Origin of the sequence: Shewanella sp. OMA3-2 (genome assembly GCF_021513195.1) — a bacterium.
GTDB lineage: Bacteria > Pseudomonadota > Gammaproteobacteria > Enterobacterales > Shewanellaceae > Shewanella.
Map to the genome: position 1 here is coordinate 3,085,896 of NZ_CP090974.1, position 115,343 is coordinate 3,201,238.

Annotated in this window: 83 protein-coding genes, 14 tRNA genes, 2 pseudogenes and 1 riboswitch (2 of these 100 cut by a window edge); of the genes and pseudogenes, 57 read left to right on the plus strand and 42 right to left on the minus strand. The window is 42.4% G+C overall.

Features of this window, described 5'->3' with window-relative positions; translation table 11 throughout:
- The 5 genes from L0B17_RS13610 to bioB form a co-directional block, all read right to left on the minus strand.
- Window positions 1-368: the 5' portion of a GGDEF domain-containing protein gene (locus L0B17_RS13610; protein ID WP_235085529.1), read on the minus strand. 547 nt of this gene lie to the left of the window's left edge; the window shows 368 of its 915 coding nt (coding positions 1-368); it begins with the start codon at window positions 366-368; its stop codon lies off the left edge, out of view.
- A gap of 134 nt (window positions 369-502) precedes the next feature.
- On the minus strand, window positions 503-1,219 hold the full coding sequence (gene bioD / locus L0B17_RS13615) for a dethiobiotin synthase (RefSeq protein ID WP_235089828.1): 717 nt from the start codon (window positions 1,217-1,219) through the stop codon (window positions 503-505).
- Between the two features lie 31 nt (window positions 1,220-1,250).
- The gene (locus L0B17_RS13620) at window positions 1,251-2,015 is read right to left on the minus strand and encodes a methyltransferase domain-containing protein (protein ID WP_235085531.1); all 765 of its coding nucleotides are present in this window, start codon (window positions 2,013-2,015) and stop codon (window positions 1,251-1,253) included.
- Complete coding sequence (locus tag L0B17_RS13625) at window positions 2,016-3,158, minus strand: 8-amino-7-oxononanoate synthase (RefSeq protein ID WP_235085532.1); 1,143 nt, start codon at window positions 3,156-3,158, stop codon at window positions 2,016-2,018.
- A gap of 30 nt (window positions 3,159-3,188) precedes the next feature.
- Complete coding sequence (gene bioB, locus L0B17_RS13630; protein WP_235085534.1) at window positions 3,189-4,241, minus strand: biotin synthase BioB; 1,053 nt, start codon at window positions 4,239-4,241, stop codon at window positions 3,189-3,191.
- Between the two features lie 98 nt (window positions 4,242-4,339).
- On the opposite strand from bioB, the gene bioA reads away from it, so the two are divergent.
- Together bioA and L0B17_RS13640 are read left to right on the plus strand one after the other, a co-directional pair.
- Entirely contained in the window at window positions 4,340-5,767 is a 1,428-nt protein-coding gene (gene bioA / locus L0B17_RS13635; RefSeq protein ID WP_235085535.1) for an adenosylmethionine--8-amino-7-oxononanoate transaminase, read from the plus strand.
- Window positions 5,760-6,737, plus strand: coding sequence for an FAD:protein FMN transferase (locus tag L0B17_RS13640; RefSeq protein WP_235085537.1), 978 nt, complete (start codon window positions 5,760-5,762; stop codon window positions 6,735-6,737). The genes bioA and L0B17_RS13640 overlap by 8 nt, the downstream gene beginning before the upstream one ends.
- A 302-nt stretch (window positions 6,738-7,039) precedes the next feature.
- On the opposite strand, the gene L0B17_RS13645 is transcribed toward L0B17_RS13640, so the two are convergent.
- The 3 genes from L0B17_RS13645 to L0B17_RS13655 form a co-directional block, all read right to left on the minus strand.
- Window positions 7,040-8,617 (minus strand): general secretion pathway protein GspF, encoded by a 1,578-nt coding sequence (locus L0B17_RS13645; protein WP_235085539.1) that lies wholly within the window; start codon window positions 8,615-8,617, stop codon window positions 7,040-7,042.
- An 86-nt stretch (window positions 8,618-8,703) separates the two neighbouring features.
- Window positions 8,704-11,142: a LamG domain-containing protein gene (locus L0B17_RS13650; protein WP_235085541.1), complete on the minus strand. Its 2,439-nt coding sequence runs from the start codon at window positions 11,140-11,142 to the stop codon at window positions 8,704-8,706.
- Window positions 11,143-11,144: 2 nt separating this feature from the next.
- On the minus strand, window positions 11,145-12,311 hold the full coding sequence (locus L0B17_RS13655) for a hypothetical protein (protein ID WP_235085543.1): 1,167 nt from the start codon (window positions 12,309-12,311) through the stop codon (window positions 11,145-11,147).
- Window positions 12,312-12,775: 464 nt separating this feature from the next.
- Here L0B17_RS13655 and L0B17_RS13660 point away from each other — a divergent pair, with 464 nt between their 5' ends.
- The 20 genes and pseudogenes from L0B17_RS13660 (at window position 12,776) to L0B17_RS13755 (ending at window position 35,038) form a co-directional block, all read left to right on the plus strand.
- Window positions 12,776-12,994: a hypothetical protein gene (locus L0B17_RS13660; protein WP_235085545.1), complete on the plus strand. Its 219-nt coding sequence runs from the start codon at window positions 12,776-12,778 to the stop codon at window positions 12,992-12,994.
- Window positions 12,991-15,435 (plus strand): hypothetical protein, encoded by a 2,445-nt coding sequence (locus L0B17_RS13665; RefSeq protein WP_235085546.1) that lies wholly within the window; start codon window positions 12,991-12,993, stop codon window positions 15,433-15,435. Before L0B17_RS13660 ends, L0B17_RS13665 begins: the two co-directional genes overlap by 4 nt.
- A gap of 84 nt (window positions 15,436-15,519) precedes the next feature.
- Window positions 15,520-16,278, plus strand: a complete 759-nt coding sequence (locus L0B17_RS13670; protein ID WP_235085548.1) for an outer membrane beta-barrel protein — start codon at window positions 15,520-15,522, stop codon at window positions 16,276-16,278.
- A complete protein-coding gene (locus L0B17_RS13675; protein ID WP_235085550.1) occupies window positions 16,248-16,919 on the plus strand; it encodes an outer membrane beta-barrel domain-containing protein in 672 nt (223 codons plus the stop codon). Before L0B17_RS13670 ends, L0B17_RS13675 begins: the two co-directional genes overlap by 31 nt.
- A 62-nt stretch (window positions 16,920-16,981) precedes the next feature.
- Window positions 16,982-17,485 (plus strand): TlpA family protein disulfide reductase, encoded by a 504-nt coding sequence (locus L0B17_RS13680; protein WP_235085551.1) that lies wholly within the window; start codon window positions 16,982-16,984, stop codon window positions 17,483-17,485.
- Between the two features lie 3 nt (window positions 17,486-17,488).
- Window positions 17,489-17,767: a DUF4266 domain-containing protein gene (locus L0B17_RS13685; protein ID WP_235085553.1), complete on the plus strand. Its 279-nt coding sequence runs from the start codon at window positions 17,489-17,491 to the stop codon at window positions 17,765-17,767.
- A complete protein-coding gene (locus tag L0B17_RS13690) occupies window positions 17,754-18,926 on the plus strand; it encodes a DUF3570 domain-containing protein (RefSeq protein WP_235085555.1) in 1,173 nt (390 codons plus the stop codon). Before L0B17_RS13685 ends, L0B17_RS13690 begins: the two co-directional genes overlap by 14 nt.
- Before the next feature lie 119 nt (window positions 18,927-19,045).
- Window positions 19,046-19,597 carry an AraC family transcriptional regulator gene (locus L0B17_RS13695; RefSeq protein WP_235085556.1) on the plus strand — a complete coding sequence of 184 codons (552 nt, stop codon included), beginning with the start codon at window positions 19,046-19,048 and terminating at the stop codon, window positions 19,595-19,597.
- Window positions 19,598-19,796: 199 nt separating this feature from the next.
- Window positions 19,797-21,824, plus strand: a complete 2,028-nt coding sequence (locus L0B17_RS13700) for a hypothetical protein (protein WP_235085558.1) — start codon at window positions 19,797-19,799, stop codon at window positions 21,822-21,824.
- Window positions 21,824-24,955: a tetratricopeptide repeat protein gene (locus L0B17_RS13705; RefSeq protein ID WP_235085560.1), complete on the plus strand. Its 3,132-nt coding sequence runs from the start codon at window positions 21,824-21,826 to the stop codon at window positions 24,953-24,955. Before L0B17_RS13700 ends, L0B17_RS13705 begins: the two co-directional genes overlap by 1 nt.
- The gene (locus L0B17_RS13710) at window positions 24,942-25,790 is read left to right on the plus strand and encodes a tetratricopeptide repeat protein (RefSeq protein WP_235085562.1); all 849 of its coding nucleotides are present in this window, start codon (window positions 24,942-24,944) and stop codon (window positions 25,788-25,790) included. The genes L0B17_RS13705 and L0B17_RS13710 overlap by 14 nt, the downstream gene beginning before the upstream one ends.
- Window positions 25,790-26,155: a hypothetical protein gene (locus tag L0B17_RS13715; RefSeq protein WP_235085564.1), complete on the plus strand. Its 366-nt coding sequence runs from the start codon at window positions 25,790-25,792 to the stop codon at window positions 26,153-26,155. Before L0B17_RS13710 ends, L0B17_RS13715 begins: the two co-directional genes overlap by 1 nt.
- A gap of 180 nt (window positions 26,156-26,335) precedes the next feature.
- The gene (locus L0B17_RS13720; RefSeq protein WP_235085565.1) at window positions 26,336-26,989 is read left to right on the plus strand and encodes a MotA/TolQ/ExbB proton channel family protein; all 654 of its coding nucleotides are present in this window, start codon (window positions 26,336-26,338) and stop codon (window positions 26,987-26,989) included.
- Complete coding sequence (locus L0B17_RS13725; RefSeq protein ID WP_235085567.1) at window positions 26,989-27,546, plus strand: biopolymer transporter ExbD; 558 nt, start codon at window positions 26,989-26,991, stop codon at window positions 27,544-27,546. Before L0B17_RS13720 ends, L0B17_RS13725 begins: the two co-directional genes overlap by 1 nt.
- On the plus strand, window positions 27,543-28,076 hold the full coding sequence (locus L0B17_RS13730; protein ID WP_235085568.1) for an ExbD/TolR family protein: 534 nt from the start codon (window positions 27,543-27,545) through the stop codon (window positions 28,074-28,076). Before L0B17_RS13725 ends, L0B17_RS13730 begins: the two co-directional genes overlap by 4 nt.
- 1 nt (window position 28,077) lies before the next feature.
- Complete coding sequence (locus L0B17_RS13735; RefSeq protein WP_235085570.1) at window positions 28,078-29,103, plus strand: AgmX/PglI C-terminal domain-containing protein; 1,026 nt, start codon at window positions 28,078-28,080, stop codon at window positions 29,101-29,103.
- A gap of 205 nt (window positions 29,104-29,308) precedes the next feature.
- Complete coding sequence (locus tag L0B17_RS13740; RefSeq protein WP_235085572.1) at window positions 29,309-29,731, plus strand: DUF1090 domain-containing protein; 423 nt, start codon at window positions 29,309-29,311, stop codon at window positions 29,729-29,731.
- Between the two features lie 313 nt (window positions 29,732-30,044).
- Complete coding sequence (locus tag L0B17_RS13745; protein ID WP_235085574.1) at window positions 30,045-32,879, plus strand: ExeM/NucH family extracellular endonuclease; 2,835 nt, start codon at window positions 30,045-30,047, stop codon at window positions 32,877-32,879.
- Between the two features lie 110 nt (window positions 32,880-32,989).
- On the plus strand, window positions 32,990-33,445 hold the full coding sequence (locus L0B17_RS13750) for a hypothetical protein (protein WP_235085576.1): 456 nt from the start codon (window positions 32,990-32,992) through the stop codon (window positions 33,443-33,445).
- Window positions 33,446-33,845: 400 nt separating this feature from the next.
- A pseudogene (locus L0B17_RS13755) lies at window positions 33,846-35,038 on the plus strand (class I SAM-dependent rRNA methyltransferase).
- A gap of 537 nt (window positions 35,039-35,575) precedes the next feature.
- On the opposite strand, the gene L0B17_RS13760 reads toward L0B17_RS13755, so the two are convergent.
- The 9 genes from L0B17_RS13760 to L0B17_RS13800 all read right to left on the minus strand — a co-directional run bounded on the left by L0B17_RS13760 (window position 35,576) and on the right by L0B17_RS13800 (window position 46,800).
- Entirely contained in the window at window positions 35,576-37,171 is a 1,596-nt protein-coding gene (locus L0B17_RS13760; protein ID WP_235085578.1) for a carboxylesterase/lipase family protein, read from the minus strand.
- A gap of 723 nt (window positions 37,172-37,894) precedes the next feature.
- Window positions 37,895-38,815: a carbohydrate kinase family protein gene (locus L0B17_RS13765; RefSeq protein ID WP_235089830.1), complete on the minus strand. Its 921-nt coding sequence runs from the start codon at window positions 38,813-38,815 to the stop codon at window positions 37,895-37,897.
- A gap of 5 nt (window positions 38,816-38,820) precedes the next feature.
- A complete protein-coding gene (locus L0B17_RS13770; protein WP_443019897.1) occupies window positions 38,821-40,347 on the minus strand; it encodes a mannitol dehydrogenase family protein in 1,527 nt (508 codons plus the stop codon).
- Window positions 40,348-40,466: 119 nt separating this feature from the next.
- A complete protein-coding gene (locus L0B17_RS13775; RefSeq protein WP_235085581.1) occupies window positions 40,467-42,182 on the minus strand; it encodes a purine-cytosine permease family protein in 1,716 nt (571 codons plus the stop codon).
- Window positions 42,183-42,585: 403 nt separating this feature from the next.
- A complete protein-coding gene (locus L0B17_RS13780; protein WP_235085583.1) occupies window positions 42,586-43,548 on the minus strand; it encodes a sugar-binding transcriptional regulator in 963 nt (320 codons plus the stop codon).
- Window positions 43,549-43,569: 21 nt separating this feature from the next.
- Entirely contained in the window at window positions 43,570-44,241 is a 672-nt protein-coding gene (locus L0B17_RS13785; RefSeq protein WP_235085585.1) for an HAD family hydrolase, read from the minus strand.
- 725 nt (window positions 44,242-44,966) lie between these two features.
- Entirely contained in the window at window positions 44,967-45,944 is a 978-nt protein-coding gene (locus L0B17_RS13790; RefSeq protein WP_235085587.1) for a transposase, read from the minus strand.
- Between the two features lie 160 nt (window positions 45,945-46,104).
- On the minus strand, window positions 46,105-46,359 hold the full coding sequence (locus tag L0B17_RS13795) for a hypothetical protein (RefSeq protein ID WP_235085589.1): 255 nt from the start codon (window positions 46,357-46,359) through the stop codon (window positions 46,105-46,107).
- Between the two features lie 120 nt (window positions 46,360-46,479).
- The gene (locus tag L0B17_RS13800; protein ID WP_235085590.1) at window positions 46,480-46,800 is read right to left on the minus strand and encodes a hypothetical protein; all 321 of its coding nucleotides are present in this window, start codon (window positions 46,798-46,800) and stop codon (window positions 46,480-46,482) included.
- Between the two features lie 598 nt (window positions 46,801-47,398).
- On the opposite strand from L0B17_RS13800, the gene ltrA reads away from it, so the two are divergent.
- The gene (ltrA, locus tag L0B17_RS13805; protein WP_235084858.1) at window positions 47,399-48,748 is read left to right on the plus strand and encodes a group II intron reverse transcriptase/maturase; all 1,350 of its coding nucleotides are present in this window, start codon (window positions 47,399-47,401) and stop codon (window positions 48,746-48,748) included.
- A gap of 81 nt (window positions 48,749-48,829) precedes the next feature.
- Here the strand turns inward: ltrA and L0B17_RS13810 are convergent, their stop codons facing one another.
- Window positions 48,830-49,330, minus strand: coding sequence for an integron-associated HEPN domain-containing protein (locus L0B17_RS13810; RefSeq protein WP_235085592.1), 501 nt, complete (start codon window positions 49,328-49,330; stop codon window positions 48,830-48,832).
- A 108-nt stretch (window positions 49,331-49,438) separates the two neighbouring features.
- A complete protein-coding gene (locus L0B17_RS13815) occupies window positions 49,439-49,864 on the minus strand; it encodes a GNAT family N-acetyltransferase (RefSeq protein ID WP_235085594.1) in 426 nt (141 codons plus the stop codon).
- A gap of 337 nt (window positions 49,865-50,201) precedes the next feature.
- Between L0B17_RS13815 and L0B17_RS13820 the strand changes: the two genes are divergently transcribed.
- From L0B17_RS13820 to L0B17_RS13865, 10 genes and pseudogenes are all read left to right on the plus strand, one after another.
- Window positions 50,202-51,164, plus strand: coding sequence for an integron integrase (locus tag L0B17_RS13820; RefSeq protein WP_235085596.1), 963 nt, complete (start codon window positions 50,202-50,204; stop codon window positions 51,162-51,164).
- A gap of 192 nt (window positions 51,165-51,356) precedes the next feature.
- Window positions 51,357-52,235, plus strand: coding sequence for a helix-turn-helix domain-containing protein (locus tag L0B17_RS13825; protein ID WP_235085597.1), 879 nt, complete (start codon window positions 51,357-51,359; stop codon window positions 52,233-52,235).
- Window positions 52,232-60,223, plus strand: coding sequence for a type I polyketide synthase (locus tag L0B17_RS13830; protein ID WP_235085598.1), 7,992 nt, complete (start codon window positions 52,232-52,234; stop codon window positions 60,221-60,223). Before L0B17_RS13825 ends, L0B17_RS13830 begins: the two co-directional genes overlap by 4 nt.
- Window positions 60,220-62,454 (plus strand): PfaB family protein, encoded by a 2,235-nt coding sequence (locus tag L0B17_RS13835; protein WP_235085600.1) that lies wholly within the window; start codon window positions 60,220-60,222, stop codon window positions 62,452-62,454. The genes L0B17_RS13830 and L0B17_RS13835 overlap by 4 nt, the downstream gene beginning before the upstream one ends.
- Window positions 62,451-68,321: a hotdog fold thioesterase gene (locus L0B17_RS13840; RefSeq protein ID WP_235085602.1), complete on the plus strand. Its 5,871-nt coding sequence runs from the start codon at window positions 62,451-62,453 to the stop codon at window positions 68,319-68,321. The genes L0B17_RS13835 and L0B17_RS13840 overlap by 4 nt, the downstream gene beginning before the upstream one ends.
- A gap of 17 nt (window positions 68,322-68,338) precedes the next feature.
- Window positions 68,339-69,979 carry an eicosapentaenoate synthase subunit PfaD gene (gene pfaD / locus L0B17_RS13845; protein ID WP_235085603.1) on the plus strand — a complete coding sequence of 547 codons (1,641 nt, stop codon included), beginning with the start codon at window positions 68,339-68,341 and terminating at the stop codon, window positions 69,977-69,979.
- A gap of 101 nt (window positions 69,980-70,080) precedes the next feature.
- Window positions 70,081-70,338 carry a hypothetical protein gene (locus L0B17_RS13850; protein ID WP_235085605.1) on the plus strand — a complete coding sequence of 86 codons (258 nt, stop codon included), beginning with the start codon at window positions 70,081-70,083 and terminating at the stop codon, window positions 70,336-70,338.
- Window positions 70,339-70,633: 295 nt separating this feature from the next.
- Complete coding sequence (locus tag L0B17_RS13855) at window positions 70,634-71,359, plus strand: substrate-binding periplasmic protein (RefSeq protein WP_235085607.1); 726 nt, start codon at window positions 70,634-70,636, stop codon at window positions 71,357-71,359.
- 446 nt (window positions 71,360-71,805) lie between these two features.
- A pseudogene (yghU, locus tag L0B17_RS13860) lies at window positions 71,806-72,662 on the plus strand (glutathione-dependent disulfide-bond oxidoreductase).
- Window positions 72,663-72,798: 136 nt separating this feature from the next.
- On the plus strand, window positions 72,799-73,170 hold the full coding sequence (locus tag L0B17_RS13865) for an MmcQ/YjbR family DNA-binding protein (RefSeq protein WP_235085609.1): 372 nt from the start codon (window positions 72,799-72,801) through the stop codon (window positions 73,168-73,170).
- A gap of 30 nt (window positions 73,171-73,200) precedes the next feature.
- Here the strand turns inward: L0B17_RS13865 and L0B17_RS13870 are convergent, their stop codons facing one another.
- Together L0B17_RS13870 and L0B17_RS13875 are read right to left on the minus strand one after the other, a co-directional pair.
- A complete protein-coding gene (locus L0B17_RS13870; RefSeq protein WP_235085610.1) occupies window positions 73,201-73,974 on the minus strand; it encodes a hypothetical protein in 774 nt (257 codons plus the stop codon).
- 15 nt (window positions 73,975-73,989) lie between these two features.
- Window positions 73,990-74,649, minus strand: a complete 660-nt coding sequence (locus tag L0B17_RS13875) for a fumarylacetoacetate hydrolase family protein (protein ID WP_235085612.1) — start codon at window positions 74,647-74,649, stop codon at window positions 73,990-73,992.
- 262 nt (window positions 74,650-74,911) lie between these two features.
- Between L0B17_RS13875 and L0B17_RS13880 the strand changes: the two genes are divergently transcribed.
- Entirely contained in the window at window positions 74,912-76,945 is a 2,034-nt protein-coding gene (locus L0B17_RS13880; RefSeq protein WP_235085614.1) for a methyl-accepting chemotaxis protein, read from the plus strand.
- 198 nt (window positions 76,946-77,143) lie between these two features.
- Here the strand turns inward: L0B17_RS13880 and L0B17_RS13885 are convergent, their stop codons facing one another.
- From L0B17_RS13885 to L0B17_RS13900, 4 genes are all read right to left on the minus strand, one after another.
- Window positions 77,144-77,722 carry a thymidine kinase gene (locus L0B17_RS13885; protein ID WP_235085616.1) on the minus strand — a complete coding sequence of 193 codons (579 nt, stop codon included), beginning with the start codon at window positions 77,720-77,722 and terminating at the stop codon, window positions 77,144-77,146.
- 129 nt (window positions 77,723-77,851) lie between these two features.
- A complete protein-coding gene (locus L0B17_RS13890; protein ID WP_235085617.1) occupies window positions 77,852-79,411 on the minus strand; it encodes a Na+/H+ antiporter NhaC family protein in 1,560 nt (519 codons plus the stop codon).
- Window positions 79,412-79,489: 78 nt separating this feature from the next.
- Window positions 79,490-79,687: riboswitch (Lysine riboswitch) on the minus strand.
- 78 nt (window positions 79,688-79,765) lie between these two features.
- On the minus strand, window positions 79,766-80,689 hold the full coding sequence (locus L0B17_RS13895) for an electron transfer flavoprotein subunit alpha/FixB family protein (protein ID WP_235085619.1): 924 nt from the start codon (window positions 80,687-80,689) through the stop codon (window positions 79,766-79,768).
- Window position 80,690: 1 nt separating this feature from the next.
- Window positions 80,691-81,440 (minus strand): electron transfer flavoprotein subunit beta/FixA family protein, encoded by a 750-nt coding sequence (locus tag L0B17_RS13900; protein ID WP_235085621.1) that lies wholly within the window; start codon window positions 81,438-81,440, stop codon window positions 80,691-80,693.
- Between the two features lie 527 nt (window positions 81,441-81,967).
- Between L0B17_RS13900 and L0B17_RS13905 the strand changes: the two genes are divergently transcribed.
- From L0B17_RS13905 to L0B17_RS13925, 5 genes are all read left to right on the plus strand, one after another.
- The gene (locus L0B17_RS13905) at window positions 81,968-82,375 is read left to right on the plus strand and encodes an H-NS histone family protein (RefSeq protein ID WP_235085622.1); all 408 of its coding nucleotides are present in this window, start codon (window positions 81,968-81,970) and stop codon (window positions 82,373-82,375) included.
- 126 nt (window positions 82,376-82,501) lie between these two features.
- Entirely contained in the window at window positions 82,502-82,897 is a 396-nt protein-coding gene (rcsF, locus tag L0B17_RS13910; RefSeq protein WP_235089831.1) for an Rcs stress response system protein RcsF, read from the plus strand.
- 83 nt (window positions 82,898-82,980) lie between these two features.
- Window positions 82,981-83,709, plus strand: coding sequence for a tRNA (N6-threonylcarbamoyladenosine(37)-N6)-methyltransferase TrmO (gene tsaA, locus L0B17_RS13915; protein ID WP_443019898.1), 729 nt, complete (start codon window positions 82,981-82,983; stop codon window positions 83,707-83,709).
- A gap of 63 nt (window positions 83,710-83,772) precedes the next feature.
- On the plus strand, window positions 83,773-84,336 hold the full coding sequence (locus L0B17_RS13920; protein ID WP_235089835.1) for an acyltransferase: 564 nt from the start codon (window positions 83,773-83,775) through the stop codon (window positions 84,334-84,336).
- Window positions 84,337-84,480: 144 nt separating this feature from the next.
- Entirely contained in the window at window positions 84,481-86,190 is a 1,710-nt protein-coding gene (locus L0B17_RS13925; RefSeq protein WP_235085624.1) for a proline--tRNA ligase, read from the plus strand.
- 60 nt (window positions 86,191-86,250) lie between these two features.
- On the opposite strand, the gene L0B17_RS13930 is transcribed toward L0B17_RS13925, so the two are convergent.
- Both L0B17_RS13930 and L0B17_RS13935 read right to left on the minus strand, forming a co-directional pair.
- Window positions 86,251-87,612 carry a GAF domain-containing sensor histidine kinase gene (locus L0B17_RS13930; protein ID WP_235085626.1) on the minus strand — a complete coding sequence of 454 codons (1,362 nt, stop codon included), beginning with the start codon at window positions 87,610-87,612 and terminating at the stop codon, window positions 86,251-86,253.
- Window positions 87,613-87,615: 3 nt separating this feature from the next.
- On the minus strand, window positions 87,616-89,178 hold the full coding sequence (locus tag L0B17_RS13935; protein ID WP_235085627.1) for a DUF3369 domain-containing protein: 1,563 nt from the start codon (window positions 89,176-89,178) through the stop codon (window positions 87,616-87,618).
- A 248-nt stretch (window positions 89,179-89,426) separates the two neighbouring features.
- Between L0B17_RS13935 and L0B17_RS13940 the strand changes: the two genes are divergently transcribed.
- Together L0B17_RS13940 and L0B17_RS13945 are read left to right on the plus strand one after the other, a co-directional pair.
- Window positions 89,427-90,548 (plus strand): patatin-like phospholipase family protein, encoded by a 1,122-nt coding sequence (locus L0B17_RS13940; RefSeq protein WP_235085629.1) that lies wholly within the window; start codon window positions 89,427-89,429, stop codon window positions 90,546-90,548.
- A gap of 223 nt (window positions 90,549-90,771) precedes the next feature.
- Window positions 90,772-90,930, plus strand: coding sequence for a small highly charged protein (locus L0B17_RS13945; protein ID WP_235085630.1), 159 nt, complete (start codon window positions 90,772-90,774; stop codon window positions 90,928-90,930).
- A 220-nt stretch (window positions 90,931-91,150) separates the two neighbouring features.
- Here the strand turns inward: L0B17_RS13945 and L0B17_RS13950 are convergent, their stop codons facing one another.
- On the minus strand, window positions 91,151-92,545 hold the full coding sequence (locus L0B17_RS13950; RefSeq protein ID WP_235085631.1) for a magnesium transporter: 1,395 nt from the start codon (window positions 92,543-92,545) through the stop codon (window positions 91,151-91,153).
- Window positions 92,546-92,773: 228 nt separating this feature from the next.
- Between L0B17_RS13950 and L0B17_RS13955 the strand changes: the two genes are divergently transcribed.
- Window positions 92,774-93,259: a glutathione peroxidase gene (locus L0B17_RS13955; RefSeq protein WP_235085633.1), complete on the plus strand. Its 486-nt coding sequence runs from the start codon at window positions 92,774-92,776 to the stop codon at window positions 93,257-93,259.
- 314 nt (window positions 93,260-93,573) lie between these two features.
- Here L0B17_RS13955 and L0B17_RS13960 read toward each other — a convergent pair.
- The 9 genes from L0B17_RS13960 to gltX all read right to left on the minus strand — a co-directional run bounded on the left by L0B17_RS13960 (window position 93,574) and on the right by gltX (window position 97,529).
- Window positions 93,574-93,649: transfer RNA gene (locus L0B17_RS13960), tRNA-Glu, on the minus strand.
- Window positions 93,650-93,741: 92 nt separating this feature from the next.
- Window positions 93,742-93,817 (minus strand) — tRNA-Ala (locus tag L0B17_RS13965).
- Window positions 93,818-93,852: 35 nt separating this feature from the next.
- Window positions 93,853-93,928, minus strand: a tRNA-Glu gene (locus L0B17_RS13970).
- Window positions 93,929-94,241: 313 nt separating this feature from the next.
- A tRNA-Glu gene (locus tag L0B17_RS13975) sits at window positions 94,242-94,317 on the minus strand.
- Window positions 94,318-94,629: 312 nt separating this feature from the next.
- A tRNA-Glu gene (locus tag L0B17_RS13980) sits at window positions 94,630-94,705 on the minus strand.
- Window positions 94,706-95,016: 311 nt separating this feature from the next.
- A tRNA-Glu gene (locus L0B17_RS13985) sits at window positions 95,017-95,092 on the minus strand.
- A gap of 489 nt (window positions 95,093-95,581) precedes the next feature.
- Window positions 95,582-95,657 (minus strand) — tRNA-Glu (locus tag L0B17_RS13990).
- Window positions 95,658-95,943: 286 nt separating this feature from the next.
- Window positions 95,944-96,019, minus strand: a tRNA-Ala gene (locus tag L0B17_RS13995).
- Window positions 96,020-96,119: 100 nt separating this feature from the next.
- Window positions 96,120-97,529, minus strand: coding sequence for a glutamate--tRNA ligase (gltX, locus tag L0B17_RS14000; RefSeq protein WP_235085635.1), 1,410 nt, complete (start codon window positions 97,527-97,529; stop codon window positions 96,120-96,122).
- Window positions 97,530-97,796: 267 nt separating this feature from the next.
- Between gltX and L0B17_RS14005 the strand changes: the two genes are divergently transcribed.
- The 6 genes from L0B17_RS14005 (at window position 97,797) to L0B17_RS14030 (ending at window position 98,420) form a co-directional block, all read left to right on the plus strand.
- Window positions 97,797-97,872 (plus strand) — tRNA-Val (locus tag L0B17_RS14005).
- 46 nt (window positions 97,873-97,918) lie between these two features.
- Window positions 97,919-97,994, plus strand: a tRNA-Val gene (locus tag L0B17_RS14010).
- A 27-nt stretch (window positions 97,995-98,021) separates the two neighbouring features.
- Window positions 98,022-98,097: transfer RNA gene (locus L0B17_RS14015), tRNA-Val, on the plus strand.
- Between the two features lie 39 nt (window positions 98,098-98,136).
- Window positions 98,137-98,212, plus strand: a tRNA-Val gene (locus L0B17_RS14020).
- Between the two features lie 27 nt (window positions 98,213-98,239).
- Window positions 98,240-98,315: transfer RNA gene (locus tag L0B17_RS14025), tRNA-Val, on the plus strand.
- A gap of 29 nt (window positions 98,316-98,344) precedes the next feature.
- Window positions 98,345-98,420 (plus strand) — tRNA-Val (locus tag L0B17_RS14030).
- Between the two features lie 439 nt (window positions 98,421-98,859).
- Here the strand turns inward: L0B17_RS14030 and L0B17_RS14035 are convergent.
- The 3 genes from L0B17_RS14035 to tesB form a co-directional block, all read right to left on the minus strand.
- Window positions 98,860-100,086: an MFS transporter gene (locus tag L0B17_RS14035; protein WP_235089836.1), complete on the minus strand. Its 1,227-nt coding sequence runs from the start codon at window positions 100,084-100,086 to the stop codon at window positions 98,860-98,862.
- Between the two features lie 139 nt (window positions 100,087-100,225).
- Window positions 100,226-100,621, minus strand: a complete 396-nt coding sequence (locus L0B17_RS14040; protein WP_235085636.1) for a YbaY family lipoprotein — start codon at window positions 100,619-100,621, stop codon at window positions 100,226-100,228.
- Window positions 100,622-100,670: 49 nt separating this feature from the next.
- Entirely contained in the window at window positions 100,671-101,534 is an 864-nt protein-coding gene (gene tesB / locus L0B17_RS14045; RefSeq protein ID WP_235085638.1) for an acyl-CoA thioesterase II, read from the minus strand.
- Between the two features lie 207 nt (window positions 101,535-101,741).
- Here tesB and L0B17_RS14050 point away from each other — a divergent pair, with 207 nt between their 5' ends.
- Window positions 101,742-102,626 (plus strand): 1,4-dihydroxy-2-naphthoate polyprenyltransferase, encoded by an 885-nt coding sequence (locus tag L0B17_RS14050; protein ID WP_235085639.1) that lies wholly within the window; start codon window positions 101,742-101,744, stop codon window positions 102,624-102,626.
- 97 nt (window positions 102,627-102,723) lie between these two features.
- Here the strand turns inward: L0B17_RS14050 and gndA are convergent, their stop codons facing one another.
- Both gndA and L0B17_RS14060 read right to left on the minus strand, forming a co-directional pair.
- Window positions 102,724-104,253 (minus strand): NADP-dependent phosphogluconate dehydrogenase, encoded by a 1,530-nt coding sequence (gndA, locus tag L0B17_RS14055; RefSeq protein ID WP_235085641.1) that lies wholly within the window; start codon window positions 104,251-104,253, stop codon window positions 102,724-102,726.
- A 246-nt stretch (window positions 104,254-104,499) separates the two neighbouring features.
- Complete coding sequence (locus L0B17_RS14060; RefSeq protein ID WP_235085642.1) at window positions 104,500-106,419, minus strand: propionyl-CoA synthetase; 1,920 nt, start codon at window positions 106,417-106,419, stop codon at window positions 104,500-104,502.
- 291 nt (window positions 106,420-106,710) lie between these two features.
- Between L0B17_RS14060 and L0B17_RS14065 the strand changes: the two genes are divergently transcribed.
- From L0B17_RS14065 to L0B17_RS14100, 8 genes are all read left to right on the plus strand, one after another.
- Complete coding sequence (locus L0B17_RS14065) at window positions 106,711-107,118, plus strand: MerR family transcriptional regulator (protein ID WP_226410375.1); 408 nt, start codon at window positions 106,711-106,713, stop codon at window positions 107,116-107,118.
- A 251-nt stretch (window positions 107,119-107,369) separates the two neighbouring features.
- Window positions 107,370-108,539: an isovaleryl-CoA dehydrogenase gene (locus L0B17_RS14070; protein ID WP_235085644.1), complete on the plus strand. Its 1,170-nt coding sequence runs from the start codon at window positions 107,370-107,372 to the stop codon at window positions 108,537-108,539.
- A gap of 139 nt (window positions 108,540-108,678) precedes the next feature.
- Window positions 108,679-110,286, plus strand: a complete 1,608-nt coding sequence (locus tag L0B17_RS14075; RefSeq protein WP_235085646.1) for a carboxyl transferase domain-containing protein — start codon at window positions 108,679-108,681, stop codon at window positions 110,284-110,286.
- A gap of 26 nt (window positions 110,287-110,312) precedes the next feature.
- On the plus strand, window positions 110,313-111,131 hold the full coding sequence (locus L0B17_RS14080; RefSeq protein ID WP_235085647.1) for an enoyl-CoA hydratase-related protein: 819 nt from the start codon (window positions 110,313-110,315) through the stop codon (window positions 111,129-111,131).
- The gene (locus tag L0B17_RS14085) at window positions 111,131-113,155 is read left to right on the plus strand and encodes an acetyl/propionyl/methylcrotonyl-CoA carboxylase subunit alpha (protein WP_235085649.1); all 2,025 of its coding nucleotides are present in this window, start codon (window positions 111,131-111,133) and stop codon (window positions 113,153-113,155) included. The genes L0B17_RS14080 and L0B17_RS14085 overlap by 1 nt, the downstream gene beginning before the upstream one ends.
- On the plus strand, window positions 113,152-114,039 hold the full coding sequence (locus L0B17_RS14090) for a hydroxymethylglutaryl-CoA lyase (protein WP_235085651.1): 888 nt from the start codon (window positions 113,152-113,154) through the stop codon (window positions 114,037-114,039). Before L0B17_RS14085 ends, L0B17_RS14090 begins: the two co-directional genes overlap by 4 nt.
- An 89-nt stretch (window positions 114,040-114,128) precedes the next feature.
- A complete protein-coding gene (locus tag L0B17_RS14095) occupies window positions 114,129-114,839 on the plus strand; it encodes a CoA transferase subunit A (protein WP_226410381.1) in 711 nt (236 codons plus the stop codon).
- A gap of 12 nt (window positions 114,840-114,851) precedes the next feature.
- Window positions 114,852-115,343, plus strand: partial view of a 3-oxoacid CoA-transferase subunit B gene (locus tag L0B17_RS14100; RefSeq protein ID WP_235085653.1) — the 5' portion only. Its footprint extends 165 nt past the window's final position; 492 of the gene's 657 nt are visible here — the first part of the coding sequence; its start codon is at window positions 114,852-114,854; the stop codon falls past the right edge of the window.

A 115,343-nucleotide genomic window follows, 5' to 3' on the forward strand; every position in this document is an offset into this window, starting at 1 on the left:
CAAACAACGGCTCTTTCTCCATAGCGGAGGGTTTTTAATGGATTAACCCGCCCTTCGAATCGCAGTAAGCCAATAGGTCCTGAACCACCTTCAATATCCTTAACGTCATCAGCAGCAAGTGAATATTCAAACACATTTAACTTATTTGAGAGTAGCGTTTCTTGAATTCTGTCAATAAACCAGTTTGCTTTTTCCTCTGGTAATACATCGAATAAACTCAGCCCTTTTAGGAAGCTAGCATTATGATAATAATCAGAACTATTGCCCCCAAGTATCGCGGTATAGCGACCAGACTCAGTCAATACAAAAACCAAATCAGGTAATGATAAAGTTATGGCTTCATATTCTTCAATGATTTCTAAATCCATCCTTCACCTCTAATAATGAACTAAATAACTTGGTATTAGAATTGTGGCACAAAATTGCGTGATGGTGATATGTAATAAATAATAAGTGTTGCTGGCTGTTAGCGATAATGACTCACGCCAGCTTCCTCTGTTGGCTATTCAGATAACGAATCATTCTGTGCAATACTATCAACCGCTTGAATGTATTTTGCCGCTAATTGAGCATTTGCTTGTGGTAGGTGCGGCACATAGCCTAAAAAGGGCGCGGTCATCACTTGTTGCAAACTGCTAAGGTTAGCAGTTATTTCGCTCATGTCAGCGTCCACTTGATTAGCCACCCATCCAGCAATGTTAAGTCCATCCGCTTCAATAGCTTGCTGGGTTAATAAAGCATGATTCAAACACCCTAGCTTCATGCCTACCACTAAAATAACCCCTACCCGTTCAGCATTTTGGGTTTGTACATAAGCATCCAGCTGCTTAACACTGTCAGACAAATACTGATGATTGCCAAGTGGTAACCGCCACCCCCCCGCGCCTTCAATCAAGGCAAAATCTGCGGTTAATATTGGCGTAGCAAGTAAAGTTTCGACGACCTTGGATGCCGATAATATTACATCCGCTTGAGCTGCGGCAATATGCGGCGCAATCGCTGGCTCAAATGCAATAGGATTAACCTGTTGATAGCTTAAGCCCATGTTCGACTGTGCCATTAACGCTTGCGCATCTGAATTTCTTAATCCATCAGGCGTTAACACGCAGCCCGATGCTATGGGTTTAAAGCCACACTTCTTGCCTTTGGCTAAAGACAGTAACGCTGAAGAAATTAAGGTTTTACCGCTATCGGTATCTGTGCCAGTAACAAAGTAAATCATGCTCTGCCTACTCTATGTAAATGCAAAATTAACGCTTTTGCGCGTGGATATAAGCTATGTGATAGGTCAAAGGAATACCCTTTTCGGTGGCGAGTCCTTGTGCTAATAACACCCGCTCTTGCCAGGCGGATTTTGATAACATAGTCCGCGATTGGCTGCCAGCTTGTCCGGCTGATGCGCCAACGCCTTTAATTGAATACAGTAAACTGCGTAAATCATCAAAATAGACGGTGATTTTTTCTACACTCGCCTGCAAAATCATCCAACTGCTGTTGCTCGAATGTGTTGTAGCGTCTTTAACACCAAAAGCACTTAATAAGCTTGGCATGCTGGCAAATTGATTAGTTCTAAAACCTAATGTTTGCAGCTCAGGTAAACTGCCATCGGCCACTATGGCGAGATTACACACTCCTTTATCCACTAACACCCGCTCTATTTCATTAACGGCTTTGGGGAAATCATCACACCATTGTAGGGCAAGATTTGAGTAAACACTGTCAACACTATTAGCGCTAAGCGTCAGAGATTGGGCATCACAGTTAAGCATTGAATACTGAGGATAATTCAATCTGACCTGCTCTAACATGCCAGCGGCAATATCAATTGCTGTCACGTTCGATACCGACGAAAAAGCCTTAAAACAGGTGCCTGGGCCACATCCAATATCAGCAACATGGCCGGTTAATGTGGCATTATCCTGTAATGTTTTTGCTGTGATCCGCTGTAACACATCATGTTGTTTATAAAGACTGGCCGCATGGGAAAAGGCATCGGCAACCGATTTCTCTAACATCTATTGATTCTCAATTGGCTTGTCTATTAACAATACAGCAAGCTGGGCTACCAGTTGGTGGATCTGTGCTGACGTATGCTTAGCATTTAAGGTAATGCGTAATCTGGCCGAACCTTGAGGTACGGTTGGTGAGCGTATTGCTCCCACCTTAAAGCCTTTTTTAGCCAGCGATTCTGCCACTGCCATAGTCGATGTGTTATCGCCAATAATGATGGGTTGAATTGCTGTTTTTGACTCAGTGAGCACTATGCCCGCATCCCTTGCTAAACATCTAAACAAGGCGATATTGTCATTGAGTTGAATGATGCGATCGGGTTGCTGCTCAATTAACGCCAGCGCTGAAAAAGCCAAATGGGCATTCGCCGGTGACAAGGCTGTTGAATAAATATAATGGCGAGCATTGGCCACCAAAAAATCAATCACTTGCTGACTGGCTAAAATGGCCGCGCCCTGGCAGCCTAATGCCTTACCGAAGGTTACCACTTGAATATCCGCATGATTCACCGTTACTCGGTTTTCATTTAACACCCCAAAACCGTGGGCATCATCGACGATTAACAAGCTATTGTGTTGCCGACACAGGGTGCTTAAATCGCTCATTGGTGCACTATCACCGTCCATGCTAAAGACGCTTTCGGTGATTAATACGCTATTGGGATGTTTGGCCAGTAGGCGGGCTGCACTGTCTATATCGTTATGCAGGTAACGCAGCAACTTTGCGCCACTGTCCTGAATGCCGTCAATAATTGAAGCGTGCACCAGCTTATCGGCAATTACTGTGTCAGTGGTTGAAAACAGAGTTTTCATCAAAGCATTATTGGCACTAAAGCCGGAGCAAAAAAGCATTCCCGCTTGATGCCCGGTTATATCGCACAACTTTTGTTCAAGCATTGTATGCGCCTGGCTATAGCCGCTAACCAATGGCGATGCTTTGCTGCCAACGCCATAGAGTAATGCCCCTTGATACAGCGCATCAGCAAGTTCAGGCGCGCTGGCTAAACCTAGGTAATCATTGTGACTAAAATCGATAACCGATTCTGCTTGATGGGCTGTGGCATTAAGCTCATGACGTTGTCGCAGCAAGCCATTTGCTTGCTGCATCGCCATTTGTTGAGTGATTTTATCCGTAAGAGGATGCGCCATCAATTTGCCGTATTATTGTCAAAAACAAGCTTATAATGCCGCGGCATCGTAAAACTGTTGGGTTGCTTTAGCAGTTTGTGCGCTGGCTTTTGCCACCATTTGGCTGTCTTGGTCAATATTCGCCACTGGGCCTTGTTCAGGGTGTAGCCCTAAACGTTTGAACAAGTTCATATCATCATTTTCTTCAGGGTTTGCCGTGGTTAATAACTTACAACCATAGAAAATTGAGTTTGCTCCAGCAAAGAAACACATTGATTGTAATTCATCGCTCATGCTTTCACGCCCTGCCGATAAGCGCACTCGAGACTTAGGCATAATGATGCGGGCAACGGCAATAGTGCGCACAAATTCAAGTGGATCTAAATCATCTATTTTCTCAAACGGTGTGCCAGCCACTTTAACTAGCATGTTAATTGGCACTGAATCTGGGTGTTGGGCTAGGTTAGCTAACTGTTGTAACAAACCTGCGCGGTCAGTGGCTTTCTCGCCCATACCGACAATCCCACCTGAACAGACTTTCATGCCTGATGAACGCACGTTAGTCAATGTGTCTAAACGGCTTTGATAAGTGCGAGTGGTGATCACATCGCCATAATATTCAGGCGAGGTATCTAAGTTGTGGTTGTAGTAATCAAGCCCTGCACCAGCCAGTTGCTCAGACTGCTCTTTTGATAACATGCCCAGTGTCATGCAGGTTTCCATGCCTAAAGCACGAACATCTTTTACCATTTGGGTTAAATATGGCATGTCTTTGTCACGCGGGTTACGCCATGCTGCGCCCATACAAAAACGTGATGCACCCGCGGCTTTGGCGCTTTTGGCTTCAGTTAATACTTTTTCAATTTCAAGTAAACGTTCTTTTTCAAGACCCGTGTCGTAACGCGCACTTTGTGGGCAATATTTACAGTCTTCAGGGCAAGCACCGGTTTTTATCGACAATAAACGGCTGATCTGTACCTCGTTAGGATCAAAACTTTCACGATGAATACTGTGGGCTTTAAACAGTAAATCATTCATTGGCAATGCAAATAACGCTTCAATTTCTGCTTTCTGCCAATCATTGCGAACTTCAGCTAACGACATGGATCATTCCTTTATTTTGATTTTATGTTGGCTAGGATACCTGTAGCCCGTAAACTGTCAACGCAGCGCCCACCACAAACTTTACTAATGGTCACTTTATGAGCAAATTAAGCGTATCACAACCGTCAGCAAATAAATCAATTATTGATTACGCATTTGACCGCCAACATATTTGGCATCCTTATACGTCAATGACTCATGCAATGCCGGTGCAGGGTGTGGTGTCAGCACAAGATTGTGAGCTAGTGCTAGAGAGTGGTCGTAAGTTAATTGATGGTACCAGCTCATGGTGGGCATGTGTTCACGGCTATGGTCATCCGCATATTGTGGCGGCGATGCAACAGCAACTTCATCAAATGAGCCATGTGATGTTTGGCGGGATTACCCATCAACCCGCTATTGACGCCAGTAAGCTTTTAGTCGAGATGACGTGCGCTAAACTAACCAAGGTATTTTTAGCCGATTCTGGCTCAATTGCGGTTGAAGTGGCATTAAAAATGGCACTGCAATACTGGCAAGGGCGTAATCAGCCGAATAAGCAAAAAATAATGACCGTTAAACGCGGTTATCACGGTGATACCTTTGCCGCCATGAGCGTATGCGACCCAGAAGGGGGTATGCACACTATGTTTGGCGACAACGTCACCCAGCAAATATTTATTGCGGCGCCGCAAACCCCGTTTGGTTTCAGTGCGGCATTAACGCCTCAATCGCAGTTAAATGAGCAAGGCTTATCCATAGAAGATGAGGTCGCTTTAGTCGATGCTTTTGAAACTCACCATCAAGATGTTGCCGCGGTTATTATCGAACCCATAATGCAAGGCGCTGGCGGAATGCGCTTTTATTCCCCAGCCTATTTAACCCGATTACGTCAGCTATGCGATCAATTTAATGTCCTGCTTATACTCGATGAAATTGCTACAGGCTTTGGCCGCACTGGTAAATTGTTTGCCTATCAACATGCCAATATCGAACCCGACTTACTGTGCTTAGGTAAAGCGCTAACTGGCGGTTATATCAGCCTTGCGGCGACGATGTGCAGTGATGAAGTGGCGCAAGGCATTAGTGAATCCCCCGCCGGCGTGTTTATGCACGGACCAACGTTTATGGCTAATCCCCTCGCCTGTGCCGCGGCCACGGCCAGCTTGCAGCTCATCAATCAACAGCAATGGCCTGCACAAATCAATATGATTGAAAAACAGATGATAGCTGAACTTGCTGCTGCGATTGAATATCAGCAGGTAAAAGATGTCAGGGTGTTAGGCGGTGTTGGTGTGATTGAAATGCTGCACCCCGTGAATAGCGCCCAATTACAACAAGCATTTATCGACCTAGGCGTTTGGGTAAGGCCCTTTAGCAATTTAATTTACATTATGCCGCCCTACGCCATTGGCTCAGCCCAATTAAGTCAATTGACCAAAGCGATGAAACAGGTTGCCGCCAGTATTATAGAACCGCAAAAAGAAGCACCGCAAATGGCCGCGTCGCAAAAAAACATTAAGAAGGCATTTATTAGCCATGGGTAAATTTCGCTTATTAGTGGCTTTAATTTTGTTGTTCCCCCCTTTAGTTCAAGCTCAATGGCACCAAAAAAGCTTCCATGTTATGGGTACCCAAGCCCATGTTGAGTTCTGGTTAGCAGGCAGTCAAACCCAAGTAACTGCAGACAAGTTAATCAGTCAAGTTGAGCAAGAAATGCACCGTATTGATGAAGCCATGAGTCCCTATAAGAACACCAGTGAACTTAGCTTAGTTAATCGGCACGCGGGGATCGAAGCGGTGATCATTAGCAAAGAGTTATTTGAGTTACTGCAAGATGCTGATAAAATTGCTAAATTAACCAAAGGTACATTTGATATCACCTATGCCTCGGTCGGTTACCAATATGATTACCGGCAACACAAAAAACCCAGCCAAGCATTTATCGATAAAAATATCAGTGCCATTAATTATCATTCAGTACAACTAGATACTGATAACTCATCAGTTTATTTTAATCACCCAGCGGTTAAAATAGATTTAGGCGGCATCGCCAAAGGTCATGCAGTTAAAAACTGCCTTACAATACTTAAGCAAGCCGGTATTAAACACGCATTGGTGAGCGCTGGCGGTGATACCGGCCTACTGGGTGATAGACGCGGCAGACCCTGGTATGTTGGCATTAAACATCCAAGGGCAGATGATAAAACCGCAGTTCAGTTACCCCTTAGTAATGAAGCCATTTCAACCTCAGGTGATTACGAGCGCTACTTTATTGAAGATGGCGTGCGCTACCATCACATTATCAACCCTAAAACCGGTGATTCTGCCCGTTATGTGGTTAGCGTATCAATTATCGGCAAAAATCCCACCTACGTAGATGCGCTTTCAACCGCCATTTTTGTCAAAGGCTTACAACAAGGCATGGCACTGATCAATCAACTCCCCGAATACGAAGCTATCATTATTGACAATCAGCAAACGTTGCATTTTTCAGAAGGGCTACAGCAAGATTAGAGACATAAATAAACTTTAAACCACTGATGATTAAAATTACCTAAACATAAAAAGGTTAGTATCTTTTGCTAAAAATAGCTGATTTCAAAAACTTAAGCACAGCAATCACCGGTTGCTACGCCCCTTGGACACACCTTTCCTCTTAGATGCGCGCAATATTCTGTTAAGGCTAGCAATAGCCTAGCTGCGCCTTTAAATGATGAGCGACAATCTAAAAAAATGAGCTAGCCAAAGCTAACTCATTCATTACATCAATAACCTGACAACACAACGACTATAGTCACTGCACCCCAGGCCAGTGCCTACACGATAGGCTGAAACGCGGTCAACGAATCCAACATAGTGGCATTACCTAAACCTTGTCTTGGGGCGACACGATTAAACTGGCTTTGTTCACCGTGTAACGCCATATAGTTAAGCAATACGGTTTCAACTAGCAAGTTAACATTATTGGCCGACGGTGCTGATGCAGTGTCAACAGAAGCATCGGTTCGCATAAAACCAATTTGTTGTTTTCTGGCCATTTGCTCTGCATTAGCACCCATTAATTGCGGCTTGCCAGCAGGGTTAAATACTAAGAAAAACGCCGCGCCTGTTGATGAGTTATCACCCGTCCACTCGCCTTTACCGCGACCTTCCTGTGAGTCATCAATACGGCCATTACTGGCAACCGAACCATCACTGAATACATATAGCATTAACGGCATATTGCGACGGGCGGCATATTCTAAACAGGCGCCCATACAACGTCCTGCGCGCAAATCTCTTAATTCTCCGGTGGCACGATCGCCAGTGTGATAGTCAAAACCGCCCATGGTGACTGTACCCGCACCCGAAAATCCATTCACAACCAGTTTCATAATTGAAGCCGTTTTTTGAAACTCAGATTCTGAATCAAACTCATTGATATTAAAAATACCACTTGGACCAACAATATCTGGGTCAAGTAACGGGTTTAACGTTGACGGATCACCAAAACGATCCGCTAAATCAGCGCTTTTAACATAACCACAATTAACCAAATCTTTAATCACATCGTCACGGGTTACTTGAGTATTAACCTGCGCCATTTTCTGCGCGCTAACCCGTTGAATACTTTCCATTACGGTCACCGCATCACGTTGAGATAACAGGCTAAACAAGTCACCTACATCAACCAATCCAGTGACATCTGAAGGACGGTCAATTTTCGTTGGTCGTTTACTCAGATCAATAAAGTTAGCAGCTGACATTGAATTGCCACCCGAGTCGGTATTGCGCGTGCCTATTAGCGGCATTAACGAACCATTTGCTCCTGCTGCAGCAATGGCATACATAGGATTATGTGGATTATTACCGGTGTCGTTATCAGATCGGTTTGGAATAACTGCACCATTAATTCTTGATGCGGTATCTGTAGATACTTTTTCAAGAATGCCTCGTAAAAAGGCTGAGTCAGAATGAAATGCCAAACCTAAGTCAGTGTTAATAAAATCAGACATGCCTGCATTCGGGTTGGCAATAGACGGTGCCATATCCCCAGGCAGCCCTAATTTGTTATACCCTGCTGTCGATAAAAAATCTTGTTGCCCACCGGCTCCGCCCACTAGCACATTAGATCCCGCTATATTGGCGCCACCAGCTAAGTCAAAGCTAATAAATGGAATTTTACCCGCACCTTGGACGCTAATGCCGCAGGAGTCTCTTAGGGCTTCTAAATCTGGTGATAATGTCGCGTTAGCGTTATTAGGGTTAGCAAATAAGCTAAATAACGATAATCCAGCCACCGCAGCGCCACCTTTACATAAACCAGTAGAAATAAACTCACGTCGGGTTAATGGCTTGCGGTGATCGGCAAACAGCAAAGGACTATCTGGATGAAGGTGTTTAGGTTTACTCATGGTCAGTTCCTTGTGCTTGCACATCTGGTGCTTGATTAAAAATAGTGACAATGAAACATGATTTGAACGATTTCATGTTCATCCTCCTACTGCACCAGCATAACGGCACTTGCTAACACTGCGGTACAACTGGCTTTAGCAATAGTTTGAGTTCGCTCTGCATCACAGTTTGTTGCGCACACTGACAAGTTGCTCACTAGGTTATCAAGTTCGTTATACACCCCCACTGTATTTGGCTGATTAGCCAGGTTAAGGGGCATTAATTGTGTTATCAAAGGGCTCAGTAACTTGCTTCGCTCAGCAGAACTTAATGCCACACTAGGCGGAGAACTAAAGTCCACATTAGGGAACCAGGCACTGCGTATTACGTTGTCTGTTATAGCGGTATCACAGTAGGCAATGGCCATTTGAGTGATGCCCATTTGTTGCGCTGAAATAAAGGTTTCAATGTTTTCAATACTCGGCAATTGGCGTTTCACCAACTGATAGGTATTGAACACCTTAGATGACTTAGGATCGACCCCCGTAAGCACACTCATGGTGTGATTAATTTCAGCGAAGTTACGCATACCTATTTGAGCAGACTGAGTGGTTGCGGGTACTTCTTCGGGAAATATTATCACCCCAGGAATAACCACATTTTCATGCTCACCCAGTTTCTCAAAAGTAAGGAAAAACTCATCCTGACTGGCGCCTTTTTCAAGCGCAACAAGAGTACCCAAAGAGGATATAGAAAACGGCTCAGCGATTTCTTGGCCTGCTTCAATCGTCAAATCCAGATTCATATAAGCCTGACCATTAGGGCTTTCTTTACCGTTAATACCCAGGCGGAGCCCCTTAAGCGGAAATCCATCACCGACTGGTACACCATCAATATTAACAAGCGATGCACCGCTAAATAGGTAACTGTAATTGTCAAATTGACTGACCTCAAACATCACATAGGTATTAGGCAAATCGATTAGATGACTGATCGCAAAAAGTAAAAAGAACTTTTCACCGACACCAACATCATAATTTTGCAGCACCTGTGCAGGTTCTAGTACGCGGTTATAAAGTGCCAGTAGGCGAATATCCCCTTGCCATACATGCTGATTTGACGCTTCACGACCTAAAATTAATGCAAAGCTGTCATCCCAATTGGCTAACGGGGCAATATCTTCGTCAATAACATTGATTAAGCGACCATTGACGTAAATTTTACGCCCTTCATTAGCCTTATAAGTCATCACCACATGTTGCAATGTAGCTTGCAATACTTCGGCCGCATCAGGAGTACTTAATGCAGGTTCTCCATTAGCACTTGAACTTTCAGTGCGCAGCATAAAATCATAATTATACTGAGTTTGGCCTAAGGTAAAGTTGCGCTCATTATCACCTGCAGAATAGGTCACAATACGCGCAGGCCCTTGTTGAACCACATTACTGGGAGTCACCCAGGCTTCAATTGAAAACTCACCTGTTGCTGTCATCAAGTCATGCAATTTTTTACTATTCGTTGTACTGGCCTGTGCTTTACCATTGTTAAACGATAAACCCCAGCTACCAAGCCACTCAATATCACCGCTTAAACTAAGATTAGCCGCGGGTGAAATTCCTGATGTGTCATAGGCAATGTTGCCCTCACCGGTTTTAAACTGGTATAAAGCAATCACGCCAGTCTCAAAACGGCCACCACTTGATGCGGTAATACCGTCAGTTAACCGCAGCGATTTGGACACCACCATATCCGCTGAAATAACATCAAGCGGAATTGCATCACTTAGTGCGGTAATGGCATCACGCATTTCAATACTGTTTGCCTGACAATTGTCCCAACAATTATGGAACTCACTGCCTAAACGCACCACTAAACGTGACTGAGCGGGCTCATCTAAGTTGATAACACGTTTGGCCGCTTCATAAGCTTGGGCAACATCATTACTGGCAAAAAACGGCGATTGAGCTAGCGGAGCACTTTGATCATGGCACTGCGAACAATACTGGTTAACAATTGGGTAAACATGTTGGCTAAATAAACTGCTGTCATCTGGAAAGCTTTTACTTGTACCAGGTTCACGAATAACTGGCGCGGTAAGTTCAATGGTATTTGCCGTACTCACCCGATCGTCCGCCCACAACTTAATCCACTGAGTCATGGTTTCACCACAAGCGGCATCACTGGCTAACCAGCAATTATGCCCGCCAGCTACTTTGTCTGCTAAGCGCGACTTTTGAGGTTCAGATAAATCAACCAGAGGATGAGTTGCCGCATAGGCGTCATTAACATTATTACGGCTGGCAAAGTAAGGCGCTTGTTTACCTTCCGTATGACAAGCACCACACTTATCCTGGGTTGAAATATTGTCCCAAAGTGAGACTTTGTATTTTTGAATATCTTCAGTGGCGGCCGCAGGACCTGTATAGACATCCGATTGAGGGTCTTGAGTTTTAGGGGGATTGGTTTCTACATCGCCACCGCCACAAGCTGTTAGCATCAGTAAAAATGAGAAAATAATCGAGGTTTTCATTAATAAGTGCTTCACCGTTACTCTCCCATACAATAATTGCCAACTTCAGCAAATACCCGCTTTAGTTGATAAGCATTCTGTTTAAAAGAGGCGGTAGTCGCATTGATTTGTGATAAATCAGCTTGGCTTTCAGCATCGCGTAAACACACTGTTTTAAATACTTTTTTCACCTGGCATTGGGCAAATGCTTGGCTATTAGCTAATTCTTGCCCCAATGATTTTGCTCCCGTACCTTGACCCGCTAAGCTATTATCCCAACCAAGTTTTTGGTTTGAGCCTTGGCGCCAATAGTTTTTCCATTGATCATTTGGGGTGACATAACCGTACGGAAAACTAGTGGCATTGAAATGGTATTTAGCTTGCACACGGCTGCCGGTACTGGCATCTACCTGGCCACTACTGTTGTAAGCCAATTTTCCAGCATTACCCTCGGGATCGGTCTCTAAGTTAAATTGATAATCATAATAGGCAAACGCTTGCGCAAGCGGATCCATCCCCGTATGACAACCAGAGCAATTGTTAATAAACAAACGGCTATCACCACCAGGGCTGCGGCTAACATCTTGACGAATTCTATCGGTAGATAAGGTGTTGTCTTTTAATGGCTCTAGGTCAGTACATAAGTGATTCATTAAGGTAAATCGTAACATGGCGCGATTAGTCCCTAAATAAAAGAAGGCCTTTGCCGCAGCACGACTGGTTAACACGCCCGCTGTGGCGTCGCTAGGTAAACCATTAATACTAGATTGGCTGGTGCGTTCTAAGCCCTGCTTTAAATCAATAAATTGATCTTCAAGCGCTTGGTAATGTGAATTGTTATTAACGTTATAGGCAGGTAAACCTAGGCTACTTTTTCCCACATAAACCATGTCAGATTGCAAAATATCTCTAAAATCAACATCATCTCTGACAGCACCAATGACTGTGGCAGAGTAATCGTTGAGGGGCTCAAAGCTATCTTGATCTATGTTGGTCCAAGGTGTGGCGAATAGTTTTAAGGTGGTGGAATAGAATGCTGGGGTTTCCATAGCTAAATAGGCTGCTTCTAGGGTTTTGCCTTCATCAAGTAAAGCAGCCATATCTTGTAACGTTTGTTGTGACGCTGCCACACCGGCGATACGGTCATGCAGCTGTTTAGCTTGTTCAAGTGTCCCTGCACCGGCATTGGTACAGTGAAAAGCCATTAAACAAATCATAAAGGGGCAGACTAATATTTTACGGCCGCAAAATTTAAGGCCATATTTGCCAGCTAAAATCAGCCTATTTAGTCTATAACATCGCGCCTTCATACTGTCTCCTTGTCATTTATGTAAATTAACAATCGCCAGAAGAAACAGCATTTCACCTTAGACTGATTTATGACGGGTAATGCAAAATCAGTAAAGCAGATTGTTTTTATTATTTAAGCCAATAACCTCAATGACTACTTATTCACAATTTACGCATTTATATTCAAAGTGGTATTAAACCACTAATGCAACCAAATTGTTACAACCGCGATAATACTTCTCAACAAGGTAAATAAAAAGGATTAATTTTATTTTAACAAAAGTGTTGAAACAAATAGGTATGACAGCAATAATACACAAAAGGTAAACAAGTCCACCCAATGACAATAACAATAATAGCACATCATTAAGGGATACGAATGAGGCCGAAATTAGGCTATAAATTTGTGGTTTTTTCAGTATTTAGCTTACTTTTAGGTTGTAATACTGATACTACAATCAAAGACGAAAAGCCTGATCCTGTGTTAGTTGAGTACCCTATTGTCTACATCCAACGCGATCTAATCAGCGCTGAAAATGAAGCACCACAATTTGATGTTTTTGATCCTGCTCATTTTAATCCGGTGCCAATTTATTGACAAAGCGTAATGCGTTTGCCGATTCACCTCCATTCAGTTTAACTGCATCTTTATTTAAATCAGACCAACTTGTTGATATCAGAGATCTATCCGTTTCAGATAACGGCCAACAATTATTAATGTCGATGAAAGTACAAAAAGTTGACGCCAATGAAGATGAACAAACTTCGTGGAATATTTGGCACTATGACCTCACCACTAAAAAATTATCTAGGGTAATGGCCAATGACGCCTTAGCCGAGCAAGGCAACGATTTAATGCCGTCATTTCTACCCGATGGCCGTATCGTGTTTGCCTCAACCAGACAACGCTTATCACGGGCAATTTTACTGGATGAAGGTAAACCACAGTACACAGCATTAGATGAAAACAGGGATAATGAAACCTTTAATATTCATGTCATGAACCCAGATGGTTCGGCAATTAAGCAACTCAGCTTTAATTTAAGCCACGACTTTTACCCTTTAGTGATGCAAAACGGCCAGATTTTGTATAGCCGATGGGACCTGATGGGGGCAAATCACGGCATTAATTTGTATCGAATGAACCCAGACGGCACCAATAATGAACTCGTTTTTGGTTGGCATTCACATCAAATTATCCTCGATTCACAAACTGAGGTAGTGGAATATATTAAGCCACAGCAGTTACCCAGTGGCGAAATTTTGATGATGTTAACTTCACGAACAGATTCAACAGCCATTAACAAGCGCCCTGTTACCATAAACATAAACGACTATATTGATGCCAACCAAGCGACCGCAACATCTGGGGCACAAGATAATGCGATAAATGATGTTGTTTTAGCTGACTTTGATTTTAATTTTTCTCAAGGCTTGTCGCCTACAGGCCGAATTAATCATCTATTTCCTATTCCAGATAACAGTAATCGTTATTTGATGAGCTGGGATTTATGCCGAGTGGTTATCAATGACCAAATTAAATCTTGCGGTCAATTAACCCAAGCACAACTTGCTGATGAAAATATAGTACTTGCCCCTGCATTTTATGAATTATGGTTATTAGACAATGCCAATAAAACGCAACAACTTGTGGCAACAACAGAGCAAGGCAAAATATTAACCGAAGCTGTGGTGATGCAACCATCAGCACAACCTAAAACCTTTATTGCTGACAAAGTAGTGGGCAATGAATTAGATGCGCAGTTATCGCTAGAACTTGCTGGCAGTATTCATATCCGTAGCGTGTATGATTTTGATGGCATTGATAGCACAGCAAACATCGGCGGCATTACTCGCCTAAGCGATCCATCAAAAACTCCTGCGGCAAACTTACCGGCTCGATTTTTACGTATTGTTCGTGGCGTACCTATGCCGCCCGATGACGTTCGCGATGTGGCTAATACTGATTTTGGTCGCAGTAATAATCAATTAATGCGTGAAATTATTGGCTATACCCCAATCCAACCTGACGGTTCAGTTAAAATTAAAGTGCCCGCTAATGTGCCACTGGCTATCAGCGTATTAGATATGAATGGTAAACGAATTGGCGGACGACATCGTCAATGGATAAGCCTAAAACCAGGCGAAACACTAGAGTGTACTGGCTGTCATACTGCCAATAGTCAATTACCCCATGGTCGCACCGATGCTCAGGTCACTAGTATCAATACTGGTGCAGCCGCTGGCGGAAGTCCTTACCCAAATGCCAGCGCAAACATCATTCCGTCTCAGGGGCAAACGATGGCTGAAGCGGATGAAATGGTTAATGGATTACCGCAATTAACTGCCGATCTTCGCTATCAAGACATTTGGACCAACCCAGCCATTTCCGCCATCAATCCTGCGCTAGAATATGCCTATAGCAATATGCAAACCTTGGCGCCAAATGGTGCCGAGTGTTTTACCCATTGGACCACCTATTGCCGTTTGCAGATAAATTATGTTGAACATATACAGCCTCTTTGGGATTTACCTCGCCCTGTCATCGATGAAGCGACACAAGTTGTGGTAGCTAATAGCACCTGTACAACTTGCCACAATATGATTAACCAAGATGGCGTATCGCAAGTACCCGCGGGGCAATTAGCACTATCAAACATGCCATCAAGTGATCAAGTGGCGCATTTAACCAGTTACCGCGAGTTATTTTTCAACGACGTTGAACAAGAGGAAATCGATGGCATTATTATCGACAGACTGATAGAAGTACTCGATGCAGAGGGTAACCCCGTTTATCAAGTTGACAGCAACGGTGAGCTAATTTTAGATGCCGAAGGTAACCCGATTCCAGTGTTAACCACGGTCAATGTACCGGCCATTTTATCCACTAATGGCGCAAGGGCGAGCAGTAACTTTTTCGATGTAATGAATAACGCAACTCATCAAAATATGTTAACTAAAGATGAACTTAAGTTATTAAATGAATGGTTAGATATTGGCGCACAATATTACAACACGCCTTTTTATCCACTGCCATAATCATCGTAAACTAACACAATAATGCGGCAAGCATAAAAACAGGTATGCGTAGTTGGCTTCATGGAATAATAACAATAGGGATTTATGTTTAAGTTAATGTTTAAACACTTTAAAAATACACTCTGCTTATTGGCACTCGTTTGTTTAAGCCCTGCTGCGTTAGCTGAAACATCACCCGAAGCCACCTTGCGTATTGAGGTGCCTTTTATTGAGTTACATTCAGGCCCAAGCGCAGGCTATCCTGTAGTGTCAATTGTCGAAAAAAATGAACTGGTCACCTTATTGATAAAACGCACTACCTGGATAAAAGTTAAAAACAAACGCGGTATTGAAGGCTGGTTCCATGAAGATGCCTTACTCAGTTTGTCTAAAGATGGCCAAGCTATTACTCAAAACCAGATCAGCCAGCAAGATGTGATACACCGTGATATTGAAGCCGGCGTTATGTACGGTGATTTAGAAGGTGCTAACTTTTATAATATCTATGGCGGCTATGCCTTTACTCCTGTTTTCAGTGTCGAACTATCGGCAGGTAAAGCATTGGGGAGTATTTCAGACAGCGACATTTTTGAAATAATGTTAATGAGTCAGCCTTTACCCGACCTGATTGTTATTCCTTATCTTGGTGTAGGCGCAGGCCTTATTAGCACTAAACCCCACAGCGTTATTGCCGATTCAGAAGATCGTGAAAGTACATTGATGAGCGGCGCGGTTGGCATTAAATATCACATAGCACGTAACTTTTTAGTTCGGGCTGAATATAAACTCTCGTTAGCGTTAACAGATCGAGATGAAAATGAAGAGATCCAAACATGGAAAATAGGATTCAGCGTATTTTTTTAATGCCGTTATTTAGCGTCAGCGCGCTGACCTTAGGCATATTAACCATAAGCGCCCCGACTTTTGCAGCAGAAGCGGAAGTTAACTCAACCGTTGCGGTTAAAGCCAATGTAGAACGTCGCGACGTAGTAGAGGATTTACTTGATACTGAAAACTTTGAAGTGGGTATTCAAGGCGGGATCATGTCAATTGAAGACTTTGAATCGAGTCCTTGGGTAAGTGCGCACCTGGGTTATCACATCAGTGAGCACTTTTATGTCAAAGCCAACTATGCTCAAGCTAAAGCCGGTGAAACCAGTTTTGAAAAGTTAGCTAACGCCGCACCATTATTGACCGATGCCGAGCGCGAGTTAACCTATTACGGTTTAAATATTGGCTATACCCTGCTGCCTGGAGAAATATTTTTTAGCAAAGATAGGGTATTTAACAGTGCTTTCTCATTCGAATTAGGTGGTGGTAGCACTGAATTTGCTGGTGATGAACAGTTCACGGTAAATTTAACCGCAAATTATCGGGTATTTCTAACCGACTGGTTAGCATGGGACTTAAGCATGAGCGATTACCTGTTTAATACCGAAGTGACCGGGTCGTCAAAAACAACCCATAACTTAACCTTTGCTACCGGTGTAGCATTTTATTTTTAAAGTAGTAACACCGTCAGCTCAGTTTATAAAGAGCCGCTAAAAAAATGAAAAAGGATAATTAAATGTTGTTGAACAAACTGGGATATAAAAGCCTGCTTGCCGCGTTGGCACTATTAATGTCCATTAACGCCCAAGCCTTGACCGTAGGCGACATAGCTCCTGATTTTACCTTGAAGAATATGCAAGGCAACAACCTCAATTTAGCTGAGCAACGCGGTGAAATTATTGTAATTAACTTTTGGGCATCCTGGTGTGGACCGTGCCGTAAAGAAATGCCGGTGCTGCAAAAACTACAAGATAAGTATCAAGATTTAGGTGTGCAAGTTTGGGGCATAAATGTTGAGCAAGAAAACCAAGCAGGCAAAGACTTTTTAGCCGATTTAGATTTAAGCTTTTCTATCTTTTTTGATCAAACCAATGCTTTATCTAAAAGCTACCAAGTAGAAGCAATGCCCACCACCGTCATTATCGATCGCGACGGTATAGTACGTTTTATGTTTCGCGGCTATAAAGATGGTTATGAGAAAAAATACGCCGATGCGATTAAAAAGCTGATCAGAGAATAAGTGATGAAGATTAAATACATAACAGGCTTACCTACTGCGAATAAGCCTCTAAGCACGCTGACAGTGACTATAGCAACACTTAGCTTACTCAGTTTAAGTGGCTGTTCAAGTTTGAACATTGAGCCCTGGGTTAAACCCTATGAAAGGCAAAACCTGGCTGATCCCATTATGCGCTTAAACCGTCATCCCAGCGCAAGCATGCATATGGCACACGTACTAGAAGGACGCGAATCGTCCCGTGGCGCTGAAGGCACCGGAGGAGGGGGTTGTGGTTGTAACTAATCGAGTAAATCCATTCTTACGCCCAGGCTTATTTTTCTTGCTCAGCCTAGGTCTATTACTGAGCCTAGTTGGCTTGGTATCACATGCCGCCATTATTGACCCTGATAGAGTCGATGTGCTTTATCACAGCTATGAAGGGGGTGGAATGAAAATTGACGGCCCTTCTATTTTACTGCGAAAAAAAGCCTCAGAATCTGTTGCCGTTACCGCCTATTATTATCTAGACAGTATTTCATCGGCCTCTGTTGATGTTATCAGTACCGCCAGCCCATACACAGAAGAACGCAACGAAGGTCAATTAGGCATTGAGTATCTTCGCGATAAAACCATGATGTCATTTAACATACGTCAAAGTGATGAGGATGATTATTTAGCTCAATCCTTTAGCGTTAATGTGTCGCAAGACACGTTTGGTGACTTAACCAATCTCAATATGGGCTTATCATTTGGCGATAATGAAATTCGACGTAACGGCGATGAACTATTTGAAGAACAAAGCCAGCAATATCGCATTCGTGCAGGCATTAGCCAAATCATTACCCGTAACCTCACCACCAGTTTAAATGTCGAAGCCATTGCCGATAGCGGTTATCTTAATAACCCTTATCGAACGGTGCGATATATAGACAGTAGTATTCCATCAGGGGTGGGCTACCAAGCAGAAATTTACCCTGAAACCCGTAACTCCTTTGCCGCAAAATTAACCGCCAGTTACTTTTTACCCTATCGCGCCGCATTGTTTGCCCATTATCGCCATTTTACCGACAGCTGGGAAATTCAAGCCAGTGATGTCGAGTTAGGTTATCGCCATCCCATTGGTGATTATCTCGAGCTGGAATTAAAAGTGCGCTACTACCAACAAACCCAAGCTGAATTTTATAGCGACTTATTCCCCTATCGCGATGCACAAAACTATATGGCGCGGGACAAAGAGCTCAGTGACTTTAACGACATAACTTACGGCTTAGGGGTAACCTATTTTTTACCCGCCTCACTATCCTTTGGTGAAACACGCTCAGAAGCGACATTACAATGGGATTATATTGATTTTGATTATCAAAACTTCAGAGATCCAACTGCTGAAGGCGGCGTAGGAAATGAGCCATTTTACGGTTTTTCAGCCAACGTAATACGCGCATTTGTCAGTGTCTATTTTTAACGCGCTAAGTATACAAAGTAGCACCTGACAGGCGCTAATATTAATAACGATTTCGCTCAGTAAGCATATTGCATGTTAAGCGACCCTATATTCAAACGGAACTGCCAAGGCTTTTTGATATGACTCAAGCTCACTTTTATCACGTCGCGTTAACTCGTTTTTTTAGCGTATGCTTACTGGTTTTAGGAATGACTACACATGCCATACCAGTTAATGCTGAAGAAGCCCCCTTAGCCACAGAGCTTGAAAATATTAAAAGCCAAGTCCTTAAGCTCAATCGTGATTTATTTATTTTAGAGGAAGATTTACTGTTCCCAGCCAGCACCCAAATAGCCGTGTTTGTCTCTGTCGATGTTGGCCGTTTTATGACACTAGACAGTGTCGAACTGAAAATTAATGATGATAACGTCTCCGGCACCTTGTATACCGAGCGCCAACGTAAAGCCTTAGAGCAAGGTGGTATTCAGCGGGTGTATTTAGGCAATCTTAAAATGGGACAACATCAACTAACGGCCATATTTACCGGTACTGACGCTGAAGGACGAACCGTACAGCGCGCTGTTAACCATAACTTTGAAAAAACCGACGAAACTGTAATGATTGAGCTGAAGCTAGAAGATAACCAGTCCAACTATCGCGCCGAGATTAAAGTCGAACAATGGGTGTTGTAGTCAAAGTGCTTTAGCAGACATTTTGTAACATGGTTTTTGTAAAAGAGGTTTCGTTACATGGATTTTGCAACCAACAATGACTTTTAAACTGATATTTTCAACTAAATGGCTTAATTTATCAGGCCAACCTTTTAGCTTACTTGCGCTAAGGTGTGTCTGCGCGCTGGGGCTGGGCTGCCTGTTATTCACACAAGTAAGCATGGCACAAACTGAATCACCTCCTCCACAGCCTGTGCTATCCACTAAAACCGCATTAGAGGATAAACTGTACCGCCAAGCACTGTATTTTTACTTTGCCGGCGATTACGCTGCGGCGCTAAGACAAATTAGTTTAAACCAGCAGCGTCATCAACTTACATCATTAAGAAGTGATTTATTCGAAGCCGGTCTGCAAATCAATTTAGGTCTTCATAGCCAAGCGGCGGCAACCCTATTATCGTTTGAACAAACTCAGGCTAGTCACCATCAGGACAATTCAATCGATGATAACAATTCACAAAAAGCCAAATCATCAACATCTCCTACTGAGCTATTACTGATAGCCTTATTACAACTCAGTGAACAACAAATTGAGCAAGGCGATAATCAAGCTGCCCAGCAAACCCTTGCCAAAATCCAGCAGGTACAAGCTGAATACGTTCATCAATACCAAGTGCTTAACCAACTAGCATACTGGCCAAACGCCCCACTAATGACAGCAAAGTTGGCCAAGCCAGACAAAGATAATCAAGCCTTTGACAATTTATCAGCTGCTTATATTGGCCTCAATAATGCGCTGCTACACATGCAACAAAATGAATTTCAATTAGCTAAGCCCATTTTAAGCCAATTAAAAAATCAATCCTGGCAGTCCCCTCAACAAACCTTTTGGCAACTGTTGTTTAATCCATTTTCAACTGATCAATATCACAGCCTTGATAGTCAGGGCAATGTGAGTCATGACAAACAGCGCCAACAGCTAGCGGTTAACGATTACGCCAAATTATTACTGGCACAAATGTATGTTATGCAGCAGCAATATGACACCGCCTTTACAGAGCTGGCTAACTTTCCTCAACACAGTCCATACACGGAATCCGCCCTGTACTTATTTGCCTTTGCAGCACAAAATGCGGGCCAATATGATAGCGCATTTAATTTACTCGATTTAGTTCAACAACAATACCCATACTCTCACCTAGGCTGGCAAGCTGCACTATTAAGTGCCACCCAAGTTACTCAGCAACAGTCGCTTGGGCAAGGTATGGCCCGTTATCAACAAGCCGAGCAATTATACTTAGATAGAATTGCCGACTTAGCCACCTTTAAACAAACATTCTTAGCAGCAAGTGATGTCGCCAGTTTTACCCTAGTGAGTAAAAATATCACTCAGTCAGCCGGTAACGCTTCACAGCAGCACAAGTCACAACAATCACTTGAATTATTAACCCATACCGCCTTTACCACCCAATCTAAGTGGTTAAAAAAAGCCTTACTTAATGCACCTTTAGCAAACGATTATCAAACCGTGTTAACCCTTGATTTATTAAATGGTAACCTGGGTAATCAACGCAGTAAAAGTGATTGGTTAAAACAGACAATAGGGCTAAATAAGCAACGTCAACACAGTGTGATTGAAAGGCAACAGCAAACCCCTTATGGCGAATTAGTCGCCCAGCTGAAGCAGCAAGAACAAGCTGTATCACAAATCATTACCGCAGCAGAAAAACAACAAAATGGCCAAGCCTTTGCAAGCCAAACTGAGCAACAGTGGTTACAGCGTATTGCGCAAAGCCAACTCACCATTAATACCTTATCTGGCCAACGCGATATGAGTGATTATCAGCAGCGACTGGCTAAAGTATCTGGGGTATTACGCTGGCAATTACAACGGGACTTTGCCGACAGACTATGGCAACACCAAAAAAGCCTGCAACAACTCAAGCAGCAACTCAATTCACTTGAGGCGCAATCTGAGCGCTTTAATGCCTTGTCTGCTTCGCCACGGGTTTACGCTGACTTTGATAGTCGTCAACAAATGAATGAGGCAGAAATTAACCAGTTAACCTTAGCGATTAAACAGCTGCGAGTTAAAACCAGTGGTGATATTCGTCAAAAAGTGACAGTATTTGTCGATCAACAACAGCAAGAGTTAGCACGATTACTACTCATCACGCGTCATGAAATGGCGGCAGTATTAGAACAAATGGCACAAGCTGACACCTTGCCTATGCAGGGAGATCAATAATGCCGTTCCATCACATCAGTTCAAAAACACACTACAGCTACATAGTGAGCGTCGCGATATTGTTTATCACCGGAGTGGTTCTGGCGGGGTGTAGCAACACATCTGAACAACAACCGAGTAATATTAACCGCCCGACCCTGACTGATCTTACTCAAAAACGCACCGCCGCTCCAGTAGACGCAGTCACGATGAGCAAAGCGCAGCGCAGCAGAAAACTGGCGCAAATATATCAACAGTTATTATCAATAGAACCTGATCCTGAAATTAGAACCCATGTTGAATATCGCCTAGTACAAATTAATACCGAATCATTTGAAACACTGTCCTATGGCGGTGAAGATGACGATTTCATTGAACCCAATCAAAGTATACAAGCTGAAGATGCTGCGGTATTAGCCCAATTAAAACAAGACAATGTTGCACTGCAAAAACTGATCAGCGATTACCAAGATTTACTGCAGCGCTACCCTAATCGGCCTGAAAATGAGCATCTACAATACCAGCTTGCCAAAGCACTCGACTTACAGGGCCAACAGCAGCCTAGCTTGGTTGAAATGGAGTCATTGCTACGCAATTACCCACACACCCAATACCTTGCTGAGTTAAACTTTAGACGCGGTGAAATTTACTATAACCAGCAAAATTACCCTGCTGCTATCCAAGCTTATTATCAAGTATTGCAAGCCGACAATAACCAAAAATACAAAATAAACAGCCTGTACATGTCTGGATGGTCGCAATTCAAGCTCAATAGACTGCCTGAAGCAGATAAGGCTTTTCTAAAGGTGTTTGAAGCGATTATTGACGCAGATGACAAGCAAAATACACTGACTCAAGAGAACTTCTCTTTTGATAAACTTGGCCAACGGGCACAAAATTTAGCCATAGATACCCAAAGGGTACTGAGTATTTCATTAAGTCAGCAAGGGCAGTCTGAATCACTGGTTCAATTGATTAAAAGTAATGCATCTTTGCCTAACCTAGCCCTCTATCAACATGTGTTATTTGATAACTTAGCCCAGTTTTTACTCAAAAAAGAACTCATCCATGATGCTGAGCTGACCTACAAAGCCTATATTGACTTAGCTAAAGACAACATGTGGTCAACTCGCTTCTCTTTATCTTTACTGGACTTATATCAAAGCCAAGGCAAGTTTGCCTCAATGCATGAGCTCAAAGAACAATTTGTTAATCAATATGGCTTAAACAGTGCTTTTTGGGCTGTGGCGACACCAGCGCAGCAAACAGAATTACTGCCTAACTTATTATCATTTAGTGATGAGCACAGTCGGCGCACTTATGCTTATGCGCAATCATTACAAGGCAATGCGCGCGTGAGTGCATTTTCACAAGCCGCTAACGCGTTAAAGGTGTATTTAAATCATGCATTATTGCCGCAAGCATTGTCATTACTGAGCAAAGATATTGTTACCGATCAATACCTTTTTGCCGACGCCAATTTTGAAGCTAAACAATATCTGCAAGCATTAACCAGTTATCAACAAATTGCCTATCCAACTGATGCGTTAACTCATAGCCTAGCTAATCCAACAAATACTGCAAAAGTGACACAAACTGCCGAACGAACACAAATTCAATTACAATCCGCTTATGCGACCACCATTACCATTCGTGAAATGATCAAGGGTTATCCGCAGGAAACCCAGGCAGATAACTCTCAATATCAAACATTAATAATAAAGCGTAATCAATTAGATAAAGACTTTATCAGCCATTACCCGCAGGATAAACGCGCCCTGCAAATTGCCACTAATGCAGCAGAGTATTCATTTGAGGCTCAAGATTATGCTGCCTTAACACAATTCACCAATTTTGTATTACTGAGCCACAGGGTGATTGACCAAAACGCCCAACAACAAGCAGTTTATGTAAACGTTAACAGCGCGAACTCATTATCGCCAAGTGCTTTAAAACAAGTGCAATTTGTCAGCCAGCTCTATGCTAATAGCTTATATCAACAAGGATTATATGCCCCAGCCGAGCGAGGTTACACACTGGCATTAGCCTACGCTGACAAAAAATCTAACGCATGGCTAGAAATGCGAAACCTGTTAGCCTCTAGTATTTATTTTCAAGCACAAGCACTAAAACTAACTCAAGCAGATTTAGCCGTTACCCAGCTGCTGCGAGTGGGCCAAGTTGTGCCTGAATCCACTTATGCTGTGAATGCTGAATTTGATGCGGCCAATTTATTGCTTGAACAACAGCGCTGGCAAGAAGCCGTGATGGTATTAAAACCCTTTAAACTACGCTATCCAAATCATCAATTTAGCGCAGCCATACCAGCTAAATTGGCTCAGTCCTTTGAGGCGTTAGGTCAATGGGAATTAGCGGCTGAACAACTGCTGATTATTGTTGATAGTCAAGATTCGATATCGCTAAAGCGTGAAGCACTGTACACCGCGGCTGAATATTACCTCAAAGCGGGCAATGCAACCAAAGCGCTGACCACCTTTAAACATTACGCAAATACTTATCCGCAACCCTTTGATATCGCGCAGGAAGCTCGCTTTAAAGTGAGTGAGTTTTATCAGGCTAGCGGCGAGCAAACTAAACAGTTTTATTGGTTTAAGCAAATATTAAGTTTTCACCAAAAACAAGCGCAATCATTGCCACAACACATTCAAACGCGTCAAATTGAGCTAGCGTCTTTATCTGCTTTTGGCTTAGGTGAAGCGGAGCAACAATCCTTTATAAGCATTAAGCTTAATGTGCCACTACAGAAAAGCTTAAAACGTAAACAAGACGCGATGAAAAAAGCCATTGGTTATTATCAACAGGTATTAGATTTCCAATTAGCTAAGTATGTTCCCCATACCACCTTCAACTTAGCTGAAATGTACCGTCAATTGGCCCAAGATATGATGCAGTCTCAACGCCCTACTGATTTAGATGAACTGGCATTAGAAGAGTACGACATTTTACTGGAAGAGTTAGCCTATCCTTTTGAAGAAAAAGCCATTGAAATTCATGTCAGTAATACTGAGCGTGCTTGGCAAAATATTTATGACCAATGGGTCGGCCAAAGCTTCAATAAGCTTGCAGAAATTGCCCCCGCGCTTTATCAAAAACCTGAATTAACCCACGAGGTGATCGATGCAATTCATTAATCAAGCAAGATCACTGACATCAAACATCAATAAGTTATTAACGGCTTTACTGGTTATAATAATGGTGATGTTACTGCAAAGCTGTGCGTCAGCGCCCGACTCAGCCAACAGTAACACTGACAAGGGTTCATTAGGCAGCTTAGGTAAAGACATTGTCGGCATGGTGGACACAAAGCCATCAAGGGAAAATAATAGCAACAGTCATATCATTTCCAATAGCACACAAAACCGCTACCTTGAGCAAGTCGACATTAAGTTAGCCAATGTACCTAAAAGTGTCATCAGTCAATATCAACAGGCGATTGAGTTAATGCGCCGCCAACAGTGGCAAGCCGCTGATAAAATGTTGGATAAGGTCATTACTGCGCAGCCGCAATTATCGGGCGCTTATGTTAATAAAGCGCTCAGTGCATTACAGCAAGACAATATAGCAGCTGCAAATTCACTATTAGATAAAGCGATACTGGTTAATGCAGACAACCCTTACGCCCATCAAATTAAGGCCAGTTTACTGCGCACCCAAGGCCAGTATGAACAAGCTGAACAACATTACCGCAGCGCATTGGCTATTTGGCCTCAGTACCCTGAAGCACAAGTCAATTTAGCCATTTTACTTGAGTTATATCGCGGCCAGTATTTAGAAGCGAGACAATACTACTTAGCTTATTTGGCCAACCAATCTGATAACCAGCAAGTGAAACGTTGGTTAGCCGGTGTTGAGATTAAAATGCAGCGCGCAGGCCTAATCATTCCTGCAGATATCTCAACATTGGAACCAAAATATATGCCAAAAGAGAGCGAACAATATGTTCCACAGCCGAAGGAAGCACAATAATGAACAATGCATTTTTATTACAACTTTACTTGGTGGCAATGCTTTTTTCTGTAAGTGCAATGGCAGCTGGCAAAATCGATGCAAATGCTCAAACTACGGTGACAAAATCAACGCAAGCTGAACCAACACAGAAAATAAGTGCAGCCAAAACGAACCAGCCAGTGTTAATTGAAAGTAAGGTCACCGGATCGCAAGAGCAACCCAAGGTGCTTTACATCATGCCGTGGCAAGGGATCACTAATCCGATTAGTGTTGATAATAACGACATGAAGCTTGCCCTGCCCCAATTTAAACCGATCCACCCTAAAGTGTTTCAGCAGCAAGTAAGAGACTTTACCGCGCCAATCGAAACCAATACAAAATAGGGTCAAGTTACAGATGATTAATAATTAAGATTTTGAATAAAAAAACCAAACGCCACAGCCCGACTAACAAGCATAAACCAGCCAAAGTAAGTCATGTTTAGTTGGTCACAATAAATAATAAAAACGAACAAATGCCATCAAAAATGCACACGTTCACTTTACAATAAGAAGGAATATTACATGAGTTTTACGGACCATATCATCGCATTTTTACAAAATGGCGGCCCGTTTATTTACCCGATCGCCTTAGTATTAGTTGTCGGTTTAGCTATAACTATCGAACGTTGGTTATATTTGAGCTCTGCCCATCGTACTAATCAAAAAGCGTTCTCTTTAATTAAAAATGCCTTAAAAACCGGTGATACCGCCACTATTAGCCAACATGCGCAAAATCATCAAGCCCCCGTGTTTGACGTATTACAGTCTGGCATCGCCCGTATTTCCAGTGCCAGTCGTCGTGAAGATGTTGAATACGCCATGGAAGAAACTGTGATGGAATATATGTTGCGTCTTGAAAAACGCACGCCATTTATCGCCACCTTAGCGAACATTGCTACCCTGCTTGGTCTACTTGGTACCATTATGGGTTTGATTGCCGCATTCTCCGCTGTAGCCAGTGCGGACCTGGCGGAAAAAGCCAACTTACTTTCACAAAGTATCTCGGTTGCAATGAACACCACCGCATTTGGTTTAATAACGGCTATTCCATTAATTCTATTCCACTCTAGTCTGCAAACTAAAACAGCAACTATCGTCGATTCTATCGAAATGGCAGGGATCAAGTTATTGAACTCACTGTCATTTAATAAGCAAACGGATAACAACCGAGACTAATGAGTATGAGACGCCGTCGTCGCCGCAATGCCCAAGATGCAGAGCTAGATATCACATCATTTATGAACTTAATGATTGTGTTAGTGCCTGTGCTACTGCTGAGTTTGGTGTTCTCTCAAGTGCGTATTTTGAATTTGCAGCTACCGGTATTATCCGAAGCTGAGCAAGCACTAGATAACCAAGAACCCAAAATATTAGAACTGATAATAACCCCCAAACGCTTTGAACTTAACTACCCTGCCGGCATGCTGCTTAAACGCTTCGACATTGCCGAACACGGATATGACTTTGCAGCGTTGTCGGTTTATTTACAGGACTTAAAACTGACCTTTCAACAACAAAACATTGATAAAAATGACATTGTGTTATTGCTAGACCCTGCGGTGGATTATCAAACCATAGTATCGGCAATGGATACTGTGCGTTCATATAAAGCCGTTGTTGTAGCCAATTTAGTTGATGCAGAGTTATTCCCTATTATCTCATTAGGTGATGCCCCTGAAGCTCCTGACTCTGCCGAGCCTGTGACTGCTCAACCTCAAGGAGAGCAGCCATGATGAAACAATCACCAAGAACGAAACGTATTGCCAAGCATCATAAACGCTTTAATTCTGGCGGTAAGCTAAACCTTGTTGCGCTAATGGATATTTTCACCATTTTGGTTTTTTTCTTAATTGTGAATCAATCTGAAGTACGTGTACTGCAAAGCGTAGATAAAATTAAGTTACCTGTGTCTATCGCTGAGGAATTGCCTGTAGAAAACCTGGTGATTACCGTGCTTGAAGATACAGTGCTAGTGCAGGAGCAGGCTATTTGGCAAAAAGCTACAGATGGCATTGGCTTAACTGAACAAGAAAATCCGTTGTTTATCGAAGCACTGACCAAAGAGCTTAATTATCAAGCCAGCAAACGGCTAGAGTTAACCGAAACAGAGCAAGAAAAAGGTCGTGCGGTCACCATTATTGGCGATGCCTCCACCCCTTATGTGGTGCTGAAGCAAATTATGTCAGCCTGTGCAGATACCGGTTACCGTAATATGTCTTTGGCCGTTGAGCAGCAAGCCCAACAAGCAAATGGTGAGGGCTAATATGACAGCAAACTCATCAAGTGCAAGCCTATCTAACACAGGCAATGTGAATTTGAATCGCCAGATGAATGCAGGTTTTAATGATTTAGGTGACTTATTTAAACCCAGTCGCCAAGACAAATTATTTAAACTGATTTTATCGTTACTGTTGGTGGTCTATCTGATTTTCGGGATCATTGTGCCTTTGCTTGACCAGGTAGAAATCCCCCGAGAAATAAAAGAGCAAGTGCCGCCACAATTGGCGAAAATAATGCTCAAAGAAAAACAGCTTCCACCGCCGGAAAAACCAAAAGAATTGCCTCCGGAACCTGTGCCACCTAAAGAGGAAATGAAAGACCAACCTGTTGATAAAACGCCTGATGAGCCTATTTTAAAACCAGTAGTGCAGCCAATCTCACCGAAAACAACCCGAGAAGAGGCAAAAGAAAAAGCTCAAACCTCTGGGTTAGCGGCCATGAAAGATGAGTTATTCTCAATGCGCGAAGCGTTTGATATTAAACCAACCGCCCAAAGTACGCTTGAGAAAACCACCACACAAGAGGTAAAAGTAAAACGTGAAATGCTAGCAGGCGCAGCTAATAAGCAAAGTGATGACTTATCCACCTCAACCATCAGTAAGCCTGTTGCGTCCGGTGCATTAAGTGCCAACAACACCCAACAAATTCGTTTAGCAGAAGAAGAGGTGTTAGCGTCACAGGGCGCTATTGCTGAAAAAGCCAACCAAGCCGTCACCGGAGGCCAACGTTCAGAAGCCGCACTTCGCCGCACCTTAGAAGCCAATAAAGCCCGACTTTATGCGCTATACAATCGGGCTTTAAGAAAAGATCCCTTTTTAAAGGGCAAAGTGATGTTTGAGATAGTTATTCAACCGAACGGCAGCATAAGTCGAGTAGAGATAAAATCAAGCGAGCTGAATAACGCTAAGTTAGAACGTCAATTAACCTTGATATTGCGCTCAATATCTTTCCCAGCGGAAGATGTTGCGATAATGACCACCATTTGGGCAATTGATTTTTTACCGAGTTAGTCGGTTATAAACCAGCGTCAGTAAATAACAAAGCCGCTAGTGAGCCGACTCACTGGCGGCTTGTTTCATGGAGAAAGCTAAAATCGTGTTGATACATGCAAACGATTAAAACTTAGCGCAATAGGTATTTCAGCGGCTTAAATTGAATCACTTACCAAAGTCAGTTAATGTTTAAATTCATTAACACTATAAATCATGAGTAATTATGTCTCGCTATAGAAATATATTTTTACTAGCCACAGTGCTGGGTTATGCCAGTATCAGCAATATAGCTGATGCCTCCTCACTTAATTGTGATAGCTATATTGGCTGTGAAAGAAAGTTTTGTGAAATCGAGAAACAGATAAGTATTGCCAAAGGCAATAATAATCAAACAAAATTGGCAGGGTTGAATATTGCGTTAACCGAGTCTCGCGCACACTGTAGCAACAAATCTATTATAGAAGACTTAATTTCAGAAGCTGATGAAATTAAACAAGATATTTTAGAATACGAGCAAGATTTAAAAGAGGCTCAAGCCAGTCAAAAAACAGATAAAATCTTAAAATATACTAATAAAATTGCTGAGAAAAATGTAAAACTGCAAGATGTTGAGACCAAACTGTCTGTGATGCAGAAAAAGGGTTAACAATACATTCACTCAATGGATTAAAAGTCTACAAGCACTTTTAGCATACGATGACTTACTATCCTAGTATGCTTTCGCTCACAAAAAAATCTTTATAAACACCCTCATACAGCAGGCTTAAAATACAATATAAAGACGACTGAAGTCGGAATCTCTATTGCGATGAAATAATCCCCCCAAATTAACTTCCCCCCAACATAATTATTTTTCCTGTAACAATTGAGCGTTACGCTTTCACACTCTACTTAGAATGAAATTCACTAAATCATTGTAAAAACAACATGTGTAGACACTTATAATATGGGGCACAATAATGATCAGTAAAACCAGTTTAGTTGTAATAGCGGCAACAGCGATAAGCTCGCTCAGTCATGCTGCAGATAATCCAATTATTTCAGAATACGTGGAAGGCAGTGGTAATAATAAAGCCATCGAGCTTTATAATCCTTCGGCGGTGAGCATAGATCTAAGTCAGTACCAATTAAAGTTTTTTTTCAACGGTAGTAGCACAGCAGGTAGCACAATAGCACTTGTTGGCATGTTAAATCCTGGCCAAACCTACGTGATAGCTGATAACGATGCCAGTAGCGACATATTAGCCAAAACCCAGCTAGTCAGTAATGCCAGCTTTTTTAATGGTGACGATGCCGTAGTACTTTACAAGCAAACTGAGGTAATTGATTCATTAGGCCAAATGGGGGTTGATCCTGGCAGTGAATGGGGCAGCGGTGACTTATCAACCCAAGACAATACCTTAAGAAGAAAATCGACCGCATTAACAGCAGATACAGTAGTCGATGATGTCGTGAGCTTTGATAACTGGTTGGGTTTTGCAAAAGATGACATCAGTGATTTAGGTCAGTTCACAACGACACCAGTGGATCCCGACCCAATAGATCCGACTCCCATTGAGTTTTCATGCAGTGAACCAGCCACCGCTATTCACCTATTGCAAGGTAGCGGTGATACAAGTCCACTTAATGGCCAAATCTTAGATGTACAAGCCGTCGTTATTAGCAATCAAGAAGCAGGTTTAAAAGGGCTATTTATTCAAATGCCCGATGAACTAGTAGATGCAGACCTTACAACCTCAGAAGGTATATTCCTCTACACAGGCAACGCCCCGCTCGGCTATCTTGTAGGAGATAATATACGTGTTAGGGCTAAGGTAAGCGAATATCAAGGCACAACCCAATTAACCCAAGCCTCGCACCACAGCCTATGTGCAACAGGTCAAATGTTACCTACGGCAGCTGAAATTACCTTGCCAGTAGCTGACACATCATATCTTGAGCGTTTTGAAGGTATGGCAGTGCATTTCAGTCAACCTCTAGTGGTCAACGAAGTTTACAATCTTGGCCGTTACGGTGAAATACTTTTAGGCAGCAGCCGCCACTTTATCGGTACTCAAGTAGCCGCGCCAGGTGCTGATGCCCTAGCGGTCACTGCGGCTAATAAACGCGACAGTATTTTATTAGACGATGGCCTAACGGCGCAAAACCCTGATCCTATTCGCTACCCAGCACCAGAGCTAAGTGCCAGCAACAGCGTAAGAGTGGGCGACTTAGCAACCGATCTTAGCGGCGTAATGCATTATGCTTTTGACCAATACCGCATAATGCCGACTCAAACGGTTAACTTTGTCGCCAATAATCCACGTACTTTAGTACCCGAGGCTGTCGAAGCAGACATCAAGGTCGCAAGCTTTAACGTGCTTAATTACTTTAATGGTGATGGCATAGGCGGTGGCTTCCCAACAGATAGAGGCGCCGACACCGTCAATGAATTTACCCGCCAAAAAACTAAAATAGTCAGTGCGATGCAGGCAATTGATGCGGACGTTTATGGTTTGATGGAAATTGAAAACGATGGCTTTGGCAGTTACAGTGCCATAGCGGATCTGGTCAATGGCTTAAATAGCGCCATCGGAGAGCCTAGATACCAATACATAACTGTTGACGGCGCAGGCATTGGCACAGATGCAATAACAGTTGGCATGGTGTATCGCAAGGATAAAGTGAGTCCGCAGGGCATAGCAAAGGTGCTTTCAAGCGCTAACTCACCATTAGATGATAACGGTGATGCACTCTTTAATGACGGTAAAAACCGCCCTATGTTGACACAGGCTTTTACTCATCAAGGCAGTGGTGAGCAATTTATTGTTGCTGTTAATCACTTGAAATCTAAAGGAAGCAGCTGTGATAGTTTGGGCGATCCCGATCTCAATGATGGTCAAGCCAACTGTAATGTCACCCGTACGCGTGCTGCAAGTGCTATCGCCCAATGGTTAAATAATACTTATCCTGAGCAGCAAATCTTAGTGATTGGCGATATGAACGCTTATGCGAAGGAAGATCCAATAACAACCTTAGCCCAAGGTGGATATACCGAATTGTTCCAGCACTTAGGTCACAGCAATGCTTACTCTTACGTGTTCTCAGGTGAATCTGGCCAGTTAGATCATGCACTTGCCAGCGCTTCACTGCTGGATAATGTTGTTGACGTCCAGGAATGGCACATCAATACCGATGAGCCTCGTATTCTTGATTATAACGAGGAATTTAAGTCCCCTGCGCAAATAGCCAATCTTTATCAAGGGGATGCTTATCGCTCGTCAGATCACGACCCTGTCATTGTTGCTCTAAACTTTGAAGCGGCAAATATCGCGCCTGTAGCAAGTTTTCAATACCAAGCTAATCTCGGCCAAGTGCGCTTTACCTCAACGGCCACTGACAGCGACGGTGAACTTGTTCGCTACTTATGGGATTTTGGTGACGGTAAACAAGGCGAAAGCCAAGTCGCTGTACATGAGTACCAACAAAGTGGTCGCTATCAAGTAAGCTTAACCGTGACCGACAATGGTGGGTTAACGCATAGCATCACTCAAACGATTGAAGTCACAGTTGCACCGACAAATGCCTTACCGGTTGCAAAAATTCATCACTTAAAGTTATGGATTTTTGACTTATTTTTCTCCTTCAGCCATGACACTGATGGTTATATCAAGCAACACAAATGGCGTTTTAGCAATGGTCAAACCATGACAGGTTTTTCTACCATTATGCGTAATCGCAGCGTTACAAGTGTTGAGTTAACCGTTACCGATAATGAAGGTGGCGAATCCAGCACTAACCTGAACTATCGTTAACTTATTAATATAAAACATAAAAAAGGCTTACCTCGGTAAGCCTTTTTATGTATGGTGAAATATCAATAAACTAGCCACTTTATTGGCGCGTGATACTGACAAGGATAACCATGCGTTATATCTTTATTTTACTGACATTTTTTATCTCCATTACCTTTCTCAAAGCCAATGAATTTGAATACAAGCACCTTGCTTTAGGAACATGGGAGATCACAGGTACACATTATTGCCCAAATGTATGTGCTTTAGATGATGAACAAGCTTCATCATACTCAGGAACGATTATTGAGTTGTTGAAATTTGAGGCCAATGTTGGCGATAAAAACTGTCGTGATGTGTCCTATTTATATAGGCATTTAACATCAACTAAATTTGTTCAAAAAAATAGATATCATCCCGCTAGAATTGGTATAGACGGTGACACTGTAGTAGAGGTCAGTCTTTATTGTGGTGGTTTATTTGGAGAGCGGCTAACTGATATGGCAAGTCATTTTTACATTAAAAATCAAAATGAAATATTGATAAGTTTTGATGGCGTAAACTTTTTAGCTAAGCGTATAAAATAAGCCTAATCGGGTGTCTCAGGTATGTAATCTACTGCCTGCCTCATCTCAATTCACAGCCACCCATTAACCATGTTTTTTATCAATAGCATAGATGTCATGCACTAATACCAAACTTGCACAGGCTGAAAACGCTTAAGTATAAAGATGCCTCTATTAGTCAGCTTTCCCCATTTTTTATACCGCTCATTTAACTCACATTCGCAACAAACAATAAAACAGTCGTTATAATCGATGAATTGTCAGGTTTTTAGCGCCCAAATACGCTATGATCCGCGCCACGACTTTGCGACTTAACTGGCTTCCCGCTAGCACTTAATTAACGATGACCTAAAATGGTATTCGGCCTTGATTATCGCACTGTGCACCACTTACTCTTTTACATTTTAAATTAGGCAACACCATGGCTATCAGAATTAAACTTAAACCTGGCCGCGAACGTTCATTAGAACGACGCCATCCTTGGATATTTTCCAACGGTATTCACAACGTTAATGGCGGCAAGCCACAAGCGGGAGATACAGTTGATGTGGTCGGCCATGATGGTCGCTGGTTAGCACGCGGTGCCTGGTCTCCTGAATCACAAATTCAAGTGCGCATATGGACCTTTGATAAAGAAGAAACTATCGATAGCGATTTTTTTGCCAGGCGCATACAAAGAGCCCAAGCAGGACGTGATGAACTGATACGCGAACAAGGCTTAACCGGTTATCGTTTAATTGCTGCAGAATCTGACGGCCTACCAGGTATTACCATTGACCGTTATGCCAACGTGCTGGTATGCCAATTACTCAGTACAGGTGCAGAAAAATGGCGCGACACTCTCGTCGAGCAATTAGCGATTCAATATCCTGATTGCGCCATTTATGAGCGCTCAGATGTCGATTCAAGAAAAAAGAAGGCCTATTACCGGTAACCGGATTACTGCACGGTGAACTGCCGCCTATGCCGGTTATCATTGAAGAAAACGGGATTAAAATTGCTGTTGATGTGGTAAAAGGTCACAAAACAGGTTTTTATCTGGATCAACGAGACAACCGCGCTATGGCCGCACGTTTTGTTAAAGGTAAATCAGTACTTAACTGTTTTTGTTATACCGGCACTTTTGGCTTATACGCCGCTAAAGCAGGTGCAGCGAGTATTGAAAACGTCGATGTATCATCACTGGCATTACAAACTGCCCGCGATAATATGGCCATCAATGATCTTAACGATGACAATGTCATTTATAACGAAGCCGATGTATTCAAGCTGCTTCGCCAGTACAGAGATGAAGGCAAAACCTTTGATGTAATCGTGCTTGACCCACCTAAATTTGCCGATAACAAGTCACAACTTGACGGTGCCTGTCGTGGTTACAAAGACATTAATATGATTGCCATGCAATTGCTAAACCCTGGTGGCATGCTACTGACCTTTTCTTGCTCAGGCCTTATGCAGTCAGACTTATTTCAAAAAGTGGTTGCCGATGCGGCACTTGACGCTAAACGTGAAGTACAGTTTGTTGAGCGCATGCACCAAGCTAGCGACCACCCAATAAGCAGCGCCTTTCCCGAAGGTTATTATCTTAAAGGATTGGTTGCGCGCGTTTGGTAAATAAACCAACCAATGGTTAGCAACTCACCTAAAGGGAGCATTATTTGCTCCTTTTTTTATTGGTTATTAGCACTCTAGCTATATAACCATTATAAAACCAAGCCGTTAAAACCAAGCCGTTAAAACCAAGCCGTTAAAACCAAGTCATCCATTTTTATTATGTTGAATAATGATGAGTAACACAGCTTAGACCCACGATATTACGCCGTAATAACTACACCAATTTGAATAAAAAATAGCACACATTGCGGATCAGCTTAAAGCGTTTACTAACACTTCCCAGCCAACAGATATGTAAGTTTTCCTGCTGAAGTTTTTGGCATCCTTGAGTGTTTTTGAGCACTCCATAATGGAGAGAATTGTAGGTAGAGAATTATGGGTGGTCATGTTTGGGGGGGAAATTGTGTAGCGAATTGTGGGTGGCTACGTTAAACAACGTTAAACAGGTGGCTACGTTAAACAATGTTAATTATGGCCATGTTTAATTATGTTAAAAATTGAGGAGCATTAATCCTTATATGCTCCTCTTTATGCATGTTATAGATTTTGCATGCTTTCCTCATACACTTCTAGAATAAAGTCCATACGACTTTTAATTTCTTCGAAATCTTTTTCGCTGCGTATACCGTCCACATCAATAACAGTGGTTTGGTCGTACCATTTAGTGGTGGGCAGCCATTCTAGGTCTAAACCGGACGACCAGCCGGACCCGAAACGAGCAGGTTCATTGGGATTTCCGTACTTGGCGAAGTTAGTCCATGCAGTCATCATCTTCTCAGATATGGCAATATCCTCTGCCGTCGCATCGGCGGCCATGTTACCGAAAGTAAATGGTACATCGCCACTATGAGAAACACCGTAAGAAGATGGATTTTGCTGGGCTGTAGGTAGGTAGTCAAAATAGTAATTGTAACCAGGTTTCCATACTTTATACATTTGTTGCGCTAAGAACTTATGTGGCGCTAGAAACTGCATGTCACTAGCCCAAAATGAGCCGATAACGCTATCATTACCTGCATACTCAGGATACAAATCTCTGACTTCATCAATATCAGAACCCTGTAACAACAACTCTAAAGGAATGCCAAATGCAAGGAAGAAGGACATCTCATGACTGGTGCCCCCACCCATATAATTGACACTGTGCTGGCGGCCATTATAGAAGGTTTTACCGATCGGTTCGGTAACTAACGTGCCATCAACCACAGGATTCATTGAGTTTTCATTTTCTGGAAACTGACTTATCAGTTGCTCCAAACTTAAACTGCGCAGTGCTTCGGGTGCATTAACATCGTTCGCAATGCCAAAATAACTGCCTAATTCTAACCCCTGCTGCTCCAATGATATCGGGTTCAACGAATCTGCTTGATCCAAGTAGCGGGCATGATGAATGCGAACACCGCCACTTTGAGCGATGGCGTTTTTAAATAAGCCCTTGGAATCGGGTGTACCCATTAAATAGTTAACGGCTACACCTCCCGCAGATTGACCAAATATAGTGACGTTTTTAGGATCGCCACCAAATGCTTTAATATTACGTTTGACCCATTTCAGTGCGGCAATTTGATCCATTAATGCATAATTTCCAAGATGCTCATTTTGTTGTGCCGCTGAAATGGCTGGATGAGCAAAGCGGCCTAAGAAATCTAATCGATAATTAATGGAAACTACAACCACGCCTTTTTTTGCTAGCTTGGTTGCGTTGTACTGAGACTCGGAAGATGAGCCATTTTTAAATCCTCCACCATGAATCCAAACCATGACCGGCTTCTTCTTAAATTTACCTTTACCTTTACCGCTGGTATATATATTTAACGATAAACAGTCTTCACTGCCGACGATTTGTCCTGGCACTGGGAATCTGGAGAATTGCGCGCAGCTTGGACCAAAGGTATCGGCTTGTAATATGCCATACCATGAGGGGGCGGGTTTTGGTGGGTGCCAACGATTTTCACCACTGGTGTCGGCGGCATAGGGAATACCTTTATAGACCTCAATGCCTTCTTCTACCACGCCGGAAACAAGACCGCTTTTTGTATGCCGTGGGCTTGTGTATGTCTGGGCAAATGCTGATAGAGTGATACTGGAAAGTACCAAGCACGCTAATATTTTTATTAAATAGCCACTTTTCATAGTGAGCTCCTAGAGTTAAGTTTTTTAATATTATTGTGGAGTTTAAGCACTGAAGCGACCTTCTACTGCTTCGACTACTACTTCTATCCCTTATACTTTTGTCTTTTCACTGTTATTTTATCTACAGAATCAGTACAGCCAGATGAACAACAAAGTTCAACGTTCAACGTTCAAACGATGATGTGGAGAGATGTCGTTCTGACATTTATTATTTCTAGATATTGATACTGTAGTACTTGGATACACTATGGATTGGTGGTCAGCCATGACAATTATCAATCGCTTGCGCACTACAATAGGTGAATTTGACTAAGCAGGTGAAGCAAATTTAGATTTAGAGTTAGCCGATCATGATGTTGATTTTTTGCTATTTTCATTGCCGAGGTGTGACGGTTTAACCAAGCCGGTTTAACCAAGCCATATATGGACGCTCCTGGTGAGTCAAGACAATACTCTGCTCACCGAAGGCTTTTTTGGCCATGTTCTTTTCTAAAACAGCGGGCATTTTGAATTAAGCAGCGAGCAATAATCATATTGCCTAGAAAAGAAAAAAAGCGCTTGGTTATTTATAAACATAAAAACCAAGCGCTAGCGGGTTAAATAAAGGGGAAATAACCCAAACGACACACGACACACGACACTTCACTTTTACATACAGCAACGGTTTACATACAAAACGATTGACCTACTACTCAATTTTTACGCAACGCATCGCTTTAACGTTTACGCCGGTTGCATAAACGCATTAATCTGTTCAAGTGTTAATACAGGCGTTGCGCCAGCAGACTGCGCCACCATTGCGCCAACGGCACAGGCAAAGTTAATCGCATATTGCGGGTTATTATCACTGCATAATTGATACAACAACGAACCTAAAAATGAATCTCCTGCGCCAACAGTATCGACCACGTTGACCAGATAGCCCGAGTTATAAAACGTCTGTCCATCAATACTTAATAGCGCGCCATGACTGCCTTTCGTTACACACAAATACTCAGTGTGTGTTTGCGCAGCAATGTAATCGACATTTTGCTCTAATGAATTAAACGGTGAACCCATAGCTTTGGCAATTTCGTATAGCTCATCATCATTTAACTTAATGAAATCAGCTTTATTCATCAATTTAACAATGCTGTCGATATCGTAATGCGGCGCACGCAGATTAACGTCAAACACCGTAAAATGAGCCGCGTTCACTAACTCCGTTAGTGTGGCTAATGACACCGGACTGCGGCCAATTAAGCTGCCAAATACCAATACATCAGCTTGCTTAACCTGGTTAATAATCGTGTCGGTTAACGCCACATTGTCCCAGGCTGTATCGGCGACAATGTCATAAGAGGCTGAGCCATTTTTGTCTAACGTCACCTCAACGGTACTGGTGCTTTTAAGCGGATTAATCGCAATACAATCGCGGTTAACGCCACGTTCATCAATAAATGCTAACAACTCATGGCCTAATTGATCATCACCTACGGCGCTGATCATTGAGCCTTTAATGCCTAACGCATTGAGCCTGACGCACACATTTAACGGCGCGCCGCCAACACGTTTACCGTCAGGAAAACAATCCCACAAGACTTCACCAAAACAATTGATATTAATATCCGCTTTGGCTTTATGATTCACTAATACACTGTTCATCATGCTTAACCTTTTGCTTGTAATCTTGCTTGCATAATCGCTTTAATATTACTGTTTTCGCCATACAAGTTAGCAATGGCGTTACGGTAGTCTTTACAAAAAACCGCTTGATTGTTTAAGTCGCCAAATAAATCGGTTAACTGTAAAAAAGCTAATGGATCTTGACTCGTTTTACTGGCGAACGTATGTAATTTAGCGGCCATTTGATCGTTAATATCCAGCGCTTCACCTTGTTGGTTAACCTGTTTATCGCTGTATAAGCACCAGGCTGCAATCACCAAACAGGCTAAAGAGGTATCGCGATTTAAGGCTATGTTTTCATTAATGGATGCAATGATAAATTTCGGTAATTTTGCAGAGCTTTCTAAACAAATACGCGCCAGGCTGTCTTTAATATTCGGGTTAGCAAAACGCTCAATTAAGGTATCTTTGTATTGAGTTAAATCGATACCCTCTAACTGATCAATTAATGGCGTGACTTCATCGTCCATAAAACGGCGTAAATAGGTGGCAAATAATGGGTCGGTAACGGCCTCATCAATCGTGGCAAAACCATGAATAGAACCGAGTAAACCTAATACAGAATGACCGGCATTGAGTAAACGGATTTTCATTTTCTCAAATGGGGTAACATCGCTCACAAATTGTGCACCAACAGTATCTAATGCAGGGCGACCATCACTAAAGTTATCTTCAATGACCCATTGAGTAAACGCTTCACAGGTGATTGGCCATTCATCATTAATGTGTAATGTATTGGCGACATGTTCAATATCTGCTTTTGTGGTGACAGGGGTAATACGGTCAACCATTGCATTGGGGAACGCAACATTTGCCGCTATCCATTGCCCTAACTCAGCATCAATTTTACTCACAAATGCTAATAACATTTTACGGGTCATGTCACCGTTATGTTGAATATTGTCGCAAGACTGAATGGTAAAAGGCTTCATGCCATTGGCTTTGCGTTGCATTAATGCGGCAGTGATATACCCAAAGGCGGTGATAGGGTCATGCAGATTAGCCATATCATGGATAATCTCAGGGTTCGCAAAGTCAAACTCACCCGTTGCGGGGTTAAAGTTGTAACCGCCTTCAGTAATGGTCAGAGAGACAATTTTGGTTTGTGGGTTAACTAACTTATCAATCACCTGTTGCTTGTTTTCTGGCGCAAACAGAAAATCAATCATTGAACCAATCACTTGATGATCTATCTGACCATTAGGGTGACGCACCGTTAAACTGTATAAGTAATCTTGCTTAACCAATATGTCACGCAAGCCACGATTAGCGTCTAATAACCCCACACCACAAATAGCCCACGATTCCGAGCCAGGTGTTTTGAGTAATTCATTAACATACATAGCCTGGTGAGCGCGATGAAAACCACCGACACCAATATGCACGATGCCTGCCGTTAACTGACTGCGATCGTATTTCGGCACATCAACATCAGCAGATAAAGTGGATAACGATTGTTGATTTAGCGGGTTAAGTTTAACGTTTGATTGTTGAGTGTGCTGCATACTCATGCCTCGTAAAATATAATAATCGGTTCTGTGTTAGCTCAGTAACACGCCAGACCCAAAGCAATCTTTGATCATTAATATAACCATTAATATGACCATTGCTTTGAGTCACTCATTGGGTTTTATGAATTTAAGTTTTTGTGACGTTTTAATGCAAAGTATGAACAACTAAAATAAATCACCGTACAAACAAAACACACGGTTTCGAATAACGATTTATTGTCTGCGTATATATCCATCGTTGGGCTATAAAACATCACATTCACGGCAAGTGCGGTAATAACCACTAACGAGATAAAGGCAAAACCATTTAATAGCTTGGTAAACTTACTTACATCTTCGATTGTTTCTTTATCACCTTGAGCCATTGCGTCTTGATATTCTGCAATTTGTTGCTGTTCTTTTTCATCAGCAATAATAGCGTCGCTGTAATCTAAATCAGCACCGTATTTTTTGGCTAATACAGTGTAAATAATGATGGTGAATATCCAGGTAGGAATAAACAAATAGTAGAATGAAATCACATCTAAACTGTTTAAACCAAAGCCAAAGATTAATGCTAATGCCCAAGATGCAATGGCTGGTGTGCTTTTAGACAGGTTTTGATATTTAGCCCAGTAGCGAGTTAAGCCGATTTTAGGAAATAACACATGCTCAGCAAATACAATTCCGCCCACAGGCACCACTAATAAACCGGCATACGTCAGTAATGGCAGCATTTGGGTAAATACAAATGGGAAACAGGCAATCACTACCGTGACCATTCCCACAATCGCAGTGGTTCGTTCACGCGATTGATTAACAAAAATAGATTGTGCAGCAAGACCAGCACGATACAAGTTCGCGTTTGCTGTCGTCCATCCTGCAATGATAATAATCACAAAGCCAGAAAAGCCTAAAGCATGATAAGCCACGTCACCAGGATCAAGCTGTGTGATGGTGGTTTTTAACAATACCGCAGTACCCGCGCCCATAATACCGGCCGAGATCCAGGCAATATAATGACCAAAGAACATACCCACACCAGAAAACAGACCATAACTTTTACGTTTAGCAAAACGAAAAATAGCCATGTCGATTAAACCAAAGTGCGTAATCGAGTTGGCAGCCCAGGCAAACCCAATCACTTCAAGTAAACCAATACCAGGCTCGCCTTTATCGTTTAAGCCCGTCCAAATTGAACTGTCGCCAATGGTCATAAAATCTTGCCAGCCACCTAACGTCGTCGTGCCTATAACATGATTTGATAACGCAGGGAATAAACTGAATGAACCGGCAATAAAGATAACAAATAACCAGGGCGCGCAGATTTTAGAAAAGTCAGCAACGGTTGAAAAACCATACATGGCCACTACCACAACGATTGAACCAACGGCCAATACAATCATCACAAACCATAAACTGCTGGGATACCAATTCAACTGCGCGGGAATATCAAACAAAAAGCGCACGGCGGTGGAAGATACGGTAATCATGGCGGCAGAAATCACGGCAAAGATAATTACGTTAGCCCAGTTATAGAGCTTGGTCATTGAATCGCCAGCAATTTTATTTAAATAATTGTACAAACTTAAACGGGTTTCAACGGCAATAGGCGCAGTCAGTAGCCACCAAGAACACATGGCTAACAGGTTACCAATCAGTAACCCTAAAAGAATATCAATGGTCGATGCACCTAAGGCGACAAAGGTTGCACCAATCACAAATTCGGTTGCAGCAACATGCTCCCCAGCATATAAACCTGCAAAATGTTTCCAACCGTGCAACTTATTCTTAGCGACGGGAAGCTGCTCTTCATTCATTTGATGAAATGAAGAATCTCGGTGACTTGTTGTCATTATTGTTATATTCCTATATTTTCAGGTAAATTAATCCCTCACCAATAGCGATGATAAAATTAAGCAACTTACCTTTTTGACTATTTATTATTTCTGTTTAACTGAAATAATAACCCCATTGACGTTCTATTTTCATTAATACGTTTTGCTGCATATAAAGTTTAAGCACAAATAACACTTTATTGCTGATGCTTATTGTATTGTGGTTTATATTGAGATAAACCGACTGACATTATTTTTTAGTCAGTGTTTAACTTTACAATCTATTAATTAAACTCTATTTCTTAAGTTCTATTAATTAAGCTCTATTGATTAACATAAATAAATATAAATCTATTTATGCCAAGTCACTTTAACATCCATAATTCCAGTGACTCAGCCTACTCTGTTAGCATTCTATAATTTATTTCACTTTTGCAAGTATTTGCTCGGCGGTATATTCATTAGTAATTAATGAGTTAATTAACCCGCCTTGCAATGCTGCACATATCGCATTCACTTTACTTTTACCTGCGGCAATACCATAAACGGGTTTACTGGCATTGGGTGTTAACGGCGCACTCATCACTAATTGATTAATGGGATGTGCTAATAACTGCCCTTGATGATCGTAAACCCAACTAATGATTTCACCTGCTGCGCTATCGCTCACCAATTCATTCAATTTATCTTGGTCAATAAAGCCATCGAGCATTAAGGGTGATTGCTCGCCCATCTGCCCTATACCAACAAATATCGCATCCGCCTGTTCAACCAACGCTAAAATACTTTTTATCGGCGCTAACTCATGCAAAATGTTTTTCTCTGTCACTGAGTTTGCAATAACCGGCAATGGCATCGGGTAATGTTTAGCTTGGACTCTGTTCGCCATGCTGACCACAATATCAAATGCTGAAGCTGAACCGTCTGACATCATATTACCGAGCAACGACACAATTTTATGTTGTGGGCATTGCATTGACGGTAACTCATCAATACACGCCTTAAGTGCCCGACCCGTTCCAAATGCCAGCGTTTTCGGTTGTGCCGACTTTAAATAGCGTTCTACCACAGCCGCACTGGTTTGCGCTAAGCCATGTACCGAGCTGTCATCACTGGGATCACTAGGGACAATCTCGCACTCAAGTAAAGAAAATCTGTTTTTAAGTTGCTCAGCCAATTCCATGCATTTTGCAATGGGATGGTCTAAACGGACTTTAATTAAGCCTTCACTCACCGCAAGTGCAACGAGTCGCTGTGCTGATTGCCTTGATACCTCTAATTTCTGTGCTATTTCATCTTGAGTATTTTTAGCCACGTAATACAACCACGCCGCTCTAGCTGCATCTTCTAATCGCGCTAATTCTGAATTTGATTTACTGTCCATGATATTCCTCATTATTCAGTGTTAACGCATTATGCTGGGCATTAACTGAGCGAAATCTTGCCAATCTGTTAATGCCGTAACCTGTGGAAAAGTCTTAGCTACCGGATGATTGTGGTAACTAATATGTCGACCACCTACATAATGAATAACAGGCATATTGGCTGCGACAGCGGCTGATACGCCAAAAAAGCTGTCCTCTATCACTAAGCATTGTTCTGGAGCTACACCCATACGCTTGGCTGCATGTAAAAATAAATCGGGTGCTGGTTTACCGTTTTCAACTTCGCTGCCGGTAAAAACATTCCCAGCAAACACATCACTTAATCCCACCACCGCCAACGCTTTTGTTGTGCGAGGTAAACTGCTGCTTGTGGCAATGCAAAACGGCACAGTTAAGGCTGAGAGTACCTCTTTAATGCCATTCGTAACGGTTAAATCACGCTCAAATGCCAATAACAACTGTTCTCGGTACTGCAATTCAAAAGCTTGTGGCAACGTTATATTCAACAAACTGTTAATTTTGGCCGCGACAGTCGCAAATTGGCAGCCTAAAAAGTGTTGCTGCACAAACGCCATATCAATCTGGGCACCCAACACGGCTAATTTGTCGATTAACACATTCGCGCTGATAACTTCACTGTCGATCACAACACCGTCGCAATCAAAAATGACTAACTTTGGCTTTGTATCCATAAACCAGCCTTAATGAATAAAGAAAATAAGATCCTATTTTACAATGGCTTTAAGCTAAAAATCCCACTTAACTGTCTATGTTAGGCATTATTCGATGCTTATTACGCTCCGTCATCATCTGTAATCAGGGTATGACTACCCTAAACTGAGCTTTTGCACCTAGCGTGAGCATATGCCCTCTCGTTGAGCATATTCTCTCTTCTCAATATTGATGTCAATCACATTTCTTGAATTAAATAAGCAAATCGAGCTTTAGCGGTTGCTTATGTACGTTTTGTGATAATAAAATGTTATTTAAATTCAATAGCGTAATATTAAGTGCACGTTGGAAATACGATAATCACACGATTCAATTTGAGTGAAAATCATTCAATCTGTAATGCAGAACAATCAAGATTGAAGCTTAAGATTGTCATTTGACGCCTTGTACATTGCACCAATTAAACGCATTTTGAAGAAAAGAATGGTTATGCCACCCATTAGAAAAGAATTGTTATGCAGAATTGTTATGCCACCCATTTTAATTATGAACTAACATAACGCCTTTTCACTTTGGTTGCAGTAGTCTTTACCGCCATAAAAATGTAAAGAATAAACCCAATTTATCAATGAACTGAGCATGTATAGTGGTAAATAATGAGTAATACTGCAGATTTAAAGCAGGACTAGCGACTTGATATTAATCAAGCTAAAGTTGAATTATAATTTGGCGCGGAAGTTAATACTTAAGCGCACAGCCAGCGTTGGCAGTTTGATACGCCTTGTCGTCGCTTTCGCTCCAAATGCTCACAGTATTCTGTTAATGCAGGTAACGCCCCTACAGCACCTTTGAATAATGTCCCAAATTCACTAGTGATTTTTAGCCAGTTCTCTGCAGGAATATTCAGTCTGGTTAGAATGTGCTGGCTACTGGCACTAATGGCACCGCATTTGTCTTCTCGAATAAGACGACCCGTATCTTCTACCAGCACAATATAGTCTCTAACGCTGAACATCAGTCCATTCGGCATATCTAGCCGCTCATTACCGACAAAAGGCAGTAACGCTTTGGGTTGCTCACCTTTTATCGCTGAATGTATTCGACGTTGAATACTGGTGTAATCTGAGGTTTCAGGTGTAGTGGCCATCTTGGCTCGAATGGGGTTCAAATCAACATAGGCCATACAGGCCAATACTGCGGCTTCGTCGAGCAGCGCTTGGGATTTGAATCTACCCTCCCAGAACCTGCCAGTGCACTTATCTTCTTTGTTGGCCATTCGCGCTATCGGCTCACTTAAAGAGCGCATAAACCAACTGATATCGACTAAGCGTTGGCGGTATAGGGCAATACAATCATTCACTGTTTTCATTTCAAATTCGTTTAGGTCTTCACCTTTTACAAACTTTTGTGTCAGTAATGTGCCTTTAAAGCCTTTGTGCCATTGAAATAGTACGTCTTTATCTGACCACCGTTTGGCTTTATCAGCATCCACTTTTAATACTACGTGTAAGTGATTACTCATGACGGCATAAGCACAGATATCAATAGCAAAAATGGTGGCAAGCTCAAGGATACGAGCATCAACCCACTCTCGCCTATGCTCAAAGTTCTCACCTGTTGAATTATCAATACCACATAAAAATGCCTTACGTACCACTCGAGAACAACAATGATAGTAAGGCGTATCTTCTAGGCTAACGATTGTCTGTCTGGGTCTGGCCATCTTTAATTACCGTTTTCAAAGGGTAAATAAAGCGTAGTTCACTGTTCGATATTTAGCCAACAATTATGGGTGGCCATGTTATTGGGCTAAAATAAGTGAGGCACGAACAAAAAGCCAACTGTAATTTGTCCGACTTGAAAACCCTTGTTATGTTGTGACTTCACAGTTTCCATTTTTTATTTACGGCATCTGTAATTACACTTTGAGGGTCAACACCCAATTCGGTTAACTTATTACGCAACACTTCAATATGCCACCAAGGACAAGAAGGGTCATTGCAAGCTACATCCGGATCACCTTCATGCTCAAATACTAGATGAAAACACAGCCAATGCATTTGCTCAAAAACTTCGTAATCATCCGAATACTTTTCTACTGGTTTATCACAATGAATACATATTTTAGTTTGACTCATGATTAACATCCGCAGATTTCTTTAAACAACATAACGCCCTAATAATGGGCAAAAAATTGTTGGCTAAAATGTTGAGGAACGAAAACAGCCAACTGTTTTTTGTCCTTATTAATTAGCTTGTTAAGTGGCAAACTCTTCATTGGGTGATTCTAGTAACTCAACCTCATCTAGCTCACACATACCGTTGCCACCATCTAAATAGCGCAAGCCCAAATATACTAATTCACCTGCTTGCTCAGCTTGGATGGCGACAGCAGGTATTCTTTCATTTGTTTCTTCGTCAATTTGTATTACACAGGTAGGAAGTACAGCGTCGCATGCCACACTTCCATCAGGGATGTAAAAAACCGCAATTCCACTTTCTACATCCTGCTCAGTTGCTACCCGTCCTGAAATAGAAGGAAGGCTTTCCCAATCTTCAGATGTGAATGATTCCCACATGCTGGCTCCTTGCCATTTAACGCCCCACTCACCGGAATTTTGGGAGCGTAGCGAGTAAAATTTCCGTGTGCAGTGGCTTGTGTACGCCCAGCATGGGCATGAACTAATGAGGTGAAAGTCCTCTGTAGGAAGGTCACCGTTTAAATAACATACTGTTATTAAACGTTAACTACTAGCGAATGGCAAGGGCTTAATCGCGAGGTTAGGTCCGGAGGAAGCCGCTAGCAAATTTGCGAGCTGATGAACAAGAACATCATATGAGGCGTAGGCTAGAGGTGAGTTGGCACAAGACGACGAAACCACGTGATCTAATGGCCACCGTAAATGATGCAGCAGTGCAAAGAAAGTTCATGTTCTTATCTGGGGAGATCTGCTTAACACGCGATTGGTCATTAACCAGTAAGGCTCTGGTTTATTAAGTGCCTTGGCTTTTCAATTTCATCGACTGAAAAGAGCGAATCAGATGGAAACCGATAGCGCATGACGAGGTAACTTGACATGTGATTAAGCAGAAGTCAGCAGACGGCATAGTAGCCCAACGCCCATCGTAATGGTTGGGACATGGTGAAGGCCTGAACATTTAGAAGAAGGAGGAGTCTTGTCAAACTTGTCGATACCCACTACGTCGCCAGACGATTACTATCGGCAGCGTATTGATATGCAACCGGCCTTCAACCGCGATCTATTTCAACAACTGCTCGAACCTGAAAATCTACACCGAGCTTGGCGTCAAGTTAAAGCCAATAAAGGTGCAGCGGGCATCGATGGCATGACCATCGAAGCCTTCCCGCTCTGGATGCAACAAGGCGGCTGGCAACAGTGTAAATCTCAATTAGAGCGAGGTGAATACCAACCCTCAGCGGTCAGGCGCGTAGAGATCGACAAACCCGATGGCGGTAAACGCAAATTGGGGATCCCTAACGTCATTGACCGTGTGATACAGCAAGCTATTGCACAAATACTCACGCCACTGTTTGACCCATTCTTCTCGACTAATAGCTTTGGCTTTAGGCCGAACAGAAATGCTAAACAAGCGGTACTGCAAGTCAGGGATATCATCAAACAGAAACGCAAATTTGCCGTTGATGTTGATCTGTCTAAGTTCTTTGACCGAGTTAATCATGATCTCTTGATGACTCAGCTGAGGAGCAAGGTACAGGATAAGCGTCTGTTGGCGCTTATCGGTAAGTACCTACGAGCAGGGGTGATGGTCAATGACCAATTTGAAGCAAGCTTTGAAGGTGTGCCTCAAGGCGGTCCACTCTCGCCATTACTCTCTAACATTATGTTGGATAGTCTGGATAAAGAGCTGGAAAGCCGAGAGCACAAATTCGCCCGCTACGCGGACGATTTTATCATATTGGTAAAATCTCAACGCGCTGGCGAACGGGTACTCAAGAGTATTACTCAATACCTTGCCACTAAGTTAAAACTGGTTGTAAATGAACAGAAAAGCCAAGTGGTTAAGGTCGCTCAAAGCAAGTTTCTTGGGTTTACATTTAACCGAGGCAAGATCCAGTGGCATGCTAAAACATTACACATTTTCAAACAAAAGATGAGACGACTAACGAACCGAAATTGGGGCGTGAGTATGAGTTATCAGCTATTTAAAGTGCGTCAATACATGCAAGGCTGGATCAATTATTTTGGCATCGCTAACGCTTATCAAGGGTGTGTCGATTTAGACCATTGGATCCGACGTCGTGTTCGTATGTGTTACTGGCGTCAGTGGCGAAAACCACGGACTAAGGTACAAAACTTACTTAAGCGTGGCGTCAGGATCCAAGTGGCTGTTGGTTGTGGGATCACAAGCAAAGGTCCATGGCGAAGTTCGAAAACACCAGGGATACAGCAAGCGCTGAGTAATGAGTACCTGAAGAAAGCAGGATTATATTCACTAAGAGATGGATGGATCGCAGTTCATTATCCTAACCCAAAAGTGAGTTAGGAGTTCTAAATGAACCGCCCTGTGCGGAGCCGCATGCAGGGTGGTGTGGGGGCTGGAGGCTAGATACCTCCGGCTACCCGATTATAACTTATTAGATAGGTCATCTCGTAAGGTTTCTATGACTCCAACAAGATGAGTGGTTTTATCTGTTTCTATATAGTTATCTGGGCAAATCCAGTCGAAAAAATCAAGTGCATTATCACTGCCAATAATCCCAACGAAATTAGACTGTACTTCAGCATCTGTAAGTGGGCGTTGTAATTTTTTGGAATGAATATGCCCAATATAATCATTACGATATGATTTAATTCCTTTTGCTAGGATTGTTTTTTTAAATTCGTCACTTAACTCTTTTAAATGAGGGACTTCCTGATATATCACTTTTCTATATTTATTACAAAACTCCTCATATTTTGAACAATTCATTATTAGAGAAGTAAAACATAGCCGGTAGAGATTTTGCCTTTGGAAAGAGTTAAGAATTCCACGTTTTTCGTAATCTTTAAGTACAGTGATTGCCATCGTTAAATCTGCTACTAGGTGATTCAAAATATTTATGGCTCTGCTTATTTCAGTACTCAAAAACTTCTCCTAAATTGAAATCACTACACATTAAGTTATAACGCTGAAGCACAGCGGCGCCCTGACAAGGGCGTCCGGTGGCCGGAGGCCACGTACTGCTGCGCCTTGTTATAAATTGAACTCGAAAACATGCTGTTGCTTCAATAGCTTGAAGCCTTGCGCTTCGTAAAAGCTGTGGGTGGCATCGCGCTTTGAATTGCTGCGAACCCGAACGGTAACCCCGACTGACTTGGCCCAGGCGATAGCTTCCGCAACCAACTTGGAACCGATTCCTTCGCTCCGGTGCTGCTCATCAACTATGAGGCCAGCTATTTCAATAAATGGTGCCACTCCAACCCGAACCGCCAAATATGCGTGTAGCCAACCAACAACCGTTTCGCCTAAATCCGCTACCCATATCCGATGGCCGTCTGAGTTTAAGAGCAGAGTCAGCGCATCGCCAGATTGATGCTCTGGTTCAGCGGCGGGCGTCAGCACATGCGCTAAACGCTCAATCTCATGGTTATCTGCCAACACTGCCGGCCTGATGTTCACAAGTTCTCCGGAAAGGATTTATAACAGCTTATTGAACGGCTCGCCCGATAAAGCCGGCTGTTCAAGTTATTGATTTTTATCATCCTACATTTTCTATCTTATTGAAGTAAAGCAATTTAATCACTCTTACACTCCGATATAAAACTGAAATTGCGCGTTAAAAGTGTCGGCGATAAATGTAAACAAATAAACTAAACAAGATCAATATATTAGAGCAGCACTATTTTTATCAACATAGTCCTTTAGACTGCTTTTTATACACGTTTTATTGTAATTCCATCAAAACCCATTATAACTGTATAAACATACAGTACAGGCAGCATAAAGGTGGAATGTGATGGCGGGCACAGGATATTTAGAAGCAATTAGACAACAAATTAGAGTAAGACATTACAGTTACCAAACTGAAAAGTCTTACCTTTATTGGAACCGCTATTTTATAAGATATTTTAAGTTTACAGCTGCAAAACATATTTTGCCTGCGCACATTGAACAGTTTTTATGTTTTCTAGCAAACGAGCGACGGGTTTCAAGCAGCACACAACAGCAAGCACTGTGCGCGCTTGTTTTTGCTTTTAAACATGTATTAGCCATCAATACAGATAATTTGCAGTTTCCTTATGCAAAAGCACCAACCCGCATTCCGCAGATATTAAATGATGCAGAGGCCAAACAGGTCATCGACAATTTACAAGATAAATATCAACTAATTGGCTGTTTACTATATGGTGCGGGGCTGAGATTAACTGAAGCTTTAAGCATTAGACTTAAAGATATCGATTTTGAAAATAGAACACTGTTTGTTTTTAGAGGTAAAGGTAAAAAAGATAGAGTGTGTATTTTACCAAAAATGACCATTGAACCCATACGTCAGCAGATGCAACATGTACGTGATGCTCACACTCATGACTTATCTCAAGGATTAGGAATGGCTTCTTTACCCCCAAGCTTACTCAAAAAGTTTGGTACAAGCGCCAAAAAATTACATTGGCAATATCTTTTCCCTTCCATTCACTGCGTGTCACACCCTGTTAATCGTTATATGTGCAGGCATCACATTGACCCTACAACGTTTAGAAAAGCATTACGTAAGGCGGTTAATAAAACCAATATCACTAAACGTATTACTGCTCATACTTTCAGGCATTCTTTTGCAACCAACTTACTTAGACGCGGCCATGATATAAGAACCATACAAGAACTACTTGGTCATAATGATGTAAAAACAACACAAATATATACCCATGTAGCTGGCTTGCATCAAACGGGGATAATAAGCCCAATGGACTATATGAAGTAAATACCCCCCCAATCGCCCACTTACATTTACATTGTTTAATCTTCTAGATCACAGTTTTTAGTTTCGGGTGATTGTATCGGAGCGAAACCTCAGGTAGTCTGCGTGCTCTTAATATGTATAAATGGATTTTAGGCACAAGTTTTACCGTTAACGTGCGCCAGTCCCAACAGATTATTCGGGTGTTCTGTCTCAATGACAAAAAAGATAACTAAGCCTACAGCTGCAGAACAAACGACAGCAACAAGTAGTGTAGGTAAAAAAACGGCTAACCACCGCAATGCCACCACCACACCCGAGATGCGCCAGTTCATTCAAGAATCTGATTTAAGCGTTAGTCAATTATCTAAAATTCTCAATATCAGCGAAGCCACTGTGCGTAAATGGCGTAAGCGTAACTCTGTCGATAACAGCCCCAATACCCCACATAAACTTAATACCACGCTGTCCCCTATGGAAGAGTACGTTATGTTAGGGCTGCGTTATCAATTGAAAATGCCCCTCGACAGGTTGCTTAAAGTCACCCAAGAATTCATCAACCCCAATGTGTCTCGCTCAGGCCTTGCCCGCTGCTTAAAACGCTTTGGGGTGTCTAAGTTAGATGAGTTCGACAGTCCTTTTGTACCCGAAAAATTTTTTAATCAGCTGCCTGTGACGCAAGGCGCTGATATTCAAACCTATACCCTAAACCCACAAACCCTAGCCGATACCTTGTCACTGCCAAGTCCCGATCCTGACAATGTTGTGCAAGTGGTGTCGTTAAGTATTCCGCCCCAACTGACTGAGCAACAAGCTTATTCTGTGCTGCTTGGGGTCGATTTTAAGTCTGACTGGGTTTACCTAGATATTTATCAAGACAGCCATACCCAGGCGAGTAATCGCTATATTACCCATGTCTTAAAGCACGGCCCGTTTCATTTACGAAAGTTGCTGGTACGCAACTATCACAGTTTTCTTGCTCGATTTCCTGGAGCAAGTCTATCAACTGCCAAGCCTAATAATGGCCAATCTAATGCAGCTGAATCCCTACATCAGGTGGCTAATCCCCTGCCATCAAACGGAGACTCACAATGAGCCAATCCAAGAAAAACACCGATAAACGTCTTAATAAACGTTTAAAAGACATGCCAGTAGCCATTGTTGGCATGGCGAGCATTTTTGCTAATTCTCGTTATTTGAATAAATTTTGGGACTTAATCAGCGAAAAAATCGATGCCATTACCGAAGTGCCTGACACTCATTGGCGTATAGAAGACTATTACGACGCAAACAAGTCCGCGCCGGATAAAAGCTACTGTAAACGTGGTGGTTTTTTACCTGAAGTTGACTTTAACCCAATGGAATTCGGCCTACCGCCTAATATCCTTGAGTTAACGGACTCATCACAATTGTTGTCGCTTATTGTGGCAAAAGAAGTATTAGCCGATGCAGGCGTAGGTGCTGATTACGACACCGACCGCATAGGTATTACGCTAGGTGTAGGTGGTGGTCAAAAGCTGAATCACAGTTTAAGTGGCCGCCTGCAATATCCTGTACTTAAAAAAGTATTCAAAAGCAGCGGATTAAGTGATGAAGACACTGAAATGCTGATCAAAAAGTTTCAAGATCAATATGTTCACTGGGAAGAAAACTCGTTCCCTGGCTCGTTAGGTAACGTGATTGCCGGTCGTATTGCAAACCGTTTTGATTTTGGCGGCATGAACTGTGTGGTCGATGCGGCATGTGCAGGCTCCTTAGCTGCGCTGCGTATGGCGCTAACTGAGTTAACAGAACATCGCAGTGACATGATGATCACCGGCGGTGTGTGTACCGATAACTCACCTTCAATGTACATGAGTTTTTCTAAAACCCCTGCCTTTACCACTAACGAAACCATTCAACCTTTTGATATCGATTCTAAAGGCATGATGATTGGTGAAGGTATTGGCATGGTGGCACTTAAGCGCCTTGATGATGCCGAGCGTGATGGCGACCGTATTTATGCGGTTATTAAAGGTGTTGGCGCCTCATCAGACGGTAAGTTTAAAAGTATTTATGCGCCGCGCCCTGAAGGCCAGGCAAAAGCATTAAAACGTGCTTATGATGACGCCGGATTTGAGCCGCACACCATTGGCCTAATTGAAGCCCATGGTACTGGTACGGCAGCCGGTGATGTTGCCGAGTTTAACGGTTTAAAGTCAGTGTTTTCTGAAGGTAACGACACTAAGCAGCACATAGCATTAGGCTCAGTTAAGTCACAAGTGGGTCACACTAAATCTACCGCAGGTACTGCTGGCGTGATTAAAGCCGCCCTTGCACTGCATCATAAGGTGTTACCGCCAACCATTAACGTGAGCAAACCTAACCCTAAGCTTGGGGTTGAGGATTCTCCGTTTTATTTGAACACTGAAACCCGCCCTTGGATGCCACGCAGCGATGACACTCCACGCCGCGCGGGTATTAGCTCGTTTGGTTTTGGTGGTACTAACTTCCACGTGGTGTTAGAAGAATACAAGCAAGATCACGCCCGTGATGCCAAGTATCGTCATCGCGCAGTAGCACAAAGCTTACTGATCAGCGCAAGCAATAAAGCGGCACTGCAAACTGAGTTAACTCAGTTATTAAATACTGTAAAAGCCATTGATACCGCTTCACCTAATATCAGTGAAATTGAATTAGCCAAGCTAGCTAAACGTTTTGCGGTGACTGACATTGACAGCAAAGCGGCACGTATCGGTATGGTGGTGAGTTCATTAACTGAGCTTGTGACCCAACTAACCCAAGCGATTGCGCAGCTTAGCTCGAACACCAATGATGCATGGCAGTTACCGTCTGGTACAAGTTATCGCACTAGCGCGTTAGTGGCTAAAGACAGCAAGGTTAAAGTTGCCGCACTGTTTGCCGGTCAAGGTTCACAATACGTCAATATGGGCGTTGATTTAGCCTGTCACTACCCAGAAATGCGCCAGCAATTAATGCTAGCCGATAAGGTATTTGCTAAAAACAAGCAAACGCCGTTATCACAAATTTTATTCCCAATTCCAGCATTTGAAGCAGAGGACATTGCAGCACAACAAGCGGCATTAACCAATACCGCTAATGCGCAAAGTGCGATTGGCGCTGTGAGCATGGGACAATATCAACTGCTGACCCATGCAGGTTTTAAAGCCGATATGGTCGCCGGACACAGTTTTGGTGAACTGTCAGCATTATGTGCTGCAGGCGTGATTAGCCAAGACGATTACTACCAGTTAGCCTTTGCCCGTGGTCAAGCCATGGCGGCAACGCCAAAAGGGAAAGATGCTGGTGCCATGTACGCGGTTATTTTACCCGCTGCGACTGATGCTACCAATATTGATAAATTAGAAAACTGCATCAAAGATTTTGATGGTGTGAAAGTGGCTAACTACAATTCACCAACTCAGTTAGTGATTGCAGGCCCGACATCAACCACCAGCGATGCGGCAAAAGCCATTCAAACCTTAGGCTTTAAAGCCATTGCCCTGCCCGTATCAGGTGCATTCCACACACCACTTGTGGCCCATGCCCAAGTGCCGTTTGCTAACGCTATCGGCAAGGTTAAATTTGCTAAGCCAAACATGAGCTTATATGCCAATGGCACAGGCAAGCTGCATCCTAAAGATCCGAAAACGATTCAAGCCGCCTTTAGCGATCATATGTTGCAATCGGTACGTTTTAGCGATCAATTACAGTCTATGTACGATGCTGGCGCCCGTGTCTTTGTTGAGTTTGGCCCGAAAAACATTCTGCAAAAATTAGTCGAAGGCACCTTAGGTAATCAAAGCGATGCCGTTAGCGTTGTAAGCTTAAACCCTAACCCTAAAGGCAATAGCGATATTCAATTGCGCCAGGCGGCTACTCAGCTTGCGGTATTAGGGTTAAGCCTTACTGAGGTTGACCCTTATCAAGCACCGATTGCTGAATTAGCTAAGTCATCACCGATGAATGTGAAGCTAACCGCAACCAACTTCATCAGCCCTGCGACCAAAGCCAAAATGCAAAAGTCACTGGAAACAGGTCAAGTTGCCCTTAAAGAAGTGACAATTGAAGTGCCCGTAGAGAAGATTGTTGAAACTGTTGTTGAAAAGATTGTGGAAAAAGAAGTGATCAAAACAGAATATATTGAAGTGCCGCAAGCTGGCAATGCGAATACGATTGCAAGTAACAGTGCTAGCGCTCAAACAAATACTCAAGCAAACCAAGCGTCTGCACAGGCTCGCTATGCTCCAGCCAGCGCAGCTCTTGTAAACACAGCGCCAGTCAGCCATGACAGCATTGGGGCATTTTTTGCCGCCCAGCAACAAACAGCCGAATTACATCAGCAGTTTTTAGCCATTCCACAGCAATACGGCGATACCTTTGCCACCCTAATGGCGGCACAAACTCAAATGGCAGCATCGGGCGTGGCTATTCCAGATAGCCTGCAACAGTCAATGGCATTCTTCCACCAGCATCAAGCCCAAACGCTGCAAAGCCATACCTTGTTCCTTGAGCAGCAAGCGCTTTCAAGCCAAAATGCGTTAGCCATGTTAAGCGGTCAAGCACCTGTCGCTTTTGCTCAGACTCCAGCCCAAGCCCAAGCTACGCCAGTTGCCGCTCAAGCTCGCGTTCAACAGCCAGTTCAACATATTGCGACTCAAGCTACGGCTCAAGCTGCAGAGACTCAAACGCCTGTCGCTCAAGCTGCAGTCACTCAAGCTAGTGTGCAAAATCGTGCAGCACCGGCTCCACAAGCTGCCGTTGCTATGTCAGCTCCAGCGCCTCAAGTGACGCCAGTTAAAGCCCCTACTCCAGTTGCTCAAGCTGTGGTGAGTTCAGGCTTAAGTGCCGACAAAGTTTTGAATACCATGCTAGAAGTGGTGGCTGAAAAAACCGGTTACCCAACTGAAATGCTGGAACTTGGCATGGACATGGAAGCTGACTTAGGTATCGATTCTATCAAGCGTGTTGAAATTTTAGGCACAGTACAAGATGAGCTTCCAGGTTTACCTGAACTTAGCCCTGAAGATTTAGCCGAATGTCGCACCTTAGGCGAAATTGTTGATTACATGAACAGCAAATTGCCAGCTGTGGGCGCTGCGCCAGCTCAATCAGCTGCTGCATCTGCAAGCAATGGCTTGTCTGCTGCAACAGCCTTGAGCGCGCAAGCAGCCCTGAGCACAGAGAGGGTTCAAAGCACCATGATGGCGGTGGTTGCCGATAAAACCGGTTACCCAACTGAAATGCTAGAACTTGGCATGGACATGGAAGCTGATTTAGGTATCGACTCTATCAAGCGTGTTGAGATTTTAGGGACAGTACAAGACGAATTACCTGGCTTACCTGAACTTAGCCCTGAAGATTTAGCTGAATGTCGCACCTTAGGCGAAATTGTTGACTATATGAACTCCAAATTGAGTGCTGAAGGCTCTAAATTGCCAGCAGCAGGCGCAAGCCCAGTTGCAGCAACGGTAGCATCAGCGCCAGCTTCATCAGTAGGTAATGGCTTGAGCGCAGAAAAGGTACAAGCGACCATGATGTCAGTAGTGGCCGATAAAACCGGCTACCCAACTGAAATGCTAGAACTTGGCATGGACATGGAAGCCGATTTAGGTATCGACTCTATCAAGCGTGTTGAAATTTTAGGCACTGTTCAAGATGAGCTTCCTGGCTTACCTGAACTGAATCCAGAAGATTTAGCTGAATGTCGTACCCTTGGTGAAATCGTTGCTTATATGGGCAGCAAGCTCCCAGCCGCAGGCGCTATGAACTCTCAGCTAACCGCTGAAGGCTCTGCGCCAGCCCTGAGCGCTGAAAAGGTTCAAAGCACCATGATGGCTGTGGTTGCCGACAAAACCGGCTACCCAACTGAAATGCTAGAACTTGGCATGGATATGGAAGCCGATTTAGGCATCGACTCTATCAAGCGTGTGGAAATTTTAGGGACAGTACAAGATGAGCTTCCAGGCTTACCTGAACTGAATCCAGAAGATTTAGCTGAATGTCGTACCCTTGGTGAAATTGTTAGCTATATGAACTCTAAATTAACCGCTGAGGGCTCTAAGCTACCTGCACAAGGCGCAAGCCCAGTTGCAGCAACGATAGTATCAGCGCCAGCTTCATCAGTAGGTAACGGCTTGAGCGCGCAACAGGTACAAAGCACCATGATGTCAGTGGTTGCCGACAAAACCGGCTACCCAACTGAAATGCTAGAACTGAGCATGGACATGGAAGCCGATTTAGGTATCGACTCTATCAAGCGTGTTGAAATTTTAGGCACAGTACAAGATGAGCTTCCGGGCTTACCTGAGTTAAACCCTGAAGACTTAGCCGAGTGTCGCACCCTTGGCGAAATCGTTGACTATATGGGCAGCAAGCTGCCAGGCGCTATGAACTCTCAGCTACCCGCTGAGGGCTCTTTACCCGCAGAGGGCTCTGCTGCCACCGTTCCTGTGAGCTCTGCAAGTGCAGCTGAACTTGCTAAGGATCTACCGCCTCATCAGGAAGTCGCGCTAAAAAAGCTACCAGCGGCGGATAAGTTAGTTGACTGTTTTTCGAAAGACGCATGCATCGTTATCAATGATGACGGCCATAATGCCGGCGTATTAGCAGAAAAATTAGCGTCAACAGGCCTAACCGTCGCAGTGATCCGTAGCCCTAAAACAATCACTGGCAAGCAGTCTCCTTTAAGCAGCGATGTTGCAAGCTTTGAGTTAACGCAAGTCAGTGATGATGCAATTGCCGCCGTGATCAAGCAAATTAGTGCTAAACATAAAATAGCCGGTTTTGTGCATCTTCAGCCTCAGTTTGCTGAAATAAACAATGCATTACCACTAAGTGATGCTGGTTTTAAAGCCGTTGAGCAAGCGTTCTTGATGGCGAAGCATTTACAAAAAAGCTTTGAAACTCTGTCAAAAACTGAGCGAGTGAGCTTTATGACGGTAAGCCGTATTGATGGTGGTTTTGGCTACTTAGATACTCAAGCCTTAGCAACCGCGGAGCTAAACCAAGCAGCTTTGTCAGGCTTAAGCAAAACATTAAGCCATGAGTGGCCAAACGTGTTTTGCCGTGCCTTAGATATCGCGCCAAACGTTGAAGCGCTTGAATTAGCCAAGGCGATTGTTGCTGAACTATTTGATATTGACACATCCACCACTGAAATTGGTATTAGCAGTCAAGGTCGTCACACGCTTAGCGCAACGGCTTGTGCAACAACGCGTTACCAAACAACCACCTTAAACAGCAATGATACTGTGCTGGTAACGGGCGGCGCAAAAGGGGTCACATTTGAATGTGCGCTGACGTTAGCCAAGCAAACTAAATCGCACTTTATCTTAGCCGGCCGTAGTGAGCACTTAGCGGCAAATTTGCCAACATGGGCACAGGGCAAACAAGCCAATGAACTTAAAGCCGCTGCAATTGGCTTTATTCAATCCCAAGGCGACAAACCAACGCCTAAGCAAATTGATGCCTTAGTTTGGCCTATTACTAGCAGTTTAGAGATTGACCGCGCGCTTAATGCATTTAAAGACGTGGGCGCCAGCGCTGAATATATCAGTATGGATGTCAGCTCTGATGCAGCAATTAAGCAAACGCTTAAAGGGCTGAATACTATTACTGGCATCATCCACGGTGCAGGCGTGTTAGCCGATAAACATATTCAAGACAAAACCTTAGCTGAATTAGGCCGCGTATATGGCACTAAAGTGTCGGGCTTTGCCGGTATCATCAATGCAATTGATGCCAGCAAACTTAAGCTAGTGGCGATGTTCTCATCTGCGGCGGGTTTTTACGGCAACACAGGCCAAAGTGATTACTCAATGTCTAATGAGATCCTCAACAAGATAGCACTGCAACTTGCGGCTAACTACCCGCAAGCCAAAGTGATGAGCTTTAACTGGGGCCCTTGGGACGGCGGCATGGTCAGTTCAGCATTAAAGAAAATGTTTGTTGAGCGCGGCGTGTACGTTATTCCATTAGATAAAGGCGCCAACTTGTTTGCCCATAGCCTGTTATCTGAAACGGGTGTGCAGTTGCTTATTGGCTCAGACATGCAAGGTTCTGACACTTCATCACAGGCGAGTGCTGCTGTAAAAAAGCTTAATGCGGACTCTTTGCTTATTGCCGAGCGTTCGCTGACACTGACTTTTAATGGCGTGAACAACACGTATATTGTTGAACGTGTACTTAACCCGCTTTTAATGCCCTTCATTGAAGATCATTGCATTGCGGGTAATCCAGTACTGCCAACCGTGTGTGCCATTCAATGGATGCGTGAAACTGCGCAGCAATTGTGTGGCCAAGCGGTAAGCGTGCAAGATTATAAGTTGCTTAAAGGCATTATTTTTGACACCAATACGCCGCAGGTATTAACCCTGACACTGACGCAAACTGAGGCGGGCTTAAATGCAATTATTGCTAGCCGTCTGCAAAGCGATCCGGTAGACAGTGTGTTAAGACCGCAATATCAAGCGAGCCTGATTGTTAATGACAAAGTTGTTAACCAAAACTTGGTTAACGAGAAAGTTGTTAATGCATCAAACGCCTTACCTGCAATCATCGCCACAGCAAAACAGCTGGCCAATGAAGGTAAAGTGATAAGCACAAACAGCGAGCTTTATTCAAACGGCAGCTTATTCCACGGCCCTCGCCTACAAGGGATTAAGCAAGTGCTGATTGCTGACGATCAGCAGTTAGTATGCAAGGTTGAACTACCGCACATTAACGACAATGATTGTGCAAGTTTTACCCCTAAGTTAACCCTAGGTGGCAGTCAGGCTTTTGCTGAAGATTTGCTATTACAGGCCATGCTAGTGTGGGCGCGCATTAAGCATGATGCGGCCAGCTTGCCGTCTACCATTGGCGAACTAACCACTTATGTGCCTTTTGCATCGGGTGATAGCGGTTATTTAGTACTAACCGTGCTGAAAAGCAGCGGCCGTTCACTCACTGCCGATATTGCGCTTTACCATGAAGATGGTCGTTTAAGTTGCACTATGTCTGCGGCTAAAACCACTATCAGCAAAAGCTTGAACGATGCTTTTACCGCACCGCGCAATAAGCTTGTAGAGGGTGCAATTTGAGTACTGACTTAACAGATAGCTCATTAGCCAGCCGCGCACTAACCAGCGCGGAACTGGCACAAGCCGTGAAGCAACGCCACACTATGCCGCTGCGCATAGCGGTGTTGCTTAACGCGCCTAAGGTGATGGCTCAAACTGAGATCCAGTTTGTTAGCCTTGATGAAATCAATCCGCTGGGGTTTGAACAAGCCCTTGCTGATGCAGCAGAGCTGCTAGCTAGTACTCCATCTGCTACTCAATCTGCTACTCAATCTGATCATAACCAAACGGCAAATGTGATCGTTAATTTGGCGGATACACTTTGGCTAATGCCTGCACTGATGGCGGCAAAAAACAGCATACATCCCCACGCCTTAATTAATGGTGTCGGGATTGCTGAAAATAGCCTTGAAGCAATTAACCAAGCCTTAGCCCATGCTAAACGGGATCACGTTCAGCCTGTGGTACAAACAGTTAAGGCGGGATCTGCTAATCATAAACTTAAACAGCTGCATAGTTTAGTCACCTCTATTGCCACTCGACAGCTTCCGGTGGCTAGCTGTGTTGAGTCTAGCGACGTTAACCAACAAGGTTATTGGTTTTGCGAGTTTCATCAAAGCCGAGTCGCTGCTTTTACAAGTTCTATGTGTGCTAACTCGCACCAAGCGGTCATTTTAACCCAAGGTACTGGGCTTATTACTGCCAAACCTTTACTCAACGCTTCCCGATTATGGTTGCCTATTGGCGCGATATCGATTGCAGATTTGCAGGCTCAGCTCGCTTCATTAGCCTTGTTATTGAGTCGCTTAACAAGTGACTCAAGTAATGATATTGGCTTACTGGAATTGATTAAGCAGCAACTTGTTGGTTATCAGGCTAAATCAGCAATCAACAGCTTAAGCGCTGTGGTGATGGCAAGCAGTTATGCTGCACTTTGTGTTGAAGTCAACGCCATGCTTAACGCCATAAGCCAGACTGACGGTACTGATATTCACTCACAAATTAATTATAAAACACCTGCAGGCAGTAGCTTTACTGCTAAGCCTTTAGGTGAAAATGGCTTAAGTTTTGTCTATCCCGGTGTTGGTACTGTGTATGCCAATATGTTTAAGCACTTGGGCCATACTTTCCCTGCACTTTATAGCGAGCTTGAAAAACAAGGCGATTTACAAGCCATGTTACAAAGCCAGCTAATCTATTTGACAGAAGGTACAGCAACAGCACAGAGTATGAGTTTATCTGAGCTGGCTATTTCAGGTGTTGGCGCCAGTTATATGCTGACTAAGTTGTTAGAAAAAGAATTTAACATCAAACCTAAGTTGGCTTTAGGCTATTCGATGGGCGAAGCTTCAATGTGGGCTAGCCTTAATGTGTGGCAACAACCGCACAGTTTAATCGACGCCACCCAAACAAGTTCATTATTCACCCAGGATATTTCAGGGCCATTACTGTGTGTGAGACAAGATTGGCAACTCGACAATGATGAACTCACTCAAGGTGAAGACATTGTCTGGAACAGTTTTATTACTCGGGCAACGCCTGAGGAATTAGCCCCACACCTTAACGATTACCCTAGGGCATACATTGCCATTATTCAGGGTGATACCTGCGTGATTGCAGGCTGTGAAGCCAGCTGTAAAGCTATGCTCAAGCAAGCGGGTAAACGCGGCATAGCGTCCAATAAAGTCACTGCAATGCACACGCCACCAGCGATGCAAATTATTGAGCAGGTAAAGCAGTTTTATCACCAGCCTCTGATGGCGGACTTACCGAATGAGATCCGCTTTATCACTGCAACAGAAGCTGAGCCAATTGTGTTAAGCCCGGATGCAATAGCCCAATCAATTGCCGATACTTTTTGTCATCAATTGGACTTTACCCAGTTAATTGCCAAGGCTTGTCAGCACGGCAGCAGGCTATTTGTTGAAATTGGCGCAGACAGGCAAACCAGCACGCTAATCGATAAAATATTAGCCAGCCAGCTTGCAGAGAAACAGGTTAATCAAAACAGCTTTTCTGCCCAAGCTATTGCGGTTAATGCCAAAGGTGCAGATGAAAGTATCAGTTTATTGAAATGCTTAGGCCAACTGTTAACGCATCAAGTTCCGATGTCATTAACGCCTTTTATCGACAGTATTGACTGTGCAATCTCACAAGAACTCGCACAAAAATCCGAAAAGCTCGCGGTTCGTGTTGATCCGATATTATCGACTCAAGCACCTCATCCTATTTCAGAAGGAGAACCTCATTGAGTTCTCATAACACCCCAAAAATTGCCATCGTCGGCCTTGCTAATCAGTATCCCGATGCGGATACGCCGGCTAAATTTTGGCAAAACTTATTAGATAAAAAAGACTCTCGCAGTCAAATCAGTCATGCAAAATTGAATGCGACGCCCAGTGATTACAAAGGTGTACAAGGCCAGTCTGATCGCTTTTATTGCGACAAAGGCGGCTACATTCAAGACTTTAGTTTTAATGCCAATGGTTACCATCTGCCAGCCAGCGCCTTTGACGGTTTAGATGACAGTTTTTTATGGGCAACCGATACCGCACGCAACGCCTTAAATGATGCGGGTATATCGTTAAACGATAGCCGCTTATCGCGCACCGGTATAGTGATGGGCACGCTGTCATTTCCAACAGCTAAGTCAAATGAGCTGTTTGTGCCGCTTTATCACGGCGCAGTTGAAAAAGCCCTACAGGTAAAACTAGAACAACCAAACTTTGTCCTGCAGCGATTTGGTGATAAGCAGAGTGTTGGTGCTAATCAACACAAGCCAATCAACTATCGAAACGGAGCGGTTGCTCATAATGCCTCTAAGCTGGTGGCCGATGCACTGGGGTTAGGCGCAGCGCAATTAAGCTTAGATGCCGCCTGCGCAAGCTCTGTTTACGCATTAAAATTGGCCTGTGATTACTTACACACTGGCAAGGCAGACATCATGCTAGCTGGCGCAGTATCAGGCGCCGATCCTTTCTTTATCAACATGGGTTTCTCTATTTTTCACGCCTACCCAGACCACGGTATTTCGGCGCCCTTTGATAGTAACAGCAAAGGCTTATTTGCCGGCGAAGGTGCTGGGGTATTAGTCCTCAAACGCCTTGACGATGCTCAGCGCGATGGCGACCATATTTACGCCCTCGTGAGTGGTATTGGTTTGTCGAACGACGGTAAAGGCCAGTTCGTGCTAAGCCCAAATAGCAAAGGCCAGGTGTTATCGTTTGAGCGCGCCTACCGTGAAGCTGACATAGCGCCAGCCAGCATTGAAGTGATTGAATGCCACGCTACTGGCACACCGCTTGGTGACAAGGTCGAGCTGACGTCAATGGAGCGTTTTTTTGAAGATAAGCTCAATGGCAGTGCGACGCCATTAATTGGCTCAGCTAAATCTAACCTAGGCCATTTGCTGACGGCTGCGGGGATGCCGGGGATCATGAAAATGATTTTCGCCATGCGCCAAGGCGTGTTGCCGCCAAGTATTAATATCAGCAGCCCTATTGCCTCGCCTAATCAATTATTTGGTCAACAAACCTTGCCTAATGAAGTATTACCTTGGCCAGATAAAGCCGGCAATACCGCGCGTCATGCTGGGGTGTCAGTATTTGGCTTTGGTGGTTGTAACGCGCATTTATTAATTGAGTCCTATGATAATGATGCAATAAATCATGGTTCAACCCATACATCGACCAACCAGTTAAATGCGGCTAACACGCCGCTTAACATCATTGGTATGGCCGCGCATTTTGGTCAAGCCAGCAACATTAATGCATTGGCTGACAAAATCACTCAACAACAATCTTTAATGACAAGCTTGCCCGCTAAGCGCTGGAAGGGATTAAATAATCATCCAGCGTTATTGGCCAGACATGGCATTCACTCTGTTCCCCAGGGCGCTTATATTGAACAGTTTGATTTTGACTTTTTGCGCTTTAAAGTACCGCCCAATGAAGATGACAGATTAATCTCACAGCAGCTGTTATTAATGAAAGTCGCCGATGAAGCCATTATTGACGCCAAACTAACACCTGGCAGCAAGGTCGCAGTATTGGTTGCCATGGAAACCGAGCTTGAACTGCATCAGTTCCGTGGCCGGGTTAATTTGCATAGCCAGATAGCCCAAAGCCTTAACGCACAAGGCGTAACCCTCACTGATGATGAATATCTCGCCCTTGAAACTATCGCCATGGACAGTGTGTTAGATGCAGCTAAGCTAAATCAGTACACCAGTTTTATTGGCAACATTATGGCGTCGCGCATTTCATCACTGTGGGACTTTAATGGCCTGGCCTTTACTATTTCAGCGGGCGAGCAATCGGTAAGTCGCTGTATCGATGTGGCGCAAAATCTGTTTGCTTTAGGCTCAATGCAAGAGCCGCTGGATGCTGTTATTATCGCCGCGGTAGATTTATCGGGCAGCATTGAGAATATGCTACTTAAAAATGGCTACTTATCGGCATCGGGTATTCAGCCAAGCGATATTGCCAGTCGCCCCTGGCATGTTGGCGAAGGTGCCGGCGCAATTGTACTGCAAGCTCAAACTATTAATACAAGTTCAAACGGTGTAAATAGTAATGACAACAGTTATGCCAGCATCGATGGCCTGCAATTTAGCAGTAACGATAACGCCAATAGCATAAGCACAAAGGTGTTATCAAAGCCGGCTGATTTGATTGAATTAAATCAGTCCCCTGAAAACCGTTTTGATGCTTCTGGCCAGGCGCTATTTAACCAATTAGCATCAGGTGCGACACAGCTTATCCAAGCACAAGATTTGATGGGACACAGCTTTGCAGCATCTGGCATGGCGAGCATTATTCACACGCTTGTTAAGCTGAATCAGTCAGACGCGAGTGCGGCTAATGCTAACATAGTCACGGTAAGTGAAAATCAATTCTCTAGCATTGATATTTCAGTATCTCAGCCACAGCAACAAGCACTAACCCACAGATTAACGGCGCCACTTGCACAGCAGCTATCGCACACCATAGCCACTGGCAGTAAATTAAGCTTAATCAAGCAAGTCAGCCTTGGCGGACGAGATATTTACCAACATATTATCAATACCCCAATAGCATCAATTGACAGCATTAAAGCTAAATGTGCCCATATTGCTCCGCAAGCACAGCCATCAACTCCGATTGCAGTAGTGCCGATTGCAACACATTCGATTGCACTGCAGCCTACGACAAAAAATGCGCCCTCAACAGAGACGACACACACTATTATGCCTAATCTAAAACCGGCTTCTACTACACAAAACTCTGCACATACTGCAAATGCTGCGTTTACCCAGAGTGTACCGCCAGCCCATTTAAACGCTTTCCAGCAAAATCAGTGGCTAGCGCAACAGGCACATTTAGCCTTTTTGAAAAGCCGTGATGCAGGCCTTAAAGTGGCTGATACCTTGCTAAAACAGCAATTAGCTCAGGTTAATGGTCAACCTTTACAGCAAGCCCAAACTGCAGCTAAAACACAAGCTGCACCGCAAGCGGTAAACGTACTTGCGCAACCTGCACCCCAAACGGTATTAACACCTAATCATGCTAAGGTTCCCGCTTACACAGCCCCTATTCCGGCTGATAAACCGTGCATTTGGAATTACGCTGATTTAGTTGAATATGCCGAAGGTGATATCGCCAAGGTATTTGGTCAAGATTACGCCATTATTGACGGCTATAAACGTCGCGTACGTCTGCCTACCACTGACTATTTATTGGTATCTCGCGTCACTAAACTTGATGCAACCATGAACCAATATAAGCCTTGTTCAATGACCACTGAGTACGACATTCCAGTGGATGCCCCCTATTTAGTCGATGGTCAAATCCCTTGGGCGGTTGCGGTTGAATCGGGTCAATGTGACTTGATGTTGATTAGCTACTTAGGCATCGACTTTGAAAACAAAGGCGAGCGGGTTTATCGTTTATTAGATTGTACCTTGACCTTCTTGGCAGATTTACCCCGTGGTGGCGACACATTACGTTACGACATAAAAATCAATAACTTTGCCAGCAATGGCGACACACTACTGTTCTTCTTCTCTTACGAATGTTTCGTTGGCGATAAGATGATCCTTAAAATGGACGGCGGCTGTGCAGGCTTCTTTACTGATCAAGAGTTAGCTGACGGAAAAGGCGTTATTCACACTGAAGGTGAAATCAAAAATCGTCTAAGTGTGATGAACAATCCTAACAAGCCACGTTTTGACCCGCTACTGCATTGTGATCAAACAAAATTTAACTATGGCCAAATCCATCATTTACTCAATGGCGATATTGGTAGTTGTTTTGGTGGCGCACATGTTAGCCACCAGCTAGAAAATGGCTTGCAGCCATCGTTATGTTTCGCCTCTGAAAAGTTCTTAATGATTGAGCAAGTCAGCAAGCTAGATGTCCGTGGCGGCGCGTGGGGCTTAGGCTTAATTGAAGGTCATAAACAATTAGCACCGGATCACTGGTATTTCCCATGCCACTTTAAGGGCGACCAAGTCATGGCAGGCTCGTTAATGGCCGAAGGCTGTGGTCAGTTATTACAGTTCTTTATGTTGCATATCGGCATGCACACCTTAGTGAGTAACGGCCGTTTTCAACCGCTTGAAAATGCTTCACAAAAAGTACGTTGTCGCGGGCAAGTATTACCGCAACATGGGACATTAACTTATCGCATGGAAGTGACCGAAATTGGTATTCATCCACGCCCATACGCAAAGGCAAATATCGATATTTTGCTCAATGGCAAAGTGGTGGTGGACTTCCAAAACCTCGGGGTGATGATTAAAGAAGAAAGCGAATGTACTCTTTATCCGCTGCTATCTTCACAAACCACTGCAAACACGCCAGCTAATCAAATTATTAGCAAAGCGCCATTAATGGCACAGGTGCCAGACTTGAGCGCGCCAACCAATAAAGGCGTTATTCCGCTTAAACACGTAGAAGCGCCAACTGTAGCTGCCGATTCAAAGTACGCCAACCGCATACCTGATACTGTGCCGTTTACGCCTTATCATATGTTTGAATTTGCCACGGGTAACATTGAGAACTGTTTCGGTCCAGATTTCAGCATTTACCGCGGCTTAATTCCGCCACGTACGCCATGTGGCGATTTGCAGTTAACCACCCGTGTGGTTGAAATTAACGGTAAGCGCGGCGAGCTTAAAAAGCCTTCATCTTGTATCGCTGAATACGAAGTGCCAGCCGATGCCTGGTATTTCAACAAAAACAGCCACCAAGGTGTGATGCCTTATTCGGTGTTAATGGAAATTTCATTACAGCCTAACGGCTTCATCTCAGGCTACATGGGTACAACCCTTGGCTTTCCAGGGCAAGAGCTATTTTTCCGTAATTTAGATGGCGGCGGTAAATTATTACGCCATGTCGATTTACGCGGTAAGACTATCGTCAACGATTCAAAGCTGTTATCAACGGTTATTGCTGGCAGTAACATTATTCAAAGCTTTACCTTTGAACTCAGCGTTGATGGCGAGCCGTTTTATAGCGGTAGCGCGGTATTTGGCTACTTCAAAGGCGATGCGCTTAAAAACCAGCTGGGTATCGATAACGGCAGAGTAACGCAGCCTTGGCATGTTGAAAACAATGTCGCGGCTGACATTAGTGTCAATTTACTGGATAAAGCCTCACGGGTGTTTAATGCACCAGCGTGTCAGCCCCATTATCGCTTAGCGGGTGGCCAACTTAACTTTATCGACAAGGCTGAAATTGTTGAAACTGGCGGCAAATATGGTAAAGGCTATTTAGCGGCGTCACGCACTATTGACCCAAGTGATTGGTTCTTCCAATTCCACTTCCACCAAGATCCGGTAATGCCAGGCTCATTAGGCGTTGAAGCCGTAATCGAGTTAATGCAAACTTACGCCATCAGCAAAGATCTAGGCAAAGGTTTCACTAATCCGAAATTTGGCCAAATACTGTCGGACATTAAGTGGAAATATCGCGGCCAAATTAATCCACTGAATAAACAAATGTCACTGGATGTGCATATTAGTGCGGTAAAAGATGAAGACGGCAAACGTATCATCATTGGTGACGCAAACCTCAGTAAAGACGGTCTGCGTATTTATGAAGTCAAAGACATCGCAATCTGTATTGAAGAAGCATAAGGTCAAAAGGAATAATAATGACAACACAAGTGCATAACGAAAAGCTTTCACCATGGCCTTGGATAGTAGATTCAAGCGATGCCAGTTTTGACCTGGCCACTATTGGCAAAAAACTAAAAAACTTGTCACAGGCATGCTATTTAATTAATCATCCCGAGCAAGGATTAGGCGTTGCCCAACATGCTCAGGTGATTACTGAACAAAATGATGCCTTAACCGCTAACAATCAAAATTTACCGGTTAGCGCCTTTGCTCCAGCCCTTGGCACACAAAGTTTGGGTGACAGTAATTTTCGTAGAGTTCACGGGGTTAAATACGCCTATTACGCTGGCGCTATGGCCAATGGCATCGCCTCTGAAGAGCTAGTCATCGCCTTAGGGCAAGCTGGTATATTATGCTCATTTGGCGCAGCTGGCCTTATTCCGTCACGGGTAGAGCAAGCTATTAGCCGCATTCAAGCGGCGCTGCCAAACGGCCCGTACATGTTTAACTTAATCCACAGCCCAAGCGAGCCAGCATTAGAGCGCGGCAGTGTTGAGTTATTTTTAAAGCACAAAGTACGCACCGTTGAAGCATCGGCCTTTTTAGGTTTAACCCCACAAATTGTTTACTACCGCGCTGCGGGTTTAAGCCGCGATGTTAATGGCGAGATAAATATTGCCAATAAAGTCATTGCCAAAATCAGCCGCACCGAAGTGGCGATTAAATTTATGGAGCCAGCACCTGAAAAAATGCTACAAAAACTGGTTGATGAAGGCTTAATCACCCCAGAACAGATGGCACTAGCGCTATTAGTGCCGATGGCTGATGATATTACCGCAGAAGCTGATTCTGGCGGTCATACTGACAACCGTCCATTAGTGACCTTGTTACCAACGATTTTGGCACTTAAAGATAAAGTCCAAGCTCAGTATCAATACAAAACCCCTATTCGTGTGGGTTGCGGCGGCGGCGTGGGGACACCTGATGCAGCACTGGCGACATTTAATATGGGCGCAGCTTTTATCGTTACAGGCTCAATCAACCAGGCCTGTGTTGAAGCTGGCGCGAGTGAATACACCCGTAAACTATTGGCTACCACCGAAATGGCCGATGTGACTATGGCACCTGCTGCAGACATGTTTGAGATGGGCGTTAAGCTGCAAGTGGTCAAGCGCGGCACCTTGTTCCCGATGCGTGCTAACAAACTGTATGAGATTTATACTCGCTATGACTCTATCGACGCAATCCCTGCTGATGAGCGTGAAAAACTTGAAAAACAAGTGTTCCGCTCAAGTTTAGAAGACATTTGGGCTGGTACTGTGGCACATTTTAATGAGCGCGATCCGAAACAAATTGAACGTGCTAAAGATAACCCTAAACGTAAAATGGCATTGATTTTCCGCTGGTATTTAGGGCTATCTAGCCGCTGGTCAAATACCGGTGAAGTGGGCCGTGAGATGGATTATCAAATTTGGGCGGGTCCTTCGTTAGGCGCGTTCAATGAATGGGCTAAAGGCAGTTATTTAGATGATTATACTCAGCGAAATGCGGTAGACTTAGCCAAACACATGATGCACGGCGCAGCTTACCAAGCACGAGTTAACTTACTTACCGCCCAAGGTGTGGCTGTTCCCGTTGAATTACAACGCTGGCGCCCACAAGATCAGGTGAAATAGTTAACCGTTTGGACAATGCGCAGGTATCAATAAAATAATCAGTAATGTCAGTCTTTTTAAAATGAAGCGACTGACAATTAAATTAGGTAATGGTTATGGTTATGAGCGACACGCAAAAGCTGGATTTTTCAGCGGTAAACGGCACAACATTAGCGTCTTTTAATCAGCATAAAAATCTGATTAAGCGCATGTTAAAAGGCAATAGCGCAACCTGCAGTGAGTGCAATAAACCACTGATATTACAATTGCCACCAAATACTCACAAAGCCAAGCCCAGCGAAAAAGCACCTGGTATTTATTGCGCTAAAGGTTGCACAGATATCGAGCTTGATATGGAAGCGGTAGCCTTAATAAAGTAATAATTTCGCGGGTTTAAACTGACAAAGGCACCGAAAGGTGCTTTTTTGTGAAAAAATGACACCACTAGCCTTAAGCAACATGCTGAGAAAATAAACCAGTATCTGTCATTGACCACAAACAAATACAGTACCATCGACTATAATAAGTTTTATGTTAGATGACCGTGTTCGATTTCATATTAGCTATGTATGTTAAATTTACCATCAGTTACTGCTGTGTGTTAAAGCAGTCGCTCAATTGCAAATCACGGAAGGGTTGCGACAAATATATTTCACCTATCCTTGAAGGTTATAAATGCAATTTAGTTTAATTTTTGCCCTAACGGCTGTACTTCTATCTTCCTTCAGTCATGCTGAAGAGTATCATTTTGCATCAATAGAATCCTTATTTGAGCAACAGGTTGGCCAAATTGTGCTGCCTGAAATTTACAGTAAACTCGGCATAGATATCACTATCACCCCAATGCCAGGAAAACGCGCTCAAAGAGCTGCACTTTATGGCAAAACAGACGGTGAGATAATGCGAATATGGAGCTATAGCGAAGAAAACCCTACCATGCTCCGCGTCCCCACTGCTTATTATCAATTAGAGACCATGGCGTTTGTGCACAAAGATAGCAATATTGTGTTGAAGTCTAAGGTAGACATATCAAAATACAATATATTAAAAATACGGGGAGTGAAGCATACTAATAATATTACCGCCGATTTAAGAAATGTATTTGATTACGATAATACTCAAACTATGATGCAGGCTTTGCGTGATAATCCCTCTAGCATTGCACTCACTAATACTGCTGACGGTTTATATACCATAAAGAAATTGAATATCGATTACGTCAAAGCCTTACCGCCTGCCTTAGCGACATTAGACTTATATCATTATGTGAATCAAAAGCATGCTGCATTAGTACCTAGGCTAGATACAGTGATCAAAACCATGAAACAAAGTGGTGAACTTGATAAGTTACTGCGTAAGGCGGAAGCTGAGGTGTTAGCAAGTTTAGAAACCTCAAAATAAATAGCACATAAAATTAGTCTGTTGACATACTTTTATCATATCCATATCAGATCGATAAATCTTGAATCATCAACAAGTTTAACCCCACCTTTAAAAGTAACATCAGGGCTTATGGATGTGCATTCATGAAAGTGTACATACTATTAAGCTTTAAAAAGTCAATACAACCACATTCCCAACACACTCAAATTATGTGTGAACCATCATTTATTTTTCATAAATGTTTGATTCTCCGCCATAGGGTATAAATAGCCCAAAATACAATTAGTGATATGTTATTGAGTTAACTTAGACTGTTTTACCGAAACTCATAACTTATGATGCTATTTACGTTTTACTTTTAGGGTTTAATTTTATCACCAGCGCACCATATTATATTTATAACGGCTTATTTATAACGGCTAAGTAATTTCATATATCGCATTAGCACTATTTAAGGATTTATCATGACAAATGAATATACCCCTCCAAAAGTATGGACAATGGACAGTGAGAATGGCGGCCAATGGGCTAGCATTAATCGCCCTGACTCTGGTGCCCGTCATGAACAAACTTTACCGATTGGTGAGCATGGGTTACAACTTTACTCATTAGCGACGCCTAACGGTCAAAAAGTGACTATTATGCTTGAAGAGTTACTGGCTGCTGGGGTTGATGCTGCTGAATATGATGCTCACATTATTAACATAGGGGAAGGTAACCAGTTTTCATCTGGCTTTGTGCATGTAAATCCCAACTCAAAAATTCCAGCATTAGTTGATAATTCAGGCCCTGAAGCCGTTAACGTATTTGAATCAGGGGGATTTTATTATATTTAGCCGAAAAATTTGGTCATTTCATTCCAACCGACATCGCACCTCGTACTAAAGTAATGAACTGGTTATTCTGGTTACAGGGCGCAGCGCCTTATCTTGGTGGTGGCTTTGGGCATTTTTACGCCTACGCGCCAGAAAAGTTTGAGTACCCTATTAATCGTTTTTCAATGGAAGTTAAACGTCAATTAGACGTATTAGATAAACAACTTGCCAAAGGCGCATTTATTGCTGGTGATGAATACTCTATTGCGGATATAGCCATTTGGCCATGGTATGGCAATTTAGTACTTGGAAATATTTATAACGCAGCAGAGTTTCTAGACGTCACCAGCTACAAAAATGTGATGCGTTGGGCAAAAGCCGTTGAGCAACGTCCAGCCGTTCAACGCGGAAGAATAGTTAACCGCAGCTGGGGAGAAGCCTGGGAGCAACTTTCTAATCGCCACAGTGCCACAGATATTGATAAGATTTTAGCCCTAAAGCCTTAAAGAATAAAACTTAAGCGGCTAAAAGCTTGTATTATGAGTATATTGCAAGAATAATTATCCAATAGTAAGTCAGTTATCCAATAATAAATGATATTGTGGTTGAACTGACTTATTAGTCTATAACATGGGAGCCAAAATGGATTTTGACACGTTAAGAGCATACCTGCTTGCCAAACCAGAAGCAGTTGAAACATTTCCTTTTGGTCCTGACACACATGTGTTTAAAGTCAAAAATAAAATGTTTGCCTTAATTGGCTGGCACAATGATAGTTTAATGATAAACCTTAAGTGTGATCCTGATGAAGCCATTGCATTGTGCGATATATTCTCATCTATCACCCCTGGATATCATATGGATAAGAAGCATTGGATATCGGTTTATTTCAGCCAATCAACTGAACAGCATGTCCCTGATGGCGAAATACAACGGCTAATGGACAACTCATTTATGCTGGTTGTCAGTAAACTACTCAAAAACGATCAAACATCTATTTTATTGCACTTGTAAATTGTACCTATGCTAATAAAGAATATGTTATTACTTCACTTCAAACTGAAGTAACATTTCCCCTAATCCTTGATATTGAAATTTAACCAAGGTGTCCAAAGGCACTTTAATCACACCGCAATATGATCCTGTAATAATGGCTTGGCCTTTTTTAAGGCTGACACCTTTTGAAGTTAAATAGTTAATTAACCAATAAACTGGACTTTGCGGTGTTTCACACGGATGAACACCGGCAAATAAACGTACTTCATCTTGATGGCTGATAGTGATATCAATCTTACAGGCCTGATAAGCTAAACTTTTATTAATTTCAGGTCCTAAATACAGCCCTTGATTACTTAAGCCATCGGCCAATTTTTCAAAGTAGCTTGCTGAGTAGTCTGCACTGAAACGGCCTTGAATTAACTCCAACGCCATATGTGCTGCACTTATTCCCTTATCAATTTGCTCAATACTGTATGCTTGATTAGCCTCAAAATCTTGACCTAAAACAAATGCGACTTCGGGTTCAATTAAGCCAACAGCAGCGTCATCTTTTCGATTTGGAATAATGGGACAACAGGCTTGTTGATTTACCGCAGGCGCTATAATAGGCGCAAAAATAAGTTGCCCGTTAGCTAGCGGCACTAAACATTTCCACCCTGCTATAGGACTAACTGACGATTGCATCATTTGTTGCTGTACAGCAAAAGCAACGTCAATACTTTCTGGTTTAAATAGTTCACACTCAGATGTGGGAATACTGGCCGTACGTTGAGCCAAAAGATGCTGTGCTAATTGATAGATTTGTTCAAGCTGCGCCATAGGTTTCCTTGATGGTTAAATAGCCTGCCACTGCTGAGTTATTAGCGGTATGTTAATAGTTATATCTTCTAATAATTGCTCATCTGAGTAATATGGAATTCCCTGCCAGAGTGATAACTTGAAAGTACTCCCAGCGATAACTTCACCCACACCTTTTGGCGTACCTGTCATAACAACATCTCCTTCTTCTAAAGTGATAAATGAAGTTAGCTCATTAAAGATTTTTTCGGCAGAATACATCATTAGCTGACTATGTCCCAATTGGGCTAGCTGACCATTGATGGTCAAACTAAAACACCACTCTTGGTTATCATTACTTATCGGAACAAAATCGCTCAATATAGCTGAGCCAGTAAATGCTTTAGCCCGCTCCCATGGCAGCCCTTTGGATTTTAATTGACCTTGTAGCTGACGCTTAGTTAAATCTAAACCAAGGCCAACTGCGCCAAAACGTCCATTCTCAACTAAAAAACATAACTCAGCTTCATAATGAATAGGCTCTTGATGATAGCTCATCAGTTGTGTACTGATGGCACTATTAGGTTTTAAAAACACCACCATATCGTCAGGCATATCATTACCCAGCTCATGAATATGTTCGACATAATTACGCCCAATACAAAGGATTTTTGATGGCGTGACAGCGCCTTGCTGCTTGATCAGTATTTGCTGCATATTAATTTCGCTAAATAATGGAAAACATAAAGAATTATCCCGTATACAAAATAAAACCCCTACACTTAAATTCACCTTTGCCGATATAAAATAATCTTATAGATTCTTTTTGCCTAAAAGATAACCACTTAATCACTCATTTATTTGCCACACAATGTATTAACCATTGATTATATTGACTACACTGGAGCGGCTTAATCCTATTAAAAGCATATAATTATAACTAAAAATTGCTATTCTTATTATCAAAAAGGGTCCTCAAATGAACTTGCTTGAGCTAACAATAAAACAAAAAATTGCCTTAGGCTTCGCTACGATTGGTGTATTACTCCTTGCAGGAAGTAGCTTTTTTTATCGTTCGCTAACACAAATTCAAACAGCCAATACTAATATTGAAATCTTAGCTGTTCCTGTTCAAACTCAAAGTAATGCACTTCAGTTAAGCTTGCTCAAAATGGTCAAAACAGGCAGCTTAGCCTTTTCACAAACAGGAAATGACAATATTAATAGCAGCTTTGCTCAATTTAAGCTGTTACAAAATGAATACTCAACAACCTTTAAAGACTTATCAGACAAGGTAGCTGATCAACCCAAAATGAAACTGGCTCTGGATAATGTGACTCAACAATACTCACAATACATCCAGCAAAGTGAAACTATGTTTAATGCTAAATTAACCATTGAGCAAGCACGGGTAGATTATCAAAAGCTGTTTAAACAGTTTCAGCAAATAAAAGATACCGCAAGCAATAGTATGATCGATTTAGAGATGATAGATGCAGGCGATCAAGACAGTTTATTGGCAGAAGTAATAGGGACAGGTACTCGATTAGACGATACCATTTATAACATGGGTAATATCATAGGCGAGATTGCTCGATTTACTGATTTACAGAATGTGAATAATCATCAGCAAGATATCTTGATGATGGTTAATAATATTGAAACTAATTTTCAATTTTTAAAACAACAAACAGCGCCCCTCCCTGCCGATGATTTGTTAGCTATTTTTGCAGAACAATTCGACCAAATGAAAACTTTACTGGATACGCCAGGCACCCTATATGAAAGTCAGCGCAAAGTGGTTGGCGTAATACAACAAGCTGATATGGCGTATAGTCAGTCAAATCAATATTTCGACTCAAGCTTTACAGAGCTAAGCAAGTTAATGATTTTGGCAGACCAACGTTTTAACGACTTTAAAAATGTCGCCTCCGATGAAATAAACACAGCACAAACCTTAGCGATTGCGTTAGCATTAATATTCATCGTACTGGCTATTATCATTTACTATTTTACCTCTAAAGCTATGTTAGGCCCCCTTAGAGCGGTCAATAGTGCTTTGTCCCGTATTGCAAGTGGCGACTTGTCTAAACGCCTTACAAAGCGTAACGATGATGAGTTTGGCGAATTGATGGACAATATCAACAAGCTATCAGATGATTTAACTTCGCTATTGCAGGATATTAGCCGCGATGCACATTTATTAGATGAGTCTGCGATTAATTCACAAAACCAAGGTGAGAAAATAGCTAGAGCTGCCAGTAGCCAAATTGATCAAATCAACCAAGCGAAACAACTTGCAGAGCACATTCATCACAGCTCAAATTTAGTTAATCAACAGGCTAATGAGTCTGCAAGCCAAATAAGCTTAGCGTCAGAACAAGGCAAGCATGTAAAAGGTATTGCTGATGATAACCAGGGACGAATTGAACGGCTGTCAACGGGGTTAATTGACTCAGTAAACATCATGAATAACCTGAGTAAAAACAGTGACAACATTGGTGGGATATTAGTCACTATCAGTGCCATTGCGGATCAAACTAATCTATTGGCCTTAAACGCTGCGATAGAAGCTGCCCGAGCTGGTGAACACGGTAGAGGCTTTGCTGTAGTCGCCGATGAAGTCAGATCCCTCGCCTCCAGAACCCAATCATCTACCGCTGAAATTCAAACCATGATAGATGCCCTGCAGCATGAAACTACCAATGCAGTAAAAGCAATTTCCCAAGGGCAAACCCAGGCCAATCAATGTGTAGAACAAAGCCAGGCGCTTCATGATGCCATTGAACAAATTGAGTCTGCCTTATTAACCATAGATAAAATGGGTCAAAGTATCAATCACGCAGCAAATGAACAAGTCAGTTTTAGTGAACAAATTGAGCATACTATGGCTGAAACGGCAGAATCTGCAGAACATAATGCACTGGAGTCTTCTGCAATGGCGAAGCGAAGTCAGGAGCTAAACCAATTAGCTCATTCGTTAACCGCATCTGTTGAACGGTTTAAGCTATAGTATTTAACTGCTGTGGTTTGTAGATTTTCACAACCCCAAATTTGAGCGTTAAAGACTGAATGATTGATACTGAGCTGATAACAGTGCTGTGATAGTAATACTGCATGATCAAAACCCAGTGATTGACATGAACCTAATTAAAAGTCACTTTAACATTGGTCTTTTAAAGTGACTTTTTATCATATTAACGATTATGAACTAGTCCCACAAAAACTCTCTAAAGTGCTTACGACAAACCGACTCATAGGTTTCATTGCCACCTATCGCCACTTGCTCACCTTCTTTCATTGGTTTGCCATCGCCATCTAAACGTAACACCATATTAGCTTTGCGGCCACAATGGCAAATTGTCTTTAATTCAACTAACTTGTCAGCCCAAGCTAATAAATAATGGCTGCCGGTAAATAACTCCCCTTGGAAGTCATTGCGAAGGCCATAGCATAATACCGGAATATTTAAATTATCCACCACATGAGTTAACTGCTTAACTTGTGCTTTGGATAAAAACTGACTTTCATCGATAAGCACACAGTGAATATGCTTTTGTTGATGTGATTTATCAATAATATCACTCAAATCATCATTACTGGCAAACACTTGAGCCTCTGTTTGAATGCCAATACGCGATGCGACAACTCCCACACCATAGCGGTCATCAATTGACGCAGTCATCACTAACGTGTGCATGCCTCGTTCGCGATAATTATAAGAAGATTGTAATAATGAGGTCGATTTACCTGCGTTCATCGACGAATAATAAAAATACAGTTGCGCCAAAATAATGTCCAATATTATTGCTTTACTAAATTCTACTCGGATATGACCGTTAACCACAAATAATAATGCCGCTCAATCGACATTGGGCGGCATTATTGATCGTCAACGATAACAATAAATGATTAGCAGTTAGCGACGAGCATAAAACGCTAACGCCAGTACACTGATAACAAATACAAGACTACAGGCTAATAAACCACTGATTAATGAGCCAGTAAAGCCTAGCACTGTGTAGCCAACAATACTGATAAACGCCACAATTAAAGCATAGGGTAGCTGAGTAATCACATGGTCAATATGATGACAACTGGCGCCTGTCGATGACAAAATAGTGGTGTCTGATATAGGTGAACAATGATCACCAAAAACTGCTCCCGCAAGCACAGCTGACAGCATAGGTAACATCATGCTCGAGTCACTTCCCATGGCCATATCGGCAGCAATTGGCAACATAATGCCGAAAGTCCCCCAGCTTGTACCGGTTGAAAAAGCGGTAATGCCTGCAAGAATAAATAACACCACTGGCAATAGCTCAAAAGGGATTGCGCCTGTGACTAAACTGGCCATATATTTACCGGTTTCGAGTTGACCAATCACACCCGCGATAGACCAAGCAAACAGTAAAATATAGATTGCAGGTAGCATTGAACGCGCACCAGCAACCACACCTTTGACAATTAAACTCATGTCTAACTTTTGAATAAAGGCTAGAATTAACGTGATACAAAAGCCAATGATTGAACCATAAAATAGTGATTGGCTCACTTGAGTATTTTCAAAGGCACCTAAAATAGTAAATGCTTTACCATTGGCGCCAAGTACATCTGCACCACTACTGATCATAAAGTAAACTGTGGCAAAAATTAACGCCAAAATAGGTAAAAATAAACCTATCACTTTCCCCGAATCAGCTTCAGGTAGATCAGTATTCGCACCAGGAGGCAGCCCTTTAGATTCATCATAAAGCTCACCTTTTTTGGCGTTTAATTCATGTTGACGCATAGGGCCGACATCTAGACCAAACAAAGCGACACATAATAATAATAGTAACGCGAATATGGCATAGAAATTCATCGGAATCATTTGTACAAACACACTCAAATGACCTGATTCAGTAAAACCATGCGCAGTTAAAATGCCACCAATCAAGGCGATAATATAGGCTCCCCAACTTGAAATAGGCGAAACAACACAAATTGGAGCGGCTGTAGAATCTAATAAGTAAGCCAGTTTTGCCCACGATATATGATACCTATCGGTAATCGGTTTTGAAATTGACCCCACCACTAAACTGTTAAAGTAATCATCAATAAAAACCACACAACCTAAAAAGATGGTCATTAACTTTGCATCACGTTTAGTGCGAATATGCCCTTTAGCCCAATCAGCAAAAGCCCTTGCTGCACCACTAACGGTTATTAAAGCCGTTATCATGCCAAGCATGACTAAGAAGCCTAAGATTTGTAAATTCCAGCTATTTAGCGCGCCATCACTCCAAATTAGCCCTTGGATTGTGTTGACTAAAAATAGACTGCTATCACCTAAAGAGAATTGGGTAAGCAATAAGGCACCAACCACAATACCCACACCAAGAGACAATAAGACTTTACGGGTAATAATAGCCAGAACAATGGCAACTAGAGGTGGAAGTAAAGATAGTGCCGAATCGGCATGACTAAGTAAGTTCATTATTTATTCATCGAGTATTTATGAATGGAGGCGACTGAACCGGTGTAAGGTAATATTATATACCTTAGAAACACCTGTCCTATCAGTAGCGCTCCATAGTAATTTATCTTTGTCATCCCGACAAAAAATACTATGGCAGTGCTGCACCTATTTGGCGACAACACCAGCTGTATTGACCGATATCAATAGCAACTTCGGCATTAAATCCTTTCAAGGTAAATCACAGGCATCACCCTACTCACCTTTACTATTATTTAATGCACCTCTACTTAAAGGGTAAAAATGCGAGCACATAAAAACATAGTGGCCGTAAGGTTACCACCCTACGGCCACACATTGTGACACAGATCACATTTACAACAAATTATTCAATGCAGGAATCGCCACAAATAAATCAGCTTCTAATCCATAATCAGCTACTTGAAAAATTGGCGCTTCAGGATCTTTGTTAATAGCAACAATCACTTTAGAATCTTTCATGCCGGCAAGATGTTGGATTGCACCTGAAATACCAACTGCAATATACAAATTAGGGGCAACAATTTTACCAGTTTGACCGACCTGTAAATCGTTAGGAACAAACCTGGCATCAACTGCGGCGCGAGATGCCCCAACAGCTGCACCTAATTTATCAGCAAGTTGCTCTAGAATAGCAAAGTTTTCACCGCTACCCATTCCACGACCACCGGACACAATGATACCAGCGTTACCTAATTCAGGACGAACAGACTCAGTTAAGCTTTCTGATAAAAACTCAGTACGGGCATCAATAGCATCGCCAATACTGGCTAATTCAGCGTTGCCAGTTGATGCAACAGCATCAAATGCACTTGAACGTACTGTCATGACTTTTTTATCATCTAAGCTTTTTACTGTCGCTAATGCATTACCGGCATATATTGGACGTATGAATGTATCATCGCTTTCGACACCAATCACTTCAGAGATTTGCGCCACATCTAATAACGCGGCAACACGCGGTAATGTGTCTTTCCCCACGCTTGATGCTGCGGATAAAATATGTGAGTAGTCTGCAGACACACTCAAAATTAACTTAGCTAAATTTTCAGCTAACTGGTTAGCATATACTGGTGAATCAGCAACAATAACTTTAGTAACGCCTGCTAATGTTTGCGCCATTTTGGCTGCTTCACTACATTGTGATCCTGCCAATAAAATATGAATATCGCCACCAATTGCAGTCGCTGCAGCAACTACTTTGGCTGTGTCAGCTTTTAGATGCGCATTATCGTGTTCTGCTAAAACTAAAATGGTCATATTAGATCACCTTCGCTTCGTTTTTTAATTTATCGACAAGTTCTTCAACAGAAGACACCATGATGCCAGCTTTACGCTCTGCTGGAGGCGTAACTTTTAATATCGTTTGATGTGCTTTCAACGTCACCCCCAAATCAGATATAGTTAACACGTCTAAAGGCTTACGTTTAGCTTTCATAATATTAGGTAATGAAGCATAACGAGGTTCATTTAAACGTAAATCAACTGTGACAACTGCTGGCAATGGCATTTTCAACGTTTGTAAACCGCCATCAACTTCACGGGTTACCATAATAATATCGCCGTCAATTTTAACTTCTGATGCAAAAGTAGCTTGAGGCATATCAGCTAAGGCTGCCAACATTTGCCCAGTTTGATTGTTGTCGCCATCAATTGACTGCTTACCAAATATCACCAGTTGTGCTTGCTCTTTAAGTTGAACAGCATGTAGTAACTTAGCAATAGAGAGTGATACCAACTCTTCTTCGGTTTCAACATGAATGGCACGATCTGCCCCTAAAGCCATTGCCGTTCTTAATTGCTCTTGTACCGTTTTAGGGCCAACGCTAACAACAACAACTTCAGTGGCAATGCCAGCTTCTTTGAGACGAACAGCTTCTTCAACTGCAATTTCACAAAATGGGTTTAATGTCATTTTCAGATTGGCTGTATCGACATTTGAATTATCAGCTTTTACTCTGACCTTTACATTGGCATCAACGACGCGCTTTACAGGCACCAATATTTTCATAGGGTTTCCTTCCTACACCTTGTCTATAGACAACACATTGGCCAATGCCAATGCAAGATAGCTCAACTTTACGACCTGTTAACGTTAACGTCAACCTAAGTTAAACGCTTGTTTGAAAAAATATAGCATATAAATTGGCAAGCTAAAGTAACATTTTTGACTTTAATACACTCATCATGTCGTTTTTAGCCACCCTTTATTAGACTAATTGATAAAATAAGCTTATTTTTGATAAATTAAATTGATCAAGACTCAATATCTTTCTATTATTATGGTTATTGATAAATAATATTTTTATTAATTTGTTATTAACTTATTTGAATGTACTGTTCAAAAATAAAGCTTGATGTTAAAAGTGAACCTCGAAGGAATTTATTTCTAAGGAATGAGATATTTTTGATTATACTTTTAGTGCTGAAATGTATCATTCAACATTAATGGGCGTGATATGCGACACTTCTTCATTCAACTTCAGAAGTAACAAATAAAAACTATGTAAATTCCAATTCATTAGGACGTTTAATATTATGAGTGATTTTTTAGATATTTTAACCCATGGCCGTCGTTTTAAAGCAGCAGTAAAAGAATTAAGTATTGAAGACCTTACTGATCTTGCTGGCAAACTTGATAAAATTATCGTTGAACGTGAAGAAGAAGCCAAAGCTGATGAAGCAGCAAATGCTGAACGAAATGCGCGTATTGCTGATATTTTAGCTCAAATCGAAAACAGTGGTTTATCGATTGAAGACCTAGGCGAAGTCACTGCGACTAAATCAGCACCTAAAAAACGTGCTCCTCGCCCTGCAAAATATCAAATTACCTTAGATGGTAAGTTGATTCAATGGACTGGCCAAGGCCGCATGCCAACGGTATTTAAAAAAGAAGTTGATGCAGGTAAATCTATGAGTGCCTTTTTAATTCCTGGCATGGAATAATAATTCCAGTATTAATATTAAGCGCTTACTTCGGTAGGCGTTTTTTTTCTGACAATTTAAAGTTTGCTGTTAGCGCTAATAAAGAAAGAGTAAACTATAGTTAAATTGAATTAAGTGAGCATGTCTATGTTTCCCCTACCCCTTAAAGTCTTCACCCTTTCATCTTTAGTTTTATTATTAACAGCTTGTGCTGGAGACTATACCTTTAACAGTAATCTTGATGCTAAAGCTGTTAATGAGTACTTTAAAGTCGGTGATGTTACTGTTTATGAAGATAATAACCTGCCAAAAGGCCGCTATGACATTATTGGCTTAGCTGAGGGTGAAATTTGCCAGGAGTTATCAAATGACGCGCCAGCATCAATCCAAAATGCAAGAACTGAAGCCCGTAGAAAAGCGGCAGACATGGGCGCCAATGGTATTATAATCAAACAATGCTTGATCATTGAAGAACAGGATAAAGCTTGTATTAGTCGTAGTTTGTGTATTGGGCAAGCCATTAAACTCGAACCAGTAAAATAACAATTTATTTTACTCATTTTATCGCTGCAGTATATACCTGCCTTATATTGCAGCACTCTTTTATATCAAGTTGATAAGTCATCATGTTTACATCTCAAATTAGTGCTGTCGCAATTTGTCGAACGCCTTATAAGCAGAAATTTGGTATCCCCCGCCAACCTGGGCTAGTCGATGTAAAAGGCTATGTAGAACTTGTACCAAGCTTGAATACTGTTGATGCCATTAGGGGAATTGAACAATACTCTCATCTATGGTTATTGTTTTGTTTCCATGAGAATTTGGCTCAAGGCTGGAAAACGACTGTTCGTCCACCTCGTTTGGGCGGTAACGAAAAACTGGGCGTATTTGCGACACGTTCTACTTTTAGACCCAACGGTATTGGGCAGTCTGTAGTTAAACTACACGGTGTCGTGATACGAAAAGGCAAAGTCTGCCTTGAGATATCTGGCATGGATTTATTAGATGGCACGCCTATTATCGATATAAAACCTTATATTCCTTTTTCAGATGCCATCACAGATGCTAAAGGTGGTATAGCACAAGATGCGCCTGAGTTAATTCATGTCACTTTTTCTGATAATGCGAACACTCAGCTATTAACACTCTCAGAAAATGCAAAGTATGCCAGATTACAACCGTTAATTAGCGCTGTATTAGCCCAAGACCCAAGACCTGCTTATAAAAAAGCCAAAGATGATCCCAAAATTTACCAAGTCGCCCTATATGACCTTGATATTTTGTGGCAGGTAATTGATAACCAAGTTGTCGTATTAGCATTAAAACCCACGTCAGTAGTTTTACTTGATGAGTAAATTAAGGACAACGTAGTGTCATTAGTCGATTACCAAACACAGCAGAAAAAAAGACTGTCTTGGATGCCCTGGCTTTACTTCAATCTAAAACCCAAATTATTAGAATGGGTAACACCTTGGCAACAGGATATTCAAACTAAATTAACTCAACTTGAAACCATTAGTATTGGTGATCATTGCTTTATTGCACCTGAAGCTGAGTTATTTGCAGAGCCTGGCCGAAATATTACTATCGGCAATAAATGCATGATTGCGGCTGACGTATTTATGCACGGCCCTATAACGCTAGGCGATGAAGTGGCTATTAATCATAGTTGCAGTTTAGATGGTGGCCAGGCAGGTATTCATATTGGCTCACAAACTCGCATCGCCAACAATGTCACTGTGTATGCTTTTAATCATGGCATGTCACCCGATACACCAATTTATAAACAACCAACATCATCAAAGGGCATCATAATCGGTAAAGATGTGTGGATAGGTGCTCAAGTGGGTTTAGTCGATGGTATTACTATTGGTGACAAAGCCGTTATCGGCATGGGCAGCATTGTCACCCAAGATGTCGCCGCCTACGCGATTATGGCAGGTAACCCTGCAAAAGTGATTGGTGATAGACGTAATAAATAGCACTTATCTGCCACAAAACAACAATTAAATGCCTCTACTTCAACTTATCAAAGTAACTTTGCTCAATGACTAATAATCAGGTGACATAAACGCTTCAAGTGCTAAAATGACTTCCATTGATTTTTACTCATAATGGATACTGGAATGCGAGTTAGTAAGTACCTGCTTTCAACACAAAAAGAAACCCCTGCCAATGCTGAAGTTATTAGCCATCAGTTAATGCTACGTGCGGGTATGATCCGTCGCAATGCGTCAGGTTTATACAGCTGGTTGCCGTCAGGTTTACGCGTTCTTCGTAAAGTCGAAGCTATCGTGCGTGAAGAAATGAACAATGCAGGTGCTATCGAAATTCTTATGCCGTTAGTTCAACCTGCTGACTTATGGGTAGAAACCGGTCGTTGGGAAAAATTTGGTCCAGAGCTACTTCGTTTTCAAGACCGTCATAACCGTGACTTCGTTTTAGGTCCAACCCATGAAGAAGTAATTACTGACTTAGTCCGTAAAGAGTTAAGTTCGTACAAACAGTTACCAATTAACCTTTATCAAGTACAAACAAAGTTCCGTGATGAAGTTCGTCCACGTTTTGGCGTGATGCGTGCGCGTGAATTTTTAATGAAAGACGCTTACTCTTTTCATTTAGATCAACAAACCATGGATGAGACTTATCAATCCATGTATACCGCTTACTGCAACATTTTAAACCGTATGGGATTAGAATTCCGCCCTGTATTAGCTGACACAGGTTCTATTGGGGGCAGTGTTTCACATGAGTTTCATGTATTAGCGAACAGTGGCGAAGACTTAATCGCTTATTCTACAGGCAGTGATTATGCAGCAAATATTGAGAAAGCTGAATCGCCAATGCCGACGCAAACTCGTCAAGCTCCGACTCAGGAAATGACATTGGTCGATACGCCTAACGCTAAAACTATCGCAGAGTTAGTTGAGCAGTTTACCCTTGATATCACTAAAACAGTGAAAACATTAATTGTTAAAGGCGCCTCAGAAGACGCACCTTTAGTGGCATTAATTGTACGTGGTGATCACGAGCTAAATGAAATCAAAGCAGACAAACTTGAAGCCGTTGCTTCACCCTTAGAGTTGGCTGGTGAAGCTGAAATTCGTGCTGCTGTAGGTGCTGGCCCTGGTTCTCTTGGCCCTGTAGGATTAAGCATACCTATTATTATCGATCACAGTGTGGCCGTATTAAGCGACTTTGCTGCTGGTGCAAACCAAGATGGCAAGCATCTTTTTGGTATCAATTGGGAACGAGACTTACCTTTAGCAACGGCTAGCGATATTCGTAATGTGGTTGAAGGTGAAGCAACACCAGACGGCCAAGGCACCTACGCTATGGCACGTGGTATTGAAGTCGGTCATATTTTCCAATTAGGCACTAACTATTCAAAATCAATGAACGCGACTGTGCTTGATGAAAATGGTAAAGCCCAAGTGCTATTAATGGGCTGTTATGGTGTGGGTGTTAGCCGCATAGTGGCCGCTGCAATTGAACAAAACCATGATGACCGCGGAATTATTTGGCCAGAATCAATTGCGCCATTCCAGGTCGGTATTTTACCAATGAATATGCATAAGTCTCATCGCGTTGCTGACATGGCTGAAAAACTTTATGCGGACTTACAAGCAGCTGGTATAGAAGTACTGATGGATGACCGTAAAGAGCGTCCAGGGGTTATGTTTGCCGACATGGAGCTGATTGGATTACCGCATGTTATCGTTATTGGTGATCGTAATATCGATGAAGGTGTATTTGAATATAAAAATCGCCGCACTGGCGAGAAACAAAACATTCCTTTCGATCAAATAATGACTTTTTTATCCACTGTAAAATAGTATTGAATCGACTGAATAAAATACGTTAACTAATAAAAAACGCACTTTAAAGTGCGTTTTTTATTTTGCCTTGATAAATATTTCAATTTCCAAGCCTTGATTAACCTCTGACACAATACTTATTCGCCCACCTAATTTTTGAGTGACCAAGTTATACACAATCGACATGCCTAATCCGGTTCCTCCCAAGTGTCTCGCGGTGGTGAAAAAAGGTTCAAATATTCTATCCTTAGCTTCTTGGCTTAATCCTTTACCATTATCTTTATAGAACATTTTAATTTCTTTACCGCAAACCTCTGCGCCTAAAGTAATCGTTTTCTCACCGATAAAATTATCTGGATAAGCATGACGAAAACAATTCGATACTAGATTTGTAAATATTTGAGCAATTGCACCAGGATAGGACTCAACCATGATTTTTTTCGCCAGCTGAATATCCAAATGAATATTCTGCCTACGGGTTAATGGTCTTAACGGAGTAGAAATTTGCCCTAAATATTCGGTTAAATTGAAATATTCTTTTTTTAACGTAAGTTGATCAGCTGCGGTGCGTTTAAAGTTATGCACTAATTCAACTGCACGGGATAGATTGCGTTCAATAAGCAATAAACCATCGCTCATAGTACTGATAAAATACTCAAACTCTTTTTCATCTAATTCGCCAGCAGAAAATAACTTTCTAAGCTTATTCAACTCATCAATACAATGGCTGGTAGAAGTGACTGAAATCCCTAAAGGAGTATTAACCTCATGCGCAACACCTGCCACTAGATTACCAAGAGCCGCCAGTTTTTCGCTTTCGATCAAGCTGGCTTGAGTCTCTTTTAAGTGAGTTAAGGTTTGCTGGAGTTCTTGGGTTCGAGACGCGACGATAGATTCTAATTTAGCATTCAGCTGCTCTAGCAGCATTTGCTGACTACGCACCTCGTTTGCATTGACTGCACGACCATATAAGTCAGCTAATGCCCCAACAAAAACGGCTTCATCACGACTCCATGACCTTATTTGACCACGATGTTCACAACATATAATGCCGATCATTTTACCCGCATGACGAATGGGGCTATCTAACATTGATACAATTCCCTGAGGAACTAAATAAATATCCGTAAACTCCGACGTGGCCGAGTGCATACAAGCGTCATCGGCTGTAATCGTTCTTTCTGAGTCTAATGCATGAAAATAACGAGGCAGTTGTTCACGAGTTAAAGTAATGTTCTGTTGTTTCGATTTATTGTCTAATAATAAAAAACATACTATTGATTGCTTATCTTCTGATAGCAACCAAATACCTGCTCGCTCAACGTTAAGTCCATTACAAATAGATTCAACGATAAGATGAGAAGCGCAGTTTAAGTCGCCTTTATCGATCAACTCTGATTGACTGACATCAAATAATACTTGTTCAAGAAGCAAGTTCATCTTTTAATGTGCAACTTCTACGCTATCGGGCATATCACGTTGAATAGCAATAAACCTATCCATTAATTCTAAACTTGCTTGACACATTTTAGGATCAAATTGTTTACCTGATTGCTCATGTAAATACTCGATAACCTTTTCAGCCGGCCAAGCATCTTTATAGCTGCGTTTTGACAACAATGCATCAATAACATCCACTATCGCCATAATACGTCCTTCTATTGGTGTTTGCTCACCAACTAAGCCTCTTGGATAGCCTTGGCCATCCCAACGTTCATGATGAGTGTAAGCAATTCTGGCACCCATTTTAGCAATAATGCGATTAGAAGCGGCTAATAAATCATAACCCTTTTCTGCATGGGTTTTCATTATTTGCCATTCTTCGTCGGTTAATTTACCCGGTTTATGCAAGATACTTTCAGGAATGCCAATTTTACCGACATCATGCAAAGGTGCCGCATAACGAATAGTTTCAATAAAATCCTGACTAAGTTTTAAGTGCTCGGCAAGTATTTCACTCATCAACGCGACTCTGCGCACATGCGCCCTGGTCTCCTGACTCCGTTGTTCGATCGCATCACCAATAATTAAAATCAGTTCTTTTTGAGTTTGTTGGATGTTTTCTTTACCCGCTAAGTTTTCAAAAGTTAGGCTAACATTAGCGGCAAATAACTCTAAAATTCTTACCTGCAGAGGTGAAAGCACTGCATTGTGTTCTAAATATAATATGCTGGTTACATGATTACCAAACTCGTAAAAACCAACATAGATGTTGTTATGTACTACAGATTTTTTTAATGCTATTGCTTCGATAATGTATTCTTTAACATCCCCTGGTAATGACTCAACACTGTCTATTTCACTGTAGCTGACCAAATCACCAGTGGCCGCAAGTAAGTTCATTTGGGTATCTTGATATAAGTCTTGATGATAACTGGTTAAGTACAATGCAGAACTGTCTAAGCTAAGTAACTGCAAGGTTTGCTCTAATACCGCACTGCCAAAATGATGTAAAGTATTGCTACGAAGTACTGAAGAAGATGCTGAAATAACTTTTTCCATTCCACGTTGGCTTTGCTCAATAATTTTAATATCTCGATATGAACGTAAAGAGGTATACACACAGGATTTTAATTTTGCAGCGGTTAACTCAGTTTTCGCTTTATAATCATTAATATCAAAATCTCGAATCACCCTTTCTTCAGGAGCGCTTCCTGGTTGACCCGTTCTTAAAATAATACGAACTGAGTGATTATTTAATTCACCACGAATACGTTGAATTAAATCAAGCCCTGCATGATCATTTTCCATTACCACGTCGACAAAAGCTAACGCAATATCGTGTTCATCACGCAGTAAATTAAACCCTTCTTCGGCGCTAAAACAAGAATAAAAAACCAAACTTCGCCCATCAAGGTTAAATTGGCTCAATGCTAATTTTGTTACATCATGAATGCCTGGCTCGTCATCGATAATAACGACTTTCCATGGTGACAACTGGACTTTAGGTTTGAAAACCATATTATCGCCTTTTGGCATATCAGCAGATTTTTTAAACAGAGCCAAATGGTGTCTCCCTTAACTTTTTTCTAATTGTGTGTCAAAAACACGAAAAAAGTGCGTTTTTATTTTTATTATCCATTAAGTTAATAGCCGATTAAACGCCATTTTGTCAAAGAAAAGTTACCGAATAGTTAAATATTGCTTAGGCAAGCAGACTTTAAAATCAGTCAAGAAAACTTATCCGACTAGTGTGAGAAGTTAAAACAAGACATACTCTTTATCAGTCGTTTTAATCTAGGTGTAGTAATTAAGTGTCAATTGGACTTGTACTTGGTGGTGGTGGTGCCCGCGCGGCATATCAAATTGGCGTGTTAAAAGCCTTGGTGCAATTTTACCCAAGGAATAGCCATATTCCATTCGATATAATTTGTGGCACGTCTGCAGGGGCTATCAATGCCACATCTTTAGCAACTCACGCAGCTTGCTTTCATTTAGGGGTAAAGAAATTAGATTGGGTATGGCGTCACTTTAAAACACAACAAGTTTATGAGTCTTCGTTAAGCGGTGTAGCCAAGCACTTATTCAAGATGGCGATTAAAGGTTTGCAACATGGCAAGGTGAATACTGACGCCGGCAGCTTGCTAAATAATCAGCCTTTGCGTGAATTATTAAATAAACTAATAGACTTTGATCGCATTGAGAGAAATATACATTTAGGTGCATTAAAAGCAATCAGTGTGGATGCATCCTGTTATAACAACTCACTTTCTTATAGCTTTTATCACGGTCACCATTCGATAGAAAATTGGCAACGTGCTCGAAGACAAGGAAAACGTAGCCAACTCAATACCAATCATTTGCTTGCTAGCTCTGCTATTCCGATGGTATTTCCATCTATTAAATTAAACAGAGCCTTTTTTGGCGACGGTTCTGTCCACCAACTCTCACCTTTATCAAGCCCTATCCATCTTGGGGCAACCAAATTATTTGTGATTAATCTAGATAGCCCACATAAGCAAAATGATATTCAGCTTAATCACCACCCCAAAGCGGCCACAATAGCAGGTCATTTACTGGACACTATATTTTCAGATACGCTAAATAGCGATCTTGAACGTCTACAAAGAGTTAATCACACCCTAGCTCTTATTTCTGATGAAGATAAAAGTAAGTTAAATTTGCGACAAATTGACACATTAGTCATCAAACCAAGTGAAGACCTAGGGGTTATTGCTGCCAAGTATTACCTAGAAATACCTATCGCAATCCGTTATTTACTAAAACTGTTTGGCATCCATCAACAATCAGACTCGAGTATTGTTTCTTACCTATTATTTGAGAAGGCTTATACAACGGCTCTTATTGATTTAGGTTACCAAGATGCTATGGATAAAATAGATGACATCAAAGCATTTTTCGATATACCCGCATAATGAATAAGCATTCGCATTGAGGTGGCTAATTTACTGCATTAGCTATTGTCATCTTTTATTCATCTTAAGCTGGTAATATTTTTTCGATTAGCTTTATAAGCTTAATATCGTCATGCAAAATATTTCACGGGTTGAACTAAAGATTTCGCTTTAGCTTTTAACAGACTTTAGGTAAAAGAGAGGCTGTACTAATAGCAGTATAGTTTTATTGGATAGTTGAGAAATGGCACACACATTTGAATTTGATGAAGATGATGCACCATGGGGTGACAACATCAAGGGAAAACAAAAATCTAAAAAGGTAAAGCAACGACGAAGAGATGCTAAGCGTGGCTACTTTGATGATACTGCAATGGAGTTTGCACCTGCTAAATTAAAGTAATTTAACAGAAATAAACCATCAAGTTTAAAAAGCAAGTTGCTATCAACTTGCTTTTTTATTTATCTCATATAATTAAATAACGCCCCCCTATAATACTATCATCCAGAATGCTTGATGCTCAAAATTCAATTTCGATACTTTGAGGGTAAATCTAACAAACATAAAAAAGGAGCACTTAGCTCCTTTAATAAATCTTCATAGATAAATGATAATAGTCATTTTAAAGATACAGAATTGTCGCTAAACCTAAAAAAGTAAAAAAACCTACAACGTCTGTCACTGTGGTTAGAATTACTGAGCCTGATAATGCCGCATCTTGATTAAACCTTTGTAAAATCATTGGTACCATAACGCCAGCAATTGCAGCCATAGCCATATTGATTAAAATAGCGCAGCCTATGATAACGCCCATCATAGGGTCATCAAACCACCAACCAGCAATCAAGCCAATAACAATGGCCCATAACACACCATTCAAAGCACCAATGCCTAACTCGTTCTTTAGCAGTGACATCACGTTCCCCGCGGAGATTTGCCCCATTGCCATGCCACGGATCATTAATGTTAATGACTGACTACCAGCTATGCCCCCCATAGAGGCGACAATAGGCATCAACACAGCTAAAGCCACCACTTGTGATAGTACATTCTCAAACAGACCAATTGTTGCTGATGCCAAAAAAGCCGTTAATAAATTAATACCAAGCCATACGGCACGACGCCTAGCACCTACAGTAATAGGCGCGAACAAATCGTCATCATCATCCATACCGGCTGTAGCCATTAATTGTGACTCATAGTGTTCACGCACTAAGGCTGTTGCCGTTCGTAATGTCATACGACCAATTAAAATACCTTCATCATCAACTACAGGCAATTCTAACTCTCGACTGTGCTCAATTGTCTCAGCCGCTTCTAGTAAAGAAGAATCTGCTGGTATCACTCGACTATCTTGCCATAGCAAACTCGAAAGCAAAGCATCTACATCAGCTTTAAACACATCATAACGCCGAACGGTTCCTAGATACTTATCATTGATATCAACTAAAAACAGATGATCGTTACAATCTAAATCAATACGACGAAAAAATCGTTGGCCTTGGGCCACTGTTGAGTCAAGATTTAGTACCAACATTTGGTGATCGGCATAACGGCCAATTTCATTTTCATCATATTGGTCATAAAGTTCAAAGTGCTTACGCTGGCGCTCACCCATTTGCGCTAATGCGCGATCAGTTATGCTGTCAGGTAATGAGTCACTCCAATCAATCAAATCTTCTGGACTAAGCTGCGAAAAGATCAAATCCAGCTCTTCGTCTGGCATTTTCTTCAAAATGCCCAGACGTGGATCGGCACGCATTAAGTTTAGAACATCAACGCGCTCTTCTGGCTCAACTTGTTGCCAACGATCATAACGTTCATCTAAAGGTAAAGATTCGAGTAAAATAGCAATAGTGCCAGCTTCTGCACCATTGAGTATTTCACTAAAAACTTCGGCTTGCTCTTCCCCTTCAGCTTCTGTCAATTTTTGCACAGCTTGACTAACTTCAATTTGTAACTGTGTTGTAATTTCTTGCTCTGCTTCAGATATAAGTTCGTTCTTTAATTCTTCCATTAGCCCGCCCTTTATCTTGTTCAGGTAATAATGCGCTGACTATATTCATATTTATCGCTATAAGCAAATAGATAAATTAAGTTGCACGCAACATAATTGACCACACTTGAATAAATCTTTATAGTACTGATTAATCAGCAAGGTTTAGCGGTTATTCCTCCCAGTTTACCCCGTTCCCTTACCTAATTATTTTCATTATATTTTAAAAACGATTAAATGGAGCAAGATATGAGTAAGGCAATTTATCAATTTGATGTCAAAGATATTCAAGGAAATAACATCAGTATGGGGACTTTTAAAAATAAAGTGCTACTGATTGTCAATACCGCGAGTAAATGTGGTTTTACCCCTCAATATAAAGCTTTGGAACAATTATACCAGCAATACAAAGATCAAGGTTTGATTGTTATGGGGTTTCCGTGTAATCAATTTGGTAAGCAAGAGCAAGGAACTGAGACAGAAATAAGCCAATTTTGCGAACTTAATTTTGGGGTGACTTTTCCATTATTTAGTAAAATAGACGTAAATGGTGATGACACTCCTCCGCTATATCAATACTTAAAACAGTCTGCAAAAGGTTTGTTAGGAAGCCAGTCGATTAAGTGGAATTTCACCAAGTTTTTAGTCGATACACAGGGAAATGTGATCGAGCGTTATGCGCCGACAACAAAACCCGAAGATTTATTACCAGTAATAGAAAAACTTTTAAAATAACTTTTAAAATAACTTTTAAAATAACACTATAAATTTCAAGTAAATAGATAGTTTTTTATAGATCTTTTTATTTTTTAACAATAATTTATATATTATTTTGAACTTTTACATAGATGATGACTCAAACTTAGTAACAGTGATATTCACTTTGTTCATCATCTCCCTGGGACTTCTAGCGCGGTCCCCTTGATCTCTAAGTAGATCGATAGGCAATCATTTGATTGCCTTTTTTTATATCTATCATTCCAAAAACTAACTATAAACTTTAAGCCTGAATTTTCAGTATAAAAAAACCACCTTTCGGTGGTTTAGTGTGGTATCCCATAGGGGATTCGAACCCCTGTTACCGCCGTGAAAGGGCGGTGTCCTAGGCCTCTAGACGAATGGGACGCCGAGATTTACTTATACTCAGTAAATAGAGTGAATACTCACTAATGTCTGTAGGCAAAACATTAATGCTATTTGTTGTTTCCAACAAAACTTGGTGGAGCTACACGGGATCGAACCGTGGACCTCTTCACTGCCAGCGAAGCGCTCTCCCAGCTGAGCTATAGCCCCAAATTTTAGTTACTAGACACCAAAATTTGAAAATATGGTATCCCATAGGGGATTCGAACCCCTGTTACCGCCGTGAAAGGGCGGTGTCCTAGGCCTCTAGACGAATGGGACACTGTTGATACTTTATACTCTGTATCGAGTGAATACTCATTGGTGCCTGTAGGCTAAACACCAGTGCTAGTTACCTATAATGAAGCACAAAACCTTAAGGATTCGAACTCCTGTTACCGCCGACTCTTTATAAACCAAAGTGGGCGATGTCCTAAGCGCTATTGCTAGACGAATGGGACACTGTTGATACCTTATACTCTGTATCGAGTGAATACTCATCGATGTCTGTAGGCTAAACATCGGTGCTATTTTAGATTTTCAAACGTTTTTTCAAAAACAACTGCTTCGAATTATGTTCAACCATCTTAAAAAGTGGTATCCCATAGGGGATTCGAACCCCTGTTACCGCCGTGAAAGGGCGGTGTCCTAGGCCTCTAGACGAATGGGACACTGTTGATACTTTATACTCTGTATCGAGTGAATACTCATTGGTGCCTGTAGGCTAAACACCAGTGCTATTTACCTATAATGAAGCACAAAACCTTAAGGATTCGAACTCCTGTTACCGCCGACTCTTTATAAACCAAAGTGGGCGATGTCCTAAGCGCTATTGCTAGACGAATGGGACACTGTTGATACTTTATACTCTGTATCGAGTGAATACTCATCGATGTCTGTAGGCTAAACATCGGTGCTACTTTAGATTTTCAAACGTTTTTCAAAAAAAACTGCTTCGAATTATGTTCGACCATCTTAAAAAGTGGTATCCCATAGGGGATTCGAACCCCTGTTACCGCCGTGAAAGGGCGGTGTCCTAGGCCTCTAGACGAATGGGACACTGTTGATACTTTATACTCTGTATCGAGTGAATACTCATTGGTGCCTGTAGGCTAAACACCAGTGCTATTTACCTATAATGAAGCACAAAACCTTAAGGATTCGAACTCCTGTTACCGCCGACTCTTTATAAACCAAAGTGGGCATGTCCTAAGCGCTATTTCTAGACGAATGGGACATATTTGATACCTTATACTCTGTATCGAGTGAATACTCATCGATGTCTGTAGGCTAAACATCGGTGCTATTTTAGATTTTCAAACGTTTTTCAAAAACAACTGCTTCGAATTATGTTCAACCATCTTAAAAAGTGGTATCCCATAGGGGATTCGAACCCCTGTTACCGCCGTGAAAGGGCGGTGTCCTAGGCCTCTAGACGAATGGGACACTGTTGATACTTTATACTCTGTATCGAGTGAATACTCATTGGTGTCTGTAGGCTAAACACCAGTGCTATTTACCTATAATGAAGCACAAAACCTTAAGGATTCGAACTCCTGTTACCGCCGACTCTTTATAAACCAAAGTGGGCGATGTCCTAAGCGCTATTTCTAGACGAATGGGACACTGTTGATACTTTATACTCTGTATCGAGTGAATACTCATTGGTGTCTGTAGGCTAAACACCAGTGCTAGTTACCTATAATGAAGCACAAAACCTTAAGGATTCGAACTCCTGTTACCGCCGACTCTTTATACCAAAGTGGGCGATGTCCTAAGCGCTATTTCTAGACGAATGGGACACTGTTGATACCTTATACTCTGTATCGAGTGAATACTCATCGATGTCTGTAGGCTAAACATCGGTGCTATTTTAGATTTTCAAACGTTTTTCAAAAACAACTGCTTCGAATTATGTTCAACCATCTTAAAAAGTGGTATCCCATAGGGGATTCGAACCCCTGTTACCGCCGTGAAAGGGCGGTGTCCTAGGCCTCTAGACGAATGGGACACTGTTGATACTTTATACTCTGTATCGAGTGAATACTCATTGGTGTCTGTAGGCTAAACACCAGTGCTAGTTACCTATAATGAAGCACAAAACCTTAAGGATTCGAACTCCTGTTACCGCCGACTCTTTATAAACCAAAGTGGGCGATGTCCTAAGCGCTATTTCTAGACGAATGGGACACTGTTGATACCTTATACTCTGTATCGAGTGAATACACATCGGTGTCTACAGGCTAAACATCAACGCTAACAGTGACAGGCTATCTTCTGCTCTAATAATAAGTAAGTGGTGGAGCTACACGGGATCGAACCGTGGACCTCTTCACTGCCAGCGAAGCGCTCTCCCAGCTGAGCTATAACCCCTTCTTACTTACACTATTCGATATGCTGCCAGAATTACTGACCTCAGTCTCAACTGCGAGGCGCATTCTATGCAGCATACCTTAATGTGTCAACTCGTTTTTTAGGAATTTATTCTATCTGCTACAAAAACAATCGCTTTGGATATTCTTTCAACAGATCTGTCTTTTCCAATCAAAAACAAGGTCAAGTCTAGCGCAGGTGACTGCCCTGCCCCAGTTACAGCTACACGAAGCGGCATACCAACTTTGCCCATACCGACATCTAATTCAGCTGCTGTAGCTTCAATCACTGCGTGCAATGACTCTACAGACCAATCAGACAGAGCTTCTAATTTTGATTTAACAAGAGTAAGTGGCTCCAATGCAACACCACGAAGATGTTTCTTCGCTTGTGTTTCATCAAAATCAGTAAAATCTTCATAGAAATAGCGACTAGATGCTGCAAGTTCTTTTAACGTTTTAGCACGTTCAGATAGTGCAGTAACCAATTCCGCTAACGCTGGCCCATTGCTAGTATCAATTTTTTGGTCTGCCATATGCCACTCTAAATGAGATGCGACATAATCAGGTGCTAATGATTTAATATAATGCTGATTTAACCAGTTTAGCTTATCTGTATTAAACGCTGATGCCGCTTTATTAATATCATCTAACTTAAAGAAGCTAATCATCTCTTCCATAGAGAACACTTCTTGATCACCGTGTGACCAGCCTAAACGAACTAAATAGTTAAGTAACGCTTCAGGTAAGTAACCATCATCACGATATTGCATGACACCTACCGCACCATGACGTTTAGATAATTTAGCTCCGTCATCACCTAAAATCATCGATACATGGGCATATTCTGGGATAGGTGCACCAAGCGCTTTTAAGATATTAATTTGGCGAGGGGTATTATTAATGTGATCCTCACCGCGCACGACACAAGTGATCCCCATATCCCAATCGTCAACAACAACGCAGAAATTATAGGTTGGTACACCGTCAGTACGTTTAATAATTAAATCATCAAGCAGGCTATTTGATATTTCAATACGACCACGAACATGATCATCAAAAATGACACTGCCTTCGATTGGATTTTTAAAGCGAACAACAAAAGGCTCATCTGTATCACGCGGCGCTAGAGCACGACAACAACCATCATATTTCTGTTGCTCACCATTTGCAGCTTGTTCTTCACGTAATGACTCAATTCTTTCTCTAGAACAATAGCACTTGTAAGCGGTACCACTTTCTAACATTTGCCCGATAATTTCGTTATAACGATCAAAACGCTTAGTTTGGTAATATGGGCCTTCATTCCAATTCAATCCCAACCAGTTCATACCATCTAAGATGGCATCGCATGCTTCTTGGGTAGAACGTTCAATATCAGTGTCTTCTATACGTAAAACAAATTCACCGTTATTCGCTTTAGCATGTAACCATGAATAAAGTGCAGTACGTGCACCACCAACGTGTAAGAAACCTGTAGGACTTGGAGCAAAGCGAGTCTTAGTTGTCATAATCGGACACTAACCTATATAAAGAAGTCTGTATAAACTATACCCTGCTAAAAATCAGAGCATAAAATTGTGGCAAACATTCTAACAGCCTACGCGCTAGGTTGAAATGCCCGAGTATCGAACAAGATACAATTTTACTTAAAAGCCCAAATCTGCTTGTTTAACAAAACATCAAATGGCACAAAAATAGCTCTATCGTGATATTTTTATCGAAAAATCGTTGACAGCTAATCCTTGCTCCCTATAATACCGTCCCACACAGCATGAGGTCGCTTAGCTCAGCTGGGAGAGCACCTCCCTTACAAGGAGGGGGTCACTGGTTCGAGCCCAGTAGCGACCACCATACTTTCATTGATGAAATTATGTTTGTGTAATTAGTTATATTCCCGGGTCGCTTAGCTCAGCTGGGAGAGCACCTCCCTTACAAGGAGGGGGTCACTGGTTCGAGCCCAGTAGCGACCACCATATAACTAAAATTGTGTAGAGTTCCCGGGTCGCTTAGCTCAGCTGGGAGAGCACCTCCCTTACAAGGAGGGGGTCACTGGTTCGAGCCCAGTAGCGACCACCATTAATTTGAACTCATAGCTGTAAATTAGATACATTCCCGGGTCGCTTAGCTCAGCTGGGAGAGCACCTCCCTTACAAGGAGGGGGTCACTGGTTCGAGCCCAGTAGCGACCACCAAATGTATTAATATTGTAAGATATCCCGGGTCGCTTAGCTCAGCTGGGAGAGCACCTCCCTTACAAGGAGGGGGTCACTGGTTCGAGCCCAGTAGCGACCACCATTATCTTACAGATATTTTGATTTATCCCAGGTCGCTTAGCTCAGCTGGGAGAGCACCTCCCTTACAAGGAGGGGGTCACTGGTTCGAGCCCAGTAGCGACCACCATAAATCTGCTACAAAAAACTAATCAAAAAGCCATTTCTAAATCAAATCCTGCTTACAAAATAACTGTAAAAATGTAACAAACATTACCCTCAGTAAAAATTATTCTTTTTATAAAATTATTTTAATCTCACTGATGACCTAATTAGTGCTTGGCAAGGCTGTCGTGCGCGCTTTAATTCTAGGTTTTAGGGTTCCAAGACCCATGTGGTTGCTTTGTACTTTTTGAGGATGTCTTATGGCATAAAGCTAGTCGCGCGATTGAGTATTCATAGTGCGACGTTTACTACGGATTTTTATCAAAGGCAGCATTTTATTCACTCTCGAACGACTTGAGTTGTTCCGTCAAATCTTATCCTGCAAATGAAAAGTTCAGCATTGGCCATAAACAATTCACCGATAACGAGTAACCTAGCCATAACTTATCTGATAGTCATTTACCTTAGACTGGCTTATCTAGCGCCCCTCGACTCAATAATAATATGGCCAGCAGCAACATAGCTAATAAGGTTAACGAGCCAACCACAACCCCTTGCCACTCTGAGTGCTGCCAAAATATCATCAAATAAGGCCCACCCAACGCGGCCCCCAAATAATAACAACATAAATACAACGACGTCGCTTTCGCCCTGTGACTCGTTGCACGAATAGCCACAAATGAATTACAACAACTGTGGGTTAAGAAAAAGCCACTCGCAGTGATCAAAAAGCCCAATATAATCGCCCATAGGGTATCGACTAAGGTTAATAGGGTTCCTAATACCATGAGTAAAAAGGCTGCTTTAAATAATATTACCGACCCAAACCGGACAATCCACTTAGCCGATAAATATGAAGCAAAAGTACCACTGAGGTAGCATAAAAAAATTAACGTGGCATTGAAGCGACTCAGCTCATAAGGTACTGCCATTAAATGCAACTGAATAAAACTAAATTGATTGACCATCATCATAAAAGCAAGACCGCCAATAATGAATACCAAACTCATTTTACGGTCGGTGATGTGCCCCCAAAAACCTTGCAAATCCTGTTGTAACTTTACCCGTTTCGCTTGTTTAATTAGTGAATGAATAACCTGGGGTTTAATTTCACGTCGAGGCAATAACAAAGTGACGATTACCACCCCAATTAAGGTCACAACAAACACCAACCCCATTGATTGCTGCCAAGATAAATGTTGTGACATTAAGCCACCAAATAAGCGTCCCAAAATACCGCCTATACTATTCGCGGTAATATAAATTGCCGCGGCTTTTAACATAAACTCAGGTGCAAGTTGCTCTTTAAAATAGGCCATTGCAATCGCAGGAACCGCTGCCAGTAAAATTCCTTGTAATAATCTCACCCATACCAGCGAGTCAAAGTCAGTGGCAAAAATGAGTAAAATATTTGAGCAAGCCAATAACCATAAACTGATCACAATTGGTTTTAACCGTCCGACACGATCTGAAATCATCGCATAAAACAGTAATGAAAAAGCCAGGGTAAAACTGGTAACAGATAACACTAAAGTGGAATGTGCGCCGGTGACATCAAAGTGTTCTGCAATTAGCGGTAACATGCCCTGAACAGTATAAAGATTGATATATATAACTACAGACGCAAGACAAAGCGCCCAGATTAGTCGGCGTTGTGTACCTTGCTCATGTGCTGATGAGTGGATTAAAATATTAGCAGATACTGGTTGGTGAGTCACACTAGCCACAGATTAATGACGATGAAATAACATTATCGTCCGCCACTATGATTAATCAATGGCGAACACGGTAAAATGTGAACTTGATAGCGTTAAAAGGCCTGCTCCCCCTTTACTTAACTTTTCTCATCAACACTTCTGTGGTGAACTTATTATTATTAATCACTTGAAATTTTTCATAGGTTTGAAAAATCGCTTTTCCCTGATAAGTGATCATCGCCACCACGCCATAATCAATTTTTTTATCGATTGTTTCAGCAGGAAATATAAACTTAAACGGCACAGGCGCCCGCGCTATATCAAAGTTTTTTTGCGAAATAATCGATCCAGGAGTATTAAAATCAATCACTGCAATATTAATTTTGCAGCCTTGAGGTAATTTTATTTTCTCCAGATAACCAGCATAACCATTAACCACAACAGGCTCTGTTGGAGTCACGGCCACGCAACCAGTCAACATCAATAATCCACCAATAAGACTCACTAAAACCAATTTAAACTTACTCATACCACTCAACCTATATCCATTATTGTTGATATTCACATCTAAAGAAACATTACGGCTTAGTCATTCTCAACAAACCTTCTTGGGTTGCTGAAGCGACTAGACGTCCTTGTTGGTCAAAAAACTGGCCTTTTACAAACCCGCGACCGCCACCAGCATTAGGACTTTCAATACTATATAAAATCCACTCGCCCATATTAAATGGACGATGAAACCACATAGAGTGATCAATCGTTGCCATACGAATACCTGGCGTTAAAAATGACACGCCATGGGGCTGAGCTGCTGTGACTAAAAAGTTAAAGTCCGAGGCGTATGCAAGTAGGTATTCTTGAATACTGTGGTCATTGGGAATAATCCCATTTGCTCTAAGCCACACGTAGCGAACTGGTTCACTGGTTGAAGGTGCGAGTGGATTACCTGGGTTAACTAACCGCATTTCAATTGGCGAGTCAGCCATGAACTTTTCAAGCATCTTTGCAGGCACTTTATCACGCATCGTCATGGCCAGTTCTTGTTGATTCATCAATCCTTCAGGTCCAGGAACATCAGGCATAACCGCTTGATGCTCATATCCTTCCTCGATCGTTTGAAATGAACAGGTCATATAAAAAATTGGTCGGCCTTTTTGAATGGCTTTCACTCTGCGGGCACTAAAACTGCCGCCATCACGCATAATTTCAACATCATAGACAATAGGTTGCTTTTCATCACCCGCACGTAAAAAATAAGAATGCAAAGAATGCGCATAGCGGTCTGCACTCACAGTCTGTTTTGCTGCGCTTAATGCTTGTCCCATGACCTGACCGCCAAAGACATGGCCGAAGCCTAAATCCTGACTTTGGCCACGAAATAAACCTAATTCAATTTGTTCAAGGGACAATAATGATAGTAAATCGTTTAAAACCTGACTCATTTAACTCTCTCACAAACCACATAATTATAGATAAGCCTACCTTAAACTCTTTAGTAAGAGCTAGTGACTTTTGATTACCATTTTAAATCGACATAATTTTAGACTGTCAAATTCAAAATTAGTGATTTATCGCAAACAATATCAACAGCAGTCGTTAACAAAATTTGTTAAGCTATTAGGCATTACTAATCTAGTTATTTGATGTTTATGCAACCTTGGATTTTGGCTATTCGCCCAAGAACATTGCCCGCGGCAATCGGACCTTTACTTATCGGCAATATGTTAGCACTTCAACTAGCACAATTTAGTTGGTCTATTGCCGTAACTTCAATGTTATGCGCCGTATTACTGCAAATATCAGTCAATTTAGCCAATGACTATTTTGACTTTAAAAATGGCATAGACACCGCAGAAAGACTTGGACCAGTGCGTGTGACCCAAAGCGGTATGATAGCGCCTAAAACGGTACGTAATGCGATGATATTGTGTTTATTAATGGCGTTATTAGTCGGTTCATACCTTATTTGGCACGGTGGTTGGCCTATTGCCATATTAGCAGCAGCGTCAATTTTAGCGGCGCTTTGTTACAGTGGCGGCCCGTATCCATTAGCTTCCCATGGATTAGGTGAGGTAGCGGCATTTATCTTTTTTGGCTTAGTCGCTGTAGTCGGTAGTTATTATTTACAGGCTGGCAATACCACATTAACCGCTTGGCTGTTAGGCAGTGCAATCGGATTTTTTAACGCTGCTATTATGCTAGTCAATAATACCCGCGATATCACAACCGACACGAAAGCGGGCAAAAACACCCTTGCGGTTCGCATTGGTGAGGCTCAAGCAAAAGTGCTATACCAAAGCTTGTTATATTTACCTTTTGGGATAATCATTGCAGGCTTCCTATTGGGTGCCCTTGAAGGTTGGCCAGTATTATTGGCTGGTATATCATTAGTCTTAGCTAGAAACTTGAGTAAAGATTTTAGAGATAGCTCAGGAGAAGCATTAAACCCTATTCTGGGAAAAACAGCTAAGCTGACGATGATTTTTAGCGTTCTTTTCAGCGCAGGGTTAATGATCAATTTTAGCTCAATCTAGGCACTTAAATATAAGCATTTAAATCTAAAAGCTCAGTTTAAAGATCAAAAAAGGCTTCATTAAGAAGCCTTTTTTATTGAGTAACAAAAACCACACTTTACACCTTAGATAAGGTGCGCTCTTTGGCACTCCAATCTAAGTGGTACTTTTCGCCAGCGGGTTTATCCGTTCGCTCAAAGGTGTGTGCGCCAAAAAAGTCGCGCTGACCTTGCAGTAAGTTAGCGGGTAATGTTTCACAACGATAACTGTCATAATATGCCACAGAAGAACTAATACACGGCGCCGGAATGCCTTGCATAACTGATGCAGCAACTGTTTTACGCCAGTTTAATTGCTTGGTTGCTAAGGTACTGCTAAAGCTTTCTGCCATTAACAGATTTGGCAACGCAGGATCTTGCTCATAAGCTTGGGTAATAGACTGTAAAAAAGTGGCTCTAATAATACAACCAGCACGCCATATTTTGGCTATTTCAGCAAAATTAAGTGGCCAGTTTTGCTCTTTAGCCGCCATCGCCATCAACTGAAAACCTTGCGCATAACAACATACTTTAGCGCAATATAACGCATCTTCTAATGCATCAACAAAGGCTGTTTTTTCAGTATTGGATAAAGTTGTTTTTGCTGGACCCGCTAGGGTTTGACTTAACGACACTCGTAATGTTTTTTGAGTGCTTACTGCACGAGCATATACAGCTTCAGCTATTGTGGGCGCTGGGCAGCCAATTTGTAAACTACTGACCGCAGTCCACAAACCCGTACCTTTTTGGCCGGCTTTATCTAAAATCATCTCAACAAGCGGCTTACCCGTTAACGGGTCATCTTGTTGTAATACTTCGGCACTGATTTCCATTAAGTAGCTATTCAAACTACCTTGATTCCAACGCTTAAAAATATCACCAATCTCGTGGGTAGATAAATCTAAACCATCATGCAGTAATTGATAGGCTTCACAAATTAACTGCATGTCAGCATATTCAATACCATTGTGGACCATTTTCACGTAATGGCCTGAACCTGCAGGGCCAATATAAGTGGTACAAGGTTCGCCTTCAGTGACCGGATTACCCGGCTCAAAACGCTCAATAGGTAAACCGGTTTTACTGTCAACTTTAGCCGCGATTGCATTCCATATTGGCGCAACATATTGCCATGCTGATTCATCACCGCTGGGCATTAATGAAGGACCAAAACGCGCCCCCACTTCACCACCAGAAACCGCTGAGCTAAAGAATTTAAATTGACCTTTATAATGCGCTTCACGCTCAACCGTATCAGTCCACAAACTGTTACCAGTATCAATGACAATATCATCACTGCAAATGCCACTTTCAATCAAAGTATTGCAAATACCATCAACAATTTTACCCGCAGGCACAGACAAGACTATGACTTTAGGGGAGGTTAATTTTTCGAGCATTTCTGAAAGATTCTTACAGGCTTGCATTCGAGGTGCTAAGCCTTCTTTACGCTCTTGGTGTTCTTGCTCAAGTGCGCCATTAACTTTAGCTTCATCGAGGTCAAAAACAGCCACGTGATAGCCATTGTCAGCAATATTTAAAGCGAGGTTTTTGCCCATAACACCAAGGCCGATTACGCCGATGTTTGACAATTGAGTGTGGTGAGTCATTAGATTTATATTCCACAAGGTCTACAGAGATTTATCGCGATTCGCGAACCCATATGGACAAATATTATAGCGATTTTTGTAACTAAATTACCAGTTAAAACCTAGTGAGAGTGAATTATTGTCTCCACTCGCGTCATTGATCTTGCTTTGGATGACCGATTTAAAACCATTTAGTAATAAAAACGTCAATGTAATCAAGTATAAAATAGATGCCCTGACTCACATTGACGATTAATCTACTAAAAACTATGCACCTAATGCTTTAGTTAATGCATCGGCATATCCCATCCGCGTTAGGGTATTACGCACAATGTCCAGCGTTTGCGGGTCTTCTATGGTTGCAGGCATAGTGTATTCTTGATTATCAGCAATTTTACGCATGGTGGCGCGCAAAATTTTACCTGAACGTGTTTTAGGCAGTTTGGATACCGCACTGACTAACCTAAACGATGCCACTGGGCCTATTTCTTGTCGCACTAACGCTAACAATTGTCGATGAAGTTCATCATCGGGTAAGTTAACCCCATTTTTAAGTACCACCATGCCAAGTGGCACCTGGCCTTTCAACTTATCCTGCACGCCAATAACCGCCGCTTCTGCAACAGCGGGATGTTGACACAAGACTTCTTCAAAGCGACCTGTTGATAAACGATGGCCAGCAACATTAATAATATCGTCGATGCGGCTCATAATATACAGATAACCATCTTCATCAATATAACCGGCATCACCGGTTAAATAATATCCAGGGTACATAGATAAATAGCTATCAACATAGCGATCATCATTTTGCCATAACGTGGTTAATGTCCCTGGTGGTAAAGGTTGCTTAATTACCACATTGCCACTTTCATTGGCGGGCACTTGCTCTCCCATGGCATCAAGCACTTCCACTTGATAACCTGGCACAGGTCTTGCTGGCGATCCTGGTTTAATGGCTATTGGTTCAAGCCCCATTAAATTTGACGCCACAGGCCAACCCGTTTCAGTTTGCCACCAATGGTCAATAACCGGTTTACCCAGCATGGCTTGGCTCCAGTTTAATGTCTCTGGATCACAACGCTCACCGGCTAAAAACATGTGTTTTAAACAACTCAAATCAAACTGCTTTATTAACTCACCTTCAGGATCTTCGCGTTTAATGGCTCTAATCGCCGTTGGTGCGGTAAAAAAGCTTTTCACTTTATTAGCGGCAATGATGCGCCAAAATGCCGCTGCATCGGGGGTACCAATTGGCTTACCCTCATACATTATAGTGCTAGCACCGACTAATAACGGTCCATAAACAATATAAGAATGCCCCACCACCCAACCGACATCAGATGCGGCCCAAAAAACGTCATCTTGTCTAATATCGTAAATATTTGTCATCGACCAACATAACGCGACAGCATGGCCACCATTATCACGCACAACACCTTTAGGATTACCGGTTGTGCCTGAGGTATAAAGCACGTATAGCGGATCGGTTGCATTAAGTGAGACACAATCGGCACTGGGTGCATTTTGCAGAGCATGCTGCCAATCAACATCTCTTGGCTCGGTTAACTCGGCTTGATATTGGTGTCTGGCTAAAATCAGGCAATGGTCGACTTTATGGCTAGCCTGATCAAGTGCTGCGTCTAATAAGGGTTTATAAGGCACAACGCCTGAGGGTTCAATGCCGCAAGATGCTGATAGTACAAGTTTAGGCTTGGCATCATTAATACGGGTTGCTAACTCATTAGCAGCAAAACCACCAAATACCACCGAATGAATAGCGCCTATACGGGCACACGCTAACATGGCAAAAGCGGTCTCGGGGACCATTGGCATATAAATCACGACTCTATCGCCTTGTTCAATACCGATAGATTGCATATAGCCTGCTAAGCGGCTGACCTGTGCTAATAATTCGTTGTAGGTGATAGTGTATTGATTTTGTGTAACCGGACTAATGTAATTAATGGCGACATTGTTACCTAGACCATTAGCCACGTGGCGATCAACGGCGTTATAGCAGGTATTCATTTTGCCATCGGCAAACCATTGATAAAAAGGTTTATTTGAATCATCTAAAATGTTCTTAGGCTCTTTGTCCCAAGTAATCATCTTTGCAGCATCAGCCCAAAAGGTTGTTGGATCTTCAATTGATTGCTCATGTAATGACTTTCCTACATCAGTCATGTTGGTTCTCCGTTAGCTCTCCCAAAGCTGATTATGAGCAGAATTAAACCAATATCCCTATTAGACCAATGGATAAGTATTGAGAGTTATAAGCGCTGTGGCAATTACATAAACATGTAATTGCCACACACCGACAAAAAAATAAAACTATATAATTAAATAACTTAAACAACTAACACAATCATAATGGCAAGATGAATTAACAGCTGTAAAATAGATTTTTTACCACAAACTTTACCTTTACGTAAACTTCATATATCGTGCATCAAAAGAAACCTATTTGGTGAGATGATGAACGCTACAGTCAGCACCCAATCTACATACTCTATCAGTGATTTATCAAAAGAATTTGATATCACCACGCGCAGCATCCGTTTTTATGAGGATCAGGGCTTAATCAAGCCTAAACGCCGTGGCCAAACACGTATATACACCTTAAAAGATCGCGTCAGACTAAAACTGATTTTACGCGGTAAACGTTTAGGTTTTTCATTGGCAGAAACCCGCCGCTTATTTGAACTTTACGATGCAGACAAATCAAGTACATCACAGCTTAATACTATGCTGGACTTAGTTAATGACAAAAAAGCCGCCCTGCAGCAACAAATGGATGACATTAAAGTGGTGCTGATGGAACTCAACTCAGCCGAGCAGCAATGTAAATCTGCCTTAGAAACCAATAAGGCATCAAAAACATAAACGCAATTTATTGACTATGATTGCAACGATTGTCATGCCCAAGTTAGCGAGTACTGTGAGACAAGTGGCATTAGTTAATAACTATGCCATGAATAAATAAAAGTGCCACTAGTCAGTAAAAGAACCGAATAATCGGTCATTAGGCACAAAATAGCATTTAGCTGTTCAATGCAGCTTTTAAAAGACAAGCAAATGACGCAAAACGCAATATAGCGTGGCGTCTCAAATAATAATTCAACAGGACATAAGCCATGAGCGATTTATACAGCAGCCTTAATTTTGGTTTGGGCGAAGATATTGATATGTTGCGCGACGCTGTTCGCAGTTTTGCCAGCAACGAAATTGCCCCCATTGCCGCACAAGTAGACCAGGATAACGAGTTTCCTAATCACATGTGGACTCAGTTGGGTGATATGGGCTTGCTTGGCGTCACTGTGCCAGAGGAATTTGGTGGTGCCAACATGGGGTACTTAGCCCATGTTGTAGCCATGGAAGAAGTTTCCCGCGCATCAGCCTCTATAGGCTTAAGCTATGGCGCCCACTCAAACTTATGTGTCAATCAAATTAATCGTAACGGTAATGACGCGCAACGCGCTAAATACCTACCAAAACTCGTTAGCGGCGAACATATAGGTGCGCTAGCAATGAGTGAACCTAATGCTGGCTCTGATGTTGTGTCAATGAAGCTTAGCGCCCGTAAAGAAGGCGACCGTTATATTCTTAATGGCAACAAAATGTGGATCACCAATGGTCCAGATGCGCACACTTATGTGATTTATGCCAAAACTGATTTAGAAAAAGGTGCCCATGGCATTACCGCCTTTATCGTAGAACGCGGCTCTAAAGGTTTCAGCCAAGCGCAAAAACTGGATAAATTAGGTATGCGCGGTTCAAACACCTGTGAATTAGTGTTTGAAGATTGTGAAGTCCCAGAAGAGAATATTTTAGGTGGATTAAACAATGGCGTAAAAGTACTTATGAGCGGCCTAGATTATGAACGCGTAGTCTTATCAGGTGGCCCACTTGGTATAATGGCAGCCTGTATGGATATCGTTGTGCCTTACATTCACGAGCGTGTCCAGTTTGGTAAATCTATCGGTGAATTCCAGCTTATCCAGGGTAAAATTGCCGATATGTATACCGGTATGAATGCCGCCAGATCCTATGTTTACAACGTGGCAAAATCTTGTGACCGTGGTGAAACCACGCGCAAAGATGCTGCTGGCGCGATTCTTTATAGTGCCGAGCTCGCCACAAAAATGGCATTAGACGCCATTCAACTGCTTGGCGGCAACGGCTATGTAAATGAATTTGCCGCAGGTCGCTTACTGCGCGATGCCAAGCTATATGAAATTGGCGCAGGCACCTCAGAAATTCGCCGCATGTTAATTGGCCGCGAACTGTTTAACGAATCTAAATAATGGTTAATGCGTTAGCCTTACTGCAACTTGTTATCAAGTGAATAAGTCAGGCTAACCCTTTTCCACTTGAGGGGTAAGTTAATCGGCGTAAACGCCCTCCCCTCAATACCTTAATTTGTGCTCAATAAAGGATATTGACATGACGCACCTGAGCAGCAAGATAAATCCTCGTAGTGATGAATTCAAAGCTAAATATGATGATATGGCTTTGCTAGTCGAAGATCTGCAGCAAAAACTGGCAACAATTGAACAAGGCGGTGGCCCTGTGGCGTGTGAACGCCATTTGTCCCGTGGAAAATTATTACCCCGCCACCGAGTCGAAAAACTGCTCGACCCAGGTTCTCCTTTTCTAGAGATCGCCCAGTTTGCCGCATTTGAAGTGTATGACGAAGATGTCCCTGCCGCAGGTGTAATTGCCGGTATAGGCCGTGTAAGCGGCGTTGAGTGTATGATTATTGCTAATGATGCCACCGTAAAAGGTGGCACTTACTACCCTATTACAGTGAAAAAGCATTTACGCGCACAGGACATTGCTAAACGTTGTCATTTACCGTGTATTTATTTGGTCGATTCTGGTGGGGCAAACTTACCACGCCAAGACGAAGTGTTTCCAGACCGCGATCATTTCGGCCGTATCTTTTACAATCAAGCTCAAATGTCAGCCCTAGGTATTCCGCAAATAGCTGTGGTAATGGGCCTATGTACTGCCAGGGGCGCTTACGTACCCGCAATGGCTGACGAATCGATTATTGTTAAAGATCAAGGCACCATCTTTTTAGCCGGTCCACCATTAGTTAAAGCCGCCACGGGCGAAGAAGTGTCAGCGGAAGAACTTGGCGGCGCAGAAGTACATACCAAAATCTCAGGTGTTGCCGATCATTTAGCTCAAAATGATGATCATGCATTAGAACTGGCTCGCCGTGCCGTATCACGCTTAAACCATCAAAAAACTATCGCGAGTATGCTCAGTCCGGTCAAACCGCCTAAGTATGACATTCATGAGCTTTACGGCATTGTTGGCACCGACCTTAAAAAGCCCTTTGATGTTAAAGAAGTCATTGGCCGTATCGTTGATGACTCAGACTTTGACGAATTTAAAGCCAATTATGGCGCAACATTAGTGTGTGGCTTTGCCCGCATTCATGGTTACCCTGTGGGTATTGTGGCGAATAATGGCATTTTGTTCTCTGAGTCAGCGCAAAAAGGCGCTCACTTTATTGAGCTATGTTGCCAACGTAAAATCCCCTTACTGTTTTTACAAAATATTACCGGCTTCATGGTGGGTAAAAAGTATGAACACGAAGGTATTGCCAAACACGGTGCCAAAATGGTTACCGCGGTATCATGTGCCAATGTGCCTAAATTTACCGTGATTATTGGCGGCAGTTATGGCGCAGGTAACTACGGCATGTGTGGCCGCGCGTTCGAGCCCACCATGATGTGGATGTGGCCAAATGCACGTATTTCAGTGATGGGCGGTGAGCAAGCCGCTGGCGTACTTGCCACCGTTCGCCGTGACGGTTTAGCCCGTAAAGGGGTTGAATGGACCAGCGAAGAAGAACAAGCATTTAGAAAGCCGATTGTTGACCAATATGACAAAGAAGGTCATCCATACCATGCCAGTGCCCGCCTGTGGGACGATGGTATTATTGATCCGGCGCAGACCCGTGATGTAGTTGGTCTAGCGTTATCTGCGGCATTAAACGCCCCTATTGAAGACACCAAATTTGGTGTGTTCCGCATGTAATTGCGTTGTATCAATAGGAGCTTAATATGACCATACAAGATGATTTTCAATTTATCCAATGCCAGCTAAACGAAGGTGTCGGTGAATTAATATTAAATCGCGCAGAAAAACATAATGCCTTCGATGAAGTGATGATTAATGAAATGATTACCGCCATCGAACAATTTGCCAATTCATCAAAATGCCAAATACTGTTACTGCGCGCCAACGGCAAAAACTTCAGTGCAGGGGCAGATCTTAATTGGATGCGCAAGCAAGCCAAAATGGATTTTGACCAGAACCTCACTGATGCCCACGAACTTGCCAAACTGATGCATGTACTGGATAAGTTCCCAAAGCCGACTATCGCACTGGTTAATGGTGCCGCCTTTGGTGGCGCATTAGGATTAATTTGCTGCTGCGATATTGCGATCGCCAATGAACGAGCCAGTTTCTGCCTAAGTGAAGTGAAGTTAGGCTTAATTCCTGCGGTAATTAGCCCGTATGTCGTGCGGGCAATGGGTAATCGTCAGGCTAGGCGTTACATGTTAACCGCTGAGCGCTTTAGTGCAGAAGAAGCGCTTAAACAGCAAGTTATTCATGCCATTAATGATGATTTAGATGCCGCCGCAGCACCTTTTATTGCCGCCTTTAAAGCGAACAGCCCGCAAGGTATGGCATGGGTTAAAACCTTAGTGTCTCGATTAGAAGATGGCGTAATTGACGATGAGACACTGAGCTACACCAGTGAACAAATCGCCCGCATTCGAGTATCTGATGAAGGCCAAGAAGGGCTAAATGCCTTTTTCGAAAAACGCTCTCCGGCCTGGCAAGATGCCGCCGTCCCTCTAGTAGGAGCTAAATAATGATTACTAAATTACTGATAGCCAACCGTGGTGAAATTGCCTGCCGTATTATTAAAACGGCTAAAGCCATGGGCGTACGTACCATAGCCTTATATTCTGATGCCGATAAAGATGCCCTTCATGTTGCCATGGCGGATGAGTCTTATCATTTAGGTGGCAGTGCACCAGCGGACTCATATTTAAAAGCTAATTTGATTATTGATATTGCCAAACGTTCTGGCGCAGAAGCGATTCACCCTGGTTATGGTTTCCTGTCTGAAAATGCCGCCTTTGCCCGCAAGTGTGAGCAAAATGGTATTGCCTTTGTCGGGCCTGGCAGTGATGCCATTGATGCTATGGGCAGCAAAAGCGCAGCAAAAGAAATTATGGGTAAAGCTAATGTGCCATTAGTGCCTGGTTATCATGGTGATGATCAAACTGATGACAACTTAGTGTATCAAGCCACACAAGTCGGCTTTCCGCTATTGATAAAAGCGGCATATGGCGGTGGCGGTAAAGGCATGCGCATCGTTGAAAATGACACTGAAACCCTTGAAGCTATCCGCTCAGCCCGTCGTGAAGCAACCTCATCCTTTGGCAATGATAAATTACTAATGGAGCGTTATTTACGTCAACCTCGCCATGTAGAAGTGCAGGTTTTTGCCGACAGTAAAGGCAATGCCATCTATTTATCAGACCGTGATTGCTCTATTCAACGTCGTCACCAAAAAGTAGTTGAGGAAGCGCCGGCACCTGGATTGTCTGACGAGCTACGCATTCAAATGGGTGAAGCTGCGGTTGCCGCCGCTAAAGCCATTGATTATGTGGGCGCGGGCACGGTAGAGTTTCTACTGGATACCGACAACAGCTTCTACTTCATGGAAATGAATACTCGTCTGCAAGTAGAGCATCCAGTGACCGAAATGGTCACGGGCCAAGACTTAGTCAAATGGCAACTTCTGGTCGCAAGTGGTGGTGAACTGCCGTTAAAACAGGATGAAGTGCGTATTCATGGTCACTCATTTGAAGTACGTATTTACGCTGAAGACCCCCAGAATGAATTTTTACCTGCTAGCGGTAAGCTAAACTTTTTACGAGAGCCAGAACAAAATCGCCATGTGCGTATTGACTCGGGCATCCGTGAAAACGATGTGATCAGTAACTTCTATGACCCGATGATCGCTAAACTGATTGTCTGGGATGAAACCCGTCCACGCGCCTTACACCGCTTAGTCAATGCGCTCGAGTCTTATCAAATTAGTGGCCTAAAACATAACATTGAGTTTTTAGCTAACATTGCCGAACACCCAGCCTTTGCGAAAGCTGATTTTTGTACCGACTTTATCGAACGCTATGGCAACACCTTAATTGGTGATGCCAGCAGTGAATCTGATACCGCTATTGCCCTAGCAGGTTTATATCAAGTACTACTACGTCAGCAACAAGCAAAAGTGAATGCGGTTAATAGTAATGATCCCTATTCACCTTGGGGACAAGTCAGCGGTTTTAGATTAAACAGTGCCAGCATTCATCATGTTGCCTTACTTGATGAAAAACACGAACTGCAAAACTTACTGATGACAGACTTAGGCAGTGCATTGCACCTAGGCTTAAATGGCCAAGCACTAAAACTGGCCGGTCAAATTAAAGATGATGTGTTATTTGCTGAAATTAATGGCCATAAAAGTAAAGTGCCTGTCAGCTGTGATGGCGACGACTTCACCCTATTTCTATCCAGCGGCAGTTACCACTTTACCGCAGTACTTGCACAAGTGGCCGACGAAACCATTAACAGCGCAGACAAGTTAAAAGCACCCATGAATGGCACAGTGGTCACTCACCTTGTTGAAGTGGGCGCAACCGTTAAAGCTGGCCAAGGCTTACTAGTGATGGAAGCCATGAAAATGGAATACACCATCGAAGCCCCATTTGATGGCGTAGTCACCGAGTTTTATTTCCAAAGCGGTGAGCTAGTAAGCGATGGCGTACAGCTATTACATGTTGAAGAATCAGTCGTGGAAACTGACAAGGAAGCTAAAGCATGATGCCATCAAAGGTGAGCATTTTTGAAGTTGGCGCCCGCGACGGTTTACAAAATGAAGTTCCGGTACCCACAGCCGCTAAACTGCAATTGATTGCAGACTTAGCGGCAGCGGGTCTTACTCGTATTGAAGCGGGCAGTTTTGTATCGCCTAAATGGGTGCCACAAATGGCAGACTCTGGTGATATTTTCAGCCAAATGCCTCGGGTTAAAGGTGTGACGTATAGTGCGTTAACCCCTAATTTGAAAGGTTTTGAGCTGGCACTAGCCTCTGGCGCAGATGAAGTGGCAATATTTGGCGCCGCTTCAGAAAGCTTCAGCCAGAAAAATATTAATTGTTCAATTGATGAATCAATTGAACGCTTCATGCCATTGATGCAACAAGCAAAACAGCACAATATTGCAGTACGTGGCTATGTATCGTGCGTGCTTGGCTGCCCTTATGAAGGTCGTATCGATGTCAATGAAGTCGCCCGTGTGTCTGAAATTCTTTACAAAATGGGCTGTTACGAGATTTCATTGGGTGACACCATAGGTATTGGCACGCCATCAGATGCCCGTAAAATGGTAGAAGCCGTGGCAAATGTGGTGCCGGTCAGTAAACTAGCGCTGCACTTTCACGATACTTACGGGCAAGCATTAGCCAATATTTTAGCTTGTTTAGATATGGGCGTAACTAGCTTTGATGCATCTGTGGCGGGATTGGGCGGATGTCCTTATGCTAAAGGCGCCTCAGGAAACTTAGCAACTGAAGACTTAGTTTATATGCTGCATGGAATGGGGATTGAGACTGGTATTGATCTCAATAAACTTGCCCATGCAGGTAATAATATTAGCCAAATTATTGGCCGAAAAAGTGCTTCAAAAGTTGCTAATGCATTAGCCTAGTTTAGATTGGCAACGAACTAATTTTTAAGCTGCTGACTCAAATAAAAATCAGCATCTATCAAACATAATAACGAGAAAAGGACAGCACAATGGCAGGTTTTAATAAAGTCGTTCACAGCTATGATGAAGCGCTCGCTGGTCTGACAGATAACATGACCTTAATGGTCGGCGGGTTTGGTTTATGTGGTATTCCTGAAGGTTTAATCAACCATATGGTTAAATTAGGCGTAACCGGACTAACCGCTATTTCAAACAATGCTGGGGTAGATGATTTCGGTTTAGGCTTGTTACTTAAACAACGTCAAATTGCCACTATGATCGCCTCTTACGTGGGCGAAAATGCCACTTTTGAACAGCAAATGCTGTCAGGTGAATTAAACGTTATTTTAACCCCGCAGGGTACTTTAGCTGAAAAAATTCGCGCAGGTGGTGCTGGTATTCCCGCTTTTTTCACCGCAACGGGTTACGGCACACCTATTGCTGATGGCAAAGAAACCCGCGAAATCAAAGGACGTCATTATGTGTTAGAGGAGTCTCTTACTGCAGATTTCGCGTTAGTTCGAGCATGGAAAGCTGACACTATGGGTAATTTAGTGTTCCGTAAAACTGCCGCTAACTTTAACCCTATGATGGCCACCGCCGGTAAAATTACTGTCGTAGAAGCTGAAGAAATTGTTCAGCCAGGAGAGCTTGACCCTAATCATATACATACCCCTGGCATTTATGTGGATCGCGTCATCAAAGCCAGCTTTGAAAAACGCATTGAACAACGTACTGTCACCCAAGCTACGGCTAAATAAAGGAGCAAGCACATGGCTTTATCAAGAGAACAACTTGCTCAACGCGTAGCAAAAGAAATGCAAGATGGTTTTTACGTTAATTTAGGTATCGGCATTCCTACCCTAGTAGCCAACTATATTCCACAAGGCATGCAGGTTATGCTGCAATCTGAAAACGGTTTATTAGGCATGGGGCCGTTTCCAACTGAAGATGCTATCGATGCTGATTTAATTAACGCCGGTAAACAAACTGTTACCGCGGTTGATGGCGCGTCATTTTTCTCATCAGCAGAAAGTTTTGCCATGATCCGCGGTGGACATGTCGATTTAACCGTATTGGGTGCATTTGAAGTTGATGTGAATGGCTCAATCGCCTCTTGGATGATCCCAGGTAAGTTAATTAAAGGCATGGGCGGCGCAATGGACTTGGTTGCCGGCGCAGAGAATATTATCGTCACTATGATGCATGCCGACAAACACGGTAACTCTAAGTTACTTCCGTTATGTGAGCTGCCGTTAACCGGG

Coding starts and splice junctions, on each gene's coding strand:
- L0B17_RS13660 (WP_235085545.1), top strand. CDS start 12,776: ATGAGGCCGAAATTAGGCTATAAATTTGTGGTTTTTTCAGTATTTAGC.
- L0B17_RS14075 (WP_235085646.1), top strand. CDS start 108,679: ATGACGCACCTGAGCAGCAAGATAAATCCTCGTAGTGATGAATTCAAA.
- L0B17_RS13875 (WP_235085612.1), bottom strand. CDS start 74,649: ATGCAGCAAATACTGATCAAGCAGCAAGGCGCTGTCACGCCATCAAAA.
- bioB (WP_235085534.1), bottom strand. CDS start 4,241: ATGTCGTTAGCTGAAGTTCGCAATGATTGGCAGAAAGCAGAAATTGAA.
- L0B17_RS13645 (WP_235085539.1), bottom strand. CDS start 8,617: ATGAGTAAACCTAAACACCTTCATCCAGATAGTCCTTTGCTGTTTGCC.
- L0B17_RS13925 (WP_235085624.1), top strand. CDS start 84,481: ATGCGAGTTAGTAAGTACCTGCTTTCAACACAAAAAGAAACCCCTGCC.
- bioA (WP_235085535.1), top strand. CDS start 4,340: ATGAGCAAATTAAGCGTATCACAACCGTCAGCAAATAAATCAATTATT.
- L0B17_RS13715 (WP_235085564.1), top strand. CDS start 25,790: ATGAACAATGCATTTTTATTACAACTTTACTTGGTGGCAATGCTTTTT.
- L0B17_RS14050 (WP_235085639.1), top strand. CDS start 101,742: ATGCAACCTTGGATTTTGGCTATTCGCCCAAGAACATTGCCCGCGGCA.
- L0B17_RS13745 (WP_235085574.1), top strand. CDS start 30,045: ATGATCAGTAAAACCAGTTTAGTTGTAATAGCGGCAACAGCGATAAGC.
- L0B17_RS13825 (WP_235085597.1), top strand. CDS start 51,357: ATGACAAAAAAGATAACTAAGCCTACAGCTGCAGAACAAACGACAGCA.
- L0B17_RS13775 (WP_235085581.1), bottom strand. CDS start 42,182: ATGACAACAAGTCACCGAGATTCTTCATTTCATCAAATGAATGAAGAG.
- L0B17_RS13760 (WP_235085578.1), bottom strand. CDS start 37,171: ATGAAAAGTGGCTATTTAATAAAAATATTAGCGTGCTTGGTACTTTCC.
- L0B17_RS13625 (WP_235085532.1), bottom strand. CDS start 3,158: ATGGCGCATCCTCTTACGGATAAAATCACTCAACAAATGGCGATGCAG.
- L0B17_RS13740 (WP_235085572.1), top strand. CDS start 29,309: ATGTCTCGCTATAGAAATATATTTTTACTAGCCACAGTGCTGGGTTAT.
- L0B17_RS13675 (WP_235085550.1), top strand. CDS start 16,248: ATGGAAAATAGGATTCAGCGTATTTTTTTAATGCCGTTATTTAGCGTC.
- L0B17_RS13870 (WP_235085610.1), bottom strand. CDS start 73,974: ATGGCGCAGCTTGAACAAATCTATCAATTAGCACAGCATCTTTTGGCT.
- L0B17_RS14040 (WP_235085636.1), bottom strand. CDS start 100,621: ATGAGTAAGTTTAAATTGGTTTTAGTGAGTCTTATTGGTGGATTATTG.
- L0B17_RS13655 (WP_235085543.1), bottom strand. CDS start 12,311: ATGGCTTTTCACTGTACCAATGCCGGTGCAGGGACACTTGAACAAGCT.
- L0B17_RS14085 (WP_235085649.1), top strand. CDS start 111,131: ATGATTACTAAATTACTGATAGCCAACCGTGGTGAAATTGCCTGCCGT.
- L0B17_RS13620 (WP_235085531.1), bottom strand. CDS start 2,015: ATGTTAGAGAAATCGGTTGCCGATGCCTTTTCCCATGCGGCCAGTCTT.
- L0B17_RS13880 (WP_235085614.1), top strand. CDS start 74,912: ATGAACTTGCTTGAGCTAACAATAAAACAAAAAATTGCCTTAGGCTTC.
- gltX (WP_235085635.1), bottom strand. CDS start 97,529: ATGACAACTAAGACTCGCTTTGCTCCAAGTCCTACAGGTTTCTTACAC.
- L0B17_RS13955 (WP_235085633.1), top strand. CDS start 92,774: ATGAGTAAGGCAATTTATCAATTTGATGTCAAAGATATTCAAGGAAAT.
- L0B17_RS13905 (WP_235085622.1), top strand. CDS start 81,968: ATGAGTGATTTTTTAGATATTTTAACCCATGGCCGTCGTTTTAAAGCA.
- L0B17_RS13680 (WP_235085551.1), top strand. CDS start 16,982: ATGTTGTTGAACAAACTGGGATATAAAAGCCTGCTTGCCGCGTTGGCA.
- L0B17_RS13800 (WP_235085590.1), bottom strand. CDS start 46,800: ATGTGGGAATCATTCACATCTGAAGATTGGGAAAGCCTTCCTTCTATT.
- L0B17_RS13795 (WP_235085589.1), bottom strand. CDS start 46,359: ATGAGTCAAACTAAAATATGTATTCATTGTGATAAACCAGTAGAAAAG.
- gndA (WP_235085641.1), bottom strand. CDS start 104,253: ATGACTCACCACACTCAATTGTCAAACATCGGCGTAATCGGCCTTGGT.
- L0B17_RS14095 (WP_226410381.1), top strand. CDS start 114,129: ATGGCAGGTTTTAATAAAGTCGTTCACAGCTATGATGAAGCGCTCGCT.
- L0B17_RS14080 (WP_235085647.1), top strand. CDS start 110,313: ATGACCATACAAGATGATTTTCAATTTATCCAATGCCAGCTAAACGAA.
- tsaA (WP_443019898.1), top strand. CDS start 82,981: ATGTTTACATCTCAAATTAGTGCTGTCGCAATTTGTCGAACGCCTTAT.
- L0B17_RS13900 (WP_235085621.1), bottom strand. CDS start 81,440: ATGAAAATATTGGTGCCTGTAAAGCGCGTCGTTGATGCCAATGTAAAG.
- L0B17_RS13730 (WP_235085568.1), top strand. CDS start 27,543: ATGATGAAACAATCACCAAGAACGAAACGTATTGCCAAGCATCATAAA.
- L0B17_RS14070 (WP_235085644.1), top strand. CDS start 107,370: ATGAGCGATTTATACAGCAGCCTTAATTTTGGTTTGGGCGAAGATATT.
- L0B17_RS13725 (WP_235085567.1), top strand. CDS start 26,989: ATGAGTATGAGACGCCGTCGTCGCCGCAATGCCCAAGATGCAGAGCTA.
- L0B17_RS13710 (WP_235085562.1), top strand. CDS start 24,942: ATGCAATTCATTAATCAAGCAAGATCACTGACATCAAACATCAATAAG.
- L0B17_RS14090 (WP_235085651.1), top strand. CDS start 113,152: ATGATGCCATCAAAGGTGAGCATTTTTGAAGTTGGCGCCCGCGACGGT.
- L0B17_RS13890 (WP_235085617.1), bottom strand. CDS start 79,411: ATGAACTTACTTAGTCATGCCGATTCGGCACTATCTTTACTTCCACCT.
- L0B17_RS13850 (WP_235085605.1), top strand. CDS start 70,081: ATGAGCGACACGCAAAAGCTGGATTTTTCAGCGGTAAACGGCACAACA.
- L0B17_RS14060 (WP_235085642.1), bottom strand. CDS start 106,419: ATGACTGATGTAGGAAAGTCATTACATGAGCAATCAATTGAAGATCCA.
- tesB (WP_235085638.1), bottom strand. CDS start 101,534: ATGAGTCAGGTTTTAAACGATTTACTATCATTATTGTCCCTTGAACAA.
- L0B17_RS13670 (WP_235085548.1), top strand. CDS start 15,520: ATGTTTAAGTTAATGTTTAAACACTTTAAAAATACACTCTGCTTATTG.
- L0B17_RS13750 (WP_235085576.1), top strand. CDS start 32,990: ATGCGTTATATCTTTATTTTACTGACATTTTTTATCTCCATTACCTTT.
- L0B17_RS14065 (WP_226410375.1), top strand. CDS start 106,711: ATGAACGCTACAGTCAGCACCCAATCTACATACTCTATCAGTGATTTA.
- L0B17_RS13920 (WP_235089835.1), top strand. CDS start 83,773: ATGCCCTGGCTTTACTTCAATCTAAAACCCAAATTATTAGAATGGGTA.
- L0B17_RS13765 (WP_235089830.1), bottom strand. CDS start 38,815: ATGAACAGTGTATTAGTGAATCATAAAGCCAAAGCGGATATTAATATC.
- L0B17_RS13830 (WP_235085598.1), top strand. CDS start 52,232: ATGAGCCAATCCAAGAAAAACACCGATAAACGTCTTAATAAACGTTTA.
- L0B17_RS13855 (WP_235085607.1), top strand. CDS start 70,634: ATGCAATTTAGTTTAATTTTTGCCCTAACGGCTGTACTTCTATCTTCC.
- L0B17_RS13735 (WP_235085570.1), top strand. CDS start 28,078: ATGACAGCAAACTCATCAAGTGCAAGCCTATCTAACACAGGCAATGTG.
- L0B17_RS13720 (WP_235085565.1), top strand. CDS start 26,336: ATGAGTTTTACGGACCATATCATCGCATTTTTACAAAATGGCGGCCCG.
- L0B17_RS13685 (WP_235085553.1), top strand. CDS start 17,489: ATGAAGATTAAATACATAACAGGCTTACCTACTGCGAATAAGCCTCTA.
- L0B17_RS13945 (WP_235085630.1), top strand. CDS start 90,772: ATGGCACACACATTTGAATTTGATGAAGATGATGCACCATGGGGTGAC.
- L0B17_RS13820 (WP_235085596.1), top strand. CDS start 50,202: ATGGCGGGCACAGGATATTTAGAAGCAATTAGACAACAAATTAGAGTA.
- L0B17_RS13640 (WP_235085537.1), top strand. CDS start 5,760: ATGGGTAAATTTCGCTTATTAGTGGCTTTAATTTTGTTGTTCCCCCCT.
- L0B17_RS13930 (WP_235085626.1), bottom strand. CDS start 87,612: ATGAACTTGCTTCTTGAACAAGTATTATTTGATGTCAGTCAATCAGAG.
- L0B17_RS13865 (WP_235085609.1), top strand. CDS start 72,799: ATGGATTTTGACACGTTAAGAGCATACCTGCTTGCCAAACCAGAAGCA.
- L0B17_RS13790 (WP_235085587.1), bottom strand. CDS start 45,944: ATGGCCAGACCCAGACAGACAATCGTTAGCCTAGAAGATACGCCTTAC.
- rcsF (WP_235089831.1), top strand. CDS start 82,502: ATGTTTCCCCTACCCCTTAAAGTCTTCACCCTTTCATCTTTAGTTTTA.
- L0B17_RS13785 (WP_235085585.1), bottom strand. CDS start 44,241: ATGGATACAAAGCCAAAGTTAGTCATTTTTGATTGCGACGGTGTTGTG.
- L0B17_RS13695 (WP_235085556.1), top strand. CDS start 19,046: ATGACTCAAGCTCACTTTTATCACGTCGCGTTAACTCGTTTTTTTAGC.
- L0B17_RS13895 (WP_235085619.1), bottom strand. CDS start 80,689: ATGACCATTTTAGTTTTAGCAGAACACGATAATGCGCATCTAAAAGCT.
- pfaD (WP_235085603.1), top strand. CDS start 68,339: ATGACAACACAAGTGCATAACGAAAAGCTTTCACCATGGCCTTGGATA.
- L0B17_RS13950 (WP_235085631.1), bottom strand. CDS start 92,545: ATGGAAGAATTAAAGAACGAACTTATATCTGAAGCAGAGCAAGAAATT.
- L0B17_RS13705 (WP_235085560.1), top strand. CDS start 21,824: ATGCCGTTCCATCACATCAGTTCAAAAACACACTACAGCTACATAGTG.
- L0B17_RS13700 (WP_235085558.1), top strand. CDS start 19,797: ATGGCACAAACTGAATCACCTCCTCCACAGCCTGTGCTATCCACTAAA.
- L0B17_RS13770 (WP_443019897.1), bottom strand. CDS start 40,347: ATGAGTATGCAGCACACTCAACAATCAAACGTTAAACTTAACCCGCTA.
- L0B17_RS13780 (WP_235085583.1), bottom strand. CDS start 43,548: ATGGACAGTAAATCAAATTCAGAATTAGCGCGATTAGAAGATGCAGCT.